Source organism: Butyrivibrio sp. X503, assembly GCF_003625475.1.
Taxonomy (GTDB): domain Bacteria; phylum Bacillota; class Clostridia; order Lachnospirales; family Lachnospiraceae; genus Butyrivibrio.
This window is the reverse complement of the sequence record NZ_RAIQ01000001.1, coordinates 1-115,343: the sequence shown is the minus strand read 5'-3', so window position 1 is coordinate 115,343 and position 115,343 is coordinate 1. Positions and strand designations below refer to the sequence as shown.

At 42.7% G+C, this 115,343-nt stretch carries 102 protein-coding genes, 1 pseudogene, 1 riboswitch and 1 other annotated feature (1 of these 105 running past the window's edge); of the genes and pseudogenes, 92 read left to right on the top strand and 11 right to left on the bottom strand.

Translation table 11 applies throughout. The features are described 5' to 3' along the window. The 4 genes in view from D6853_RS00505 to D6853_RS00490 are tightly spaced (at most 9 nt apart) and all read left to right on the top strand, a layout consistent with a single transcriptional unit that may run on beyond the window. Positions 1-138, top strand: partial view of an ABC transporter substrate-binding protein gene (locus D6853_RS00505; RefSeq protein WP_120655861.1) — the end only. The gene continues 1,002 nt to the left of window position 1, outside the view; 138 of the gene's 1,140 nt are visible here — the last part of the coding sequence; the start codon falls outside the window, past its left edge; its stop codon occupies positions 136-138. A 9-nt stretch (positions 139-147) separates the two neighbouring features. Next, entirely contained in the window at positions 148-1,161 is a 1,014-nt protein-coding gene (locus tag D6853_RS00500) for a FecCD family ABC transporter permease (RefSeq protein WP_120655860.1), read from the top strand. Positions 1,162-1,163: 2 nt separating this feature from the next. Further along, complete coding sequence (locus tag D6853_RS00495; RefSeq protein WP_243108261.1) at positions 1,164-1,979, top strand: ABC transporter ATP-binding protein; 816 nt, start codon at positions 1,164-1,166, stop codon at positions 1,977-1,979. A gap of 3 nt (positions 1,980-1,982) precedes the next feature. Beyond that, positions 1,983-2,984, top strand: a complete 1,002-nt coding sequence (locus D6853_RS00490; protein ID WP_120655859.1) for a hypothetical protein — start codon at positions 1,983-1,985, stop codon at positions 2,982-2,984. A gap of 65 nt (positions 2,985-3,049) precedes the next feature. On the opposite strand, the gene D6853_RS00485 is transcribed toward D6853_RS00490, so the two are convergent. The 3 genes from D6853_RS00485 to D6853_RS00475 all read right to left on the bottom strand — a co-directional run bounded on the left by D6853_RS00485 (position 3,050) and on the right by D6853_RS00475 (position 6,662). Then, the gene (locus D6853_RS00485) at positions 3,050-4,162 is read right to left on the bottom strand and encodes an ROK family transcriptional regulator (protein ID WP_092246668.1); all 1,113 of its coding nucleotides are present in this window, start codon (positions 4,160-4,162) and stop codon (positions 3,050-3,052) included. A 108-nt stretch (positions 4,163-4,270) separates the two neighbouring features. Then, on the bottom strand, positions 4,271-5,800 hold the full coding sequence (locus D6853_RS00480; protein ID WP_120655858.1) for an FGGY-family carbohydrate kinase: 1,530 nt from the start codon (positions 5,798-5,800) through the stop codon (positions 4,271-4,273). Further along, the gene (locus D6853_RS00475; RefSeq protein WP_199712984.1) at positions 5,775-6,662 is read right to left on the bottom strand and encodes an L-ribulose-5-phosphate 3-epimerase; all 888 of its coding nucleotides are present in this window, start codon (positions 6,660-6,662) and stop codon (positions 5,775-5,777) included. Before D6853_RS00475 ends, D6853_RS00480 begins: the two co-directional genes overlap by 26 nt. Before the next feature lie 349 nt (positions 6,663-7,011). Between D6853_RS00475 and D6853_RS00470 the strand changes: the two genes are divergently transcribed. From D6853_RS00470 to D6853_RS00430, 9 genes are all read left to right on the top strand, one after another. Beyond that, the gene (locus tag D6853_RS00470; protein WP_120655857.1) at positions 7,012-8,100 is read left to right on the top strand and encodes an alcohol dehydrogenase catalytic domain-containing protein; all 1,089 of its coding nucleotides are present in this window, start codon (positions 7,012-7,014) and stop codon (positions 8,098-8,100) included. A gap of 72 nt (positions 8,101-8,172) precedes the next feature. After that, positions 8,173-9,633, top strand: a complete 1,461-nt coding sequence (locus D6853_RS00465; protein ID WP_120655856.1) for an ABC transporter substrate-binding protein — start codon at positions 8,173-8,175, stop codon at positions 9,631-9,633. A gap of 88 nt (positions 9,634-9,721) precedes the next feature. Then, on the top strand, positions 9,722-10,654 hold the full coding sequence (locus D6853_RS00460; protein ID WP_120655855.1) for a carbohydrate ABC transporter permease: 933 nt from the start codon (positions 9,722-9,724) through the stop codon (positions 10,652-10,654). 12 nt (positions 10,655-10,666) lie between these two features. Continuing rightward, positions 10,667-11,491 (top strand): carbohydrate ABC transporter permease, encoded by an 825-nt coding sequence (locus tag D6853_RS00455; protein ID WP_120655854.1) that lies wholly within the window; start codon positions 10,667-10,669, stop codon positions 11,489-11,491. A gap of 9 nt (positions 11,492-11,500) precedes the next feature. Further along, the gene (locus D6853_RS00450) at positions 11,501-12,664 is read left to right on the top strand and encodes an ABC transporter ATP-binding protein (RefSeq protein ID WP_120655853.1); all 1,164 of its coding nucleotides are present in this window, start codon (positions 11,501-11,503) and stop codon (positions 12,662-12,664) included. Then, positions 12,664-13,785 carry an ABC transporter ATP-binding protein gene (locus D6853_RS00445; RefSeq protein ID WP_120655852.1) on the top strand — a complete coding sequence of 374 codons (1,122 nt, stop codon included), beginning with the start codon at positions 12,664-12,666 and terminating at the stop codon, positions 13,783-13,785. Before D6853_RS00450 ends, D6853_RS00445 begins: the two co-directional genes overlap by 1 nt. A 197-nt stretch (positions 13,786-13,982) precedes the next feature. Continuing rightward, positions 13,983-14,744, top strand: coding sequence for an inositol monophosphatase family protein (locus tag D6853_RS00440; protein ID WP_120655851.1), 762 nt, complete (start codon positions 13,983-13,985; stop codon positions 14,742-14,744). 62 nt (positions 14,745-14,806) lie between these two features. Next, positions 14,807-14,892: riboswitch (ZMP/ZTP riboswitch) on the top strand. 140 nt (positions 14,893-15,032) lie between these two features. After that, positions 15,033-15,740 carry an IMP cyclohydrolase gene (locus D6853_RS00435; protein WP_120655850.1) on the top strand — a complete coding sequence of 236 codons (708 nt, stop codon included), beginning with the start codon at positions 15,033-15,035 and terminating at the stop codon, positions 15,738-15,740. A 29-nt stretch (positions 15,741-15,769) separates the two neighbouring features. Continuing rightward, a complete protein-coding gene (locus tag D6853_RS00430) occupies positions 15,770-16,948 on the top strand; it encodes a phosphoribosylaminoimidazolecarboxamide formyltransferase (protein WP_092246642.1) in 1,179 nt (392 codons plus the stop codon). A gap of 49 nt (positions 16,949-16,997) precedes the next feature. Here the strand turns inward: D6853_RS00430 and D6853_RS00425 are convergent, their stop codons facing one another. Both D6853_RS00425 and D6853_RS00420 read right to left on the bottom strand, forming a co-directional pair. Then, the gene (locus D6853_RS00425; RefSeq protein ID WP_120656275.1) at positions 16,998-17,561 is read right to left on the bottom strand and encodes a TIGR01440 family protein; all 564 of its coding nucleotides are present in this window, start codon (positions 17,559-17,561) and stop codon (positions 16,998-17,000) included. Between the two features lie 22 nt (positions 17,562-17,583). Then, the gene (locus D6853_RS00420) at positions 17,584-18,135 is read right to left on the bottom strand and encodes an ECF transporter S component (RefSeq protein ID WP_120655849.1); all 552 of its coding nucleotides are present in this window, start codon (positions 18,133-18,135) and stop codon (positions 17,584-17,586) included. A gap of 304 nt (positions 18,136-18,439) precedes the next feature. Between D6853_RS00420 and D6853_RS00415 the strand changes: the two genes are divergently transcribed. From D6853_RS00415 to addA, 5 genes are all read left to right on the top strand, one after another. After that, positions 18,440-19,591 carry a Gfo/Idh/MocA family protein gene (locus tag D6853_RS00415; RefSeq protein ID WP_120656274.1) on the top strand — a complete coding sequence of 384 codons (1,152 nt, stop codon included), beginning with the start codon at positions 18,440-18,442 and terminating at the stop codon, positions 19,589-19,591. A 22-nt stretch (positions 19,592-19,613) separates the two neighbouring features. Then, complete coding sequence (locus tag D6853_RS00410; RefSeq protein ID WP_120655848.1) at positions 19,614-20,426, top strand: sugar phosphate isomerase/epimerase family protein; 813 nt, start codon at positions 19,614-19,616, stop codon at positions 20,424-20,426. 158 nt (positions 20,427-20,584) lie between these two features. Continuing rightward, positions 20,585-22,714 (top strand): EAL domain-containing protein, encoded by a 2,130-nt coding sequence (locus tag D6853_RS00405; RefSeq protein ID WP_158588623.1) that lies wholly within the window; start codon positions 20,585-20,587, stop codon positions 22,712-22,714. A 27-nt stretch (positions 22,715-22,741) separates the two neighbouring features. Next, complete coding sequence (locus D6853_RS00400) at positions 22,742-26,323, top strand: PD-(D/E)XK nuclease family protein (RefSeq protein ID WP_120655846.1); 3,582 nt, start codon at positions 22,742-22,744, stop codon at positions 26,321-26,323. After that, on the top strand, positions 26,241-29,933 hold the full coding sequence (addA, locus tag D6853_RS15435) for a helicase-exonuclease AddAB subunit AddA (protein WP_330541232.1): 3,693 nt from the start codon (positions 26,241-26,243) through the stop codon (positions 29,931-29,933). The genes D6853_RS00400 and addA overlap by 83 nt, the downstream gene beginning before the upstream one ends. A gap of 45 nt (positions 29,934-29,978) precedes the next feature. On the opposite strand, the gene D6853_RS00390 is transcribed toward addA, so the two are convergent. Then, positions 29,979-30,623, bottom strand: a complete 645-nt coding sequence (locus D6853_RS00390) for a potassium channel family protein (RefSeq protein ID WP_120655844.1) — start codon at positions 30,621-30,623, stop codon at positions 29,979-29,981. 21 nt (positions 30,624-30,644) lie between these two features. Beyond that, on the bottom strand, positions 30,645-32,027 hold the full coding sequence (locus D6853_RS00385) for a TrkH family potassium uptake protein (RefSeq protein WP_120655843.1): 1,383 nt from the start codon (positions 32,025-32,027) through the stop codon (positions 30,645-30,647). Positions 32,028-32,231: 204 nt separating this feature from the next. On the opposite strand from D6853_RS00385, the gene pdxR reads away from it, so the two are divergent. Then, the gene (pdxR, locus tag D6853_RS00380) at positions 32,232-33,623 is read left to right on the top strand and encodes a MocR-like pyridoxine biosynthesis transcription factor PdxR (protein ID WP_120655842.1); all 1,392 of its coding nucleotides are present in this window, start codon (positions 32,232-32,234) and stop codon (positions 33,621-33,623) included. Between the two features lie 91 nt (positions 33,624-33,714). Here pdxR and asnA read toward each other — a convergent pair whose 3' ends face one another. Further along, complete coding sequence (asnA, locus tag D6853_RS00375; RefSeq protein ID WP_120656273.1) at positions 33,715-34,725, bottom strand: aspartate--ammonia ligase; 1,011 nt, start codon at positions 34,723-34,725, stop codon at positions 33,715-33,717. 209 nt (positions 34,726-34,934) lie between these two features. Here asnA and D6853_RS00370 point away from each other — a divergent pair, with 209 nt between their 5' ends. The 49 genes from D6853_RS00370 to D6853_RS00135 all read left to right on the top strand — a co-directional run bounded on the left by D6853_RS00370 (position 34,935) and on the right by D6853_RS00135 (position 90,385). Then, on the top strand, positions 34,935-35,549 hold the full coding sequence (locus tag D6853_RS00370; RefSeq protein ID WP_120655841.1) for a TetR/AcrR family transcriptional regulator: 615 nt from the start codon (positions 34,935-34,937) through the stop codon (positions 35,547-35,549). A 93-nt stretch (positions 35,550-35,642) separates the two neighbouring features. Then, entirely contained in the window at positions 35,643-37,376 is a 1,734-nt protein-coding gene (locus D6853_RS00365; RefSeq protein WP_120655840.1) for an ABC transporter ATP-binding protein, read from the top strand. A gap of 4 nt (positions 37,377-37,380) precedes the next feature. Beyond that, a complete protein-coding gene (locus D6853_RS00360) occupies positions 37,381-39,129 on the top strand; it encodes an ABC transporter ATP-binding protein (protein ID WP_120655839.1) in 1,749 nt (582 codons plus the stop codon). 135 nt (positions 39,130-39,264) lie between these two features. Then, positions 39,265-39,684, top strand: coding sequence for a GNAT family N-acetyltransferase (locus D6853_RS00355; protein WP_120655838.1), 420 nt, complete (start codon positions 39,265-39,267; stop codon positions 39,682-39,684). Positions 39,685-39,718: 34 nt separating this feature from the next. After that, positions 39,719-40,255 (top strand): histidine phosphatase family protein, encoded by a 537-nt coding sequence (locus D6853_RS00350; protein WP_120655837.1) that lies wholly within the window; start codon positions 39,719-39,721, stop codon positions 40,253-40,255. Between the two features lie 57 nt (positions 40,256-40,312). Further along, on the top strand, positions 40,313-41,641 hold the full coding sequence (gene hflX, locus D6853_RS00345) for a GTPase HflX (protein WP_120655836.1): 1,329 nt from the start codon (positions 40,313-40,315) through the stop codon (positions 41,639-41,641). A 202-nt stretch (positions 41,642-41,843) separates the two neighbouring features. Further along, positions 41,844-42,083: an HPr family phosphocarrier protein gene (locus tag D6853_RS00340; protein ID WP_243108260.1), complete on the top strand. Its 240-nt coding sequence runs from the start codon at positions 41,844-41,846 to the stop codon at positions 42,081-42,083. A gap of 126 nt (positions 42,084-42,209) precedes the next feature. Then, positions 42,210-44,672, top strand: coding sequence for an ATP-dependent DNA helicase (locus D6853_RS00335; RefSeq protein ID WP_120655835.1), 2,463 nt, complete (start codon positions 42,210-42,212; stop codon positions 44,670-44,672). 436 nt (positions 44,673-45,108) lie between these two features. Continuing rightward, positions 45,109-46,749, top strand: a complete 1,641-nt coding sequence (locus tag D6853_RS00330; RefSeq protein WP_158588622.1) for a GGDEF domain-containing protein — start codon at positions 45,109-45,111, stop codon at positions 46,747-46,749. 66 nt (positions 46,750-46,815) lie between these two features. Continuing rightward, a complete protein-coding gene (locus D6853_RS00325; protein WP_243108259.1) occupies positions 46,816-48,639 on the top strand; it encodes a cache domain-containing sensor histidine kinase in 1,824 nt (607 codons plus the stop codon). Positions 48,640-48,651: 12 nt separating this feature from the next. Next, positions 48,652-50,241, top strand: coding sequence for a response regulator transcription factor (locus D6853_RS00320; protein WP_120655833.1), 1,590 nt, complete (start codon positions 48,652-48,654; stop codon positions 50,239-50,241). A gap of 122 nt (positions 50,242-50,363) precedes the next feature. Next, positions 50,364-52,319, top strand: coding sequence for a [Fe-Fe] hydrogenase large subunit C-terminal domain-containing protein (locus D6853_RS00315; protein ID WP_158588621.1), 1,956 nt, complete (start codon positions 50,364-50,366; stop codon positions 52,317-52,319). Between the two features lie 13 nt (positions 52,320-52,332). Further along, positions 52,333-52,920, top strand: coding sequence for an ECF transporter S component (locus D6853_RS00310; protein ID WP_120656269.1), 588 nt, complete (start codon positions 52,333-52,335; stop codon positions 52,918-52,920). A 117-nt stretch (positions 52,921-53,037) separates the two neighbouring features. After that, entirely contained in the window at positions 53,038-53,490 is a 453-nt protein-coding gene (locus D6853_RS00305; protein WP_120655832.1) for a hypothetical protein, read from the top strand. 84 nt (positions 53,491-53,574) lie between these two features. Beyond that, the gene (locus D6853_RS00300; RefSeq protein WP_120655831.1) at positions 53,575-54,774 is read left to right on the top strand and encodes a sugar ABC transporter substrate-binding protein; all 1,200 of its coding nucleotides are present in this window, start codon (positions 53,575-53,577) and stop codon (positions 54,772-54,774) included. 175 nt (positions 54,775-54,949) lie between these two features. After that, on the top strand, positions 54,950-55,897 hold the full coding sequence (locus D6853_RS00295; RefSeq protein ID WP_120655830.1) for an ABC transporter permease: 948 nt from the start codon (positions 54,950-54,952) through the stop codon (positions 55,895-55,897). An 11-nt stretch (positions 55,898-55,908) separates the two neighbouring features. Continuing rightward, on the top strand, positions 55,909-57,405 hold the full coding sequence (locus tag D6853_RS00290) for a sugar ABC transporter ATP-binding protein (RefSeq protein WP_120655829.1): 1,497 nt from the start codon (positions 55,909-55,911) through the stop codon (positions 57,403-57,405). A 12-nt stretch (positions 57,406-57,417) separates the two neighbouring features. Beyond that, the gene (locus D6853_RS00285; RefSeq protein WP_120655828.1) at positions 57,418-58,371 is read left to right on the top strand and encodes an ABC transporter permease; all 954 of its coding nucleotides are present in this window, start codon (positions 57,418-57,420) and stop codon (positions 58,369-58,371) included. A gap of 492 nt (positions 58,372-58,863) precedes the next feature. Then, on the top strand, positions 58,864-59,160 hold the full coding sequence (locus D6853_RS00280) for a hypothetical protein (RefSeq protein ID WP_120655827.1): 297 nt from the start codon (positions 58,864-58,866) through the stop codon (positions 59,158-59,160). Between the two features lie 91 nt (positions 59,161-59,251). After that, entirely contained in the window at positions 59,252-60,658 is a 1,407-nt protein-coding gene (locus D6853_RS00275; protein ID WP_120655826.1) for a hypothetical protein, read from the top strand. Between the two features lie 26 nt (positions 60,659-60,684). Beyond that, positions 60,685-60,993, top strand: coding sequence for a hypothetical protein (locus D6853_RS00270; RefSeq protein ID WP_120655825.1), 309 nt, complete (start codon positions 60,685-60,687; stop codon positions 60,991-60,993). 2 nt (positions 60,994-60,995) lie between these two features. Continuing rightward, entirely contained in the window at positions 60,996-61,388 is a 393-nt protein-coding gene (locus D6853_RS00265) for a YwqH-like family protein (protein ID WP_120655824.1), read from the top strand. A 14-nt stretch (positions 61,389-61,402) separates the two neighbouring features. Next, positions 61,403-63,301 carry a hypothetical protein gene (locus D6853_RS00260; protein WP_120655823.1) on the top strand — a complete coding sequence of 633 codons (1,899 nt, stop codon included), beginning with the start codon at positions 61,403-61,405 and terminating at the stop codon, positions 63,299-63,301. A 10-nt stretch (positions 63,302-63,311) separates the two neighbouring features. Next, positions 63,312-63,755, top strand: a complete 444-nt coding sequence (locus D6853_RS00255) for a hypothetical protein (protein WP_120655822.1) — start codon at positions 63,312-63,314, stop codon at positions 63,753-63,755. A gap of 22 nt (positions 63,756-63,777) precedes the next feature. Continuing rightward, complete coding sequence (locus D6853_RS00250) at positions 63,778-64,293, top strand: Imm6 family immunity protein (RefSeq protein ID WP_120655821.1); 516 nt, start codon at positions 63,778-63,780, stop codon at positions 64,291-64,293. Between the two features lie 39 nt (positions 64,294-64,332). Continuing rightward, positions 64,333-64,839 carry a hypothetical protein gene (locus D6853_RS00245; protein WP_120655820.1) on the top strand — a complete coding sequence of 169 codons (507 nt, stop codon included), beginning with the start codon at positions 64,333-64,335 and terminating at the stop codon, positions 64,837-64,839. An 8-nt stretch (positions 64,840-64,847) separates the two neighbouring features. After that, positions 64,848-65,255: a hypothetical protein gene (locus D6853_RS00240; RefSeq protein WP_207667196.1), complete on the top strand. Its 408-nt coding sequence runs from the start codon at positions 64,848-64,850 to the stop codon at positions 65,253-65,255. Between the two features lie 43 nt (positions 65,256-65,298). After that, positions 65,299-65,556 (top strand) — a binding site (T-box leader). A 141-nt stretch (positions 65,557-65,697) separates the two neighbouring features. Continuing rightward, a complete protein-coding gene (locus D6853_RS00235) occupies positions 65,698-68,370 on the top strand; it encodes a valine--tRNA ligase (protein ID WP_120655818.1) in 2,673 nt (890 codons plus the stop codon). Positions 68,371-68,389: 19 nt separating this feature from the next. Next, the gene (locus D6853_RS00230; RefSeq protein WP_120655817.1) at positions 68,390-69,769 is read left to right on the top strand and encodes a bifunctional folylpolyglutamate synthase/dihydrofolate synthase; all 1,380 of its coding nucleotides are present in this window, start codon (positions 68,390-68,392) and stop codon (positions 69,767-69,769) included. 13 nt (positions 69,770-69,782) lie between these two features. After that, positions 69,783-69,947: a hypothetical protein gene (locus D6853_RS15365; RefSeq protein ID WP_199712982.1), complete on the top strand. Its 165-nt coding sequence runs from the start codon at positions 69,783-69,785 to the stop codon at positions 69,945-69,947. After that, a complete protein-coding gene (locus D6853_RS00225; protein ID WP_120655816.1) occupies positions 69,947-71,305 on the top strand; it encodes a tetratricopeptide repeat protein in 1,359 nt (452 codons plus the stop codon). The genes D6853_RS15365 and D6853_RS00225 overlap by 1 nt, the downstream gene beginning before the upstream one ends. Positions 71,306-71,325: 20 nt before the next feature. Beyond that, positions 71,326-72,699, top strand: a complete 1,374-nt coding sequence (locus D6853_RS00220) for an MBOAT family O-acyltransferase (RefSeq protein WP_120655815.1) — start codon at positions 71,326-71,328, stop codon at positions 72,697-72,699. A gap of 13 nt (positions 72,700-72,712) precedes the next feature. Beyond that, entirely contained in the window at positions 72,713-73,735 is a 1,023-nt protein-coding gene (locus D6853_RS00215) for a GDSL-type esterase/lipase family protein (RefSeq protein WP_120655814.1), read from the top strand. Positions 73,736-73,749: 14 nt separating this feature from the next. Further along, positions 73,750-73,989, top strand: coding sequence for a hypothetical protein (locus tag D6853_RS00210; protein WP_177223825.1), 240 nt, complete (start codon positions 73,750-73,752; stop codon positions 73,987-73,989). Positions 73,990-74,048: 59 nt separating this feature from the next. Next, positions 74,049-74,426 carry a RidA family protein gene (locus D6853_RS00205; RefSeq protein WP_120655813.1) on the top strand — a complete coding sequence of 126 codons (378 nt, stop codon included), beginning with the start codon at positions 74,049-74,051 and terminating at the stop codon, positions 74,424-74,426. A 12-nt stretch (positions 74,427-74,438) separates the two neighbouring features. Further along, a complete protein-coding gene (locus tag D6853_RS00200; RefSeq protein ID WP_120655812.1) occupies positions 74,439-75,488 on the top strand; it encodes a tetratricopeptide repeat protein in 1,050 nt (349 codons plus the stop codon). Positions 75,489-75,493: 5 nt separating this feature from the next. Next, complete coding sequence (locus D6853_RS00195) at positions 75,494-76,282, top strand: DUF7402 domain-containing protein (RefSeq protein ID WP_120655811.1); 789 nt, start codon at positions 75,494-75,496, stop codon at positions 76,280-76,282. An 8-nt stretch (positions 76,283-76,290) separates the two neighbouring features. Continuing rightward, a complete protein-coding gene (locus D6853_RS00190; protein ID WP_120655810.1) occupies positions 76,291-78,171 on the top strand; it encodes a heparinase II/III domain-containing protein in 1,881 nt (626 codons plus the stop codon). A 154-nt stretch (positions 78,172-78,325) separates the two neighbouring features. Further along, a complete protein-coding gene (locus tag D6853_RS00185) occupies positions 78,326-79,468 on the top strand; it encodes a glycoside hydrolase family 88 protein (RefSeq protein ID WP_120655809.1) in 1,143 nt (380 codons plus the stop codon). Between the two features lie 48 nt (positions 79,469-79,516). Continuing rightward, entirely contained in the window at positions 79,517-81,580 is a 2,064-nt protein-coding gene (locus tag D6853_RS00180; protein WP_120655808.1) for a DUF2264 domain-containing protein, read from the top strand. 105 nt (positions 81,581-81,685) lie between these two features. Further along, positions 81,686-82,237 (top strand): TetR/AcrR family transcriptional regulator, encoded by a 552-nt coding sequence (locus D6853_RS00175; protein ID WP_120655807.1) that lies wholly within the window; start codon positions 81,686-81,688, stop codon positions 82,235-82,237. Beyond that, the gene (locus D6853_RS00170) at positions 82,234-83,163 is read left to right on the top strand and encodes a MurR/RpiR family transcriptional regulator (protein ID WP_120655806.1); all 930 of its coding nucleotides are present in this window, start codon (positions 82,234-82,236) and stop codon (positions 83,161-83,163) included. The genes D6853_RS00175 and D6853_RS00170 overlap by 4 nt, the downstream gene beginning before the upstream one ends. Next, positions 83,163-84,479 (top strand): NAD(P)/FAD-dependent oxidoreductase, encoded by a 1,317-nt coding sequence (locus D6853_RS00165; protein ID WP_120655805.1) that lies wholly within the window; start codon positions 83,163-83,165, stop codon positions 84,477-84,479. The genes D6853_RS00170 and D6853_RS00165 overlap by 1 nt, the downstream gene beginning before the upstream one ends. A gap of 18 nt (positions 84,480-84,497) precedes the next feature. Beyond that, positions 84,498-85,157: a (d)CMP kinase gene (cmk, locus tag D6853_RS00160; RefSeq protein ID WP_120655804.1), complete on the top strand. Its 660-nt coding sequence runs from the start codon at positions 84,498-84,500 to the stop codon at positions 85,155-85,157. A gap of 34 nt (positions 85,158-85,191) precedes the next feature. Beyond that, positions 85,192-86,046, top strand: a complete 855-nt coding sequence (gene ispH, locus D6853_RS00155) for a 4-hydroxy-3-methylbut-2-enyl diphosphate reductase (RefSeq protein ID WP_092245913.1) — start codon at positions 85,192-85,194, stop codon at positions 86,044-86,046. Beyond that, positions 86,027-87,169 (top strand): 30S ribosomal protein S1, encoded by a 1,143-nt coding sequence (gene rpsA, locus D6853_RS00150; RefSeq protein ID WP_092245910.1) that lies wholly within the window; start codon positions 86,027-86,029, stop codon positions 87,167-87,169. The genes ispH and rpsA overlap by 20 nt, the downstream gene beginning before the upstream one ends. Before the next feature lie 64 nt (positions 87,170-87,233). Then, positions 87,234-88,322 carry an acyltransferase family protein gene (locus tag D6853_RS00145; protein WP_120655803.1) on the top strand — a complete coding sequence of 363 codons (1,089 nt, stop codon included), beginning with the start codon at positions 87,234-87,236 and terminating at the stop codon, positions 88,320-88,322. A 38-nt stretch (positions 88,323-88,360) separates the two neighbouring features. After that, positions 88,361-89,452, top strand: coding sequence for a hypothetical protein (locus tag D6853_RS00140; RefSeq protein ID WP_147367676.1), 1,092 nt, complete (start codon positions 88,361-88,363; stop codon positions 89,450-89,452). A gap of 147 nt (positions 89,453-89,599) precedes the next feature. Next, positions 89,600-90,385 carry a CheR family methyltransferase gene (locus D6853_RS00135; RefSeq protein WP_120655801.1) on the top strand — a complete coding sequence of 262 codons (786 nt, stop codon included), beginning with the start codon at positions 89,600-89,602 and terminating at the stop codon, positions 90,383-90,385. A gap of 118 nt (positions 90,386-90,503) precedes the next feature. Here the strand turns inward: D6853_RS00135 and D6853_RS00130 are convergent, their stop codons facing one another. Continuing rightward, positions 90,504-91,700, bottom strand: coding sequence for a ribonuclease H-like domain-containing protein (locus D6853_RS00130; RefSeq protein WP_120656268.1), 1,197 nt, complete (start codon positions 91,698-91,700; stop codon positions 90,504-90,506). Between the two features lie 177 nt (positions 91,701-91,877). On the opposite strand from D6853_RS00130, the pseudogene D6853_RS00125 reads away from it, so the two are divergent. From D6853_RS00125 to D6853_RS00090, 9 genes and pseudogenes are all read left to right on the top strand, one after another. Further along, a pseudogene (locus D6853_RS00125) lies at positions 91,878-92,991 on the top strand (RnfABCDGE type electron transport complex subunit C). Positions 92,992-93,007: 16 nt separating this feature from the next. After that, complete coding sequence (locus tag D6853_RS00120) at positions 93,008-93,958, top strand: RnfABCDGE type electron transport complex subunit D (protein ID WP_120655800.1); 951 nt, start codon at positions 93,008-93,010, stop codon at positions 93,956-93,958. Further along, positions 93,955-94,563, top strand: a complete 609-nt coding sequence (locus D6853_RS00115; protein WP_120655799.1) for an RnfABCDGE type electron transport complex subunit G — start codon at positions 93,955-93,957, stop codon at positions 94,561-94,563. Before D6853_RS00120 ends, D6853_RS00115 begins: the two co-directional genes overlap by 4 nt. Further along, complete coding sequence (gene rsxE / locus D6853_RS00110) at positions 94,563-95,255, top strand: electron transport complex subunit RsxE (protein WP_242948114.1); 693 nt, start codon at positions 94,563-94,565, stop codon at positions 95,253-95,255. Before D6853_RS00115 ends, rsxE begins: the two co-directional genes overlap by 1 nt. 2 nt (positions 95,256-95,257) lie before the next feature. Next, positions 95,258-95,845, top strand: coding sequence for an electron transport complex subunit RsxA (gene rsxA, locus D6853_RS00105; RefSeq protein WP_330392959.1), 588 nt, complete (start codon positions 95,258-95,260; stop codon positions 95,843-95,845). 13 nt (positions 95,846-95,858) lie between these two features. Beyond that, positions 95,859-96,653, top strand: a complete 795-nt coding sequence (locus tag D6853_RS00100; RefSeq protein WP_120655798.1) for an RnfABCDGE type electron transport complex subunit B — start codon at positions 95,859-95,861, stop codon at positions 96,651-96,653. Positions 96,654-96,744: 91 nt separating this feature from the next. Then, positions 96,745-96,906, top strand: a complete 162-nt coding sequence (locus D6853_RS15245; protein WP_158588619.1) for a hypothetical protein — start codon at positions 96,745-96,747, stop codon at positions 96,904-96,906. Positions 96,907-97,136: 230 nt separating this feature from the next. Continuing rightward, positions 97,137-97,814 carry a hypothetical protein gene (locus D6853_RS00095; protein ID WP_120655797.1) on the top strand — a complete coding sequence of 226 codons (678 nt, stop codon included), beginning with the start codon at positions 97,137-97,139 and terminating at the stop codon, positions 97,812-97,814. A gap of 535 nt (positions 97,815-98,349) precedes the next feature. Then, the gene (locus D6853_RS00090; protein WP_120655796.1) at positions 98,350-98,559 is read left to right on the top strand and encodes a hypothetical protein; all 210 of its coding nucleotides are present in this window, start codon (positions 98,350-98,352) and stop codon (positions 98,557-98,559) included. A gap of 141 nt (positions 98,560-98,700) precedes the next feature. On the opposite strand, the gene D6853_RS00085 is transcribed toward D6853_RS00090, so the two are convergent. After that, positions 98,701-99,837 (bottom strand): DUF4317 domain-containing protein, encoded by a 1,137-nt coding sequence (locus D6853_RS00085; protein WP_120655795.1) that lies wholly within the window; start codon positions 99,835-99,837, stop codon positions 98,701-98,703. A gap of 9 nt (positions 99,838-99,846) precedes the next feature. Next, the gene (gene fliY, locus D6853_RS00080) at positions 99,847-100,452 is read right to left on the bottom strand and encodes a flagellar motor switch phosphatase FliY (protein WP_120655794.1); all 606 of its coding nucleotides are present in this window, start codon (positions 100,450-100,452) and stop codon (positions 99,847-99,849) included. 274 nt (positions 100,453-100,726) lie between these two features. Here fliY and pfkB point away from each other — a divergent pair, with 274 nt between their 5' ends. The 15 genes from pfkB (at position 100,727) to D6853_RS00005 (ending at position 115,225) form a co-directional block, all read left to right on the top strand. Further along, entirely contained in the window at positions 100,727-101,632 is a 906-nt protein-coding gene (gene pfkB, locus D6853_RS00075; RefSeq protein WP_120655793.1) for a 1-phosphofructokinase, read from the top strand. A 72-nt stretch (positions 101,633-101,704) separates the two neighbouring features. Next, positions 101,705-103,411: a phosphoenolpyruvate--protein phosphotransferase gene (gene ptsP / locus D6853_RS00070; RefSeq protein WP_120655792.1), complete on the top strand. Its 1,707-nt coding sequence runs from the start codon at positions 101,705-101,707 to the stop codon at positions 103,409-103,411. Between the two features lie 20 nt (positions 103,412-103,431). Next, a complete protein-coding gene (locus D6853_RS00065) occupies positions 103,432-103,965 on the top strand; it encodes a histidine phosphatase family protein (RefSeq protein WP_120655791.1) in 534 nt (177 codons plus the stop codon). 433 nt (positions 103,966-104,398) lie between these two features. Beyond that, positions 104,399-104,674: a hypothetical protein gene (locus D6853_RS00060; protein ID WP_120655790.1), complete on the top strand. Its 276-nt coding sequence runs from the start codon at positions 104,399-104,401 to the stop codon at positions 104,672-104,674. A gap of 54 nt (positions 104,675-104,728) precedes the next feature. Further along, complete coding sequence (locus tag D6853_RS00055; protein WP_120655789.1) at positions 104,729-106,036, top strand: ABC transporter substrate-binding protein; 1,308 nt, start codon at positions 104,729-104,731, stop codon at positions 106,034-106,036. Positions 106,037-106,040: 4 nt separating this feature from the next. Further along, entirely contained in the window at positions 106,041-106,973 is a 933-nt protein-coding gene (locus D6853_RS00050) for a hypothetical protein (RefSeq protein ID WP_120655788.1), read from the top strand. A gap of 23 nt (positions 106,974-106,996) precedes the next feature. Further along, on the top strand, positions 106,997-108,199 hold the full coding sequence (locus D6853_RS00045) for a dicarboxylate/amino acid:cation symporter (protein ID WP_120655787.1): 1,203 nt from the start codon (positions 106,997-106,999) through the stop codon (positions 108,197-108,199). Positions 108,200-108,453: 254 nt separating this feature from the next. Continuing rightward, a complete protein-coding gene (locus D6853_RS00040) occupies positions 108,454-109,005 on the top strand; it encodes a GNAT family N-acetyltransferase (RefSeq protein ID WP_120655786.1) in 552 nt (183 codons plus the stop codon). Next, complete coding sequence (locus D6853_RS00035; RefSeq protein WP_120655785.1) at positions 109,005-110,039, top strand: S66 family peptidase; 1,035 nt, start codon at positions 109,005-109,007, stop codon at positions 110,037-110,039. The genes D6853_RS00040 and D6853_RS00035 overlap by 1 nt, the downstream gene beginning before the upstream one ends. A gap of 229 nt (positions 110,040-110,268) precedes the next feature. Further along, positions 110,269-111,258, top strand: coding sequence for a helix-turn-helix domain-containing protein (locus D6853_RS00030; RefSeq protein WP_120655784.1), 990 nt, complete (start codon positions 110,269-110,271; stop codon positions 111,256-111,258). A 173-nt stretch (positions 111,259-111,431) separates the two neighbouring features. Continuing rightward, the gene (locus D6853_RS00025) at positions 111,432-112,136 is read left to right on the top strand and encodes a hypothetical protein (protein WP_120655783.1); all 705 of its coding nucleotides are present in this window, start codon (positions 111,432-111,434) and stop codon (positions 112,134-112,136) included. A gap of 73 nt (positions 112,137-112,209) precedes the next feature. Further along, entirely contained in the window at positions 112,210-112,968 is a 759-nt protein-coding gene (locus D6853_RS00020) for an XAC2610-related protein (protein WP_120655782.1), read from the top strand. A 545-nt stretch (positions 112,969-113,513) separates the two neighbouring features. Continuing rightward, the gene (locus tag D6853_RS15420) at positions 113,514-113,756 is read left to right on the top strand and encodes a hypothetical protein (RefSeq protein ID WP_207667195.1); all 243 of its coding nucleotides are present in this window, start codon (positions 113,514-113,516) and stop codon (positions 113,754-113,756) included. A gap of 78 nt (positions 113,757-113,834) precedes the next feature. Beyond that, positions 113,835-114,467, top strand: a complete 633-nt coding sequence (locus D6853_RS00010; protein WP_147367675.1) for a hypothetical protein — start codon at positions 113,835-113,837, stop codon at positions 114,465-114,467. Positions 114,468-114,499: 32 nt separating this feature from the next. Next, positions 114,500-115,225 (top strand): leucine-rich repeat domain-containing protein, encoded by a 726-nt coding sequence (locus tag D6853_RS00005; protein WP_120655779.1) that lies wholly within the window; start codon positions 114,500-114,502, stop codon positions 115,223-115,225. Positions 115,226-115,343 lie beyond the last annotated feature (118 nt).

Here is a 115,343-nt window from a genome sequence, read left to right as displayed (position 1 = left end):
ATTTATCCCGATTATTATAAAGATGTTGTAGATCCTTTTGCGGGTGACAAGGCAGACGCTGCAAGCGATGCAAGCACAGTGGATGCTGCAAGCGATGCGTCATCTGAAGAAGTTGCAGAGGAGAAACCTGCGGCCTAAGGTGATTATATGAAAAAGAAAATCATGGCAGTCATAGTATTGGCATTTGCTATATTGCTTGTCTGTATCGGCATTGGTAGCGTTTCTATATCGCCAATCGAGGGACTGCAGATTATCATAAGCAAAATATTTTCCGTTTCGCTTCCCGATAGCGTGACTCCGACAAATGTTTCAATCTTTTGGGATATTCGTATGCCGAGAGCACTTACGGCATTTCTTGTCGGCGCGGCTCTCTCTGTGAGTGGTGCGATTATGCAGGCTCTTTTGCAGAATCCGCTTGCATCGTCTTATACGATGGGCGTTTCTGCGGGAGCTTCTCTTGGCGCGGCTTTTGTTATCATAACGGGAATAACCGGAACGATATTCGGAATGTTTCTTCTTCCCGTGTGCGGCTTTGCGTCAGGTCTTTTGACCGTGCTTCTTGTTCTTGCGTTCTCACTTAGGATAGACAAGAACATGCACAACCACACGATAATCTTGTTCGGTATGGTCTTTTCTCTTTTTGTAAATGCAATCCTCACTCTTGTAAGTACGCTTAACGGCGAGCATATGCAAAGGCTTGTGCTGTGGCAGCTCGGAACCTTCTCGGGACGTAGATGGATTCATGTGTTGATCCTTTTAATCTGCCTCGTACTTGGAACAATTGGAACAATTCTGTATCACAGAGAACTCGATATCATGAGCTTTGGACAGGAACAGGCGATGAGCATGGGCGTTGACGTCGGAAAGTCCAAGATAATGCTGCTTCTTTTGTCATCTTTTTTGACCGGAGCTGCCGTGTGTTTTTCGGGAATCATCGGGTTTGTGGACCTCACGGTTCCGCATATAGTAAGAAGGATTTTCGGGGCAAAGCATGCACTTGTCATACCGATGTCGCTGCTTCTCGGAGGTGCATTTATGACACTTTCGGACATGGTATCACGAACTCTTTTGGCACCGAGAGAGATTCCGGTCGGTGCTGTAACGGCACTTGTCGGAGCACCTTTCTTTGTGTGGGTTTATTTTCACGATAGGAAACAGTAATTATGGAGCAGAAGATACTTGAATGCATGGAGCTTTCCTGCGGATACGGCAGGAGACCTTCGGACAATTCCATAATCAAAAAGATCGGCTTTGATATAAAAGAGGGCGAGAGCATAGCTATTCTCGGCCCCAACGGCTGCGGCAAGACAACGCTTCTTAGAGCGCTTGGCGGAATTATTCCATACGAGGGAAACGCCTGCATCGAAGGGCGCGAGATCCGCGATATGAAGAGAAAAGAGCTGGCGTCTTACGTTTCGTCAATGACGCAGCTTTCGGGCGTGTATTTTTCATATACCGTAAAAGAGACTGTAATGCAGGGAAGATATTTGTACTGCAAAAATATCTTCGGAACTTATGATAAAAGAGATATCGAAGTTGTCGATGAATGTCTTGCAAGCACAGGGCTTGAGAAGCTAGCGGACAAGCAGATAGGTGAGCTTTCGGGAGGTCAGCTTCAGAGAGTTTTCCTTGCAAGAACACTTGCGCAGGAAACGCCGATACTTCTTCTCGATGAGCCCACCAATCACCTTGATCTTAAATATCAGGCGGAGCTACTCGATTTTCTAAACGTTTGGAAAGAAAAAGAGACCGTGATGTCTGACGGAAGACGTGTTCGCAACACTTTGATCGGTGTCTATCATGATATCAATATGGCACTTATGGTTGCGGAGAAATTTCTTTTGATCAAAGACGGGGAAATACTGTGCTTTGGAAACAAAGAAGAAGCAGTTACAGGGGAAAACCTAAAGGCTCTGTACGAAATTGATGTTGAAGCTTATATGAGTGAAAGAGCAAAACTATGGAGGAAAGAGGAATAGAATATGAAAAAACGAAATATTTTTGGCCTTTTATTTGGGCTTATATTTATGCTTACGGCGTGTAACGAAGCCACTGAGATAAACAATACTGCTGCGGGTGACAATTCTGTAGCAGAGACGGAAGAATTGACGGAAGGTACCGACGAAGATGTAGAAGAGGGTACTGAAAATGATGCATCCGGCGCAGCAAGTAGTGTTTATGTTGAAGACAGTGCTTCCAATGCGTCGACTGAAGAAAAAGCGGAAGCTAAAGATATTCAATACGATCGTACATATCTGGAAAACGTGGACGGAGAATATGTTTATAGGCTTACGGATAAGAGCATTATTGAAAAGTATGATGAACTTTACGCGGATGCTTTTGCGGATGTTGTAAAAACTCAAGAGGAAGAAGCTGCTTGGCTTGATCAGAGTGTTTACTCGGATCAAACTGTGGTTACAAGCAATCTTTTATATCAGGATACAAATGAGAGCCGGATGATGAAAACCGGATCAACATTTGAAATGGACTACGATTTTGATCTTCTAAATGTTGGATATACATATGTGGATTTAAACAGTGACGGTGTTTATGAGCTGATATTCGGTGTGCTGCATGATAAATATCAGGATAATGAACCGCAGCTAGTCTTTGAACGTGCCTACGCTTTGGTAGACGGTAAGCCGAAAAAAATCTGTGAGGGCGGAAGCAGGTGTACTTACTGGCTTGGAAATGATGGATACATTTATCATTATGGTAGCAGCGGAGCTGCCTATAGCGGAGTTTGGAGAATACATATAGATAATGTTTCTGCACCGTCAAGCAAATTTGTGGAAGATGAGTTTTTGGGTTGCTGGGGTAATTTGGTACATATAACCGAACCAATCACAGATATAGATGAATTGGCTTATTTACCTGAATATCAGATATCCGATGATGAATACAAGGCATTATCTCAAGAATGGGAAAGCAGACAAGTTAAGATAGAATGGATTCCTTTTGGTGAATACCAAAAAAAGCATTAATGTAGCGGAAAAACCCGAGCACTTTAGTCAAAGTGCCCGGGCTTTTTTGTTGTGATTATGGTAGTTTAAATAGTCTTTATAAACTGTGAGATAAAGTACAGGGCAGCGCCTGCCGCGATGTTCTCGCGTTTGTAGGAACAGAGCTTGATGAAATCGGCATTTGTATCGAAAGTGCTGATCTTGAGAGCTCTTTTCTTTATCTCGTCTAAATAAGGTTCCAGATATGCTCCGACATATCCGCCGAGGATGATGTCGCAATCAAGTATCGCGCGGACATTGACTACGGTCTGTGCTGTGTAATCCAAGTACTGTTGCCACTCATCCAATATCTTTTCATCTGTTGTGGTCTCAAGGTCCTTGAAGTATCCCTCGAGATCGTCCTGTGAAAGATTGGTTGCCGCAAGATAAGGATCTACGCATCCGTTCTGTCCGCAGTAACACTTTCTTCCGTGAGGAACGAGGGTTATATGGCCGACCTCTGCTGAACGGAAGTTGTCTCCCGAGTAGACCTGACCGTTGATTATCATGGCACCGCCGACGTTGTTACTTAGCATTATATAAAATGCATTCACCATGTCTTTGTTGATCCATTTTTCCGCAAAGCACGAAGCTTTCGCATCGTTGAACATAACTATGTCCATGTCTATGTATTTGCGGAACATATCGTAGATGTCTTCTCGGATATCCATGATTCCGCTGTAGAATACCGTCTTGTTATCTGATTGAACAAGAGCGGGGATACCGATTCCGACTCCCAAAATCTTTTTGTTGTCAATCTTGCTATCCTTGATGAATTTCTTAAGGAGATTGGCTACTTCCTTGAAGTAGGAATCCTTATATTCGAATATCAGATAGTTACGGCTAAAAGAGATTATGTTGCCGTTAAGGTCGACTACAACGCATGAGACGTGGTGTTTGGTTATATCAAGTCCCAGCGCGACTTTGGCGTCGGCACAGAGTGAATATGTTGTAGCTCTTCTTCCACCGGTCTGACCTCTTGATCCACTGACCGATATCAGTCCGAGTTCCGACAGATAATCAATGTTCTTGTTTACTGTCGGGAGGGTTAAATTCAGTGCAGAAGCCAGATCTTGCTTGGTTGCTTCCGGATGGTCTAAAAAATAGGAATAGATATTAGATGTGTTGAATTTCCTTAAGTTAAAATCAAAACTTTCCATTTATATAATCGTCCATTCTGGTTGTGAGAGAAGCCCTATCGGGCACTACATTTATATGATACCTTATTTGAAAACTTTTTGCATCTTGTTTTATAAAGTGACTTACAATTATCCCCCAATTATCTCTTGCATGTCGCTCCATGTGCTGTCGAGTGCCTCGATGACTTTTTTGTATAAAAGATATTTCTTTTCATAGTCGTCATGAGCCCATGCTCTCGGAAGAATCGGCTCACTCATGCGGCACATGTGATCTGCTGCGTCCGTGACACTCATGTAGTCGCCAACCGCGGTGGCAACAGCAATAGCACAGCCGAGAGCTCCGGTCTCGTCTACATCGACTGTCTCAACCGGAAGATTCATGACATCGGCAAACATCTGAGTCCAAGCTTTGGACTTGGCAACACCGCCTGCGAGACGGATCACTGCTTCCTTGGAATCCCTGGTGTTCATGAGTCTGTCGAGGTGCCATCTGTGAGAATAAACAATGCCTTCATATACGGCGCGCAGCATGTGATGTCTTGTGTGAGATGCGTCGAGTCCGACAAACGCCGCGCGCGCAAGAGGGTTAACATTGCTTGCTGTAAGGAAAGGCAGGAACACGGGAACAAAGTCCTTTGGCTCGAATTCTTCGCACCATTCATTCATGATGTCATAGATGCTTCCGCCGTTTTTCTTGGCTTCTTCTTTTAACTCGGGAAGAAGCTGACGGATGAACCACTCGTTGTTTCCTGCGGAAGTGGGGCTTGATTCCTCGATAAGATAATATCCGGGAAGACAGAAGATTGAATTCATCTGTACGCTTCCGTCGAGAACCGCTGTTTTGCGAGGATATTCATTTATGCTCCATGTGCCTGCGATCATGCAGATGTTCTTGTCATCTGTTACGTTGACTGCGAGTGCACAGGCGTTTATATCGAACATTCCTCCGATGACGGGTGTGCCTTCTTTTAATCCTGTCGCTTCAGCGGCTTCTTTGGTGATGTGTCCCGCGATATCTGTTGAGAGGCAGATGGGAGGAAGTGCGTCCCAGAGCTTTTCTATGCCGAATAATTTCAATAACTCCTTGTCAAAAGAAGCAGTGTGAAGATTCATAAGTCCTGTACCGGAATAATCCGTGATCTCGGCTCTTGCTTCACCTGTTAATCTGAAACGAACGTAGTCCTTACATTCAAATATCCACTCGATGTTATCCATGTTTTCGGGTTCGTTGTCACGGATCCATGCAAGAAGACATACCGGCTGACATGCCATTATGTGCTGGCAGGAGAGCTCAAAAGCTTTTTCTTCCGTTCCGTCTTTTTTCCAATCGGAATAATATTTCCATGCGCGGTTATCGGATGAGATGATGCCTCTTCTTACGGGGTGTCCGTCTTTTCCCCAGAGATAAAGACCTTTTCCGTGGCCACAAAGTCCGATTCCTGCAATGTCTGCGGGATCTATATTGTTCTTTTTTATAAGCTCGCGGATAACGGTACAGTTATCGTCCCACATCTGATCCATGTCGCGCTCTACAAAATCGGGAGCGGGCGTTATTGCTGCGGTTGCGATCGATTCTACGGCAACCTGCTTTCCCTCTTTTGTAAAAAGAGCTGCTTTTGTATTTGTTCCTCCGTTATCTAACCCCAGATAATATCTCATTGTTTTCGGTTACTCCTTTCCGGTATTGTTCTTCAATATATTTCTTGGCGTTTGTGATGTATTCTTTATAATCCATGCCTTCCTGGTACCACATTTCCATCATGTAAGGTCCGGAATAGCCCAAGTTTTCCAAGATATTAAGTTCTTTTGCAAAATCAACGCAGCCTTCTCCGAAGGTTACGCACTTAAACTTTCCTTCAAAGGTCGGAGTTACCGCCAAAGTATCTTTTAAATGAACTCCGACTATTTCATGGATTCCGAGCTCGAGTTCATGCTTTACATCGTTTCCCCAAGCCGTGAGATTTCCAAGGTCCGGATATACCGTGAACCAGGGAGATGGGATCTCGTCTTTATATCTTTTGTAACGAGTGATGCTGCTCATAAGCTCCGTGTCCATGATCTCCATCGCAAGCATTACCTGATATTTCTCAGCCATCCTTGCTGCGGATTGCAAGCCTTCCAAAAAGAGCTGTAAGCTTTCGGGAGTCGATTGTTCATAGTAAACATCGTAGCCGGCAAGCTGGATCACACGGATTCCGAATTCTCTGCAAAAGAGAATTGCTTTATCCATAAGTTCATGTGCTTTTTCTCTAATAATGGGATCGGTGCTTCCATACGGGAAACGGCGATGACAGCTAAGACACATGGAAGGTATGGGAACGCCGGTCTTATGGATCGCGGCGTGAAGCTTTTCTTTTTCTTTTTCGGTCCAATCCAGTCTGCTTATTCTTTCGTCTTTTTCATCAATGGATATTTCAACATAGTCATATCCGAGGTCCTTTGCGGTCTGCAGGCGCTGTTCCCAATCCATTTCGGGCGGAAGTGCCTTTTCATACAAACCGAGTAAGTGATTGCCCAACATGGTAGTCTTTCCTCCTTACCTGATCAGCTTGAATATAATAATTTAATTTTTAACTCATTATATAAAACGCATTTATATAACGACTTTAATTTAACACAGATTTATTTCAAAATGCAATCCAAGATTAAGGGCAAAAGATATGAAAAGAAATTGCGGTTTTTGTGTATTTTTGCTAAAAACATAAAAAGCGAAAACTTTTTTGATGTTTAAAGTTGACAAACAAAAATCCGAGTTGTATATTCGGTTTAGAAATTCGTTATAGAAAACGGTTTTACAAAACTGGAAAATGTGCACACGTTCCATAACTGCGATTTCTACATAAGACAACAGAATAGGAGGGAATTATAAAATGGCAGTTAGAGGAAGTATTCCAAAGACTATGAAAGCTTTGGTTGCTTACAGCAAGGATGACTACAGATTAGAACTTGCCTATCCGACTCCCGAGTGCGGACCCGACGATATAATTATTAAAACCGAGGCGTGCGGTATCTGTGCAGGTGATTTAAAATGTAAGCATGGGGCAGCGATGTTCTGGGGAGATGATATTCAACCTTCATGGGTTAAACCCCCTTTCATTCCCGGACATGAGTTCTACGGAACCATTGTTCAGATGGGTGAGAATGTCGAAGGATATGAACTTGGTGAAAAGATCACAGCGGATCAGATTGTTCCTTGCGGAAAATGTAAGTTCTGCAAAGACGGACATTATTGGATGTGTCAGCCACATGACATGTACGGTTTCATGTCATATACCAACGGCGGTATGGCAGAGTATGTAAGATACGGAAAGACATCTGTTATTTCAAAGCTTCCGAAGGATATGCCTTTGGAGCAGGCAGCGCTTGTTGAACCTTATGGTTGCTCCAAGCATGCTGTAGACAGAGCAGAGATCACCAATGAAGATGTTGTTGTTATTTCAGGCGCAGGAACACTCGGACTTGGAATGATCACATACGCAAGAATGAAGAATCCCAAGAAGCTTATCGTTCTCGACATGCAGGAGAACCGCTTGGAGATGGCAAAGAAATTCGGCGCTGACCTGGTATTTAATCCCGGTAAGTGTGATATAGACAAAGAGATTAAGGCTATTACAGACGGCTACGGATGTGACATTTATATTGAGGCTACAGGTAATCCCGCCAGCGTAATTCAGGGTCTTACTATAATAAGAAAACTCGGAACATTTGTTGAGTTCTCCGTATTTGGCAAAGAGACTACAGTTGATTGGTCTATCATCGGAGATCGTAAAGAACTTGATATCAGAGGAGCGCACCTTAGCCCTTACGCATATCCTTTTGTAATTGAAAACATGATGAACGGCAACTTAAAGACAGAAGGAGTCATTACCACAATCCTCCCCATTGACGAATGGGAAAAAGGATTTGATCTTGCTTCGGGACGCGAAGGCGACCTTAAGGTTGTACTTACCTTTGATTAAAAAAAGCATGCAACAATGAAATAAAAGAACCAAAGACAAAATGCAAAAAGAAGAAAGATAAGGAGAGACAGTATGAGAAAGTTAATGTCACTTGTATTGGCGGCTACAATGGTAGCAGCAACGCTCACTGGCTGTGGGGTTGACTCACCCCAGGCAGTTGGAACCCCCGAATCTGACGGACAGCAAGCGGCACCTGCAGCGGAATCCGCTTCCCCCGAAGCAGCAGCGGAAGAGTTTGACTGGAAGAAATATGATGGTGAAGAGATCACAGTTCTTTTTAGTGAACATACTTATGCAGATGCAGTTGAAGAGAAACTGGACGAGTTTACTGAGAAAACAGGTATCAAGGTTAATTATTCTTCAATGCCCGAGGGAAATTACTTTGAAAAGCTTAACGTTGAGCTCAGCAGTCATTCAGGATCTATCGACGTTTTCATGACAGGTGCATATCAGTCATGGGAATATGCTACAGCCGGCAACCTTGAACCTCTCGAGAAATACATTGGCACTACACTCACAAGCCCTGATTGGGATTACGATGATTTCATTCCTGCGGTTATCGATGCTCTTAAATGGGATCTCGTTCCCGGACATGCTGTAGGCTCCGGCTTCCAGTGGGCTCTTCCTATGGGATGGGAAGTAAATATCCTTACATATAATAAGAGAATTCTTGAAGAGAAGGGTATTGAGCCTCCCAAGACAGCTGAGCAGCTTCTCGAAGCAGCCAAGGCTCTTAAAGAGTTCGACGGCAGCGGTTCTTACGGACTTGCAGTTCGTGGTCTTCCCGACTGGGGAACAATCCATCCCGCATATATGTCCATGTATTCAACATGGGGTGCTAAGGATTTTGAGATTGAGAACGGCAAGCTTGTAAGTAAAGTTAATTCTCCCGAAGCAGTTGCTATGACTGAGTACTGGGTTGACCTTGTAAAGAACGGCAGCGCTCCTCAGTGGGCAACATACGGATGGGAAATGTGCGGAGCTGACCTCGGTGCAGGAAAAGCAGCTATGATGTGGGATGCAGACAGAGGTGGATATACTCAGAATACACCCGGATCATCCAACGAGGCCGGAAACATGGCATTCGGCATGGTTCCTTATCCCGAATCTGCAGGCAAGACAGAGGCAGATATGAAGTCTAACCTTTGGGTATGGTCAATGGCTATGAACGCTGATTCTACAAAGAAGGAAGCTGCTTGGTACTTCATGCAGTACTTCACAAGTCCTGAGTTTATGCTTTGGTCAGGCGTTGAGAAGGCTTGCACGGACACTCCTCGTACTTCGGTACTTAACAACGAAGCTTACAAGCAGTCTGTTGCAGGTGCAGAAGGATATTACGAGGCCTTCTCTACAATATCCAAAAATGCAAGTATCTTCTTCACAGCTCAGCCATACTTCACAGAGACAACAACTGAGTGGGCTAAGACCCTCCAGGATCTTGTAACGACCGATAAGTATTCTTCCGTTCAGGAAGCTATGGATCAGCTAAAGGTTACGATGGATGAACTTGTTTCCGATCTTGAAGTAGAGTAATCTGAAAGAGAAGTAAAAAACTAACACAAAACGCACGGGGGAGGCAATTTTCCCCCGTGATGTTTTGAATAATGTATGAGGTGTAGACATGACCGCAAAGAACAAGAGCAACGGTAAATCAGAACTGAACAAAGTGCCGTTTTCGACACGTGTCAGACCCTATTTGATCGTTGCACCTTCACTCATCATTACAATCGGAATCATGGTTCCCTTTGCAATGGCAATTTGGTATTCACTTACTAATTATTCTTTTAAACTTCCCACTCACAAATTCATAGGCATAAACAACTGGGTAAGTATGTTGGGAGATCCCGCATTCTGGGGAGCAGTAAAAATTTCATTAATGTACGGTGTCATTTCCACGGTACTGGAAATGCTTATAGGTCTTGGAGTCGCTATTTTACTTAATAATTTGAATAATGGGCTTTCAAAAGTACTGCGCGTTCTGCTTGTATTTCCGCTTATGATCGCACCCGTTACGGCGACGATCGTATGGCAGCTTATGTTGAACAGTTCGGTAGGTATTGTTGAAAAGCTTTTGAATATATTCGGCGTATACAACTTCCCATGGGCTGCAGCACCGGGAACGGCTATGCTGACGGTAATCATTATAGACGTATGGATCAATACCGCATTTATTATTCTGCTGGTTTTGGCAGGACTTCAGTCACTTCCGAAGTCGCCTTTTGAATCGGCTCTTATTGATGGCGGAAGCGCATGGTTTAACTTTACAAACCTTACACTTCCGATGCTTAAGCCAAGCCTTTACATAGCACTTTTGTTCCGCTTCATGGCGGCACTTCAGGAATATGCGATAATCTTCGCGCTTACAAAGGGAGGCCCCGGAAATGCGCTGATGTCTCTTTCGCTTACCGCATATCAGAAAGGCTTCAAATTCCAGAAGTTTGGTGCGGCAATACCGTTTATTCTGGTTCTTTGGCTTATTATCAACATTGCCGCAAAACGTATCGTAAACTTACAGCGTACTGCACAGAAGCAGGCCGCAGGTCTGGAAGAGTAAAGGAGGAGCAAGATGAAGACAGGAAAACAGAGAGCACTATATGTGCTTCAAAACTTCTTACTTATCGTATATGCGATATTTGCGCTCTTCCCTCTTATTTGGATGGTGCTTATAACTTTTAAGTCAGATACGGAAGTATTTACAACAACGTTTTTGTTCCACCCCACACTTGCAAACTATCAGGAAGTACTTCTTCGTTCGAACTACGCAAGATACATCCTTGACAGTGTTATAGTATCGGGCGGTGCGGTTTTGGTATCTGTAATTGTAGGTGTGCCTGCGGCATATGCGCTTGCAAGATACAATTTCCCGAGAAAAGAAGAATTGGCATTCCAGATTCTTTCTTATAAATTTGCACCCGAAATATTGGTTGTTCTGCCACTTTTCATGATCTACCAAAAAATCGGTCTTTATGACAGCTATGTGGGCCTTATATGGGTTTACCAGCTAATATCACTTCCTCTTTTGATATGGGTTGTCCGCGGATATTTCGAGGACATCTCGGTAGAGATTGAATATGCGGCTCAGGTCGACGGTTACAGCTGGTATCAGATCTTTTTCAAGATGCTGGTTCCTCTGATCAAGCCCGGTTTGGTTTCGTCAGCGCTCCTCGCCTTTATATTTGCTTGGAATTCCTTCACTTTCCCGCTCATTCTTTCAAGCAACAAGGTGTACCCTGTAACCGTTGCGATCATGAAATACTTAGGTACCGACAGTGCTCACTATGGACAGCTTGCGGTTGCTTCAACAGTATCGGCTCTGCCTGCTGTGATCTTTGCACTTTGCATTCAGAAGCATCTCGTTCGTGGACTCAGCTTTGGTGCCGTTAAAGGTTAAGGAGGACTTATGGCAAGAATACAACTTGAGAATGTCAAGAAGGCCTTCGGCAAAGTTCAGGCACTTGATGGAATCACAATTGACGTTAAAGATAAAGAGTTTTTTGTATTGTTCGGACCTGCGGGTGCAGGAAAGACAACTATTTTGAACTGTATCGCCGGAATTGCGATGCCCGAAGAAGGCGTTGTAAAATTCGGCGATGAAGTAATGAACCTTACAGATCCCGCACACCGCAACGTTGCGATGGTTTTCGAAAATTATGCTCTGTATCCTCAGATGACTGTTTACGACAACATGGCATCAGCCCTTAGAAGTAAGCTTTACAAGGCAAGTGAAGAGGAAATCGCCGAGAGAATTAAATGGGCTGCCAAGACAATGAAGATGGAGAATCTTCTTGAGAGACTTCCCAGCCAGTTGTCAAACGGACAGAAGCAGAGAGTAGCGATGGGACGTGCGCTCGTTCGTACACCCAACGTATTCCTTATGGATGAGCCTTTGGCACACCTTGATGCCAAGCTTCGTAATTCTATGCGTACAGAGCTTAAGGAAATGCAGGCAAATCTCGGATCTACTTGTATCTATGTAACACATGACTTTATGGAAGCAATGGCGCTTGGCGACCGTATCGCCATTATCAATAAAGGTAAGATCGTGCAGATAGGTACGGGTGATGAGATCTACTACATGCCTTGCAATGAGTTCACCGCACAGCTTATGGGCGAGCCTCAGATCAATATTTTTGAGGCAACAGTTGCAGCAACAAATGATGGATTTGATGCAAAGATCAATGTATGCGGAGAAGAGATCACTCTTGCTCTTCCTAAGGATGACAATGTTTATTCCAAGATCAAGGAGCAGGGAATGGTACGCTGCGACATCGGTATCCGTCCTCAGAATGTTAAGTACTCTTTTGAACCCAAGGAAGGTTATTTCAAGAGCACGGTCTACAGCTATGAGAGTATCGGAAATAAATCTGTTATCGTTGCAGAGTGCGGAGATTATCAGCTTCGTATGATCGCCCCCAACGGTCTGAATGTTGAGATCGACAGCGATGTTTACATTAAGCTCGAAATGGATCATATAATCCTCTTTGACTTTGAGAGCAAAGAATATATAGTTCGTTACGATGAGGCAAGCTTTATTGCACTCGCTGCATCAAAGGAGGAAGAATAATGGCCGGATTGACACTTAATCATCTTTATAAAAGATATGATAATTCAGGTAAAAAGAAAAAGATCAAGAATGATTTTGCTGTAAAGGATCTTAACCTTGTCTGTGAGCAGGGAGAATTTGTCGCATTACTCGGTCCTTCCGGATGCGGAAAAACAACTACACTGCGTATGATCGCAGGACTTGAGGAGATAACTGACGGAGAGATCTTTATCGGAGACAGACTTGTAAACAAGCTTCATCCCAAGGACAGAAATATCGGACTTGCATTCGAAGATTACGCGATGTATCCGCCTTTAAACGTATACGGAAACGTTGCGTTCAACATGAGAGCAAAGGGCGTGCCCAAGGAAGAGATCGACAGGAAAGTTCGCGAGATCGCTCCTCTCATGCAGATAGACGACCTTCTTGATAAGATGCCCGTTAAGCTTTCGGGCGGACAGAAGCAGCGTGTTAATATCGCAAGAGCAATCATCAGAGAGCCCGAGCTCCTTCTTATGGACGAGCCTTTGTCACACCTTGACGGTAAGGCACGTCAGGCAATGCGTACCGAGATCAAGCGTCTTATCAACAAGATCAAATGTACAACGGTTTACGTTACACACGATCAGCTCGAGGCTATGTCACTTGCTGATAAGATTGCTATCATCAACTTCGGTGTGCTTCAGCAGTTCGGAACACCTACGGAAGTTTACGACGATCCCGCCAATGAGTTCGTTGCATCATTTATCGGTGAGCCTCCTATGAACATTTTGGAGACTACCATTATAAATAAGGACGGAACATTCTTCTTTACATTCGAGGATTCCAATCTTCAGATCGCGGTTCCCAAGAGATACTACAGTGTAGTAAGTGACGGATTCCGCTGCAAGATGGGCGTTCGTCCTATGGACGTTCTTATCGGCGGACCCGATTCACAGGGAACTTCCGAAGAGATCGCTACTTTTGAGAATCTCGGAGATGAGAGAAGAATAGGTGTCCGCGTAGGCGACGTACTCATGATGCTTATCACGGAAGATGAGAAGCGCTACAAGAGAGGCGACGTTATAAAGCTCGAAGTTCGCGAAGAAAAGACACACCTTTTCGATATCGAGACCGGTGATCGTATTAGAGAAAAGAACTGATAGGGAGGAATTGTGATGAATATAATCTTAAGCGTAGCTTCTATAGTATTACTTTTGCTCCTTGCTTGGCAGATCTGGGGCTCTGTATGGAACATCATCGCTATCGTACACAGCTTGTTCAAGGACTGAGAAGGATGTATTATTTTAAGAAAAGTCCTAAAGAATAAAGAAATATCAAGGACAAGCGGAGATGTAAGATGTTAATTGAGAAAATTATTGAAACTGCAAAAGATGCGGGAGACATAATGCTTAGCGCAAAGCGCCCAAAGATCATGGAAAAAGAGGGTCATGCAAACTTCTGCACCGAGACTGACGAAAAGATTCAGGCTTTTTTGATCGAAAGACTTGAGAAGATCCTTCCTGAGGCGTCATTCCTCGGTGAGGAGGACGGACAGGATGTCTTCGAAGAAAAGATGAGCAGTGGATATTGTTTTGTTCTCGATCCTATTGACGGAACAAGTAATTTTATTTTTGAATACAGACCCTCTGTGGTTTCGATAGGTCTTTTGAAAGACGGGGAACCATATATGGCTGTAGTCTACAACCCTTATGATGAGATGCTTTTTTCCTCTGTTATTGGGCAGGGGACTTACATGAATGGTGAAAAGATCATGTCCTCCGATAGTCCCCTGTCCGACTCCCTGGCGGTGTTCGGAACAGCTCCTTACTACACTGAGCTTAGGGACAAGTCATTTGAGATGGCAAAAGAGCTACTTCCCAAATGCGTAGACCTCAGAAGGTCCGGTACGGCTGCATGGGATATGTGCTGCACCGCGCTTGGAAGAACGAGTTTATATTTTGAACTTAAGATCCAGCTCTGGGACTACGCCGCAGCTGCGCTTATCGCATCGGAAGCGGGCTGCAAGGTTACGGATATTGAAGGTAATCCGCTTTCTTACAGGGGCGCAACTTCATGCCTTTGTATGGCGAGAGGAGTTACGGAAAATCCGTTTAAGTAATCATATAAAAAATCTTTGGTGATTTTTTACCTTGATTTTTTTTAAGCAAAAGTGTATGTTATATGTGTCCATACAACTGGCGGATAAGTGGGTAACCACGAGGGAGTATGGAGAATAATAATGAATGTCGACCGCCTGGGCAACCGCTTTTTGTGGTTTCCCAGGCGGTTTTTTTGTGCAGAGCACTTGGCGAGGTATTGTCGAGCTTAGTGCGAGCCACACATGTTCACTTAACAAGGTTTTTTCGAGTTTAGTGAAGCATGTGATTCATTTAAATGGAGGACAGATATGGTTAATTTACAGGAAGAAATCTCACGCACCACTTACCCCGGAAGAGGCATCGTTATCGGCCTTACAGCTGACGGCAAAAAGGCAGCATGTGCTTACTTCATCATGGGAAGAAGTGAAAATTCAAGAAACAGAGTATTTGTAGAAGACGGCGAAGGTATCCGCACTCAGGCATTCGACCCTTCCAAGATGGAAGATCCCAGCCTTATCATCTACGCTCCCGTAAGAGTTCTCGGTAACTCAACTATCGTTACCAACGGCGATCAGACAGATACAGTTTACGATCTTATGAAAGAGGGCAAGACTTTTGAGCAGGCTCTTCGCACAAGAGAGTTCGAGCCCGATGCGCCCAACTACACACCTCGTATTTCCGGCATCATGAACGTAGAGAACGGCAAATACGATTTTGCTATGTCAATTCTTAAGAGCAACAACGGAGATCCTTCTTCTTGCCATAGATTTACATTTGCTTACGAAAATCCCAAGGCAGGCGAAGGCTATTTTATCCATACATATATGAAGGACGGAAATCCGCTTCCCAGCTATGAGGGTGAGCCTACACTCGTTAATATCGAGGGAGACATCGATACATTCACAAACAATGTATGGAACGCACTCAACGAGGATAATAAGGTTTCATTGTTCACAAGATTCATTGACATCGAGACAGGTAAGTACGAGTCAAGGATCATCAACAAGAATAAGTAATTATTTGTAGGAAAATAGGAGAAAACGGTATGAACGAAATAGAACTTAAATACGGCTGTAACCCCAATCAGAAACCTTCCAGAGTATATATGGAGGACGGAAGCGACCTTCCCATAAAGGTGCTTAACGGAAGACCCGGATACATCAACCTTCTTGATGCACTCAACGGATGGCAGCTTGTTTCTGAGCTTAAGAAAGCAACAGGACTTCCCGCAGCAACATCTTTTAAGCATGTATCACCTGCAGGTGCCGCTGTCGGAACACCTCTTTCAGATATTGAGAAAAAGATCTATTGGGTAGAGGATCTCGGTGAGCTTTCACCTCTTGCCAATGCTTATGCAAGAGCACGTGGCGCCGACAGAATGTCATCATTCGGAGATTTCATCTCACTTTCGGATGTCTGCGACCTTGATACTGCAAACCTTGTAAAAAGAGAAGTTTCGGACGGAATCATTGCTCCCGGTTATACAGATGAGGCTCTTGCGGTTCTTAAGGCTAAGAAGGGCGGCAACTACGCTGTTATCGAGATTGATGAGAACTATGTTCCCGCTGCTATCGAGAAGAAGCAGGTATTTGGCGTAACTTTCGAGCAGGGACACAACTTCATCGAGATCGGTGAGGACATGCTCACAAACATCGTTACAGACAACAAGGAACTTCCTGAGTCAGCTAAGATCGACCTTATCATTGCACTTATCACACTTAAATATACACAGTCCAATTCTGTTTGCTACGTTAAGGGCGGACAGGCTATCGGTATCGGAGCAGGACAGCAGTCAAGAATTCACTGCACAAGACTTGCAGGTTCCAAGGCTGACAACTGGTTCCTTCGTCAGGCACCTCAGGTTCTTAATCTTCCTTTCCTTGATACCATCAAGAGACCCGACAGAGACAATGCTATCGATCTTTATATCGGTGCTGATTACATGGATGTTCTTGCAGACGGCAAGTGGCAGAATATCTTCAAAGAAAAGCCTGAAGTATTCACAGAAGAGGAGAAGAGAGCTTGGCTTGATAAGAACACAGATGTTGCTCTTGGTTCAGACGCATTCTTCCCCTTCGGAGATAATGTTGAAAGAGCCTTCAAGAGCGGCGTAAAGTACATCGCTCAGCCCGGCGGATCTGTTCGTGATGACAACGTTATCGAGGCAGCAAACAGCCACGATATGGTAATGGCATTCACAGGACTTCGTTTGTTCCACCATTAATTCAAAAACCCTGAAATGCTTTCTTTCGCATTTCAGGGTTTTCTTTTGGTTACATGAGCTTTTCGTCGTAGATTGCCCTCTGTCCGCCGACGTATTTCGGGCGGTGGCGGGCACATATTATGGGAGCGGCTCCTATTTTACGAAGAGAGATGCGCATAGGTACCACTACGTGGTGCATGTGCATTCCTATCATGGTGCCGCCTATATCTATTCCGGCGTCAGCCTTTTGGTTGATCGACTCTACAAGAACGGGATCGTTAAATCTCTGATAGCATACGGTTGCAAAGGCTCCGCCTGCATGATTGGGCTGAGGTATTGCGTTGACCTGCTCAAAACCGTATTTTTCCATGACTTCTCTCTCTACAACAAGAGCTCTGTTGAGGTGCTCGCAGCACTGAGCTGCCATAAATATGCCGTTCTCTTTAAGGACGGGGACTATTCCGTCAAATACCGCATTGGCAGAATCAAGGTTTGTTGCGGTTCCTATCTGGTCGCCAAGGATCTCGCTTGATGAGCAGCCTACTACAAATAGGCTTCCCTTTGTAAGTCTTGCGCCTTCAAGGATCTCGGTCACAGCTTGTTTGCTTTGAGAAGTGATTTCGCTAAAATCCATTTCTTTTGCCTTTCTTATTGTTTTATTCAAAATCGAATCTTTTAAATATCTTAAGAAGCCCTGCCTTATAGCAAAGAAGGAGAGATCCGACAACTCCGAGGAGTGCCTGTGCGATCTCGTAAGGGAGCTTTATCATTGCATATTCAAAAGTGCTGTATACATAGGTCTTTCCAAGTGTATAACCAACTACCATTATAACCGCACCGATGAGGGTTGCAACAACTGATGCTGCAAAATGCTCTTTTTCCCCTTTGATCATCTTGGAGTGGACTATAAGAGAGATCACAAGAGCCTGAAGGCCATGTGTTACAAGCGATACAAACATTGGAGCGGGATAAAAGAGAAAGTCTCCGAGGAACGATCCGATACCGCCTACGATAAAAGCAGCTACAGGATCAAGGAGTATCGCTGCTGTGCATATTATAAGGTCGCAGAGGTATAAGTGGCCTCCGGGGACCGGTATTCCAAAGCTTGACATAATGATGTTGAGCGCCATAAAAAGGGCTGTTATCGTGATCCACTTTACGTGATCGGAAGCTTTTTTGTTATTAAGAGCTTGAGTATTCTGTGTCATCTGAATTCTCCCAAATAATGATATTGCGCAGCTATAGGCTCGTAGCGACATGCGGCCTATATATTCTCGTACGCTAGCATAGAATATACTACATATCTGGTATCAATATAATAACCAATTGCGATTATTTTTTTAATACCAGTTTATGCGAGTGATAATGCGGAAAGTGCGTTAGTTTACCAGATGATAAGTGCGATTGCAAGATATGAGTAGTGAGATGTCTTTTTATGATATTAAAATAAGCAATGTGGGATGCGAAATCAACGCATTTCCATATTCTACAGCCCGAAGAAAGGAACGTCTTATGAAAAACTGCAAAGTCGGAATTTTGGGAACAGGTGTAATCAGCAGAACATATGCCGGAGACATCAAGGAATTCTACAAGAAGCTGGAAATTGATGCGTGCGCGGATATAAATACTGAAGCAGCACAAAAATTCTCCTCCGAGTTTGGCATACCGCGCGTACTCAGTGTTGATGAAATTCTAGAAGACCCCTCAATTGATATTATTATCAATCTCACACCTCCACAATTTCATCTCGAGTTATCAAAGAAGATATTGAGTGCCGGTAAGCATCTTTTTTCCGAGAAACCGTTTGCGGCTACATTGGAAGACGCAAGGAGCATTCTGGATCTGGCAAAAGAGAGATCTCTCTATGTCGGATGTGCTCCCGATACCTTTCTTTCCTCGGGACTGCAGAGCGTAAGGCATTATCTTGATGACAATCTTATAGGTAAGCCCTTTTTTGTCACAGCCAATATGACTACCTTTGGCGTTGAGACATGGCATTGCAATCCGAGAGCTTTTTATATGAAGACCGCAGGCCCTATCTACGATATGGCGCCGTACTACATTTCGGCGATCGTTTCGCTGCTTGGACCGATCGACAGTATAACGGCGCTTAGCTGCAAGGGGCAGGAAGTTCGCCACATTTATGTTGGTCCCGATGAGGGAAAAGAGCTGGTGCCCGAAACAGATACGCATTATTCGGCGGTCATGAGGCTTAAGAGCGGAGCGGTAGTAAATCTTAACGTAAGTTTTGATATATACAGATCGAACCTCCCGATGTTTGAGATATACGGAAGCGATGGCACTTTGACTTATCCCGATCCGAACTTCGGCGGCGGAAGTCCCAAAATATACAGAAAAGAGCAGTTCACCGATACCGTTTATAATAAGAGCGAGGACACCGTTAAGAGAAGCGAAAGCTTTGTGACGCTTCCAGAGCTCTTCCCCAGGGTAAAAGATTATTCGCGAGGCATAGGTGTCCTGGATCTTGCAGATGCGATAGAAAAGGGAAGAGACCCAAGAACAAGCGGAGACTTCATCTTACATGTGACTGAAGCGCTTGAGGGCATAATAAAGTCAGCAGATAACAACGAAACCTACAAAATGACAACCACATGTGAAAGACCCGAGCCGTTAAAGCCCGGAACGAACATGGGAGAGATATGATCAAAGCAAAAAGGAGAAAGGTATGAAACTTGGAACGTCGTCACCTCTTAAACATGACAGCCCTGCACAGTGGGCCAAAAGACACAGAGAACTCGGACTTGAAGCTATCAATTTTTCACCTACATGCAAGGACGATGATAAGCTCATAGATGAGTATGTAAAGGAAGCAGCCGCAAACGGCCTTACCATCGCGGAAGTCGGTATCTGGAGAAATACACTGGACCTTGATGAAGATAAAAGAAAAGAGGCTATTAAGTACAGTATCGGTCAGCTTGAGCTTGCAGACAGGATCGGCGCACGCTGCTGCGTAAACATCCTGGGATCAAGAGGTGAGCGCTGGGACGGAGCATACAAGGACAATTTTTCAAAAGAGACTTGGGAGCTTGGAGTAAAGACAATAAGAGAGATAATAGATGCTGTAAATCCAAAGAATACATATTTTACGATAGAGCCCATGCCTTGGATGGTTCCGACGGGCCCGGATGAGTATTTGCAACTTATGGAAGATGTAGACAGGGACAGATTCGCGGTACATCTTGATCTTTTTAACTGGATGACAACTCCTAAGAGATATTTTTTCAACGAAGAATTCATAGATGAATGCTTTGAAAAGCTCGGTAAATATATAAAGAGCTGCCATATCAAGGACGTTAAGATGCAGGATGATTACACGATCTTTTTCAAAGAGACCTATCCCGGAAACGGAGAGATCAACATAAAGCACGTCATAGAAAAAGGCCTTGAATACGATAAGGACATGACCTATATCATTGAACACCTGGTCACCGATGAAGAATATCTAAGAAGTGTTGAATATGTAAAAGGCCTGTTTTAAGCATATAAAGAGTAATTGTGACCCATTTGGAAATGGGTCACTTTTTTACGAAAAATTTTCGTAAAGTATGATATAATATTCATGCGTGCACGTTATTTTGTTTCCAAATAACTAATGAAACGGGGGATTTTGTTTCATTGGTTATGGAGGCAGGGATTATGAGGAAAAAACGTGATTCTTTGATGTCGGAAGAAAGATATCATATCGATGAACTTACGGGGCTGCACAGTCTGACCGGTATCCTTGAGCATCTTCAGGGACATGGGGAGTTTGCGGCTTGTCTTAATACGGTCATCATCTATATAAATGTCATGAATTTCAAGTCTTTTAACCAAAGATACGGCTTCTCGGGAGGCAATGACTTCATAAAAGGCATTGCAATGGAGATTCTCGGAGTGTTCCCCAATGAGCTGGTTGCAAGGGCAAGCGGCGATCATTTTATAATTCTGTCCAATTCACTTATGCAAAATGAAATAACCGAAAGGCTGGATAAGCTGCGTGAGATAGTTCATAAGTATGAAAAAGGCCTTGTTATGCGTATAAAGGCGGGAATTTATCTTGCAAGAGGAGATGAGGAAGATCCCGTTGTCATGATAGACAGGGCGAAGGCTGCCTGCGACGATATCATAAGAGTTTATGACCGCGATACCAATTTTTATTCGAATGAGCTTGAAAAGAGAAACAGGCTTAGGCAATATGTCCTGGATAACTTCGAGACAGCTTTTAACAACAGATATTTCAAGGTTTATTATCAGAAGGAAGTCAGGACGCTGACCCGCAATGTGTGCGGCTATGAGGCGCTTGCCAGGTGGATGGATCCGGAATTTGGAATTATCTCACCCGGGCTTTTTATCGAGGTTTTGGAGGATGTAAGGCTTGTTCATAAGCTGGATACCTATATTATAGAGCAGGTATGCGCGGATCTGCGAAAAGATATCGAGCTCGGACATAATGTGGAACCGGTGTCCGTTAACCTTTCAAGGCTTGATTTTGAGCTTTGCGATATTCTCGGAGAAGTTGATAAGTGCAGGGAAAAGTATGACATTCCAAAATATCTTTTGAATATAGAGATAACAGAGAGTGCGGTCGCTTCGGGCGCGGACTTTCTGGGTGATCAGATAAAGAGCTTCAGAAATGCGGGATATGAAGTTTGGATGGACGACTTCGGCGCAGGCTATAGCTCTTTTAATAACCTTAAGTCCTATGATTTTGATGTCGTAAAGATCGATATGAACTTCCTTAGGGAGTTTCAGACCAACAAGAAATCAAGGGTAATCCTTGCAAATATCGTGGATATGGCAAAAGAGCTCGGGATCCATACGATCGCAGAGGGTGTGGAGACTGAGGAGCAGTACGAGTTTCTTAAAAGAATCGGCTGTGAGAAGCTGCAGGGCTTCTTGTTCGGAAAGCCGGAGCCTCTTAACGACAGCGGTGAAAAGGTTACAAATGTAGGCGAACACTGTGAATCTATGGAGATAAGGAACTACTACGACAAGATCGGAGAGATCAATCTTCTTGGAAATACACCGTTACGACCCAAGACCATGGAGGTTTTCAACAACCTTCCGATAGCGATCCTTGAGGTCGATGAGAATGAAATGAACATGCTCTACATGAATAATGCCTATGTTACCTTCCTTAATACGATTGGAATCGCGAACATGGAAGAAGTAAACAAGAGGCTTAAGAATGTTGAGCTTCCCGATGTTAAGGGGTTAAAAGAGATAACACAGAAGGCGGAAAGCTCTCTCACAAGTAGGGCGGAAGCCGATTATATAGCAGGCGGAAGCGTCGTCAATTCCAAGGTGCGTTTCATATCGAGGCAGGGAAACAAAGCGTCTTTTGCCCTTGTATCAAGGAATGTGACGTTGTATAGTGACGGCCATCTTGCCGACAGCGTTCAGGCTGCGATGGCGCATATTTTTAATCAGTATTTCAGGGTGGATATTTTTGACGATGAGGGAACCGTGGAAAATATCTTCCTTAAGGGCGAACAGATAGCAATCTCCGATCGTGTTAAGAGCGCAGATAAGGCGGTAAAAACTTACGCGGAGCTATTTATCAAAAAGTCGGAGATCGAGCGGTTTATAAGCTTTTATGATATGTCGACCGTTAGGGACAGGATAAAAAAGGCCGGAACGGATTATCTTGTGGATCATTTCCATTCATCGTCGCTTGAAAACGCAGGCAGAATGCAGATGTACATGATTATGCCTTTCTATTATAATAATAAATGGAAGTATATCTCATGTAGCAGATATGCCGACGAGATGGTGGGAACCAATTAGGATCCCGCGTAAGGATGGCTTTTTTAGATGCTTAGGTTTTGTTTTGGGGCTTCGGGATCCGGCAAGAGTACCGGACTTATAAAAGAAATCATAGACAGAAGTTTGACTGATGTCGGGACTGATTATTTACTCATAGTTCCCGATCAGTTTACGATGCAAACTCAGAAGGATGTTGTTAGAATGCATCCTTCACATGCGATAATGAACATTGATGTATTGAGCTTTGGGCGCCTTTCACACAGAGTGTTTGAAGAGACGTCAAAAAGCTCTTTTTCTGTGCTCGATGATGCCGGAAAGAGCCTTGTTCTTAGGCGTGTTGCGGATATTCTCGGCGACAGACTGAAAGTTATAGGTAAAAACATGCATAAACCGGGCTATATCGATGAGGTTAAGTCAACAATCTCTGAGTTTATGCAATACGGAATAAGTGATGATGCGCTTGCGACTCTGGAAAACGAGAGTGGCAAGAAGGCTGCGCTCAATTCAAAGATCAAAGATCTCAGACTTCTTTACAGCGAATTTCTACGCTACATCCAAGGAAAATTCATAACTACAGAAGAAACACTTGATATTTTATGCAAGGCGATACCAAATTCTTCCTTGCTAAAAGATTCGGTGATCGTATTCGACGGCTTTACAGGCTTTACCCCCATTCAGTACAGGGTAATAAAAGAGCTTATGAGAGTATCTAAGGAAGTCTGTGTTTCTCTGACAATAGGCCCCGAAGAAAATCCGTACGCCCCTTCTTATGAGGAGCAGGAGCTCTTTATGCTGACCAAGAAGACCGTTCTTGACCTTGAAAAAGCCGAGTATTCGCTTTTAAAAGAGACTTCCGTTATAGCTGCCGGAGGACCTGATTTTGAGGCGTGGAGAAATATAAGAAACGCCGAGATGAGCGGAAAAGAAGGCGGAGACATTTTCATTAAAGACAAGGAAGTAAAAAGGCTGGAAGGTAATCCTGCGCTTGCATTTCTTGAGCAGAATTTATTCAGATACAACTCCGGGAAATATACGGACAAACAGGATTCCATACAGCTTTTCGAGGCGCAGACGCTCGAAGAGGAAGTTCGCCAGACTATGATCAAGATACGCTCGCTTGTTACGGCCAAGGGATATGCGTACAGGGATATCGCTGTGGTATGCGGTAATCTCGGAAGCTATGCCAATCTTATAAAAAGAGCTGCGGCCAAATTTGATATTCCGGTTTATATTGACCAGAATACGGGGCTTATGCTTAATCCCTTTATAGAATACATAACAAGTGCTATCAATATAGTGATTTCAGGATACAGATATGAAGACGTATTTCACTATATGCGAAGCGGCATGACGGATTTCTCCAAAGAGGATACGGATCTTTTGGAGAATTATGTTAGAGCGCTCGGAATCAAGGGTAGGAGTGCATGGGAAGACAGATTCATGCGCAGAATGCCTGCGAGATTCAGCCAAAGAAACCAAAGTGAAGATACCGAGACCAAAGAGCTTGAGCTTGTGGAAAAGCTTGAAGGTATGAGAGCTTTGATAAGTGCTCAGTTAAAGCCATTGTTCGATGCCAAAGAAGGAACGGCCGTAGAAATAACGGATGCTCTTTTAAAAATGATAGAAGAGAACGCCTGCAGCGAGAAGCTACTTCGATATAAAGAGAAATTTGAAAAGCTTGGAGATATCGCCAAGGCAAAAGAATACGATCAGGTTTACGGAAAAGTCATCGATATACTGATGCAGATTTCCGCGCTGATAGGCGAAGATAAGCTTGATATTAGGGAATATAAAGATATTCTGAGTGTCGGTTTCGGGGATATAGAAGTCGGAACCATTCCTCAGGATGTGGACAGAGTAATAGTCGGAGATATCGAAAGAACAAGACTTAGAGAGATAAGAGCGCTGTTCTTTATGGGCGTTAATGACGGTTCAATTCCATCAAGTACAGGTGGCGGCGGTATTCTCTCTGATATGGATAGGCAATTCCTTCTTGAGCTTGATACGGGCGTTGAGCTCGCACCTACGCCAAGACAGCAGATGTATATCCAGAGACTATATCTTTACATGAATCTCACCAAGCCTACAGATAAGTTGTATCTGTCTTTTTCGGAGCTTGATAATGACGGAAAAAGCGTGAGACCCGCATATCTTATTTCTAAGATAATGTCTCTCTACGAAGGAATGGAAACAGACAGGCCCGAGGATGCACCTTTTGAGGAACAGACTTCTTGTATAGGTGACAGTTTGGGGAACCTTGCCGAGCTTATGAGAGAGTATTCTCTCGGCATTCTTGGCGATAGGAAAAAGACAGAGCTTTCTACGTTATATGAAGTCGTGAAGAACAAAAAGGCCGAGAGTGAAAGCGATAAAGATTCCGGTATGGAGAACATGAGCGAAGGCTTTGTACAAAAGCTTACGGAAGCGGCCTTCAAACATTACGAGGACAGACCTCTAGCCAAGAATATCGCACTTGCTTTGTACGGGGCTAATCTTGAGAACAGCGTAAGCCGTCTTGAGAAATTTGCTTCCTGTTGTTATGCGCATTTCTTAAGATATGGTCTCGGACTTTCGGAGAGAGAAGAATTTGATTTTGATTCATCGGATCTAGGTAAAGTATTCCATGAAGTTCTTGAGAAGTATACAGGCGAGATAATAAGGCAGAATATATCATGGAAAGACCTTTCCAAAGAGGAATCAGACAAGATATTAAATCAAGCTTTAACAGAATGCATAGATGCATACGGAGAAACGATCCTTTTAAGTAACGCCCGTAATGAATATATGGCAGAACGTATAAAAAGAATACTCACAAGGACTGTGGACACGCTCAAATACCAGATTTCAAAAGGAAATTTTGAACCCGCACATGTTGAAATGGATTTTAGGGAAGCGGGTAAGATCGAAGAGATAAATATTGCACTCACCGAAGATGAGAAACATAACATAATAGAGAGCATGAATCTTCACGGAAGGATTGACCGAATTGATCTATGCGAAGATTCGGATCATGTTTATGTAAAGGTCATTGATTTTAAATCCGGTGGAAAGAAAATGAGTCTCGCCTCATTATATTATGGCCTTCAGCTTCAGCTTGTTTTGTATATGAATGTTGCCAAGGCTGTAGCCTCGAAAAAAAGCGGAGGAAAGGAAGTTGTTCCTGCGGCAATATTGTATTACCACGTGGAAGATCCCATGGTTAAGGGTTCCGCTGATTTACAACCTGATGTTATCAATCAAGAGATAATAAAAGAGCTCAAGACGACCGGCCTGGTCAACGAAAACAGGGAAATTATAAACATGCTCGATGGCAGCATAAACGGGGCATCTGACGTTATCCCGGTCGGATTTACCAAGAGCGGAGATATAACAGCGGCCTCAAGTACCGTTACAAGCGAGGATTATTCTGCTATTTCAAGATTTGTGGATAAGAAGATCCGTGAGTTTGGTAAGAATATCTTAAACGGAGATATCAAGGTCAATCCGTATGAGATGAATAACCGTGATGCTTGCAAGTATTGCAGTTATAAAGGAATATGCGGTTTTGATGACAAGATACCCGGATATTCCAAGAGAGAGCTGGATCTTGACGATAAAGACGCAATGGAGCGTATCAGAAATGAAAGTTGAGTTTACCAAAGAACAGCAGGCGGTAATAGACGCCAGAAAATGTAATGTTCTCGTATCGGCAGCCGCCGGATCAGGAAAGACGGCTGTTCTTGTCGAGCGCATAATTCAAATGATAAACGAAGGCGTTGATATAGATCATCTTCTCGTTGTTACCTTTACCAAGGCCGCAGCATCTCAGATGAAGGAGAAGATCACACTTGCGATTCAGGAAAAGCTGGTATCGGAACCTGACAATAAGCATCTTCAGAAACAGGAGACGCTTATTCATAATGCGCAGATAACCACGATAGATTCTTTTTGCCAGTATGTTATTAAGAATAATTTTAATTTCATAGGTCTTGACCCGTCATTTCGCGTAGGCGACGAAGGAGAGTTCAAACTTTTACAGGATGATGTGATGTCTGACATGCTTGAGATCGAATATCAAAAAGCCAAAGAGGGTTTCAATGATGATTATCTGTTTTGCATGGACTATTTCGGTACCGGAAGCGACGACAAGAATGTGGAAGAGTATATAGAAAAGCTCTATCGCTTTTCAATGAGTATGCCTTGGCCAGAGGATTATCTTAGCGAAAGGGCGCACGACTACGATATCGAAGGCATGGATTTTGATGAGATTCCCTGGGTAAAAGAGTGTGTTGCAATAGTTAAGAGAATGCTTTCGGAAGCCGCTGATAAACTTGCTACGGCGCATGATCTTACATTACTTCCGGACGGCCCCTATATGTATGGAGAACTTCTTGAAAAAGAAGCGGAAGCGGTATCCAAGCTGACTTCATGTGCTTCCTATGATGAGCTGTTTGACGCTGTCAGAGGAATATCTTTTGACAGGCTTCCTTCCAAGAAGGATGACAGCGTATCTCCCGATAAGAGAGAGGCCGCCAAAGATCTTAGAGACAGCGCCAAGAAGGATATCAAGAAGATTGCTGAAGAATATCTGATGCTTCCTTCGGATATGGTCTGCGATCAGATGAAGCTGTGTGACAGAGCGGTTAAAGAACTCTGCAGATTGACGCTTTTGTATAAGCAGATGTTTGATGAGAGGAAAAGAGATGAGCTTTTGATAGACTTTTCAGATATGGAACATTTTGCACTTAATATACTAGTGGATCACGAAACGGGAGATCCGACTCCTGTAGCTCTTGAATACAGGGATTTCTTTAAAGAAGTTTTAATTGATGAGTATCAGGACAGCAATAACGTACAGGAGCTTATTCTTAAGGCGATTTCCGGAGAAGAGGCGGGCGTTTCCGAGAGGTTTATGGTAGGTGACGTCAAGCAGAGTATTTATAAGTTCAGACTTGCAAGACCGGAGATCTTTATGGAGAAGCTTGCGACCTACAGTAAAGAAGCGTCTGCGAGTGACAGAAGAATAGACCTTCACAAGAACTTCAGAAGCAGAAAAGAAGTTCTGGAAGGGACCAACTATATCTTCAGAAAGATAATGGGAAGTGACCTTGGAAGTGTAGAGTACGACGAGGACGCAGAGCTTGTCACGGGAGCGGATTACCCCGAGGCTTCTTTTGACATGTCTCCCGAGCTTATATTGATAGACGATCCGAGCGGGGAAAAAGAAAATGAGGCTTATGCGATAGGCAATAGGATTCATGAGCTTATGCGCGAAGATAAGGAGCTTAGGTATAAAGATATTGTTATTCTTTTAAGGTCTCCGTCGGGATGGGATGATGTGTTTAAAAAAGCTCTTGAAGAGCAGGGAATCCCGTCGTATATAGAGTCAAAGAGCGGATACTTTGATGCATGGGAAGTGTCGGTACTTCTGGATATCCTTTCCGTGATCGACAACCCGACATTGGATATTCCGCTTGTTTCCGTGATGCATTCGCCAATCGGAGATTTTTCCGATGAAGAGCTTGCGCTTATTAAGATTGCAATAAATGACGCTGTCGAGGACTCTTTTGACGAGCCTTTATATATTGGAATCAGGAAACTTATTGATAATAGTAAGCGGCTTGAAGAAGGTCTGGAAAGTAAGTTATCGGCGTTTGTTGACTTTATCGAAAAGCTTAGAGACATGTCCGCATATACACCCGTACATGAGCTTTTACAGTACATCATAGATGTGACGGGCTTTGAGCTTACGGTCAGCGCCATGCCTGCGGGTAATCAGCGAAGGGCAAACATTGAGCAGCTTCTTTCGCGCGCCGAGAACTTTGAAAAGACGAGCTTTAAAGGGCTTTTCCATTTTGTCAGATATATTGAGCATATCAAGGTTGTGCAGGTTGATTACGGCGAAGCCGGAATAATAGATGAAAACGCTGACGTTGTGCGTATTATGAGTATTCATAAGAGTAAGGGTCTGGAGTTCCCTGTTGTGTTCGTTTCGGGGCTTTCCAAGCAGTTTAACAGAATGGATACAAGAGGAGACCTTATTGCGGATATGGACCTCGGAATCGGCGTGAAATGCATCGATTCCAAACTGCGCGTCAAGTCAGAGACTCTTAAGAGAATGATAGTTGCGGATAAGATGAACACGGACAGCCTGGGAGAAGAGCTGCGTGTTCTCTATGTTGGGCTTACAAGAGCCAAGGAAAAGCTTATAATGACGGCTTCAATGAAGAAGCTCTCCGATGCTTTGTCAAAAGAGATAAAGAAGCAGGCAGAGCTTTCGCACGGAGCATCAAACGGCATAGAGCTTATACCTTATTCCATGAGACTTGGAGCTTCCGGATATATCGATCTTATCTTGCCTTCGCTTATAAGACATCCCGCGATAAAAGATATTGCGGAGAAATATGGGCTTTCCGAGCTTATCTCAGACAGATACATGGACAATAATCCTGATATTCCTGAGTTTTGCGTAAAATCCGTAACTGTGGACGAGATTCTGGCCAAGATGGAGGCTGAGAGCATAAAGGCACTGATTCGCCGCGATGATATTTCGGCTTATTACGATAAAGACCTCGCGAGCAGGCTTGAAGCTAAATTAAATGCCAAATACGGGCATGAATATCTGAAAGGGCTATTTACCAAAACTACCGTTACGGAGCTTAAAAAGCATATCCTTGAGGAGATGGGTGAGCATTTTACCAAGGAAGAGGAATACGGAGTTGTCTGGGATGAAGGAAAAATGGGCCTTACAGGCGCAGAGCGCGGAACGGCGTATCATAGGATCATGGAGCTTCTGGATTACAATGTCGGAAACGATGAGAAGGCACTTAATATCTGGCTTGAGGATTTAGTGACCAAAGACAGGATAACAAGAAGCTATCTGGATTGCCTCGATATAGAGGATATTGTCACATTCCGCAGCACCGACCTCGGAAAGCGAATGGGAGAGGCATTTAAAGCAGGGAAGCTGATGCGTGAGAAGCCGTTTATGATGGGAGTCCCTGCAAACGAGCTTGATAATAAATTCCCTCAGGATGAGATGGTGCTTATTCAGGGAATTATCGACGCCTGGTTCTTTGAAGGCGACGATATAGTTCTTATGGATTATAAGACGGATCACGTGCGCGATGACGCGGAGCTTATAAAACGCTATAAGATACAGCTTGATCTGTATAAAAGAGCACTTGAAGCATCTACCGGTAAGAACGTGAAAGAGGTATATATCTATTCTTTTGCTCTGGGCAAAGAGATCAAATTATAATAAAAACAAAAAAGGCAGCCGAAAGGCTGCCTGATTTTTTGATGATTATTTCCACTTGTTTATGTCTTTTTTCTCCAGGATGACCATGAGAAGGTTCTTGTCGGTAAGCTTCTTGGTGGGGCTTATATATCCCCATTTACCGCCTTTTTCTTTGACGGCTGCAACGTTCATGTTGTATTTTTTACGAAGATCAAGATCTATAAGGCTATGTCCGAGCCATGTGGGCTTTGGCTGAAGCTCTACCATGCAGAGATTGTCATCAAGCTCGTAGTAGTCGTGTATCGACTGTGATGCGAGGATCCTTGCGGAGCGAACACCACCGTCTTTCTCGGGATTTATTATCTTGTCTGCACCGACTCTTTTCAGTATTTTTTCCATACGAGCGGAAGATGCCTTCGCGATCACAAGCGGAACATCTTTTTCTTTGGCAATCGATACGACCATTATGCTGGCGGCGATATTTCCGCCCATTCCGGTTATTACTATATCCATGTTCTGAAGGCCGAGTTCCAGGACTTCGTCTTCATTTTCAAGGTTTGCGCAAACCGCGGAAGTAACCTTGGATGATATGTCCCTTATAATCTGTTCGTCTTTGTCTGCGACAAGGACGTCTTCGCCCATTTCATACAGGCTTTTGGCAACGCTGCATCCATATTTTCCAAGTCCCAAAACAGCTATTGATTTCTTCATTTAGTCATTTCTCCTTCTCTTTTATCCTACGTAAAATACGCCATCAGAGTATTTGATATTGTTCTTGCTTGATCCTGCTCTTGAGAAAAATGCAACCATTGATATTGGTCCGGTTCTTCCAAGGAACATTGCGATAATGATTATTATGCGCCCGGCGACGTTAAGCGAGGATGTGAGTCCTCTTGATAGTCCGACCGTTCCGCATGCACTTACAACTTCGAAGAGCGCGTCCTCCATAGGTACCGGATTGACCATGGAAAGGAGGATGGTAAGAATCAACGTGGCAAAAAGGCTCACGAATACAACCGCAGCCGCTTTTCTCATTGAATCGACGGATACGCGGCGATTGAATATCACGTTCTCATTTTCTTTCCTTACGTATGATCTGACATTCATAAAGAGAAGAAATACTGTGACAGTCTTTACACCGCCTGCTGTTCCGACGGGTGAGCCGCCAATGAACATAAAGATATAAGAGACAAGACAGGAGGCTACAGAGAGACCTTCCTGCGGAACTGTGGTAAATCCGGCTGTTCTTAACGTTATCGATTCAAAGAGGCTGTTAACGAGCTTTCCTCCAAGGCTTAAACTTCCAATGGTTTCACTGTTGTTCCATTCAGTTAAAAGAAATATGATCATGCCTCCGAAGATGAGAGTAAGCGTAAAGCAAAGAACGAGCTTACTGTGTTCGGAGAGTCTTTTTATTGCGGTTATAGGTGAAAAACGCTTAAGAAAAGCTTCTTTTATCACGTGCAGGATATCAAACCATACGACGAAACCAAGACCTCCCAGAACAATGAGAAGCATGGTCACAATCATTACGGTCGGATTACTTCGATAGTTCATAAGGCTGTTGGGACCGATGACATCCATACCTGCGTTGCAGAAGGCGGATACGGCGTTAAATATTGATATCCATAGGCCTTTAAGGACGCCAAATTGCGGGATGAATACGGTCGAATATAGGACAGCGCCGATTCCTTCCGTGATGAAAGTTCCTTTTATGACTCTTGTCAGGAACTTAAGAAGCTTGGTTCCCGAGCTTAGGTTAAAAGAGTCTTGAAGGAGAAGCCTGTCTCCCAGAGAAAACTTTTTGTGAGTTATGAGCATCAGCATCGAAGCCATTGCTATCATTCCCAGACCGCCCATCTGTACTAAGATAAGGATAATAAGCTGACCGAAAAAACTCCAATGCGCAAATGTATCCACAACTACGAGTCCCGTAACACATACGGAGGTTGTTGCGGTAAAGAGCGCTGTCAGAAAATCCGTAAACGTTCCGTCGGCGGAAGAAAAGGGGAGAGTCAAAAGAACTGCTCCTATAATTATTGTTAGTAAGAAGCTGGCCGGTATTATGTGCGTCGGCGACAGCTTTTTTGATGTTAATGATGAAAAATCTATCATGTGAATCCCCAAGATAATATATTATCACGACGTTTGAATAGATAAGCGTCATGATAAAGGTAAGACTTTTTTTGGTAAATGTCAATAAATATGCCAGTTTTGAGCGTTGGTTGTTATTTTTTGTTGAAGATACTATAATAAATCTGGTTATATAAAAAATGAAAGTGTGGCAAATTTCCGTATTACCAGTTTTGGAGAGTAAACATGATAACTTACAATTTTGATAACGTAAAAGGCCCGTTATATCTGTATGTTTATAAGAGCATAAAAAACGATATCCTGTCGGGAAAACTAAAACCGATGGAGAAGCTTCCTTCCAAGCGCTCTTTTGCCCAGAATAACGGGATCAGCATTATTACCATACAGAATGCGTATGATCAGCTTATCAGCGAAGGATATGTTTATACACAGCCCAAGAAAGGCTATTATGTAGCGAACCTTGAGAAAATGCCGAATGTGGCGACGGACGTCAAGGTAAATTACGATATCAAGGTTCCTTCAAAGGATACGTATGAGTGTGACCTTTCAAGCAACAGGGTTAATCCGGATAATTTCCCTTTTTCCATCTGGACGAGGCTTTCAAGAGATGTCATGTCCAACATGAAAGAGGAGCTGATGCAGATATCGCCGACTGCGGGAGTTATGGAACTGAGGGAAGCGATCGCAGAGCATCTTAAATTTTTCCGCGGTATGCTGGTGGATCCCAATCAGATAATCGTAGGTTCCGGAACGGAGTATCTTTATGGTCTTATTATGCTGCTTCTCGGCAGGGACAAGAAATATGTGATTGAGAATCCGGGATATAAGAAGCTTGCGGATATCTACAAGCAGAACAAAATAGACTTTTCCTATGCGTCACTTGATGACAACGGTATTACCGTAAAAGAGCTTGAAAAGAGCAAAGCGCAGATTGCCCATATCTGTCCCAACCATCATTTCCCGACAGGTATAACTATGCCTGCGAGTAGGCGTTATGAGCTCCTTGCATGGGCAAATGGTGGGGACGGAAGATATATCATTGAGGATGATTACGACAGTGAATTCAGAGTGACGGGAAAGCCGATCCCGCCGATGTTTTCGATAGATGCAAATGAGAAGGTTATTTACATGAATACCTTTTCAAAGTCTTTGTCACCTACCATCCGTATCAGCTACATGATCCTTCCGGTGCACCTTGCCAACAGGTTTTATGAGACCATGTCTTTTTATTCATGTACGGTATCAAACTTCGAGCAGTACACCCTGGCAAAGTTCATTTCCCAGGGCTATCTTGAAAAGCACATAAACCGCATGAGGCTATATTATACCAAGCAAAGAAGAAGACTTATGGAGATTATTGAAAGAAGTGCATTAAGAGATAGGTGTCGCATCCTTGAGAATGATTCAGGACTTCATTTCCTGATCATGTTGGATACCGACAAGGAAGATGCTGAGATAGAGAATAGTCTTAAGAATAATGGGATCAAGATAAAAGCTCTTTCAGATTATTATTTTGTAGATGGTGCAAAGAACCAACACTGCTTTATCATCAATTATTCAAATATGGATGTAGGTAGTATCAGGGATACACTTAAAGAGATAGCAAAAGAGCTTTAAGTATATGCCGAAGGAGCAGTTTGATATAAAGAATATAAAAAGGTTGCGATGTTTATTCGCAACCTTTTGTTGTATTGTATTGAAAAATAAATTACAGAAGCTGAATTCCGTTCTTCTTAGCTTCTTCAACCATCTCATCGGGCCAGATAGAGCACTGAACCTCACCGATGTGAGCTTTTCTGAGGAAGAACATGCAGATTCTTGACTGACCGATTCCTCCGCCGATTGTGTAAGGGAGTTCCTTCTTAAGGATTGCCTTCTGGAAAGGAAGCTCGGCTCTCTCTGTGCAGCCTGCCTTTTCAAGCTGGCTCTTGAGTGATTCCTCATCAACACGGATACCCATGCTGGAAAGCTCAAGTGCAATATCCAGAACAGGGAAGTATACGATGATGTCGGCGTTGAGCGCCCAATCGTCGTAGTCGGGAGCACGTCCGTCGTGCTTCTCGCCTGATGCAAGGAGGTCACCGATCTGCATGATGCATACAGCGCCCTTAGCCTTGGCAATATAATACTCACGCTCCTTGGGAGAGTACTCGGGGAACATGTCCTCAAGCTCCTGAGTTGTTATAAAGAAAATATCCTCGGGGAGGATCTCCTCTATGTAATCGTACTGGATAGACATGAATTTCTCAGTCTTTCTGAGTACCTTGTATACGTCCTTTACCGTCTCCTTAAGGAAATCGATATTGCGGTCTTCTTTATTTATAACCTTTTCCCAGTCCCACTGGTCTACGAAGATTGAGTGAATATTGTCAGTAACTTCGTCGCGTCTTACGGCGTTCATATCTGTATAAAGTCCCTCACCTACGTTGAAGCCGTACTTCTTGAGTGCGTATCTCTTCCACTTTGCAAGAGAATGCACTATCTCTGCGGGACGTCCGTTGTCATTGAGAATATCAAATGAAACGGGTCTCTCTACGCCGTTCAAGTTATCGTTAAGTCCCGATTCGGGTGTTACAAACAGGGGTGCTGTTACTCTCTGAAGGTTGAGCTTGTTGGAGAGCATGCCCTGAAAGAAATCTTTGACAGTCTTGATGCCCACCTGTGTGTCGTGAAGATCAAGAGCCGATTTGTAGTTCTTGGGAATTTTAAGGTTTTCCATAATCTCTTTTGCCACTTTCTTATATAGTTTCCTTACCATAAGAATATATATATCCTATGATAAATGTTCCACAGTTTATTAAATCGCTTTTTCCTTCATATTGCAAGAAAAAAATTGAGATTTACAACTCATGGTTGACAGACTTGGGACTTAGTGATAATACTATTATCGATAATCAAATTATCAGTAATCAAACAAGAGGGGAAAATATGTCAGTTAGAGATACCAGTATAGATCCAAGGCTCCTTGACAGTGCCCGCAAGGAATTTATGGAAAGAGGTTTTCTTAGGGCTGAGCTTAAGAGGATATGCGATAACGCCGGAGTCACAACCGGGGCGGTATACAAGAGATATAAGGGCAAGGAAGAGCTCTTTTGCGCAGTAGTTAAGGACGCGCTTAATGTTATAGAGGAGTATATATTTACCCGCATGGATCTTGATCTTACGCCGCTTTCGGATGATGAGATGCATGATATGTGGGATATGACTCCGGAGAAAACCATGGAGATGTTTGATATTTTCTGGGATATCAGGGAGGATCTCATTATTCTTCTTGATAAGGCGTCGGGAACTGCCTATGAAAACTTTATCAATGAGTTTTCCTGCCGCATGACTGATTCCTATTACAGATATTATAAGGAGACCAAGAAGAGAGGACGGGCAACTGCCAATATAACCAAGTCCGAGATGCACGTTCTGTGTACAGCTTTTTGGAACGCCATATATGAGCCCTTTGTTCACGGTATGTCCCGTAAGGAGATAGAAGAGCACTGCAGGATCATGTGTACTTTCTTTAATTGGCCGGGAGTTATTGGCCTTAAGTGATTTCTTTTGAATAAAGTTGATTTTGAGCCGTCTTTTCAGGCGGCTTAAAAATAGATCATGTGTTAGCGGTTGCTAACCAAGGAGGAGGCTAAGATGTTTAAAAAAGTGGCTCCGTACATCGGAGAGTACAAGAAGTACACAGTTTGGGCCGCTATTATGATGTCCTTTGGAATTTTGGCAAGTGTTGTGCCGTATTTATTCCTTTATCAGATAATAGCGCCACTAACAAGAGGGGAGAGTGTGAGCTTATCATTTGTGATGATGAGAGTCTTGGGTGTTGCGATCTGTGAGATCCTATACTCCTTTAGTTATGTTCAAGGACTGGAGTTTTCCCATGTGAGTGCATATAACACTCTAAAGAATATCCGTATCTCTTTACAGGGTAAGCTTGAGAAGCAGTCTCTTGGAAATATCGCAGAGCTGGGAACAGGCCGTATCAAGAAGGTTTTTACCGACGATATCGATCAGGTGGAGCTTCTTTTGGCACATGCGGTTCCCGAGGGAATTGCCAATATTGTCATTCCTGTTCTGATCCTTGTGATCATGTTTGTGCTTGATTTCAGGTTGGGACTTCTTTCGCTTATCCCGCTTGTTGTGGGCGCTGTTGCCATGTGCATTATGATGAAGGCCGGATTTACCATGATGAATGACTATTATGAGTCAGCTGCTCACATGAACAACACTATCGTTGAGTACGTCAACGGTATGGAGGTTGTGAAGGTATTTAATAAGGACGGGGATTCTTACAAGAAGTTCGGCGATGTTGTAAGGAACTATCGTGACTTTACCATCAAGTGGTACAAGGTATGCTGGCCCTGGATGGCGACGTATTCAAGCGTAATGCCTTGTATCGTTCTTTTCATGCTTCCTGTAGGTTCATTAATGATCCTTTCGGGAGCGCTTACGCTTGATAAGCTTGTGCTTGTTATGTGCATGTCTTTCTCTGTTGGACCTGCCTTCCTGAAAGCACTTAACTTTGCGGGCAAGTTCCCTCAGCTTGAGTACAAGATCGATGAGCTTGAAAAGCTCTTGGAGCGTCCGCCTCTCAAGGAAGGAAAGAATGGCTTCAAGGGTGCAAATACAGATATCTCTTTTGAGAATGTCAGATTTGCATATGAGGATACTGAGGTGCTTCACGGTGTGAACCTTGAGCTTAAGCAGGGTACGACCACTGCGCTTGTAGGTGAGTCGGGAAGCGGGAAGTCAACACTTGCAAAGCTACTTGTTCACTACTACGACCTGGACGGTGGATCCATAAAGATAGGCGGTCAGGATATCACGGACATGACCATCGAAGCCCTGAACGATCAGGTGTCTTATGTTTCGCAGGAGCAATTTCTTTTTAATACATCTCTTTATGAGAACATTCTTATCGGCAAACCCAGCGCTACCAGAGAGCAGGTGCTTGAAGCCGCTAGAAGGGCTCAGTGTGATGAGTTCCTTGAAAGACTTCCGGACGGTATTGAAACCCAGGCCGGCGACGGCGGTAAGCAGCTCTCGGGTGGTGAGAGGCAGAGGATCTCTCTTGCAAGAGCAATCCTTAAGGATGCTCCTATTATTGTTCTTGATGAGGCAACAGCCTTCATGGATCCGGAGAACGAGGACAAGTTAAACGCTGCCATAGACGAGATCATCAAGGACAAGACGGTTCTTGTTATCGCGCACAGATTGTCCACCGTAAAGAATGCGGACAAGATCTGTGTTATGAAGGAAGGAGAGTGTATCGCGGCGGATACCCACGACAATCTCCTTACAACCTGTCCCGAGTACAAGAAGTTCTGGGATGCGTCTGTCAGCGCCAGCTTATGGAAGATAAAGGAGGCATGATCTCATGTTTAAGATACTTCAAAGGATTATAGGTATTACCGGTAGATTTAAAGGAAGAATAAGGGCTTCATATATAACATCTTTCATCAAGGGCGTTATGATGAAGGCACCTTTGATACTGTGTTATTTGGCCATCAGCTCTTTCATGCAAAATACAATGACCAAGGATAAGTGCATTTACTACGGCCTTGCTCTTTTGGCTTGCCTGGCTCTTCAGGGAGTGTTCGAGTATATAACCAATATGTTGATGTCGGCAGCAGGCTACATGGTGTTTGCGGATATCCGCTTGAAGTTGGGTGACCACCTTCGTAAGCTCCCTATGGGCTATTTTACGGAGGGCAACATCGGTAAGATCAGCTCTGTTCTCTCAACGGATATGTTATTTATCGAGGAGAACTGCATGGGTGTTCTTGCTGAGATCGTTTCATTCATGATCTCTCAGGGACTGATGGTGGTGATGATGTTTGTAATGGACTACAGGATGGGTATCATGGCTCTTATCATCGTTGGTGCGTTCCTCATTGTGGGCAATTACATGTTAAGGACATCTATGAAGCACTCCGTAGTCAAGCAGGAGGTCAGCGAGGATCTTACTGATGAAGTGATTGATTTTGCTGAGGGAATCGGGATCATCAAGACATACAACCTGCTTGGAGAGAAGTCTAAGAGACTTACCGATGAGTTTGAAACAAGCTGCAGGGAGGCTATCGGCTTTGAAAAGGCCTACAGTCCCTGCGCGAGAGCTCTTTATCTCACTTATGGAATCGGAACCTCAATAATGCTGGCACTTTCGGGATATCTGTACAGCATAGGGATCTTCACACCTGAGTACATGGTGGGAATGGTGTTCTTCCTATTTGACCTCTTTATTTCCATCAAGGCTTACTACGGTCACATGCCAAGGCTCACAGTTACCTCTGCCAGTCTCGACAGGATCGATGAGGTGTTCGCTGCCGAGGAACTTAAGGACCTTGGGACAAAAGAGCTTCCGGCTGCGGGAAATTCTGGCTCTGTTGACCTCGCCGGCGATGTAAGCGAGATCGAGTATGATAATGTAAGCTTTGGCTATACACAAAAAGATGTCCTTAAGGATGTTTCCTTCAAGATAAAGGCGGGCGAAATGACTGCGCTTGTAGGTCCTTCCGGTGGCGGTAAGTCAACGATAGCATCCCTTCTTGCTAGATTTTGGGACATCAAAGACGGCCATATTCGCGTTAGGGGAGAGGATATAAGAGATGTATCTCTCGGAAGCCTTATGGACAGCATCAGTATGGTATTCCAGAGAGTGTATCTGTTCCAGGATACCGTTTACAACAATATTGCCATTGCAAGACCCGACGCTACCAGAGAGGAAGTTGAGGAAGCAGCCAAGAAAGCAAGATGTTATGACTTTATAATGCAGCTTCCCGACGGCTTTGACACTGTGATCGGTGAGGGCGGAGCTTCCCTTTCAGGCGGTGAGAAGCAGAGGATATCGATTGCAAGATGTATCCTTAAGGATACGCCTATCGTTATTCTGGACGAGGCAACAGCCAGCGTCGATGCAGACAATGAGCGCGCTATCCAGGAAGCTATCTCAGAGCTGTGCAAGAACAAGACTCTTCTTGTAATTGCTCACAGACTCAAGACTATCGCCGACGCGGACCAGATCCTTGTTGTTTCAGACGGCGAGATCGTTGAGCGAGGCACCCACGCTGAGCTCATGGACAAAAAGGGCACCTATGCCCATATGGTCTCACTGCAGGCATCTTGATATTTATATGAATTAGCTTTAAGAGCATCGAAAACGGGATATTTTCCCGCTTCCGGTGCTTTTTTACTTGTATGCGCAGGCTTCGGTGCTTATAATGTTAAATTACAACAATAGTCCGAGAGAAAGAGGATAACTATGGAAATAAGATACTGCGAAGAGAAACCTGATCTGGAAACATATTACGATCTCAGAGCTTCTGTGGATTTTAAAAACTTCTGTCCCGAGCAGTCTCAGAAAGCTTTGGATAAAAGAGATTACTTTATAATAGCAAAAGACGGCGAAAAGGCCGTAGGCATGGGGAGCGTTGTCGGAGACGGCATGTACTGCACGATTGTTGATGTCACGGTTAGACCCGAATATCAGGGAAATCACATAGGCGCAAGCATAGTTAATAAGCTTGTTGAGCTGATACAGAACAATGCTCCTGAGGGCGCGAGACTCAGCATTCAGCTCATCGCTGCCAAGGGAAAAGACGGCTTTTATAAAAAGCTTGGTTTTGAAGCGCTTCCCGATGAAAATGCGGGCCCGGCGCTTAGGAAGTTGATCTATACATAATAATCAATTAGGACAGCTATGAAGGGGAGAGAAAATGAAGGTTGTAATTATCAGACACGGAGTGGTTGATTATAAAATGAACCGGCGGTGCAACTCCGAGGAATTTGATCAAGATGTAAAAAAGTATGATGAAGCACCGATTTTACTGATGGAATATAATGTTCCCACCGGAGATTATAAGTCTTATTATGTAAGCTCTTTATCCAGAACTCTTGCAACTGCCAGAGATATTTTCGGAGATAAAGAATACATTTCAACTGAGCTCCTTGATGAAGTTCCGCTATCTTCAAGTATAAAAACAAACAAGAGACTGCCTTTGGCATTTTGGAAAATTTCATCCAGACTTCAATGGCTTTTTAACAGCGAAAGGCCGAAAGAAGGCAAGAAAGATACTGTAATAAGAGCAAACAAGTTTATAGATGATATCATTGTGAAAAACGAAGACTGCGCAGTAGTTTCTCATGGTTTTTTTATGATCACTCTTTTATCTGAAATGAAAAAGAGAGGCTTCATGATCCAAGGAAAGGCGGCAGGCTATGAAAACGGTGAATATGTTATATGTGAAAAGTAAAAGAGATTCATATTGATTAATCTGTGATCGTAATATTACTATAACCTAAGAAAATATATGAAAAACGAACTATACGAAAACATACAAAAAATAGATACGGTAAGAGCCATTCTCGTCGGCCTTAATACAGACAAGAGCGATGACGAGTTTGAGCGCTCGATGGATGAGTTAAAAGAGCTGACTAAGGCGATAGATATCGAGGTTGCGTCAGTTGTGACACAGTCTCTGAATTCGCCCGACAACAGCACGTACATCGGAAGCGGAAAGGTGCAGGAGATAGCGGCCGCGCTGGATATCCTTGATGTAAGTATCATCATCTTCAACGATTCGCTCTCGCCCATGCAGGTCAGAAACCTAGAGAAGATCCTGGATACCGAGGTTATAGACAGAACGGGCCTTATCTTACAAATATTTGCCAAAAGAGCAAAAACAAGAGAGGCAAGGCTTCAGGTTGAATCCGCTCAGCTTCAGTATATGTTGCCGAGACTGGTCGGAATGGGAAAGACCCTTTCAAGACAGGGCGGCGGAAGCGGAAGACTTTCCAACAAAGGTTCCGGCGAGAAACAGCTTGAGCTTGACAGAAGACGCATCGAGCATCGAATGAGCGAGCTTAGAAGAGAGCTTGAGAATGTGGAAAGAGAGCGCAACACGCAGAGAAACAGAAGGCTTAGCTCACCGATCGGAAGAGTTTCGCTTGTCGGATATACCAATGCGGGCAAGTCCACGATCATGAACAATCTCTTAAGGCTTTACGGAGGCGAAAGCGATACCGACAAAACTGTGCTTGAGAAAGATATGCTCTTTGCGACCCTCGATACTTCTGTAAGAAAGATAGAAGCTCCCGGGCACAGACCATTTCTTTTGACTGATACCGTAGGATTTATAAGTGAGCTTCCGCACGCACTCGTAAAAGCCTTTAAATCGACGCTTGAAGAGGCTAAATACGCAGATGTACTGTTGCAGGTCATCGATTTCTCGGATCCCGAGTACAGATACCATATGGAGATAACAGGTAAAACTCTCTCCGAAATAGGCGCAGGCGACATTCCGGTTATATATGTGTTTAATAAGTCGGATATCGTAAGGCAACAGCAAGAGGAAGAAAACATGCTTGTTATGGATGTTCCAAGAGCGATGGATGACAGAATATACATTTGTGCCAAGGACGATGACAGTCTTGAAGAGCTTGTAAGCCTTATAGAAAAGAAACTTGGCGAAAAAGAAACTGAATGTGAGCTTCTTTTTCCTTATTCCGAAGGCGGAACGATCAGTATGCTCACCGAAAGAGGTGTTGTAAAAAACACGGAATACCTTCCCGAAGGAATAAAAGTTGTTGCGACTCTATCACATGGAGACATGAGCAAGTATGATAAATATTTGACATAATGATGATAAATGTGTGCAATTCCGCTACACGAGCGGGCTAAGATGGCTCAACGGTAAGGATTAACGGTTTTGAACACATAAAATTCACAATTTTTTCAACATATAGTCACTTTTTTCCATTTACAAATCGGCCGACACAAGGTATAGTCTTATAAGTTTTAGATGTAGTTTTCTTTTGCAAATAAGAAAGGAAGTGACGATTGTGTTGAGACAGCTGATAAAAAAGAATATCGTGCTTAGACCCAGCCAGGTCAAGGAATTTGTCAACGCAGCAACAAAATGTGACTTCGACGTAGATATATACTATAACAGATATGTTGTTGATGCTAAATCGATCCTTGGAGTTTTCGGATTGGATCTTACACAAACTTTAACTGTTGAATACAGCGGCTATGATAAGGAGTTTGAGAACTATCTTAATACTCTTTCAATTGCCAGCTGATTCATATAAGCAGTACAAAGGTAACCGTTCGCGTGCCGGACAGTACCAGGAAGTAAAGAAATAATTGTTCATTGTGGTAGAAAAGCTCTCCATGGTATAAAATATGCCATGGAGAGCTTTTCGTTTATGGTGATACAGATTTCAGTCCGCAGACTTGTGGAATTTATCTTAAGAAGCGGAAATATAGACAACAGAATACATCAGGTCTCTGCAGATGCCATGCAGGAGGGCGGAAGGATCCACCGCATGATCCAAAAGAGCATGGGCGCGGATTATCACGCCGAGGTTCCTCTCAAATATACCCACAATACAGGCAGATACGAGCTTGTTATCGAGGGAAGAGCGGACGGAATCCTTGATAAATACTTTGATGATGAGAACGCTTTTGATCCCCAACAGTCCATGTTTGAGGGCAAAAAGAAACAGATGCCCCTTATCGATGAGATAAAGGGTACATACAGAGACCTAGCCAAGATGAAAGAGCCTGTGCCGGTACACCTGTCACAGGCTAAATGTTATGCTGCGATATATCTTATGCAGAGAGGCTGCCCGTCCGTGGATGTCAGGATGACTTACTGCAATATGGACACCGAAGAGATCAAATACTTCAACCGGTCATATACAGCTGATGAGATTATAAAATGGTTCAATGACCTGATAAACAAATACCTTAAGTGGTCTGATTTTGAATATGAGTGGGAACAGACAAGAACGGCTTCCATCAAGGCAGTGCAATTTCCTTTCCCTTACAGGGAGGGGCAAAAAGACCTTGCGGCGGGTGTTTACAGGACTATCGTTCATGGTAAAAAGCTCTTTTTGGAGGCTCCGACGGGCACCGGAAAGACCATAACTACGGTATTCCCAAGCGTAAAAGCAATGGGAGAACAGAAGGTCAGCAAGCTCTTTTACCTGACTGCAAAGACAATAACAAGAACCGTTGCGGAAGAGGCTTTTAACACTTTAAGAGAGCTTCAGAAGCTTAGATTTAAGACGGTTACGATAACCGCAAGGGATAAGATATGCTTCCTTGATGAAGGGGAGAGAAACTGTAATCCGGAAGCCTGTCCCTATGCAAACGGTCACTATGACAGGATAAATGATGCAATCTACGATCTTCTGACCCACGAGGATAATTTCGACCGTGAAAAGATAGTTGAGTATGCCTATAAGCACGAGGTTTGCCCATTTGAGATGTCTCTTGATATGAGCCTTTGGGCAGATGGTGTTATCTGTGATTACAACTACGTATTCGATCCTTTTGTGTATCTTAGGAGATTCTTTGCCGACGGGCTTAAGTCTGATTATGTTTTCCTTGTAGATGAGACGCATAACCTACTCGACAGAGGAAGAGAAATGTACAGTGCTTCTCTTAGAAAAGAGAGCTTTTTGGAGCTTTCGCGCATTATAAAAGAGTTTCATCCCAGAATTGCGGGGCATCTCGATAAATGCAACAAGGCTCTTTTGGCGCTTAAAAGAGAGTGCGACGGTTGCAAGGTACTGACGGGAATAGACGGCTTTATAAATCCGCTCAACAGGCTTTCGGGCATAATGTCGGAATATCTTGAAGATCATGCCGAAGGACCTTGCAGAGAGGATATATTGCTGTTTTATTTTGATATCTCAAGGTTTCTTACCATATATGATAAAGTCGACGAAAACTACGTTATCTACAGTGAGTTTAATGAAATGGGAGACTTTATCGTGCGTCTTTCTTGTATAGATCCTTCTACGAACCTTTCGGAGTGCATGGCAAGAGGGCGCTCGTCTATCCTCTTTTCCGCAACGCTTCTTCCGATACGTTATTACAAGAAGCTGCTCGGAGGAACGGATGAAGACTATGAGATGTACGCCAAATCGGTGTTTGATCCGAGGCGCCTCGGGCTCTTTATCGGAAAAGACGTAACGAGCAGATATTCCATGAGAAGCTACGATCAATACAGAAAAATAGCTTCGTACATAGACAATATTGTCAGCGCAAGGGGCGGAAACTATCTTATTTTCTTTCCGTCGCATCAGTTTCTCGACGAAGTTCTCGATATATATGAGAGCGAATACTTTGATCCCGATACATCCGAGATTGTTGTGCAAAAGAGCTATATGAGCGAGGATGCGCGTGAATCATTCCTTGACAGATTCTCAGAAGGTAACAACCTTGATCTGTCAAAAGTTATAAACATGGACATTGAGGTTGAAGAAGATAAGAATATACTCGGCTTCTGCGTCATGGGCGGAATATTCAGCGAAGGAATAGATCTTAAATACGACAGTCTTATCGGAGTTATTGTTGTGGGAACCGGAATCCCGCTTGTATGCAACGAACGAGAGATCATAAGGGAATTCTTTGAGCAAAGAGGTGTAGACGGATTTGACTATGCTTACAGATTTCCGGGGATGAACAAGGTACTTCAGGCAGCAGGAAGAGTCATCAGAACGGAAGAGGACAAAGGAATAGTTGCGCTTCTTGATGACAGATTCATGCAAGGCAGTTACAGAGCGCTTTTCCCCAGAGAATGGTACGGATGCAGATCGGTTTCGACCAATGAGGTCAAAAATGTCATATCCCGCTTCTGGAGCGAGTTCCAGGATTAAATATATGTCAAAAACAGAAAATAAACAGCAAAAATGCAGATTTAGGTTTACATAAAACACTATTTATATAAAATATGTAAACCGAACAGTAGTTCAAATTGTGCAGCATTGATACTCAATAACGTAATTTGTCAGACAAGTGATAAAAAAGTCTTAACAAAACGACAGTGCTGTCATGTGGATAACTCTGTGGAAATTGGGGATTAGTTGAATAATATGTTTCTAAACGCCCCATGGCTTGGGCGTTTAAAAAGCATTAAGAAAGTAAACGAGAACCGGTGCAAAAATATTCATCTGACTGATACAGTCAATGATAATATGTAAACCATAAAAATGACCGTCACGTGTGTCAGTTAGCGCTTTTTCGCTTGCTATGGATATTGGAATTGCTGTAAAATTTCTTTATAGCTCAAATTTAGAGAGTTGGAGTTGGGGTATGAACATACTGGATTATGACTTAGAAGTTCAGGCACTGAACAAGGAGCTTTTAACTGCCAGAGCCAATATGTCCGGCAGCTACATAGCCATATGTAATAGATTGATCAGGAAAGCCAAGGAGGTTGATGACATTCCTCTTTTAGGCTATTCCTATTATTTTCTTGCGGATGCGTATTATATGGTCAGCACCGAATACCGCAAATTCAATTCAAGTCTTCTTAAGGCGATGGAGTATCTCCAGACATGCGGAGAAAACATGTATCTGGCAAGATGCTACAATCTTCTTGGTATTGATGCATTAAGTCACGGCAATTTCGAATTATCCCTTGATTTCTTTATGAGCGGCGTCAAACTTTGTAATGATGACGAAGATGAACTTAGTGCCGTTTTCGGACTATTGGAATATAATATAGGTCAGATCTACTATGAGATAGGAGAGGTCAAGAAGGCTCTTCCTTATATTCGCTCTGCTTACAAGCATATAAGGCGAGATAAGAAGGACAGCTTATATTACAGAAACCTGCTCTTTTGCTATTGCTTCCAGGCCGATTGTTATATGCTTCTTGATAAGCCCACATCCGTTAAGAATTGTCTTTTGGGGATAAAGAGGCTCGAAGACGATCCCAAGGTAAACAGGGAATACTTTCAGGATATCCCCGTTCTTGATATCAGGATGAGAGGCAATTATCTGCTCGGAAATAAAGAGGAGTTTGAGAAGTACTCCGATATTCTTTCAAGGCTTATACAGACCAACAAGTTCCCGCTTGATTGTGTTGAAGATATTTTCGGAATATGTCGTTTCTTTATGAGGATCGGAAGAGTCGATGAGGTTGTCTACATCGTCAAGAATATAGAGAGATCCATCAACGACATGAACATCTCATATCTGAAAAAGAAACACGCCAAGCTTAAATGTGAGCTGTACAGCATGATCAAAGATGAAAAGAATAAGGTCAAGGCTCTTGAGGAGTTTTACCTTTATTCTGTTGCGCAGGAAAAAGACAGTATTGTAAACTACAAGTTCTTTACCGATATCAGGACCAAGCTCTCTGCAATCGAGCAGGAGAACTACAGACTTCTGAAAAGAGCCGAGACGGATTCGCTTACGGGACTCGGCAACAGATACGGACTCAATAAATACGCGGATGAGGCTTTTGAAAAGGCATACAGTGAGCAGAAGTCTCTTGCGGTCGAGATACTTGATGTCGATAATTTCAAGCAGTATAACGACACCTACGGACATCAGGCGGGCGATGTTTGCCTTAAGAAGATTGCCGAGGCCATAGCACATAAATGTTCATCAGACAAAAACATTCACGCATTCAGATACGGCGGTGATGAATTTGTTCTCATATATGAAAATATGACGGATGATGAGGTCATGAACCATGCAATGGAGCTTAGGGACAGAGTTAATGAGCTTAAGATCGAGAGTAAGGCGCAAAAAGAGGGTAATATAGTGACCATATCTCAGGGAATACGCAATTCGATTCCCCGTGAGGCTACTAAATTGTGGGATTACATGTATGCGGCAGACAATGCTCTTTATGAGGTAAAAGAGCATAAGAAGGGCGAGATCGTTATGCTTCATAAGGCGGTCATATCTCAAGAATCGCTTGAAGAAGCGCAGTACAGCTAAGCTTTGTAAGCTGCGACATTATATAGAATTAGGTTTTGAAGGGATTTCTTTGTAAGTAAAAGGGTTATGAAAAAAATAAAGTGGACAATGCGTCAGGCTATTCTGGGGCTGGTTATCGGGTGCACACTGTTTGCAATCGTCGCTCAGACGGTTGTTTTTGAAGTTACCTCGAGGCAGCAGATAAGGAGAGAAAGTCTTTTAAGTAACGACGAAACTCTTCAGAGAATAGAAACTGAACTTAATTCTTATATTCACAGTCTCATCGTCAAGATGCAGACTATCTATACCGAAACCGAGCTTATCTATGATATGAGAAGATATCATGCCGGTCGAAATAATCTTCCGGATTACTATTGGGATGCATGGCATTTTTCGGAAAACAAATTTGAACCTTCCGATCAGCTTCTTGCCTTGTATATCTATGACAACGAAGATAATCTTATAAGTTCCTGGAGAAAGCAACCTTATAAGTATCCGAACGATCTCTATGAAACGGATCAGTATGTTAATGTTGCGCATCTAAAGAGCTATCTTAAATCCGACGACTATGCGGTGATGCTTTCCGGCTATCACAATGATGAGGCGGGGCAGGACGTGCTTCGTTTTTGTCTTAAACTTCACACCTATGACGACACAAGATCTCAATACGGATATCTGATCTGTGATTTTAATGCGCAGAATTTCTGCGATATTATGAGTAAATACATTTCATCAAGAGATGTTTATGTGTGGCTTCAGCCTATGGGAGACGGACCTATCGCGCAGGTTGGAAATACGACAAAAGAAGAGAGTAAGATCTTTACGGACCTTACCAAGGTGATCGCTACGGCGTCCGGTGATTTCCCGGAATTTGATGATGAATACGGCTCTTTTTACTTGAACAGAAGATCTTCCGAAAAATACAATCTACACATAGTTATGTTGACTCCACAGTCTCTAATGCTTCATACTCAGAGCGCACTTGCGCGTACGCTGATAATAATTGCGGTTGTCATATTGCTTGTGACGCTTCTTGTGGGAACCAAGATCTCGGGATATATCTACAGGCCTGTGGAGGAGCTTAGTAATACCATCATTCAGATCAAGGAAGGCGATACGGACCTTAGAGTCGGCAGAACAACCGGCTGGAGCGAAGAGCTTAAGGTCATGGGCGAAGAGTTTAACGAGATGCTTGATCGGATACAGAAGATGGTAGAGGAAGAGTACGAGGCCAAGGTCCTGATGGAGAGAACTCAGTACAAAGTTTTGCAGGCTCAGATCAATCCTCATTTCCTTTACAATACGCTTGACACCATGAGCGGAATCGCGGCTTCACAGGACTGCACACTGGTCAGCGGACTTTGCCAGTCGCTTTCTGCTATATTCAGGTACAGTCTAGATATTTCCGACACGCAGTCGACGCTACAGCAGGAGATGGCGCATGTGCGCAACTATCTCTATGTTATGGACGTAAGAAACGGCAATTCCGTAAAGTACACTTATCACATAGAATCTGATACACTAAGGGACAATATTCCGAGAATAACACTTCAGCCGATCGTGGAAAATGCTCTTCAGCACGGCCTTAGAAAGAGTAGGCGCAAAGACAAGGAGCTTATCATATCGGCAAGACATGAGGACGGAAAGCTTCTTATAACGATTGAAGACAACGGCGCCGGAATGGATGCCGATGCTATGAACAAACAGCTTGAAGAAGCTAACATCGGAAGAATCGAGATGGGACGTTCCATCGGAATCATGAATGTAAATGCAAGAGTCAAGAGCGTTTACGGAAGAAGCTACGGAATCCGTTATGAGAGCGATCCCGAGACCGGAACAAAGGCGACTATAGCACTTCCTATAGTTCAAAGCGCCGAAGAACCGGAAACGGATGAAGGTATAGAGCAATAAAGGAGCATTTTAATGGGGTTAAAGTACAAGGTATTGGCGGCAGACGATGAGCTTTGGAGCCGTGAAAATATAAAGAGGATGCTTCCGTGGGAAGATTATTCGATAGAGTTTCTTGAGCCTGCATGTGACGGCGAGGAGGTGCTCGAGAGAATTCCCAAGGAAAAACCCGACATAATCATTACGGATATCAATATGCCGTTTCTTAGCGGTCTTGAACTTCTTGATAAGATTAGCAGTAATTATCCCGACATCATAACACTTGCAGTCAGCGGATATGATGATTTCCGCAAGGTTAAAGGCGTGTTTATGTCCGGCGGAATCGATTATCTCCTTAAGCCCGTAAGCAGGGAGCAGCTTGTCGATTCTCTGAGTAAGGCACTCAAGACACTTGAAGAGAGGGAAAAAGAAAAAGCGGATAAAAAGGACATTCTCCTTAGAGAAAACTATGTTTCGTCGTTTCTTGAAGACGATGAGTTCTCATCTCTTTTGAACGGAAAATTATTCAGACCCGGAAAAGAGTTCCATGTGCCCAGCACCAAGGTTTTTTCCGAGATATCAACGATACTTGTTAAGTTTCACAATGTTGAGATCCTCAAGCAGAATTATGACAAGGACGTTCTCAGAATGTCCTACAGCCTTAAGGAGAAGCTTCGTGAGATCATAGACAATGAGCGCATTATAGTATTTAACTATACCGACAAGGTTAATGAGTTTATTATCGAGCTTAATGCTACTCCCGCAAGGCTTCGTTTTATTGCGGACAGGATACTTGAGGCATTTCCCATTGAGGAGCAGGGCCCCATAACCATAGTTATTCACGACAAGGCAACGTCGCTTGACGATATTGCCTCGGTTTATCGTGAGATGATAGCAGACCTTGTTACCAGACCGTTTGGGAAACAGCACAGCATAGTTATGTGCACGGGATCAAAGAAGATCTCGGATCTTCAGGAGAGATACAACAGCCGAGTGGAAGCTCTTGTTGCGGAGAGTCTTGGTAAAAAAGATATCGCGCAGGCGAAAAACGTTATCATGGAGACCGCCGGACTTAGTAAGTGCGAAGGCCAGAATTGGAGTCTTTTTGAAGTGACGCAGTTTACGACAAGAGTTCTCAATACCATTGCCGATTCCGATAAAGGTGATGACACAAGGCTTTTCGAAGAGGTTCAGGATGCCATAAACTACGGCTTGCGCTCTCTTAATATAGAGATAATCATAGATAATATCGAGCTTGCGCTTCAGATCGCATCGGGTTCCGAGGTTTCCGAAAGCAGCTCTATCAGTGAGCAGGTGGAAAGTATACACGATTACATCGAAAAGCATTATATGGAGCGCCTTTCGCTTGCCGATCTTGCGGAGCAGTTCTTTGTCGAGCCAAGCTATCTTTCACGTAAGTTCTCTCAGAAATACAATGAGACCATCACTGCATTTATCACGGGATGTCGTATGAACAGGGCAAAAGAGCTTATGAAGGATGATAACAATAAGCTTGAAGCCATATCTTTTGAAGTAGGATATGATGACTATAATTATTTCAGCAGAGTGTTCAGAAGATCGGAAGGCGTAAGCCCCAGTGAATATAGGAAAAATCTGAGCAAGTGAAGAAATTTATAAATTAAAAATAAAGCCGTTTTATCGATATTTCATAATTGAAGCTAACACAATTTGCTATAATTTTAGGTGAATCGTCGTACATATTATGGCAGATATGTGGAGGTTTTCTTATGGCAAATTCTTATGATTCTCTTGTGTTCACAAACGATAATTGTATTGGATGTAATAAGTGCATTCACGAATGCAGTTGCATGGGAGCATGCGTTTCTTCGGAACCCGACGAATACGGGAATTCCAGAATTGAAGTAGACGGTACCAAGTGCGTTGCGTGCGGAGCTTGTTTTGACGCATGCGAACACGGCGCCAGAGAATATCATGACGATACGGAGCAGTTCTTTGAAGACCTTAAAAAGGGCGAGAAGATATCTCTTTTGCTTGCACCTGCCTTTATGGCAGATTACTATGACGAATATGAGAAGGTCCTTGGCGGCCTTAAAGCCCTCGGTGTTAACAGGATCATCAGCGTATCCTTCGGAGCCGACATAACAACCTGGGGCTATATTAAATATATTCAGGAACATAATTATCTTGGAGGCATTTCACAGCCTTGTCCCGCGGTGGTTGGGTATATCGAGCGCTATCTTCCCGAGCTCCTTCCCAAGCTGTTCCCCGTGCAAAGTCCTATGATGTGTGCTGCGATCTATTGCAGAAAAGAAATGGGTATTACGGATAAGCTTGCGTTTATCAGCCCATGTATAGCCAAAAAGAATGAGATAGACGATCCAAATAACCACGGATACGTCAATTATAACGTTACTTTCGAGCATCTTATGAAATATGTGAGAGAGAACAATATATACGGAACGCCAATAAAAGATGAGATCGAGTATGGACTCGGATCGATATATCCTATGCCGGGCGGACTTAAGGAAAACGTATATTGGCTTCTTGGCGAGAATGTGTTCATAAGACAGATGGAAGGCGAAAAGCGCATGTATCATTTCCTCCACAAGAATGAGGATGTGATCAAGAACGGCAAGACACCTTTCCTGTTCATTGATGCACTTAACTGCGAGAACGGCTGTATATGCGGAACGGGAACCGATCCCGAGTTAACGGACGGCGACGGACCTCTTTATAATATTTACAAGATCAGAGAGGGAGTCAAAAACTTTGAAAAGAAGAACGCCTGGTCCAGGAAAATATCGCCTGAAAAGCGCATGGCTGCATTGAATAAGCAGTTTGAAAAGCTTAATCTAAGCGATTATCTAAGGAAATATACCGACAGATCGGCAAGCTGTAAGCATAAGATACCGACCGAGTCTGAGCTTAATGCCGTATTTAACGATATGAACAAGAAAGACGAAAGGGCAAGAAGCATCAACTGCTCGTGCTGCGGCTACGATACCTGTAAAGATATGGCGACGGCCATCTTTAACGGCTTTAATCATAAGGAAAACTGCGTTCATTATTTGAAAGACCTTGTTGAGTATGAGAAGATAGAAGCTCAGGATATGGTTAATCAGGAAAAAGATATATTGGGCAAGCAAAAAGACGATATCTTATCCACTGTTAATACCATTAATAGGAGATTCACGGATCTCAACGATTATATAGGAGACATGGTCAAGGGCAATGACAATAACGCTAAAGAGAGCTCGGCTATCTCTTCGGACATCGCAAGAGTTTCGGATTTCTGTAATACTCTTAATGATTCCATCAAGCGTATTGTTGAACACTTGGAAGAGCTTGTTCAGAATAACGACAAGGTTGTTGATATTGCAAACCAGACAAACCTTCTTGCTCTTAACGCAAGTATTGAGGCGGCAAGAGCGGGTGACGCAGGTAAGGGTTTTGCCGTAGTTGCAAGCTCCATAACCAACCTTGCGGCTGACAGTAAAGGAACCGCAGAGGGAAGTAGCGAAGCCAACAACAATATCAGAGAGGCGGTTGACGTGATCGCAAACGAAACAACCCAGCTTCTTGAGATTGTTGAAAAGGTAACGTCAAGAGCGCAGAATCTTGCCGATTCAACAGGCGAGATCTCCAAGTCGACAGAAAATGTCTCAAGTATAATGGAAGAGGTAAAAGAACAGCTTGGCACCTTGGCGCATAATAATGAATAAAGAGGAGCAAAAAATGGAGAATGAAAGAAAGTTTGGAACCAAGCAGATCGCTATCACGGCAGTTCTTTTGGCAATCTGTATCATAAGTCAGGTATTCAAGAACTTAAGTGTATTCATCACGGGGCCTATAATCAACGCATGCATAGCACTTGCGGTGCTGATGGTCAATCTCCCATGCGGAATCGTGCTAAGCATCATAACACCAATCACTGCGTATTTTATCGCGGCGAGTCCTGTTATGGCAGCGGTTCCCGCTATGATAGTTTTCATCATGCTTGGAAACATCGTATTGGCTGTGCTGACGGAAGTTTTGCTCAAAAAGCCTTTTAAACACGGGGGCAATGTTTTTAAGATTCCGAACATGGTAAAAGCTGTGCTAATATCTCTTGCAAAGGGAGCATTCATGGGACTTACCATTTCGCTGTGGCTTCTTCCCACGTTTATTCCCGCGGAGAGTCCGCTTCGCGGAAAGCTTCCGGTATTCCAGAGGACCTTTTCGCTATATCAGTTCCTTACCGCGTGTATCGGATTTGTTTATGTATTCATTATTTATACCGCTCTTAGAAAGTCGGAAACAAATTTTCAAAAAAGTGATAGTTAGTTTTTCTAAATCGTGCTAATTAAAAAAAATCTGAGTTGATACAATAGCTTCGTAAACAGGAATAAAATTTCACTCCTCCTGTTTGCGAAGCTAATTTTTTTATCGGAGGGGATATAAGTGTTTAAGAGAAAGAGAACTGCAGCTTTTATTGCAGCGGCGATGATGGGATTTTTGATCGTATTGTCCGGCTGTAAAGCAGATAAAAAAGCTCAGATTGACACCACTGACGGTATCACCAATATTCTTGATTATGTGACGGTTGATTTCAGCGGCAAGAACGGTGAAGGAACCGCATTTGTAAATGTTGATTATGACGGAATCGAGACCGAAATGGTCGGTGGCGAGGACAAGATCAAGGAATTTGAAGATGTGGGAGATCTTGCCGAGCTTACCAAATACATCAACGCGGTTTCATCAATATCACTCAGCATAGACAAGAATTCGGGTCTTTCAAACGGGGATCAGGTAGTGGTAACGGTATCATACGACGAGACAGCGGCGGCGTCCGCAGGCGTTGTGTTCGGAGATGAAACAAGTAGATCTTATGAAGTAAAAGGATTAAAGAAATAACATGGGTTCCAAATCAGGTTCGCGGATGGCACGAACCGATTTATATATTCATTTTTCTAATTTCCAAAGGAGGGTTATAGATCTATGAAAAAGAAATTCAAAAAGTTGGGAGCACTGCTCTTGGCAGGAACAATGGCTGCATCATTGATGGTAGGTTGCGGACCCGCAGCCGGCGGAGCAGCAACAACAACATCTGATGGAGCAGCATCAGGCGACGCAGCACCTGCAGCATCAGGCGACAACATCACGATCGGTGTATCAATCTGGAGTTCAACCGACGTTCTCGGAAGCCAGTGTAAAAAGATCGTTGATAAGGCAGCTAAGGCAAACGGAGTTGAGGTTCAGTATGTTGACCAGGGACACGTTTCAGAGCAGGTTACAGCATCTGTTGAGCAGCTTTGCGCAGCCGGATGTAAGGGAATTATCATTTGTAACTCAGCTGATTCAGAGATGACATCCGCTATCAATACATGTACAGAGAACGGCGTATATATCGCACAGTTCTTCCGTATCATTTCAGAGGAAAACAGCCCTGAAGTATATAAGACAGCTTGCAACTCAAAGTACTATGTAGGCGCAGTTCATGAGGATGAGGTAACAAACGGATATACACTTGTAAATCTCCTTCTTGAGAACGGCGACAGAACAATCGGACTTGAGGCTTGGACAGTTGGTGATGCTACATTCCAGCTTAGATGGAAGGGCTATCAGCAGGCTATCGATGAGTGGAACAAGGCTCATCCCGATGATCAGGCTACAATGACTGAGCCTGTATATGCTAACACATCTTCAGAAGAAGGTGCTGCAGCAGCTATGTCACTTTACAACTCAAATCCCGGCATGGACGCTCTTATCGTAGCCGGCGGCGGTGGAGATCCTCTTGTAGGTTCTATCGGTGCATTCGCTAACGAAGGTCTCACAGGCAAGATTGACGTTGTATCAACTGACTTCCTTGATGATCTTGCAGATCAGCTTAAGTCAGGCGGCATGTTCGCAGAGTCAGGCGGACACTTCTGCGATCCTCTGTTCGCATTCTTCCTTGTTCTTAACGCAGTTAAGGGCAACTACGTAAAGGAAGAGGGAACATTCGGTTACGAGATTCTCTTCCCTTACCTCTATGTATCATCACCTGATGATTATGCTAATTATGAGAAGTATTTCGTAAATGACGATCCTTACACAGATGAGGAGTTGGCTGAGATGGCAGGCTATAGCTTTGAAGACCTCAGCAAGGCAGCTTCAAACCTTTCAATCGACGATGTTATTTCTCGTCACAGCAACTAAGAAGCGTATACATTTTTAGAGAAGGGTATACAGCGTAAAGCAAAAAACTAAAAAATGCCGTATTTTCCGCCATCCGGGGAATACGGCATATATTTAAAGAAACAGCAGTAACAAACCAAAGTACAACCAAACAACACATCTATAATCTATAACAAAACTCTTGCGGGAGGATTTTATGAGTAAGTTTCAAAAATTCAAACAGAGCCAAATTTTCGGGCTTCTGATTTTGATCTTGATCGCGTTTGCTTTTTGGGCAATTTTCAAGACACTTGCACCACAGACATTCGGCGATTTTAACAGATTAAAAACCTATTTAAAAACAGCACTGATCTACGCGGTCGGAGGCTGTGGTCTCTATTTTATATGCGTAATGGGACCTTTTGATATGAGTGTGGGCGCAAACATCGTGCTTTCATCGGTGCTTGCAGTAAATATGAGTAATCGTTTCGGTTATGTGGGACTTCTTATTGCTCCGATGATAAGCGGAGTGCTTGTAGGTCTCCTCAACGGACTTGTATATATTAAGCTTAGAATTTCATCACTTATCGTAACAGCGGGATTGTCCCTTGTTTATGAGGCACTTTCCATTTATGCTACCAATGAGAAAAACGTCATACTGGGATCTGCTTACAGAGCCTTTGGCGATTATCCATGGAATCTTATATTGGCACTCTTCGCATTTTTCCTTTGCGGATTCATTCTTAAGTACACCAAGATAGGAACTTATACCTATGCTATCGGCTCCAACGAAGTTGTTGCCAAGAACATGGGTGTTAATGTTGATAAATACAAGGTTGTAGCATTTGTACTCTGCGGACTTTTCGTTGGTATCGAATCAATCCTTACAATTTCATACGGAACTTCCATGACAAGTGAATCCAACCTTGCATCTATGGCACGTAACTTCCCGCCTCTTATGGGAACGTTCTTTGGACTCGCATTTAAGAAGTACGGACATCCGGTAGTTGCTATCGTGATCGGTGAGTTTATCATCCAGCTCCTTTTCCAGGGCTTCGTTGCTCTCGGAGCTCCTACAACCGTTCAGAACATCGTAACCGGTGTGGTTCTTCTTGCAATCGTAACTATGACCATCAAGCCTATCAAGGGTGAAGTTGTTAAATAAGGAGGAGAGACATGAGCGAAGTATTACTTCATGCCGAAAAAATCGATAAGAATTTTGGCGTAACGCATGCCATTGATCATGTCACTCTCGACTTTTACAAAGGAGAGATCCATGCACTGATCGGCGAAAATGGCTCCGGTAAATCCACATTTACTTCCTGTCTTACGGGAATATATCACAAGGATACCGGTAAATTTACATTAAACGGAAGAGAAGTAAACGCAAGAAATCAGGTAGACGGAAACTATCAGGGCGTTGCGATCATCGTTCAGGAGATTGGAACATTGTCGGGACTTTCCGTAGCCGAGAATATCTTCTTGGGAAAAGAAGATGAGTTTACCAAGTGCGGCGTTAAGAACACCAACGCTATGAACAAAAAAGCACAGGAGCTTCTTGATTCCTACGGCTTTGGCTATATCAAAGCAGGAAACCTCATTGATAAATACAACTTTGAGGACAGAAAGCTTATTGAGATCGTAAAGGCGACTCACTTTAAACCCCAGATCCTTGTAGTTGACGAGACTACAACGGCTCTCGGAGAAAAAGGAAGAAAAGAACTTTTCAAGGTTATGAAGGAGACCAAGGATGACGGAAGATGCGTTATCTTTATCTCGCACGACCTTGATGAAGTAATAGAGCAGTCCGATAGCATCAGCGTTCTTAGAGACGGTGTTTATATCGATACCGTAAAGAGCAGCGAAGTTACTACGGACGATCTTAAAAAACTCATGGTAGGACGTGAGATGAGCAATAACTACTATCGTACGGACTACGGTGAGAAGGTATCGGATGAAGTGGTCTTAAAGGGTGAGCACCTTACGGTACCGGGAGAAATCAAAGATTTCAATATAGAACTGCATAAGGGAGAGATCATAGGAATAGGTGGCCTTTCCGAGTGTGGAATGCATGAAGTGGGGAAAGCTCTTTTCGGAGCATCTTATTACAGAGAGGGAAGTGTTACCCTTTCGGATGGAACCAGGATCAATGACATCAAGACAGCGATCGACCACAGTATAGCTTATGCATCCAAGGACAGAGACAACGAGTCGCTCGTAATAAATGACACTATCCAGGATAACATCTGCCTTCCTTCTATTGAAGATCTTAAGAAAAATCACATCCTTTTCGGTAAAGATCAAAAGGCTTTTGCAGAGAAGTTTGCTAAGCAGATGAGTACCAAGATGGAGGGAGTACATCAGTTTATGTCAGCTCTTTCCGGCGGTAACAAGCAGAAAGTCGTGCTTGCAAGATGGATCGGAAAGGATTCGGATATCGTCATTCTGGATTCACCTACAAGAGGTATCGACGTCAAGGTTAAGGCCGATATCTACCAGATGATGGATACAATGAGAAAGAACGGTAAGTCAATAATCATGATCTCAGAGGAAATCTCAGAGCTTCTTGGTATGGCTGATCGAATAATAATAATGAAGAACGGCCGTCAAAGCGGCGAATTTAAACGTTCGGAAGATCTGAAGGACACAGATCTTATCGCGAACATGGTATAAGGGAGGCCGATTATGGAAAATGAGAAAAAAATAAGTGTTCCTTTCATGGAGCGGCCGATCGTCAGAAATGTAATGCCTTTTGCCGGTTTTATGTTTATCGTCGTTCTATTTGCAATACTGACACAAGGACGTCTTTATACAGTAGGAAATCTTAAACTTTTACTGTCGCAGTCCTATGTACTTCTTATAGCGTGTGTGGGCGTATTTATGGTTATGACCATGGGTGGCCTTGACTTCTCCCAAGGCTCCATGCTTGGTGTATGTTCCGTAGTGGTATGCTATTTATCTAATTACAACATAATACTTGCCATCCTTTGTGGTGTCATCACAGGTGGCTTGATCGGACTGATCAATGGATTCTTTAATGTAAAGAGGAAGATTACATCCTTCATTGTTACAATATGCAACATGTACCTCTTCCGTGGTGTTGTAGCCTACGCCACGACAAAGACTCCCGTATACGGAGTTTCCAATATCACCTCATATAATACACTTGGATTTAATCTGACCTTTACAATCCTGATCTTGGTTGCGGCATTTTTCGCATTCCAATACACAGGACTCGGAAACAGACTCAAGGCAATCGGCGCCGGCGAGACAGCTGCAAGATTTGCAGGTGTCAGAGTAGAAAAAACCAAGATGCTGGTTTACATGGCAGCCGGAATGATCACTGGCCTTGCGGCATTTATCAACAGTATCAAAGTTGGTTCCGTTACCTCCACCGCAGGAAACCAGCTTGAGACTCAGATAATGATAGCTCTGGTTCTGGGCGGAATGCCCGTTAACGGTGGTGCTAAGGTTAAGTTCTATAACATTATCCTCGGCGCACTCACATACAAGATCCTTACCGCAGGACTTGTAATGATGAAGATTGAGCCTAAGACTCAACAGCTTATAATGGGTATCGTATTCCTTGTAATGGTTGCTGTATTCGCAGACAGAAAGACAGGAATGATAGTTAAGTAACTGATATAACCAACCAATTAACCAAAAAATAAATAACCATAGCCTATACAATATAGTTTCATATTAACTACGAACATCACACGACGGCCGGAACCTTTCAATGGGTTCCGGCCGTTTTTAAGTAATCACCAGACTCGGTTTTTTCGAGTCGTGGTGTACTACTTAGTTCTGGCGAGCGAATGCGAGAGCAGAACTTCTTTTCAAAAAGTTTTGAAATTTTTGTTAAAAGTATTGCAATAATTCAAAACTTGGTATAAAATACAATTATTAAGAAAGGCTTCACAAAAGGAGAGAGTATCTTTATAGGTGGAATATAGGGGAATAAATATGATATGGCTCAGATTCTTATGCGCAAAGAACCTGAGCCATATCATACGAACGGTAACATTGGTTGGGGGAAATGTGAAGAGCAACTAATGTTGCACGTCAAGAAAAATGCTTATAAATGGATTCTTTAGTTTAAAAAATATAGAAGGAAAGAGACGGGGAAATATGAATAATAAGGAAATCTTAAGAGAAAAGATGGGCAGACTGGTTGCAGAGACCAAGGCTGCCAAGGAGCTTGTTGATTCTGCCGATGCAGGTTATCTGGAGAAGTACAAGGACAGTATGGAGACAGTGATCAGGCTTATCGACAGTGATACGATTCCGACTTCCGAAGGCGGAGTTATAGGGGCGACAAGTGCGCTTTCGGAGCGTAACAAGCTATCCTCACTCATCAGTCTGTACGACGCTGCGGCTGATGTAGATCTTTATTACAGTCAGAATTGCAAAACTTGGGCTGTATAACCTTAGGGTTATGCCGCCGATTTTTGCGTTTTGGCAAGCGGATACACTTATTATTCGAACTTTAAATGAGGGAGAGGGAGAGGTAAGTAGAATGAGAAGAAAGAGAATCGCCAAAATAATAGGGACGGCGGCGCTTTGTTGCTTTATGGCAACAGGGTGCGGAGACAGGAAAGAGCCTGATATTACTGCGCAGGATGAAGTATATGTTATAAGTGCGCAGGATAAGATAGCCAAAGGCAGCACTACAAGAAGTGCCGGGGCTAATATATCAGGTGCTTCTAAAGATGCCGTTAAATCCGATAAAGAAGGCATATTTGCCAAGGCTTTTGAAGAAGGAGAAGTAGAAAATAACGGAAGCTACTTTGTAAGAGTCGGCGATAAAGTATATTATCGAGTTTTTAATACAGAAGGTATCGAAAGACCTACCTTGGGCGGCAGTATAACAGAAAAAGACGAGGCGGTTCAGGCCAAGATCATGAGCTATGATCTGGATAACGGCGTGAGCGAATGCGTCGGAACAACATTCGGAAACGGCAAGATGTTTGCTGTGACCGACGGATTTGTTTTTTCTGAACCCAGCAAGGAAGGATCTGTTCTCAGTACGATAGGAGGACCCGACAAAAGGCCGTATCTCGTAGGTTCACCCGTTGCGGTTTCCGATGACGGAAAAGGAATCGTGACAAGCGAGCATATTGAAGAGGACGGATGTCAGGTAGGTGTTGTTCATATTTATTATGACGGTGAAGAGATTGCATCCATAGAGGACGGAGAAGGATACTATACATCCGTGTTCGGATATGTGGGAAACAATCTTTTTGTAATGAAGAACTGCTATGAAGACAAGAAGTATTTTGTATCTTCTTATGATGAAACCGGAAGCTGCACAGATTACGGTAAGCTTGATCTTGCGGCAAATGACTTTGTATATGAGCCAAATCCTGAATTCGAGCAGCTTATCAGTAAGGGAGACGATGCATATATTATGCTCGGATACTATGAAGGAAGCGGTCATTATTACGCGGGCTATGAAATTTACAAAGTAAATACGGGACTTAAGGACAGTCTTTCTTTCGTTAAGATAGGAAGATCGACAGAAGCAAGCAGCTTTGATGCTCCCAAGATCTATTTTGACGGAAAAGACAAACTGGCTATGGCTGATCATCTTGGCGGAGAGGTTGTACTTTCCGAAAGCGAGACAGGAGATCTTGTTTATTACAGTAAGCCTGATCACCCAAGCGTACTTATGAAATCCTTTATTTCCGAGCCTACAAGCAGCTCACAGGCTCACTACGTAGACGAAGCCGTTGTTTTTGGTGACGACGTCTTCATTATCACAAATGAAATAGAAAGAAACGCAGACGGCGATATCGGCTGGCGCGAAGCCTACGACATCACCGAGATTGACTACCTTCACATCCCCTTCGGAGATGATGAACATGACGGAAGAGGACTTGCATTAGACAAAGACAAACTGGAAACACTTGATTTTGAAGAATAATATAGAGTAAAGAAAGAGCACGGGATATGTCAGATCATTCACTATACATAGACACTTTTGTATATACCGGAATTGTTAATGAGATAAAAAACAAGGCTTCTTCATGTCAATTGGCGGAAAAGCCTCTTGAAAGTATCAAGACATGGGGAGGCACTGATGTCGGTAAGATTATGAAAGAAGTTCTTGATAGTGTTTATGCAACAGAAGAGCTTTATAAAAAGCAATCTTCATATTCGCTTCCCGCTGCTCTTTTTAAGTTAAGAGACAGTGTGGTTAATACTGACAAGGCACTGAGCAAAAGCATAAAGGTTGAGCAGGACAGTAATGGGGAATAAATATGAAAAGCATAAGTGAAATGGAGCAGGAAATAGAAGAGCTCGAGGAAAGGATAGATAAATATAACAAAATTATTGAAGAGCTTGAGAAAAAACGCGATGAAATAAAAGACGAAAAAGATACCATCAATAATGATGCATATGATCCCGAGAAAGATTATGACATGACGAGAGCTTCCAAGTGGAGGGGAAAACGCGAGGAAGACGCCAAGGATCATCAGGATAATATAAAAGAAAAGACTAAGAACGGACAAGATGAAACGGATCAGCTCCTTGGTGATATCGAGACAGCTATCGCAAATCTTAAAGAAAAGATTAAGGAATGTAAAGCAAGGATCAGACATTTAAAGCACGAGATAGAGAAACTGCAACAGGCGAACGACCAAGAGCAATAAGGAGAGAGTATATAATGGGAAGGAGATATGACGCCGAAGAGGTGTCAGGTTTCATGGGCGATTTGTGTAGCGCTCTTAATGGGTACAAGTTTAGTGCCTTGGATCTTGAATTGGCCTACAATAAATACGCTAATAACGGTACATTTAAGGGGGTTATGGCTGAAACGGCAAAAGGATGTATCGACCGTAGTCAGAGAAGGCTCCATAAAGAGAATCTTGTAATACAGAACAAGGTTCTTTCCAGGTTTAAGGACACTAAAGACTTATTCGAAGATATGGTTGATTCCTCGCCGAAAGCAAGGATAGATACTGACATTCTCGAGAGCGTAAAAAAGGATTTTCAAGGTTATAGAAAAGTTGTCACCGAACATGGGGCAAACATTGAAAATATAGCCGAATATCTTCAGGATAACTTCTCGGAAGAGTGTGACGTTGATTTTACTCAGCCAAGCTATCAGGACGCAAGAGATGCCTATAGTGCTTTTTCCGGTCCTAACGGCTATATTGATAAGACTATCAAGAAGTTTGAAGAATTTGATACTGATGCCTGTGAGGCTCTAAACAAATCCGGTATAAAGGCGTATATTTACGATTATCAGCAGGCTTTAATACAAACCGGGAATAAACTTCTTGGAATTGATCCTAAAACGCCGGAGGTGGATGACACTTCACTCAATGCTATTGCAACCGGTGCGGCGGTTGGTGCGAAGGCAATGGTTGCCAATGCTGAAAATGGAGAGAACGGTAATACAACTAATCTTTCTATTCTTGATAATCCCAAAGTTGATAAATGGCTATCTCCGGATTATAAGTTAACTCCTGAGGAGGTAGCAGAAGCTAGGAAAATAGCGGTTAAAGAATTTGATAGTTTTGAAAAAATGAATGGTAATAAACCTGATTTTCAAGATGATGAAGACAAGGAACGCTATGAAAAAGCTTGTGCATTGTATAATAAATGTTCTCCTACCATATCGTTTGGTAAGGGACTTTTCAATATGTTTAGTAATGCAGCTGCATTTGCAGGATATGCAGCTTCGGATATTATTTTCGGGGGCGTTGGTGAAATCGGCGCGACAATGATAGATAATACATTTGGGACGAATACATTATCAGGTGTAAAAGATATAAAAGAAAGTTTTGAAAGTTATATAGGACAAGAAGATGCTGTACGAAAACTTGCAAATAAAAATGCAAAGCTTCAGAATTCTGATGCGTATGAAACAGGCAACTTCACAGCTAAGGCGATATTGTATTTTCTTACAGAGGGATATTTTGCATCTGTTGCAGCAGGATTGAAAGTAAGTGAGTTTGCGGCCACTCAGGTTGCGGAAAACTTGCAAGATCTGATGTTAGACACCACAGACGTGTATAATGGACTTGTTGAAGATGGCAACTTATCCGGTTCCGATTGGGCTGTTTTGGGATCCAATGTCTTGCTGAACGCGATGAACAATTTGGCATTTGCGCAGCTTAATGAAGTCGTGGATCTCTTCAAAGCTAAATATGCGGTAGATCCCGTTGTTGTTAAGAAGGTTGGCAATGCTGCAGAAGAAGCAAGTGATGCGACAAAAGCAGCAGGGAAAGCTGGTTCAGCAAAAGGATTAGTAGGTTGTGATTTTGAGGAATACTTAACTAAAGAAATTGGAGGAAATGGTTCCTTTAGTGTAGGAGGACGAGAATTTGATGGCGGTCTAGGCAACCGTTGGTGGGAAGCAAAATCCGGACAGTATTGGGATATGCTAGAAAAGAATCCTAGTAAGATGACAAAATTTAAATCAGATATGGGTGATAGATTAAGAATAGCAGAACAGAATGGTGCTTCATATGAATTGTTTTCTAACACTCCCATACCAGACTCTGTAAAAACATGGCTTACAAAGAAAGGAATAGTATTTACTGAAATACTAGATTAGGTGATTTAATATGGCAAGAGAAGCAATGATAGAATTAAGGTGCATTACTGAATCAAAAGATATTGTTTATTTGATAGAGTCATTATGTGACGCTGGATGGAAGGTATTTAATAGTAATGAAAAAATAGAGTATTTACCACTTGGCGATGATGAAGATTTTTGTTGGCGCGAGGATGGTATTACAGAAGATGAGCTTAAAAAAATAATCTCATCTAAACAGAACAATAATGAACTATGCGGAGTGAATCTGTTTTATGGTGGGACTGATTATGGAATATCAGTACTAGCTAGAAATATTGAAGAAGTAATGATTTCTATCAATATCAACAGGAAAACTATAGATGAAAGAAATGAGTCACTAACAGATATTGAATGGTATTTTTCAAAGATAATTAAGGTGCTACATGAGGATACATCGCTACGGATATCGTACAAATTTGAGGATTATATTTAGTAAGCTGGTAGCATGATAGAAAATGGAATGGATGAATGATATTAGTGAAAACGGCAAAGTATTATATTTTCTTAGTTTAATTGAGCTAATCGTTGATAAAATAAAAGATCCAGATGCATACGATATAGCAAAGAATGCTATAGAGAAGTCATGGGAATGGATATTAAAAAAGAATGTATCTGCGGATGATCTATATTCCTTCTTAGAAAACATAGATGAAAACGATATATTATCACACTTACAGATGGAAAAAGACAATTATAAAGAATGTGTACTCATGTGCATAGCAGATGCATTGGCATGTATATCTTATGAAGCATATACATATGAAAATGCAGAGTACTTTCCTGAAACTATTGAAACTGTAGGTGAAGATACTGTAGATGAATTTAATAATACATTTATCAAAGTGTATGGATCAGATCAAATTATGAATGATATCAAAAACTATTTGATGGCTCATCATTCTAAGTTTAACAAGAATGATATAGAAAGAGAATCCATCTATGCTTTTATTCATGAGAAATTAAGTGAATAAAGCAAAAGTAGGGTTGAAAAGTGAAAACAGGTAATTAGTATGAGCCTAAAGAATATAACTATAGTTCTATGGGGGACGCCAAAGAGAACTGATGATTGGATAGAGTGGTATGAGAGAATAAAAGAATTGAGCGCTAAAATGGGACACCCAATTACGCATCTGGGTATAACCGGTATTAAGAACTCATCCTCAAAAATTGTTACTGTTTCCAGAAAAGAAAGACAGATGATTGAATCAATAAAAAATGGCGAGGTGCTCGATAGCCTTTCATGTCTCTCACTTCCAAAAGATTATAAAATAGCCGCTTTTGATTATGATGTGTTTTTTATTCGTAATGAAGCTTATGTGGCAGCAACAATAAAAGATGATTACTATAATCCTACTGTCGAATCAGATGTTATTTCGATGATAAAGGACTATGTTGATGATTATGAAGGCGAAATCTTTAGCACATCTGTGAAAGAAGTTCCGTTTTTATATGTAGCTACGAAAGAGAAAAATAATCTTGATACATATGAGTTGATTAAAACAATTGATAGGAAATGATGGACTGGTTGGATAAACAATACGAGACAGCAATAGGAAAACTACTATCTGATATGTTACCTGTTGAATGGATGCGATTTACTATGTTTTATGTAGATGACATATACAATGGTATTCCGATGTTGGTTTTTAGATTGAAATCTGAAGACGGAAATATGGAAAGCTTGCAGAAAAGCATAGATGCTTTTTCGGGAAATGAAAAGTGGTGTGTGTTTATGAATCCATTTTCACGTAAAGGAAATTACATTCTTTCAATCGAACCGATAAAAGAAATGTATTTGGAAGGATATGATAAAGGCGCTCCTTATAATGAGAAGGATTATTTCGGTGAAGATGAATATAAGGCGCTATGCGAGCGCGCTGTTTGGGATATTCCGATGCTCCTTGACCACATTGGTAAAATAAAACAAATTTGACAAGATAACGTGTTTCTTGTTATTCTGATAAACGATTATAGTTTTAAAGGTTGTGAGAAAGAGGAGTACATATTTTTCACGGTCTAAAGAGAATGCATCTGCGGCTTGCCGCGCTGAGAGGATGCAGGCCGGTGAGGTATGGAAGGTAGCTTTTGAACCGGACACCCAGAAAGGAATGAAAGAATTCCATTAAGTGTCCCCGCGTTGTCTGCGTTATCGGACATGGCATTGAATGATGCATAATGAGGCAGAGCATATGCTCTGTGAATTAAGGTGGTACCACGTTATTAACGTCCTTAACAGAATTATTCTGTTAGGGATTTTTTTGTGCAGAGCACTTAGCGAGGTATTATCGAGCTTAGTGCGAGCCATGGGGATGTACTTAACGAGGTTTTTTCGAGTTTAGTACATATCCCAATAGTTTTGAAGAAGGAGAATTGTTATGAAGAAAGAACTCGCCAAGACCTATGATCCCAAGGGTATCGAGGGTCGCCTTTACTCCAAGTGGGAGGAAAAGAAATATTTCCATGCAGAGGTGGATAAGACCAAAAAACCTTTTACCATCGTGATCCCGCCCCCAAACATCACAGGTAAGCTCCACATGGGACATGCTCTTGATAACACAATGCAGGATATCCTCATTCGTTACAAGAGAATGCAGGGCTACAATGCGCTTTGGCAGCCGGGAACAGACCATGCCAGCATTGCGACTGAGGTTAGGATCATCGACACTCTCAAGGCTGAGGGAATCGATAAGAGAGATCTTGGCAGAGAGAAGTTCCTTGAGAGAGCTTGGCAGTGGAAAAAAGAATACGGCGGAACAATCATTTCCCAGCTCAAGAAGCTCGGTTCTTCATGTGACTGGGACAGAGAGCGTTTCACAATGGATGAGGGCTGTAACGACGCCGTTACCGACGTTTTCGTTAAGATGTACAACAAGGGCTACATATATAAAGGAAGCCGTATCGTAAACTGGTGTCCTATTTGCAAGACTTCCATCTCAGATGCTGAGGTTGAGTACGAGGAGCAGGCAGGTCATCTTTGGCATATCAAATATCCTGTTATAGATGTAGACGGAACAGTTTCCAAGACTGAGTTCATTGAGTTTGCTACAACACGTCCCGAGACTATGCTCGGTGATACAGCTGTTGCGGTTAACCCCGATGATGACAGATATAAGAGCTTCAAGGGCAAGAAGGTACTTCTTCCTATAGTAAACAGAGAGCTTCCTATCGTAGAAGACTCTTATGTTGATATGGAATTCGGTACCGGTGTAGTTAAGATCACACCCGCTCATGACCCTAACGACTTTGAGGTAGGAAGACGTCACAATCTTGAGGTTATCAATATCCTCAATGACGATGCTACCATCAACGCCAACGGCGGCAAGTTTGAGGGCATGGACAGATATGCCGCAAGAGAAGCTATCGTAAAAGAGCTTGATGAGATGGGACTTCTTGTAAAGATAGAAGATTACTCTCACAACGTTGGAACACACGACCGTTGCCACACAACCGTAGAACCTATGGTAAAGGCACAGTGGTTCGTTAAGATGGACGAGCTCATCAAGCCCGCTGTTAAGGCAGTAAAAGAGGGTGAGATCAAGCTTATTCCTCCGAGAATGGAGAAGACATATTTCAACTGGACTGACAATATCCGCGACTGGTGTATTTCCAGACAGCTCTGGTGGGGCCACAGAATCCCCGCTTACTACTGCGACGACTGCGGAGAAGTAGTTGTATCAAAAGAGGCTCCTACTGTTTGCCCTAAGTGCGGCAAGAACCACTTTACACAGGATCCCGACACACTTGATACATGGTTTTCTTCAGCTCTTTGGCCTTTTGAGACTCTCGGATGGCCTAAACAGACTGAGGATCTTAAGTACTTCTTCCCTACAGACGTACTTGTAACCGGTTATGACATTATCTTTTTCTGGGTTATCAGAATGATATTCTCAAGCTATGAGCAGATGGGTACTTACCCCTTCAAGACAGTTCTTTTCCACGGTCTTGTAAGAGACTCGCAGGGTAGAAAGATGAGTAAGTCTCTGGGTAACGGTATCGATCCTCTCGATATTATTGAGAACTACGGTGCTGATGCTCTGAGACTCACACTTATTACAGGTAACGCACCGGGTAACGACATGCGTTTCTATAACGAGAGAGTTGAGAACAGCCGTAACTTTGCCAATAAGGTATGGAACGCTTCAAGATTCATTATGATGAACATGGGAGACGACGAGAAGAGCGCCATTCACCAGCCTGCGCCCGCAGGTCTTGAGCCTGTTGATAAATGGATCCTTTCCAAGCTCAACAACACAATCAAAGAGGTTACGGACAATATGGACCACTTTGAGCTTGGTATCGCTGTTCAGAAGGTTTACGACTTCATCTGGGATGAGTTCTGCGACTGGTACATCGAGATGGTTAAGCCTCGTCTCTACAATTCAGATGATGCCGATTCACACAAGGCAGCACTCTGGACACTCCAGACAGTACTTATTAACGCACTTAAGCTCCTTCACCCTTACATGCCTTTCATCACTGAGGAGATCTTCTGCACACTTCAGGATGAAGAGGAATCCATCATGGTTTCCGAGTGGCCTGTTTACAAGGATGAGTGGAACTTTGCAGCCGATGAGAAGGCTATAGAGACTATCAAGGAAGCCGTAAGAGGAATCCGTAACGTTCGTACTCAGATGAACGTTGCTCCTTCCAGAAAGGCCAAAGTATTTGTTGTGAGCGACAACGATGAGGTACTTGATATCTTCACAACAGGTAAGCTTTTCTTCGAATCACTTGCTTATGCTTCAGAGTCAGTATGCCAGAAGAACAAGGACGGTATCGCAGATGACGCCGTTTCGGTAGTCCTTGCTGAGGCAACCGTTTACATTCCTTTCTCTGATCTTGTTGATATCTCTGCGGAGATAGAGAGACTTACCAAGGAGCAGAAGAAGCTTGAGGGCGAGCTCAAGAGATCACAGAACATGCTCAGCAATGAGAAGTTCCTTTCAAAGGCTCCCGCTGAGAAGATCGCAGAGGAAAAAGAAAAGCAGCAGAAATATCAGCAGACCTACGACCAGATAGCAGAGAGACTTAAACAGCTTCAGAAGTAAAGCTTCAGAAACAATAATTATGAACAAAGAACTAATAAAAGGAGCGGCAAGCTTTATCAGCCGCTCCGATAAAGGTGAAAAGATTTCCGTAGCGGAATGCGAGGCATATCTTAATTCGATTCCGAGTTTTACGGATAAACATACAATGGAAGATACTGTGGCTTTTCTTGAGTTTTTGGGAAATCCCGATCAGAATATGAAGATAATTCATGTAGCGGGAACCAACGGAAAAGGTTCGGTTTGCAGCTATCTTTCGTCTATACTTATGAAGGCCGGATATTCTGTCGGCATGTTCACATCGCCGCATCTTGTGAAGGTCAACGAGAGATTTTGCATTGACGGCAAGATGGTATCCGACGGAGTGTTTACCGAGGTTTTTGTCGAGACCTTAAAACGCGTGGTTGAGTATAATCATAAGGATTACTTTCCTACATATTTTGAGTTTTTATTCTTTGTAGCGATGATTCTTTACGATGTATACCCGGTTGACTACCTTATTCTCGAGACGGGGCTCGGAGGAAGGCTTGATGCTACCAATTCGGTTTCGAACCCTCTTTTGACAGTGATAACAGAGATCGGATACGATCACATGCAGTATCTGGGAGAGACAATTCCCGAGATCGCCGGAGAAAAGGCAGGTATAATAAAGCCTTGGGTACCCGTAGTATTTTTTGACAAGCAAAAAGAGAGTACCGAAGTCATTAAACAAAAGGCTTTGGAGCTTGATTCAAGAGCTATTGTCGTAGAGAAAAAGAATATTAAGGACGTAACCACTGTTTCGGAAGATGAAGGGAACAAATACATTGCTTTTTCGTATGTTTCCTTATATGATAAATATGTTGATCTAAAGCTTAACACTGAAGCCAGATATCAGGCTGAAAATGCCGCTCTTGCAGTAACCGCGGCTGAGATCCTTAGAAACGAAGGAGCGAACATTTCTGAACTTGATATCAGAGAGGGACTGATCAGTACCAAGTGGGAAGCGCGTATGGAAGAGATTCTTCCCGGAATTTACGTTGACGGAGCCCACAATGTGGATGGAATAGAAGCTTTTATCGACAGTGCATCCAATATTCCTTCGCAGGGTCGTAAGATCCTTTTGTTTGGAATAGTAGGAGATAAGCAGTACAAGGAGATTATAGACAAGCTGCTCGTTTGCGGCGAGTTTGATTCAATCTTTGTGGCTGTTCTTGAGACGAACAGATCGGTTTCTGTATCCGATCTTAAGAGTGCTTTTGAAGAATGCAAGGAAGAGCACGGTATAATAGGACTTCCCATCAAGTATTACAGCAATGTTCGAGATGCGATCACGGACATCATTACCGTAAGGAAGTCCGGAGACACTGTATTTGCAGCCGGATCTCTTTATCTTGCAGGACAGATCAAAGCGATGTTATAAAAGGGGAAATCCAATGCTTAATTTTGAAGAGGAACTTAGAAAGTTTAAACCTAGTCTCGAGATTGAAGATGCGGAAGATATCATCTACAACAGAGACCTTGACGATATGTCGGATGTTATCGTAAAGCTTCTTAAGGATGCTAAATCGGAAGCAGACAACAGTAAGAGGAGCAGATAATGGCTACCAGCATATATAAGAAGCTTGTGAGCTTATCCAATGTCTTTTACAATGAAGGACTGGAAAAGGCCTCGGTCAGAGATCTGACTGGAGCCATGGAGTCACTTCATCAGAGCCTTAAGCTCGATAAGAACAATATAAATGCACGCAATCTCCTGGGACTCATATATTATGAGACCGGTGAAGTCGTTGCGGCGCTCTCCGAGTGGGTCATCAGCAAGAACCTTCAGCCTGATGAGAACATTGCGGATGAGTACATGGACATGGTAAGAAACAGCCCATCCAAGCTTGAGGATATTAATCAGACAATAAAGAAATTTAATATTGCACTTAACTACTGCCATCAGGAAAGTCTTGACCTTGCCGTAATTCAGCTTAAGAAAGTTCTTTCGCTCAATCCCGGCTTTATTAAGGCACACCTTCTTTTGGCACTTTTGTATTTGAAGGCCGGAAATTGGGACAGAGCCAAGGTTGAGGCCAAGAAGGTCATCAAGCTTGATACAGGCAACACTCTTGCAAGACGTTATCTCAAGGAAGCTGACAGCATGCTTCTTCCCGGAGAGAGCGGCAAGCTTGTTTCGGATATTGCTTCAAGCGGAAATGATGAGGTTATCAGATACAACAGCGGTAATGAGATGATCATTCAGCCGCTTAAGAAGTCTGCTCTTACAAGAACAGGCTCCATCTGGGGAATCGTGCTTGGTATCGCGCTCGGAGTTGCGGCATCATGTTTTCTTATACTGCCTCAGAGAATTGAGAGTATTACCGCGGGCAATAAGGAAAAGATCGCGAATATCAGCGAGGAATCCGATGCAAAATCCGCCAAGCTCAGTGAATATGAGCAGAAGATGGCATCTATGGACAAGCAGATAAAAGATCTGCAGGCTCAGGTAGACAGCTATGAAGGAGTTGATTCTACATCGGCATCCATGAACTCACTTATGAAGGCTATGGATTGTTACGAGAAGGATTCATCCGATATAGAAGGCATCGCTGCGGCGCTTGAAAACGTCGACCTTGATGTTATCAGGGACTCTGTGTCTCCTGAATTTTTGGAACTATACGAAACTTTGATGTCTAAGGTGGGACCTTCACTAGCGACATCTTATTACAACACCGGATATGACGCTTATAAGGCAAAAAAGTATGATGAAGCCATTGCCAATCTGTCCAAGGCGTATCAGTATGACAATACCAATGTGAATACGCTTTATTATCTGGCTAACTCATACGCGGAAAATGGTGATATTGATAAAGCCAAGGAGAAATACGACGCTATCGTGACGGATTTCCCGAATACCAAGACCGCTGCTGCGGCGCAGACCAAGCTGGCTGAGATCAATAATTCCGGCAACTAATAATAGGAAAAAATGGGGAAATGATAAACTTTTCGGATCTAACTTTTATATTCAGGTTCTTACCTGTATTTGTAATAGCATTTTATCTTACTCCCACCAAGTTTAAAACGTGGACGCTTCTTGTAGGCAGTTTGGTTTTTTATGGAGTGGGAGATATAAGGATGCTTCCGGTACTTCTGGGAGCAGTTGTTGTCAATTATCTGTTCTCGCGTGCGATAAGGGGCGCGACCAAGAAGAAGCTTCTTCTGGCCTTTATTGTGGTTATCGACGCTCTCATGCTTGTGGAGTTCAAGATACTCGGTCAGATGGTAGACAACTCTCTTATGCCGCTCGGAATCAGCTTTTTTGTATTTAAGATGATTTCCTTCCAGGCAGATACCTATATGGAAAAAATCACAGAGGACCCTCCGTTTGCGGATGTTGCTGCGTACTTTTGTATGTTTCCGCAGATTCTTTCGGGTCCCATTATGCGTTTTTCCGATTATGACGACAATGATCTGATCGGTAAAGATGCATATAAGCCGGAGCTTAAGACGATCCTCTCCAATATTGAGGACGGACTTAAGTTTTTTGTGCTGGGTCTTTTTATGAAGGTCATGATAGCGGATCATCTTTCAATGCTCTGGAACGATATAGGAACGATCGGCTACGAGAGCCTTTCGACTCCGCTTGCGTGGATAGGTGCGGTTACTTATTCGATGCAGCTGTATTATGATTTCTGGGGATATTCTCTCATGGCTGCGGGAATCGGTGTTATGATAGGATTTCCGTTTGTTGTCAATTTCGATCAGCCGTACAGAGCAAAGAGTGTTTCGGATTTCTACAGAAGGTGGCATGCGACTTTGGGCTCATGGTTTAAGGATTATATCTATATTCCCATGGGAGGAAGCAAGGTCAAGGCGCCGAGGATAATATTTAACCTTCTTGTTGTATGGCTTATTACAGGATTCTGGCATGGAATAACTTTAAATTTTATTCTGTGGGGACTCATTCTTTTTGTTATTATAGTAAGTGAGAAATTTATAGTATTTAAGCTTCTTCCGAAGTGGCTTGGATTCATTGTCGGTAAGCTTCATGTCTTTGTGCTTATCCCGCTTACCTGGGTCATATTTGCAATCCCCAAGATGGGTATGATGGAAGATTATTTCTGCAGATTATTCCCGTTCTTTGGTGAGGGTATCGCGGTTAACGGCAGTGATTATATAAAAAAACTCGGACTTTACGGAGGATTTCTTTTACTGGGACTTATCCTTCTGATTCCGGGAGTATATGGATTATTTGAGAAAAACAGGAAAAAGCCTGTGGTCACGATTATTTTGTTTGTGATCTTCTGGATATGCGTTTACAGCTTGTCCAATTCCGCAGGCAATCCTTTTATGTATTTAAGATTTTGAGGAAAGAGTAATAATGAAACTACTTAAGTATTGCCCGCTGCTTTTTGCAACAGCGGTGGTTTCAATAATTTTATCGTGTTTGACGTTCGCCCTTAAGGACGAGCTTTACGGCGACTATGCAGAAGGCTATGACTCTGCAAAGATGCCGTTCTTTAGCGTTATGATGAAAGGAATGGCGGACGGAGTTTTCCCATGGGACGGCGTTGCCGATATCAGAGCGATAGATGAGAAGTTCCTTGCGGGAAGACAGAGTGAGGAAACTACTGAAACGCCGACGCAGGAAACAGTAACGGCCAAGGAGACTGAAGAACCACAACCGGTACAGGAAACAGAACCTGAAGAAACTGATATATCGGGCAATGACGTCTCAGGCAATTCGGATATTTCGGGAAATGATATTTCAGGTAACTCAGAAGAAGAGGAAGGCTACGAATTCTGCGAGGTTACGGATGATTATTTCGAAGACGCCGTATTTATCGGAGATTCAAGAACGGTAGGCCTGTCTGAGTATGTAGAGGCGCTTGATACGAAAGCTACGTTCTATTCCAAGGTATCGCTTACCATCTATACGGTGCTTGATAAGCCGTTCCTTAAAATGGAAGGTAAAAAAGGCAAGATAACCGTTGACGAAGCACTCTCCGAGAATCAATTCGGCAAGGTTTATATTATGCTCGGACTTAACGAGATGGGAACCGGTAATATCAATACCTTTATTACCAAGTACTCCGAAGTTATAGCAAGGATCAGGGAGCTTCAGCCTGATGCGATCATTTACATTCAGGGAATCATGCACGTTACCGCCGATAAGAGTGATAATGATAAGCTATTCAATAACCCTAACATCAATGAAAGAAACGAAGCATTGTCTCAGCTTGCCAATGATGAGGATATCTTTTATATAGATATGAATGAGTCGGTTGATGACGAAGATGGAAATCTGATAACAGAGATTTCTTTTGACGGAGTCCATCTTAAGGCCTCTGCTTACGAGAGATGGCATCAATATCTTTTGCAACATGCGATTGTAAAAGAATGATCGGGAGTGATAAAATGGCTAGAGAGATGAGTTTTAAAATGGAGCGCCCGGGACTGCTTAAAGAGGGCGACCATGTGACGGTTACCGAGGGAGTGCTTCCCAGTAACTATTACTATACGATAGATCCGTCACTTGCAATGTCGGGTAATTTTCCTTTTCGTGAGCGTATGCTTGAGAGGGAAGGCGTTGTGACCAAGGTTGAAGAGAATGCAAGAGGCTTCTATGTGACGGCTGTTTTCGGTCAGGATAATTAAAGGCTGCCCGGCGGGAATGTTCCGCGTTTATAGGGAGCTGTTTTAAGGAGGATATATACATGCAGTATGTAAGTACAGACAAGGCACCGGCAGCAATCGGACCTTATTCACAGGCAATCAAAGCGGGAGATTTTCTTTATGCTTCGGGACAGATTCCGATCAATCCCGCTACAGGTGAGATAGATACAACAACAATCGAGGATCAGACAAACAGAGTATGTCAGAATATCGGCGAGATACTCAAGGCAGCGGGAACAGACTTTGAGCATGTTGTAAAGACTACATGTTTCCTCGCTGAGATGGGTGATTTTGCCGCATTCAACGGCGTATATGAAAAGTATTTTACAAGCAAGCCGGCAAGAAGCTGTGTTGCTGTTAAGAAGCTTCCCAAGGACGTTCTTTGTGAAGTAGAGATCATTGCATATCTTGGTAAATAAGAAGAGGCACTAATGAAGTATAGATTTGTTGCGGGAGTACTGGCTCTTTCCACAGTGCTTACAGGCTGTGGCTCCATTACGGCAGGACGCAATGTCAACTCAGGTTTTACTCATATAGAGAACTGCGAGTATGCGGATGCACTGGAGAGCTTTCAGGCTGCGCTTGACAGCGGAGAGGACGAATGCCTGGCACGCAGAGGTATGGGCATAGCATATCTTAATAGTTTTGAATACGAGCAGGCGGCTGAACAGCTGCTTGCTTCTCTTGCTGCAGATGAGGGAATAGTTGACGACATGGATTTCGACACCAACTATTACCTCGCGGAAGCTTATATGAAGCTTGGAGAGTACAACAAATCCAAGGAAATCTATGATGCCATTTTGGCTCTTCGTGAAAAAGACAAAGACGCGCATTATTTAAGAGGCGTTTGTGAACTCGCCGCGGGCGACCATGACAGCGCGTATTCCGATTTTGCAAAAGCAATGAAGCAAAGCCCCAGAGACTATTCTTTGATAATCAGGATCTACAAGGCTCTTGCCGAGTACGGATATGAGGAAGAGGGAACGACCATCCTGCAGAATGCTTTTGACGGCGGAAGCGAGTATATGAGTAACTACGAGAAGGGTCAGGTGTCTTTTTATCTGGGTAACAACGCAGAGGCACAGAACTTTCTTGAGGCTGCAAGAAGTGAGAGAGATCAGGAAAAAGAGCCTGTGGTACTCCTTCTTGGCGCAACAGCGGAAAAACAGGGTGATTACAACTACGCGGTGAGCGTATACAAGACATATTTAAGTGAGAAGTCCGACAGTGCCAAGGTCTACAACCAGCTTGGTATGTGTCAGATAAGACAGGGCGATTATGAAGGCGCGATAGAATCCTTTAAGGAAGGTCTTAATATCGGGGACAAGCCGATGAATCAGGCGCTTATGATCAATCAGATCACGGCATACGAATATATGGGCGAGTTTCAGGTGGCGTCATCCATGATGGATGAGTATCTTAAGATCTATCCCGAGGATAGTAACGCGGTCAGAGAGAACGTCTTTCTTTCTACGAGGTAAAAGATATGAAGGTATCGGTATATAATGATTGGGATCATGTTGCCAAGGCGGAAGCAGCAGGGGAAGAAGCTGTTGTCCTTGCCTGGGACGGAGAGTACAGAAAGGGCGATATCATTGAGTTTTCGGGGATAGAGCCCGGTGATTTTTATGTGGTAAAAGTAGATGCCGCAGTTGATGAGGCATTTTGTTTGATCGAGCAGGATACGATTTTGTTTCCTGTTCCTTTTTATGAGAAAAAAACAAGTTATAACCCGCTTGCTTTTATGGGAAACAGACATCTTGTTACCATCAGAAAAGCAAGAGACTATGAGATAAACAGCTATAAGAATCTGGCGCTCAATCCATTCGACCAGCATGAATTTGCAGGTGTTTATCCTCATGCAAGCGCCAACGTAGAGACAAGAGGCGAGGCTGTTTTTGCCGCAAGAAACGCTATAGACGGATGCATTGCGACACTTTCACACGGCGAATGGCCTTATGAATCATGGGGAATAAACAGGCAGGATGACGCGGAGTTCACACTTGATTTTGGAAGAGAAGTGTCTTTTGACAAGATAGTTCTTTATACAAGGGCGGATTTCCCGCATGACAACTGGTGGACCAAGGCTACCTTTGAGTTTTCTGACGGAAGCACTGAGACAGTTTCCATGGAAAAGAAGGTTCAAGAGCCGCATGTGTTTGATATCTCAAGAAAAGGCATCAGATGGCTGAAGCTTGGTAAGCTCGTTAAAGCCGACGATCCGAGCCCTTTTCCTGCGCTTGTTCAGATTGAGGTGTACGGCACCGAGAATTGAGGTGGGTTATGACCGTAAATACAGTCAAAGGTTATCTGTCTAAAACATCCGGCTGCGCGGTATATGCCGGATATCCCGATATTTCTAAGCGTGATGAATGGGAAGCATTTCCCATAGAATTAAAAAGAGAAATCGTAAAAAGAGGCGAAGAGGCTCTTTTGGAGCCTTGGAGCGAGCTTTTGGTATCTGACTTTCGAGAGTTCTTCAGATCCGGAAATCGTGTGAGATTTGAAGATAAGTATTTTTCCAGAAGAAGAAAACTGAACAGTTTGGTCATGGCGGAGTGCGTTCAAAACAAAGGACGTTTTATTGATGCTATCCTTGACGGACTCTATCTTATTATGGAAGAGAGCTCATGGTGTCTTCCGCCGCACAACAGTCATGTAAGAGACGGACAAAACGATGCAATGCCCAATGTGGCGAGACCCGTTATAGATTTATTCGACGCGGAGTCCGGAGCGGAGGTCGCATTCTGCGAATATCTGCTCAGACCTGTCTTTGAAAAGATAAGTCCGAATATAAGCGAGTATGTAAATTACAGGCTTGAAGAGAGGATATTCGTGCCGTTTTTAAATGAGCATTTTTGGTGGATGGGAAACGGCAAGGAGCCCATGTGCAACTGGACGCCGTGGTGTACTCAGAATGTGCTTATCTGTGCTCTTACAAGGAGCGCGAATTATTTTGATGAAGATAAAAGAAGAAAATTTTTGGAAAAAGCGGCAGCTTCCTGCGATTATTTTCTTGATGAATACGGAGAGGACGGCTGCTGTAATGAAGGTGCGCAGTACTATTCGCATGCAGCGCTGTGTCTTTTTGGTTGTCTTGAGCTTATGGCGGGAGTTACAGGCGAGGCGTTTGCGGGAATATATTCCGAGAAGCTTATTAAGAATATGGCAAACTACATCGTGAAGATGCATGTGGCCGGAGATACATATATTAACTTTGCGGATTGCAGCGCGCATCCGGGAAGGAGAGGCGCAAGAGAGTTCCTGTTCGGAAAAAGGACAGGTGATGATGTGCTAGCGGGCTTTGCCGCAGAAGATCTTAAGTCGCAGAGTATGTATGCAAGACTTATTCCGGATGAGATCAATCTCTTTTACCATGTGATGCAGGCATTTGCTTACAAAGAGATGACTGAGTATAAAGGAAACGGCGACAATATAAGACCAAAGGATTCTTGGTTTGAAAGTACGGGGCTTATGGTCGCAAGAGACAATGTATATACTCTTGCCGCGAAAGCAGGGAATAATGCCGATAGCCATAATCATAACGATGTCGGTTCTTTTACTATATACAAAGACGGAAAGCCTTTTGTTATCGACCTTGGCGTTGGGACTTATACTGAGAAGACCTTTTCCGAAAGGCGATACGAGATATGGACGATGCAGTCAAAGTATCATAATCTTCCGACATTTACAGATGAAAGCGGCGCGGAAATCATGCAAAAGCCGGGCGCAGAATATGTGGCTCGAAGTGTTAAGTGTGAACTTGGAGATGCGCCTATCGGAAAAACAAGCGGCGAAGGATCGGGAGAGGTCTGCAGCCTTTCCATGGATATCGCATCTGCTTACGGGGATGAGAGGATCGGAAGCTATCACAGGATCGTGACGCTGAATAAGGGCGAAGATATCACTGTTACCGATAAGTACGACGGTGAGCTTAAGGCTTTCGTGAGTATCATGACGTATGAAAAGCCTGTTTCGGATGAGCATGGCATGCGTATTTCTGTGGGCGAACTGGGATGCATAGACCTAAGCGGCGGAGTGGTTACCGATATCGAAGAGTGCCCCATAAACGATGCGCGCCTTTCAATGGCATGGAAGCACAGCGTATACAGGGTTGTTATCGAGATAGACGATGCACATGAGCTTTCTCTTTTGATCAGGTAAAAAAGAGTAATAGCAAAAAAGTCCTGTTTTCTGAAAAGAAAAACCATCAAAATTTAAACTGTAAAATGATACGATTATTGTGGCGCGGAATTTATATAAAAAGAATCTGCGCCACAATTTGCATAGGGGTTATGCGGTAAGAGAAGGGAATGGCATGAGAAAACTTACAGAAGACGAGAAAAAGTGGATAGATACTACGCTTAAAAAAATATCAGTCAAGATGGAAGAAGTCACCAAAAGAAATCTTGATAAGATCCCGTATACAACAGATAAATACGGGCGATTTGACGACAAATCGGGTAAGGACATATGCTGGTGGACCAACGGCTTTTGGGGCGGCATAATGTGGCAGCTGTACAAGCTTACAGGAAATGAGATGTACAAGAAAGAGGCAATAGGAGTTGAGGATAAGCTTGATGAGAATCTCATGAATATTGAGGGACTCGATCATGACAACGGGTTTAAGTGGCTTCCTACGTCCGTATGCAGATATAAGCTTTTTAACAACAAGGAATCCTACAACAGAGCAATGCTTGCCGCTACCAACATGGCGGGAAGATTTAACATGGTCGGCAAATTCATTAGAGCTTGGAACAACTGGGACGACGTCGACAGAAGGGGCTTTGCGATAATCGATTGTATGATGAATCTGCCTCTTTTGTACTGGGCGAGCGAAGAGACGACCGATCCCAGATTTGAAATGATTGCAAGAGCGCACGCGGATACGGCAAGAAAAGTATTTGTTCGCGATGATGGTTCAGTGAATCATATAGTCATCTTTGATCCGGAGACGGGTGAGATTGTCGGAAAGCCGGGTGGACAGGGCTATGGCGAAGGCTCGTCCTGGACAAGGGGTCAGAGCTGGGGAATCTACGGCTTTACGCTCAGCTATAAATATACGGGAGATGAGAAGTACCTTGATACGGCCAAAGAGATCGCTAATTACGTGCTTTCACAGATACCGGATTCTTGTCTTATCCCGATAGATTACAGACAGCCGGATGACATTAAGCTTGAGGATTCAACTGCCGCAGCGATAACGGCTTCGGGGCTTATCGAGCTTTCGCAGGCAACAGGCGACGATGAGCTTTCCGACAAATATTTGGATGCTGCTTTTAAGCTGCTTAAAACTCTTGATGAAAAGAGAATAAGCTGGAGCGAAGATACGGATAACCTTCTGAATAACTGCGCAGTCGACTATCACGGCGACGGACATAACATGTCGATCATCTATGGCGATTATTATTTTATCGAAGCTATGATGAAGCTTGCCGGCGGCGCGCTTGAGATCTTTTGACGAAGAAAAGATATAGCGGAGCATGGCATAACAAAGCGGAGGATACTTATGGTATTTGAACCGGAGTTTACGGATTATGAACTGAGCCCGTATACGGGACTTACGAGAAAGAGCTGGATAGAGGCCGCCAAATATCTTCTCGGGGGGATATTCGGAAATATAGAGAGCGCGGATAAGCCTGTGGTCATGCCGCGCTACGAGACTGTCGTTACGTATCCTTCAAAAGATGCGCCTATGTGGAGATTTAAGGCGGAAATCTTCGAGGGGCTGACCAGATCTTTTTTTATCGCAGCGCCGCTTATCTGCGAAGAGCCCACGCTTTCTCTTAACGGGATAAACATAAGAGATTATTACAGGGATCAGGTTTTACGTGCCGTTACGCCGGGAAATGACAATTACGTCTACAACTATTCCGACATGAAAAAAGAAAACGGCGACGAGTATGCGATATACCAGCAGACGGTCGAGACCGCGGCTTTAGTGATCTGTCTTTTTATCTGTAAAAAAGAGATCTGGGATACCTATACACAGGAAGAAAAAGACAGGATCGCGGCATTTCTTTCAGACTATGCTCACAGCTATACCGTTCCGCAGAACTGGCGTCTTTTTAACATGCTTGATCTTGCGTTTTTATACATGAACGGCTATGAGATTGATGAAGACATCATGCGAGATCACGCTCAGAATATCTTGAACTATTATGTCGGGGACGGTTGGTACAGAGACGGGCAGTCTTTTGACTATTATTCATGCTGGGCTTTTAACATGTACACGGCCTTTTGGAACAATTGGTACGGCTATGAAAAAGAGCCTTTTATCGCAGAGAAATTTGAGGAAAACTCCAATAAGCTGATGGAGACTTATCCCGACTTTTTTGACAGGGACGGCTTTACCAATATGTGGGGCAGGAGCGGCATTTACAGAAACGCCGCAACAAGTGCTTTTGACGGCAATCTTATGATGAGAAATTCCAAGGCGGATCCGGGACTTGCAAGAAGGATCTGTTCGGGATCTCTTTTGCAATTTATTAAAAGAGACGACTTTCTTATAAACGGCGTTCCGACGCTTGGCTTCTACGGCCCGTTTACGCCCCTTGTGCAGAGCTATTCATGCGCCGAGTCGCCGTTGTGGCTCGGAAAGGCCTTTCTGTGCCTGCATCTTCCAAAGGACCATCCATTCTGGACTGAAAAAGAAAATAACGGAACATGGGATAAGCTTAATAAGAATGAGACCAAGGTGACTACGCTTAACGGCCCCGCTCTTTCTTTTGCCAATCATGAAGCAAATGGCATAACTGAGCTACGAACGGGCAAGGTGGTAAAAGAAAAAACGGATGAGCACGGTATGTGGAATTATTCCAAGCTTGTCTATAATTCTAAGTTTCCGTGGGAGAGTGCGGTAAGAAGAGACGTCGAATCGCAGCAGTATGTTATTGGATATATCGATAAAAAAACATGTGAGATTGAGGATAAAAATGTTCGGATGCTCAAGGCGAATGCGACCTTCTGGCACGGAGAAAAAGACGGTGTTTTGTACAGGAGACAGTTCTTTGATTATGAATTAAACACTGAAACTCACTGGAACACAGCCATGAATCTTGCTGACTTTGCGGTTCCTTACGGAATCATGCGAGCAGATAATATACGTATGTACAGAAATCCTATTACCATAACGCTTGGTGCATTTGGTTTTCCGGATAACGGAACTGAGGTGATAACAAAAGCTCAAGGTGATTTCAAGGCGGTGATCCTTAAAGGACATGATCATATCGGTAAAGAAAAGCAGCTTTGCTTTACGATATTTGACGGATGGGATGAGATCGAGATCATAAACAGTACCGGGACCAATCCCGACAGCGAAAAATCAATAGTTCTATGCGCTAAGACCAAGAGAGAAAAGCAGTACGGTTATGAGAAGTATTTTTTGATATCTCAGGTTATAACCAAGGAAAGTCTTGAAGACTTCAGTGATGAGGACATATTCCCGATTGAGCGGATCACATATACGGATACTCAAAAATGCGGCGGCTACGGACCTGTCACAATAGCGCTTAAAAGCGGAGAAACGAAAGTTGTTGATTTCTACGGAACAGAAGGAAATCTCTCGCTTTGAGCGGCTTTCTTTATGCATGAAAATCCGTTGACAGTGTACCTTTGATTTTGTAAAATAATAACGCATGCTTTTATAAAAAAGCTAATTATTGTTGGGAGGGTTTGTATGTCCAGAAAAGCTACGATTACGCAGAAAGAGATCGTGAATGCGGCATTTAAGATTACAAGAAAGGAAGGCTTTGAGCAGATAACGTCGAGAAAGCTTGCGGCGGCAGCCGGATGTTCGACACAGCCTATTTTCCGTATTTACGAGAATATGGATGCGCTTAAAAAGGACGTTTACGATAAGGCAGCAGCTTACTACGAGGATTACTACAATGAGTGCGACAAGAGCCATGAGGTTCCTTTTGTTGACCTTGGCCTTGCTTACATTGGTTTTGCACAGAAGTATCCTCATCTTTTCAGACTTCTTTTCATTTCCGAGCAGGGACCCGAGAGCAAGACTATGTATGATCTTGTAAACGGTTCTTCGGAGAATGTCGTTAAAGAGATCAATAAGGCTAAGGCCAAGGGAGTTGCCAATGCACAGCAGCTCTTTATGCAGATGTGGATCTTTATCCACGGTGCAGGCTGTATGGCAGTCACAGGGGATTATGATCTTGATTCCGAAACTTCAGTTTCCATGCTTGAATCAGCATACAGGGCGTTCAGTCTATGAAATTCGAGAGCGATGTTGATGTAATAACCAGAATAAATGAATGCTATTCAAGGATGAGTAAGGGCAAAAAGAACATTGCCACATACATATGCGATCACTATGAGCAGGCTGTTTTTATGACGGCTGCGGAGCTCGGTAAGATCGTTGGAATGAGCGAATCTACCGTTGTGAGATTTGCCATGAGCCTTGGATACGAAGGATATCCTGCTTTTCAGAAGGCACTTTCGGTATGGGTTACGGACAAATTCGGTTCTGTTGAGAAGGTGGGCCGCAAGTTTGGTAAGAGCAACGAAGGAGAGATTCTTTCTACAATTCTGCGCTCTGATATATCCAATCTCGAAGATACGATAAACAGTATAGATGTAGCGGCATTTAAAACAGCAGTTGATATTATTTTAAAGGCGAAGACCTTGTATATCGTCGGAATCAGAAGCTGCGAGCCGCTTGCGGACTTCTTGCATTTTTATCTCAACATGATAAGAGGCAACAATGTTCTCATAAAGACAACTTCCGTTACCGAGATGTTTGAGCAGATGCTTAGAATAAGCGACAGAGATGCGATCATCGGAATAAGCTTTCCGAGGTATTCCATGAGGACTTTAAAGTGCATGGAGTTTGCCAATGACAGAAATGCCAAGGTGATCACCATCACGGATTCAGTGCATTCTCCGATGAATCTGTATTCGTCCTGCAATCTCCTTGCAAAGAGCGAGATGGCTTCTATCGTTGATTCACTTGTTGCGCCTCTTAGTGTTATAAATGCGCTTGTGGTCGCACTTTGTATGAGAAAGCCCAATGAGGTCAAGGCGGATCTTAAGATGCTTGAGGAGACTTGGAATAACTATCAGGTGTACCTCAATGACGAGATTGATTTTGCATCCGACGATCCAATGATGCTTGAACCGCTCAGAAAGAAGAACAATTGATGAAAAGAATTGCAATTATCGGCTGCGGTGCAGCCGGGATGATGGCGGCGCTTGCTGCTGCGAATAGCAGCGTGAGCGTCACTATTTTTGAGAAAAACGAAAAGCCCGGAAAGAAGATCTACATCACGGGAAAGGGCCGCTGCAATGTGACAAACGCCTGTGATCAGACGGATTTTTTTGAGCACGTAAAAAGAAATCCGAGATTTCTTTACAGTGCTTTTTATGACTATGACAATACCGCCGTTATGGACTTTTTTGAAAGTAACGGCTGCAAACTGAAGATAGAAAGAGGCGACAGGGTATTCCCCGTTTCCGACCATTCTTCGGATATCATAAGAACTCTTTTTAACGCCGTAAAAAAGGCGGGAGTAAAGGTTTTGTTTGATACCGAGGTCCTTTCTGTCGAGACAAGCGGAGGAAGCGTAAGTGCCATAACCTATGCGGACAAAGCGGGTTCTTCCAAAAAGGGCGATGCTCCGATAATGCGAGAAGAATTCGACAGCGTTATTGTTTGCACGGGAGGAGTTTCATATCCTTCGACGGGTTCGACCGGTGACGGATACGATTTTGCCAAGTCGGCAGGTCACTCGGTAAAAGAGCCGAGACCCTCGCTTGTTCCTTTCGAAACAAAGGAAGACTGGTGCAGAGAGCTGCAGGGACTGTCACTTAAGAATGTCGGACTAAAGCTCTTTTTATCCAGAAAAGATGAAGGCAAAAAAGGCGGCACTGAAGATAATAACAAGAATGCCAAGAAGAAAAAGCCTGTGTATGAGGGCTTTGGAGAGATGCTTTTTACACACTTCGGAGTAAGCGGACCGCTTGTTCTTACCGCAAGCTGCCACTATGAAAAAGACATGAAGGCGGAACTTTTACTTGATCTTAAGCCCGCACTTTCCGAGAAGCAGCTTGATACGAGAGTACTCAGGGACTTTGATGAGGGACTGAACAAACAGTTTAAAAATGTTATCGGATCTCTTTTCCCTTCAAAACTTGTTCCTGTTATGATACGCTTATCCGGGATAGATCCGGAGAGACCGGTTCACGATATCACCAAAGAGGAGAGACTTGGCTTTGTAAGGCTTATCAAGAATCTTCCCATAACCGTTATCGGAACGAGGAGCTTTAACGAGGCTATCATCACAAGAGGCGGTGTGGACGTAAAAGAGATCAATCCGTCCACGATGGAGTCCAAGCTTGTCAAAGGGCTTTTCTTTGCAGGAGAAGTGATTGACGTTGATACTGAGACCGGCGGTTTTAACTTACAGGTTGCATGGTCAACGGGACATCTTGCCGGAACATCTGCCGGAGAAATATGATTTTAGGAGTTAAAAGAAATGAGTAAACAGATTGCGATCGACGGACCTGCGGGAGCGGGAAAAAGTACAATAGCAAGGCGCGTGGCAAAGAACCTTGGATTTATATATGTGGACACGGGAGCAATGTACCGTGCGATGGCTCTTTTTATGATAAAAGAGGGAATCGGAGCGGACGAGACCGAAAAGATCGTTGAGAAATGTAAAGTTGCAGACATTACCATCAAGCATGAGAACGGTGAGCAGATGGTATTTCTTAACGGTGAAAACGTAAACGGGCTTATAAGAACCCAGGAAGTCGGAAACATGGCTTCGGCGATCAGCGTCATCGGATACGTTAGGGAAAAGCTTGTTGAGCTTCAGCAGAAGCTTGCGGAGACTACGGATGTTGTCATGGACGGAAGAGACATCGGAACCGTCGTTCTTCCGAATGCCGAGTGCAAGGTTTATCTTACCGCAAGCTCTAAGGTAAGGGCGGACAGAAGATTTAAAGAACTTACAGAAAAAGGAATTGAGTGTGATATCGATGTGATCGAAAAAGAGATCATCGAGAGAGATTACAGAGATATGCACAGAGACATTTCACCTCTTAAACAGGCAGACGATGCGGTCTTGGTAGATTCATCGGATATGACGATCGATGAGGTGGTTGATAAGATCATTACTCTTTACAAGGGATGATACATTGCCGCTATATGAGCGGTAGGAGATGATTATGGAAGTTATAGTTGCCGAGCATGCGGGCTTTTGCTTTGGAGTTACCAAGGCGGTTGAGACCGTATACGATCAGATAAATAATAAATCCGGAAAAAATATCTTTACTTACGGTCCCATTATTCACAACGAGACTGTTGTTTCCGACCTTGAAAAAAAGGGTGTTAAGGTCATAGAGTCTGTCGATGAGCTTAAAGGTGTGACGGAAGGGACGATCATCATCCGTTCCCACGGCGTGACTAAGGAGACCTATGAAAAGCTTGCGGAAACCGGGCTTGAGATAATGGATGCCACCTGTCCTTTTGTTAAGCGTATTCACAAGATCGTGGAAGAGGAGAGCGAGAAGGGAAAGAGCATAATTGTAATAGGTTCTGCCAATCATCCGGAGGTCGAGGGAATAGTAAGCTATTCAAAAGGCGAAGTTTACGTGGTCGACTCCCCTGAAAGTGCCGTAAACTTTGAAGGAGACAAGACCAAAGATTACACAATAGTGTCCCAGACTACATTTAACAAGAATAAATTTCAAGAAACCGTTGAAATCTTTAGGAATAACGGTTACAATATTAATATTGTGAATACTATATGCAACGCTACTGAGGTACGCCAGACAGAGGCCGAAGAAATTGCTTCCAGAGCCGATGTAATGATAGTTATTGGTGGCGCGCACAGTTCTAACTCCAGGAAACTGTACGAAATATGCAGCAAGAAGTGTTCCGATACATATTTTATTCAGACACTGGATGACTTGCATTTAGATATAACTAAAGCGGTTAAGCTAGTGGGGATTACCGCCGGGGCATCAACCCCAAAGAACATTATTGAGGAGGTTCAGAATTATGTCAGAAGAAACTTTTGAACAGTTGCTTAACGCATCTTTCAAAACAATTCATACAGGGGAGGTTGTTGAGGGAACTGTTATTGACGTTAAGCCTGACGAGATAATCCTTAACATTGGTTACAAGTCCGATGGTATCTTGACCAAGAACGAATATAGCAACGATAACAGCATTGACCTTACAACTGCAGTAAAGGTTGGCGACACAATGGACGTTAAGGTCCTTAAGACCAACGATGCAGACGGACAGGTTATTCTTTCATACAAGAGACTCGCAATCGACAGAGGAAACAAGAGAATCGAAGAAGCATTCAACAACAAGGAAGTTCTTACAGCCAAGGTTGTTCAGGTTCTCGAGGGTGGTCTTACTGTAGTGGTTGATGAAGTCAGAATCTTCATCCCCGCAAGTCTTGTTTCAGACAGCTATGAGAAAGATCTTTCCAAGTATCAGGATCAGGAGATTCAGTTCGTTGTAACTGAGTACAATCCTAAGAGACGCAGATATATCGGTAACAGAAGAATGCTTGTTACAGCTGAGAAGGCAGAGCAGGCTAAGAAGTTGTTCGATACTATCAAGGTTGGCGATGTCGTTGACGGCGTAGTTAAGAACGTTACTGATTTCGGTGCATTCATCGATCTCGGTGGAGCAGACGGTCTCCTTCATATCTCAGAGATGAGCTGGGGACGCGTTGAGAGCCCTAAGAAAGTATTTAAGATCGGCGATACAGTCAAGGTTCTTGTTAAGAGCATTGACGGAAGCAAGATCGCTCTTTCAAGAAAGTTTGACGACGAGAACCCTTGGAAGGATGCTACTGAGAAATACGCAGTAGGCAACGTAGTTAAGGGTAAAGTTGCAAGAATGACTGACTTCGGTGCTTTCATCGAGCTTGAGGCAGGAATCGATGCACTTCTTCATGTTTCTCAGATTGCTAAAGAGCATGTTGAGAAGCCTTCAGATGTACTTAAGGTAGGTCAGGAAGTAGAAGCTAAGATCGTTGATTTCAACGAGGATGAGAAGAAGATCAGCCTTTCAATCAAGGCTATGTTCGCTCCCGAGAAGGAAGACGAAGCAGCTGAGGAAGAGGGCGATGTTGTATCAGTAGATATCGACAAGGTTATCGCTGAGCAGAACGAAGAGAACTAATAATTTAGAACAGTAGAATTTTTGCACGGGCAGCAAATCTTTTTGCTGCCCGTATTATAATGCTATGAAACAACTTACTAGAACGCGAACTGAATATATTGATATTGCGAGGGGCACCGTAATAATCCTAATGCTTATAGGACATTCGGGCGCCCCGAAGCTTTTAACGCAGCTTATATATGGTTTCCACATGCCGTTTTTCTTTATACTGTCGGGACTTCTTTATAACAGAAGCAAATGGGAAGAAAAAGGTTTTAAAGAGCTTGTTGTAAGTAAATTCAAGGCTTACCTGATACCTTATTTTATTCTGTGCGGAATAAATATAGGACTTGAGCTTATCTATGATCTTGTTTCGGGCTACAGCTTTGATGAGTTTACGCAGGAAGGCGCAAGAAGCATTTTGTGGGCGCTTTATTCCTACAGTACGAAAGCGAGAATGGGCACGAGCGTACCGCTGTGGTTTTTGCCTTGCATCTTTTTAAGTACGATAGTGGTATGGGCTGTTTTTAAGATAAAGAACAGGGCGCTTAAAGTCGCTATGTTTGCAGGCTTTTGGGCAGTTAATATAGCTCTTAATATGATAAAGAGTCCGATCCTTCCATGGCACATGGGATTATCGCTTATCGGTGCGGGCTTTATGCTTGTGGGATTTTATCTAAGATTTATTTTTGATAGATTGTTTTCCGATATGTATTCTTATGAAAGTTCAAGTAAGACGGACGAGGTTATGCTACTTGGTCATTTAAAGAGGACATTCTGTTTTGCGACTTTTATGCTATCTCTTGTGACTGTATTCGTGCTTTGCACACTTGCTAACGGCAAGGTTGACATCAATTTAAGAGAGTTCGGTAAGTATCCGGCATTGTTTATTTTGGGGAGCATTTCAATGTCGGTGTTCGTACTTCTTTTGTTTAAGAACGTGATTAGGAAAAGCGCGGTCCTTAAGTTCTTTGGACGCAACACCATAGTGATCATGGGCTTTAACTACACGATAAATTTCTATAGCAAGATCTTTTGGCAAAAGAGTGTTCTAAAGGGAATGGTTTCTTATAACTGGATTGTGGTATGCATCTTTGATCTAATCTGCTGCGCAGTCCTGATAAACGCAAAAAAACGACTTGATATGTACAGAGCACTGAATGCTGCATCTTGAAAAATATAAAAACGCTTATTAAAAAGGAGAAGTAAACAATGAAAAGAGTGAGATTATTACCGATACTGGGGCTGTGTTTATGCCTTGTCGCTTGTGGTAGCAGTACATCTGTGTCTAAGATCGAAAGCGTAGCCGCGGGATCATCGGAAAGCACAGAAGGAATAACTGTAGCCACGGAACAAGCGTCGGAAGCGGACTCCATAGATGAAGCGGTTAATTCGGGAAATGCGCTTTCAACAGAAGAACCTTCGCAGTATGATATATGGAGGGACTATATCGACGGCAGAGATAGATCGGAGATCACACTTGATGAAGAGTCTGAAAAGCTGTATTTGGGATTTATCAGTGGGGAAATAGAGGCAGAATGTTCAGAGGACTGCAGTGAATACTGCGAACAGTTTGGTTTATCCTTCGGGCAAAAAAGCTACAAATTGCCTGAAATTGAAAGAATGATAGACATTGATCGTACCAAAATACCGTACGATGCGGAGTACTTAAGTGAGAGATATATTGATCTTGGGCTGGATGGAAGCTATGAACTATTGGTGGATTTTTATGATGAAGAAGATCCACATGGATATGGCTTAAGTCTGATAGTAAAGAATTTTAGCGGAAAGCTGAAGATATGCTATATTCAGGACTTTTGGGCCAGACAATCCGCAGTCATAACATATTCCGGAATGATATATGTATCAGGCTCGGGCGGGGCTATGACTCACGGAGGATTTAACGGATATCTTGATGCTGAAGGAAAGTATCATTTGTGGTATGAGTGGGATTCATATGGATACGAAACATATCATGAGAGGCCGGATGAAGAGATAAATATTAATGGGGTTAGGATTGGCGGAGATGACATTAGAATGTTCATCAATTCATATACTTTTTATGATGATAAAGAGTACGTAACTATAAATATTGAGTACATTAATCCTGATAAGCAACGTGATGAGAATTCAACAGATTTAGACGAAGCCTATGAAAAAGCCGTTGAAGTGTTTATTGATCCGGGAAAGAAGCTTTGTACCGAAGAAGAGATAGGGGACATTAAAGAGAAATATCGTAAGAAGCTCGGAATCTCCGATGAAGTATATACGTATGGGGATGAACTGATGCCGGAAGACGACTAAGCATGTTTTCTGCAATAAAGGTTATTGTATTCTAATAAATATATATGAGATGCCGTTTATAATTATTTAATTTTACATACATTTCACTATATTATAAAATGGTATTAGATTCTAAAAAGTACAGACCGATCAGGAGGGGTGGCATCTATGGCATACGATTATGAGTGGTTTAAGAAAGCGGTTTATGATCTGACAAAGATTGATCTTAATGCTTACAAAGAAAAGCAGATGAAGAGAAGGATCGATACACTGATCGGAAAGTATGACGTCAAAGGATATGACGGATTTGCAGAGCTTATCAAAAAAGACAGAGAAGCACTCGATGCTTTTGTTTCGTACCTTACCATCAATGTCTCCGAGTTTTTCAGAAATGTGGATCAGTGGAACCTTATGGATAAAGAGATGGTTCCGGAGCTCATGGGTAAATTCGGAAAGAACCTTAAGATATGGAGCGCTGCATGTTCAACGGGTGATGAGCCGTACACGATAGTTATGTTGCTTTCAAAGCATATGCCGCTTAATCAGGTGAGCATACTTGCTACGGATCTTGACGCCGTTGTTCTTGCGAAAGCAAAAGCGGCTATTTACGATAAAAAAGAAGTTGCAGGAGTCCCGGAGGACTTTAAGAAAAAGTATTTTACCGAGACGGAAGACGGTAAGATGAAGGTGTCGGATGAGATCAAATCAAGGGTTACCTTTAAACAATCAGATCTCCTTCGCGATCCTTATCCAAAGGATCTTCACCTTATCGTCTGCAGAAACGTGCTTATATATTTTACAGAGGAAGCCAAGGACGAGATATTCAGAAAATACTATGATTCACTTGCTCCCGGCGGAATCCTCTTTATCGGAAGCACGGAGCAGATAATCAATTATAAAGAAATAGGCTTCGTTCGTAAAAACTCCTTCTATTACGAGAAGCCTAAAGCCTAATAGTTTTCTCCTAACTCTACATCTAAACAGAGCAGCGGCTCGGGTGGCATATTCCCCCGGGCCGCTGTTCTGTTTGAAATTAAGTGGCACTCAGTCCGCTCAATCTTTTTTTATGTAATCATATTTCAAGTATCTTGGCCATAACGTGAGAGGCATACAAGCTCATTGCGAAACGGCTCTTTTTCATATTTTCGTTTAGATCGAAGTAGAAGTTTTTATCTTCGTAGTCTTTTTTGAAGAAAGGAGCAAACACGAGATCCCATTCCTTAAGGAACTGACCTTCCTTTTTGGTATAGCAGGTCTCGGGCTTTGCCTTCTCGCGATACGCCTTGTCTACGAATGAAGCGATAGACTTATGTATTGCCATATCTTCTTTTGGAAGATAGAAATAATCTTTGTAGTTGGAATAGAAGTACTTAAGCTCATCCTCGTATAGAGGAAGTCTCAGAGTCGCTTCACTTCCGTTTGTCTTTAGATAAAAGCCTTCGTAGTTGCCGGTAAGCGCACACGGAAGCGCCATAGCCATGCTTAGCTTCATGAAGATTTCTTTTCTTGAATTGCCGTCCATGTCGTCATATTGATTGGCCTGAACCTTGACGGCCTTGACGGGGAGCTTGGAAACCCAGTCGGAACAGTATTTCTCGTCATCGATATCGTCATCCGTTCTTACCGATACCTTGGGGAGATTTTTGAACATCGCGAAGAACGTACTGTATTGGAGCATCGGAAGGATTCCGAACATGCCCTTTACGTCTTCAAAGTTGTGCAAAAGAAGAAGCTTAAGCGCTTCGGGATTTTTGCTCTGTTCGTAGTTTTTATAGATGGGGATCAGTTTTCCGCCGTCGTATTTATCTTCTCTGTTGATGCCAAGATAGAGCTCGATTGTTTTTTGCTTACAGTCCATGAGCCCGAGCTGTCTTTTGTACGGACCGATCTTTTTGTATATATCGATTGAATCCATACTTTCAAAGGCATCGGGAAGATTGTACTTTTCGAGCTTGATTTTTATATAAGGAAGATCAAATCTGTCACCGTTGTAGTGCAGGATTTTCGTAAAGCCTTTTGAAAAATCCAAAAAGGCTTCCAGGATCTCTTTTTCCTGATTGATATCCTCAGCAAAGAACTGAGTTATCTGCCATTTTCCGTCCTTATAAAAAGACAATCCGATAAGATACAGATCGGAGCTTCGAAGTGATAGTCCTGTTGTCTCTATATCGATAAAAAGGATATCTTGATTGGAACATCCGAGTATCTTCGGAAGAGAATGTACTATGTGGTCTTCACTAAAGGTCAATGCTTCGTTTGTCTTGATCATGATAAAAAATCTCACTTTCCGAAATCGCCTACTACCATATTGTATCACATTTCCTCTTAAACTTTTTTTCGATTTCTCAGCATTTTACCGTGAAAATATAGTATAATTATATTGTTAAATTTTTCACCCGATTATTCTTTTCGGGTACACATCTAAAATATGAAAGAAGGGTAGGAAATGGCAAGAGGTACTTTTAAGGGCGGCATCCATCCTTATGAAGGCAAGGAACTTTCTAAGGATAAGCCCATTAAATCAGTGCTACCAAAAGGTGACTTGGTTTATCCGTTGTCTCAGCACATCGGTGCACCGGCCAAGGCAATTGTCGCTGTTGGGGATCACGTTCTTACAGGACAAAAGATTGCGGAAGCCGGCGGTTTTGTTTCGGCACCGATTTACTCAACCGTATCAGGTACGGTTAAGGCTATTGAGAAGCGCAGGCTGGCTACCGGCGCTATGTGCGAGAGCATCATCGTAGAGAACGATGAGAAGTATGAAGAGGTGGAGTTTAAGCCACTCAAACCATACGAGGAGATGACAGCGGAGGACAAGATTGCAGCGGTCAGAGAGGCCGGCGTAGTAGGAATGGGAGGAGCAGGATTCCCTACTGCGGTTAAGTTTTCTCCGAAGGAACCGGACAAGATTGACTATGTTATAGCCAATTGCTCGGAGTGTGAGCCTTATCTTACATCTGACTACAGACGTATGATAGAGGAGCCGGAGCTTCTTTTGGAAGGTCTTAAGATTGCTGTCAGTATTTTCCCCAAAGCCAGAGGTATTCTTGCGATAGAGGACAATAAACCCGACGCGATCGCGAAATTCCAGGAATTAACTAAAGATGAAGAGAAGATAAGCGTTAAGCCCGTCAAGACCAAATATCCTGAGGGCGCTGAGCGTATGCTTATTTATGCGGTTACGGGAAGAGAGATCAACTCTTCGATGCTCCCTGCCGATGCGGGATGTATCGTTGATAACGTTGATACTCTTTGACCTTGATGTTCCCACAACCAAGACGGCGTCAGCTCTTACATGCCTTACCAAGGACGAGGTTTCTGCCCTTGAACCGAGCGCATGTATCAACTGTGCAAGATGTGTGGAGGTATGTCCGGAGAGACTTATCCCCAAGAACCTTGCCGATGCCGTTGAACACAACAACGAAAAGGCATTCCTTGATATGTACGGAATGGAATGCTGTGAATGCGGATGCTGCAGTTATATCTGCCCTGCAAGACGTCAGCTCACTCAGCTGATCAAGGGTATGAGAAAAATTCAGCTGGCTAACAGGAAAAAGTAAGGGAGGGACATTTTTAATGAGTGATATGAAAAGAGTGTCATCCAACCCGCATGTAAGAGCAAACACTACCACATCCAATATCATGATGTGGGTTGTAATTGCGCTTTTACCGGCTGCAGGCTTTGGTATTTACAATTTCGGGCCGGATGCTCTGATTATTCTTTTGCTGTCCGTGGCTTCTTGTGTTTTATCTGAGTTTATCTATGAGAAAGCCATGCACAAGCGTGTAACTATAGGCGACCTTTCGGCGGTTGTAACAGGACTTCTTTTGGGAATGAACCTGCCTTCAACTGTACCGTTCTGGGTACCGGTACTTGGCGGTGTATTTGCGATCATTTTGGTTAAGCAGCTCTTTGGCGGACTTGGCCAGAACTTCATGAATCCCGCACTCGGCGGAAGATTATTCCTCGTGATATCTTTTCCCGCCCTTATGACCAACTTCGTTACCGATACATACACGGGAGCAACACCGCTTGCTAACCTTAAGGCAGGCGCTGATGTAAATATCATGGATATGCTCATCGGTAGAACGGGCGGAACGATCGGAGAGACTTCAATGCTCTGCATTGCGCTCGGTGCGATGATCCTGTTTGCGCTCGGAATTATCGACTATGTCATTCCGTTTACCTACATCATCACATTTGCAATATTTGTAGGCCTCTTCGGAGGATACGGATTTAACTGGGCTTATATCTCAGCACACCTTGCAGGTGGCGGACTTATGCTCGGTGCCTTCTTTATGGCTACCGACTATGTGACATGTCCCATAACTCCAAAGGGAAGATATATTTACGGATTTATCCTTGGAATACTCACCGGCGTGTTCCGTATTTTCGGTTCCAACGCAGAGGGTGTTTCCTATGCGATCGTAATAGGCAACCTTTTGGTTCCGCTTATTGAGAAATTCACGATTCCGAGAGCATTCGGAATTAAGAAAACTGCAAAGAAGGAGGCGAAGAAAGCATGAATGATGCAAAGAGCATGATCAAAAACGCCTTGGTTCTTTTTGCTATAACTCTTGTTGCGGGAGTGTTGCTTGGACTGGTTTATCAGGTTACCAAGGACCCTATCGCAAAACAGGCTAAGCTTGCGCAGGACAAGGCCAATATGTCGGTATTCGCCGATGCAACAACTTTCGACGACGTAGAGCTTAATGCTGACGGAGCAGCTTCAGCGGTTTCGGGATTTACAGGTGTTACCATCGAGGATGTAAAAGAAGCTAAGGATGCATCCGGAGCACCTCTTGGATATGTTATCAGAGTTTCATCCAAGGGCTATGGTGATTTCATCACATACACAGTCGGAATTACAAACGAAGGAAATGTAAACGGAATCTCCATTATCTCAATCGCCGAGACTCCCGGACTTGGAATGAATGCCGAGAAGGTAATAGTTCCTCAGTTTGAGAACAAGCAGGCACAGCAGTTTAGCGTAGTTAAGAACGGACAGCTCACAAGTCCTTCTTCTCAGATTGAAGCGATCTCGGGCGCTACGATAACTTCAAGAGCGATAACCAACGGAGTTAACGCTTCAATCACATATTTTGAGAATGTTTTGAAAGGAGGACAGTGATGAGTGACAATGTAAAAAAAGGAGCTTTGGGCTTCAAGCAGGATACTCCGGCCGAGAGATTTTTTAACGGCCTCATTGCTGAAAATCCTACTTTAGTACTTATGATCGGTATGTGTCCCACTCTTGCGGTTACTTCATCCGCGATCAACGGACTTGGAATGGGACTTGCAACAACATTTGTTTTGGCATTAAGTAACGCGGTTATCGCAGCACTTCGTAAGACAATCCCCGCTACAGTCAGGATTCCGTCTTTCATAGTTGTTATTGCTTCCTTCGTTACTTTGGTTCAGCTTCTTATGCAGGCTTACGTTCCCGCACTTAACAGCGCACTCGGAGTGTATATCCCTCTTATCGTTGTTAACTGTATCATCTTCGGAAGAGCGGAAGCGTATGCAAGTAAGCATGGAATCATACCTTCTTTCTTTGACGGAATAGGAATGGGAATCGGCTTTACCTGTGCTATTACGACAATCGGTCTTGTAAGAGAGTTTATCGGTGCCGGCACGGCATTTGATGTACAGATACTCGGTGAGGGAACTGTTGTACCCGGAGCCGTAGGTGCTTTCCTTTCGGGATATAAGCCCATCAGCATCTTTATACAGCAGGCCGGCGCATTTATAGTTCTTGCATTCCTTATTGCGACGATGAACAAGATCAAAGCAAACGCAGCAAAGAGAAAGGAGGCTGAATAATTATGGCACAACAGATTATGAGCCTTGTGGGACTTATGATATCAGCCTCACTTGTTAATAACGTAGTACTTAGCCAGTTCCTCGGACTGTGTCCTTTCCTTGGTGTTTCCAAGAAGACCGACACCGCTCTGGGAATGGGAGGAGCGTGTGTATTCGTTATCACACTTGCTTCTTTGGTTTGTAGCATTATTTATAAGTTTATTTTGAATCCTTTGGATCTTTCTTATCTGCAGACAATAGTATTCATCCTTGTTATTGCCATGCTTGTACAGTTCGTTGAGATGGTACTCAAAAAGTACGTTGTTTCATTGTACAGAGCCCTTGGTGTGTATCTTCCTCTTATTACCACCAACTGTGCGGTTCTCGGTGTTGCTCTCAACAACGTAACAGACGGCTATTCAATCTTACAGAGTACTGTGTGCGGATTTGCAACAGCTGTAGGTTTCACAATTGCGATAGTTATTTTGGCAGGACTTCGTGAAAAGATGGAGTACAACGACATCCCCGAGTCATTTAAGGGAATGCCCATGGTACTTCTTACTTCCGGACTCATGGCTATTGCATTTACCGGATTCTCGGCTTTGAAGTGAAGGAGATGAACTTATGATTATTGGAATAATCATTGCAACGGCGGTTGTAGCAGGCGTTGGAATTGCCATCGGTATTATCCTCGGTCTTGCAGACATGAAGTTGCATGTTGATGTTGATGAAAAAGAAGCAGCTATTCTGGAAGTTCTTCCGGGGAATAACTGCGGCGGATGCGGATATCCGGGATGTTCGGGATGTGCTTCGGCTATCGCAAAAGGCGAGGCAGCCGTATCACAGTGTCCCGTAGGAGGTGCTCCGGTAGCAGCTGCCATTTCGGCTATTATGGGCGTTGAAGCGGGCGATATGGCTCGTAAGGTTGCTTTTGTACATTGCAACGGTAACTGCGATAACGCTGAGAAGAAATATGATTATGTCGGAGTAAGCGATTGCAGACTTATGTCACAGGCGCCCGGAGGCGGAGCAAAGACCTGTTCATACGGTTGTCTCGGCGGCGGCTCATGCGTATCCGTATGTCAGTTTGATGCGATCCACATCGTAAACGGTGTTGCCGTAGTGGATAAAGAAAAATGTAAGGCCTGCGGAAAGTGCGCTGATATCTGTCCTAACCACCTTATCGATCTCATACCTTACGATGCACAGGAAGCAGTTGCATGCAAATCACAAGATATGGGAAAAATCGTTAACTCTTATTGCAAAGTGGGATGTATCGCTTGTCATATCTGCGAAAAAAATTGTCCTGCGGGAGCAATAACAGTTGATAACAATGTGGCCTCGATAGACCAGGAAACATGCGCACATTGCGGCGTTTGCGTGGCAAAGTGTCCAAAGAAGGCAATAGCCTCATTATAAATTTTGGTAAATTTATACTTGCATTAATTATTTTTTAAAGTTATTATTGTACCCGTTACTGTTGTTGTTTAACAGACGGAGGTACGATAATATGGGCGAATGGAAAATTGCCTTTGATAGGATAATGGATCAATTATATAATCATCCCGAGGAAATGAGGGAGAGACTTCTCAAGAAGTACAATGACCCCGCTTACGAGATGATCGGTCGTCCTAAGACCGGAATTGAAAAGCTCAAAAGTATGCATGCATAAAATGCTATAAGGGCTGTCACACAGTTTAGTGTGGCAGCTTTTTTTGTGCCCGGGCCGCGAAGCCATATATCCTGAAATGCTTGTATTCGGCGATGTATGGCTTCGTGTTCGGGTAAAGATTACTTGATGATGAAAAACTTGACATAATGATTACCCAAATGTTAAGATGAACTGTCGAATTCGAAAGCAAATTCATGCACATAATAAAAAAAATAAGGAAAGGGAAAACTATGAAGACAAGAGGGACAAAAATACTTGCAGGTCTTATGACCGCCGGAATGCTTGCTGCAACAGGTGTTGTGGGCATTCAGTTAATGGGGGTAACAACCACTGAGACTGTTGAATTTAAGATGAAGGATAATGAATACGGATTAACCAATTCGGGGATGTCCGAAAAATACACAGGTTTCAGGAGCTTTAAAGATAAAATAGATAGCCTTCCGAAAGGATATGGATATACAACCTTTTGGATGAAGGGATATGATAAAGAAGTACTTGCTATTGCAATTCCGGATAAAATATATAATGATCGTACAGCATCTCATGTAGAGATATATATTATGAGGAATGGATATGTTTATTGTGTAGGAGAGATAAATGGTTTGACGCATTCATTGCGAAAAGGATCTGGAGTGCTTTATGCTGTGGGGGAAGCATCAAGTAATCCGACAACTACATTTAATGAAACATATCTTATTACACCTAATCAAAATAAATTATTTATTAAGGATTTTAGTCGTTGCACATGGTGTACTGATGGTTGGTTTTATGATGGATATGTTACTAATTCAAACACTCCGGGGGTTAATGTTATTGACTACAACACAAGCGATGGTAGTCAGATTCCGAAAAAAGCTACCGGAAACGATATTACTAATTATGAGCCTATTAAGTTTACAATAAAATAATAAGTTCTAACAAATATGTTTAAGGCTTCGCATGGATGATTATATCTATGCGGAGCTTTATATTTTTCCATAACATAATGCTGCCTTTCGTAAATCTTAAGAATCTGAACAAGGAATTTTCAAAAATTCGCGTTACAATAATTTCTGTCGATGATCAATCTTATCATCGGATATTAATGTCGTAAGTGACATTCTTACATCATATGCGGCTGCAATTTACGCAGCGCATCATTCTCGGCTGTTCGCCGAAACATTCCACTATTTGTTTTTTATTTAAAGCGCAGGAATAAACAATACATTACGCAGCCTCTTTATGAGGTTCATGCTATAATAGGAGAAAGAAAAAATGCAATTGGACCATTATTCAAAGCCTTCATAGGGAGATTACTATTGATGCGCTCTGCATTTTGGATGACGGATCTATATGTAATATAGAGATGCAAAAGGGTGATGGAAATGATGATATAAAAAGGACTCGTATTAATTCCCTGCAACCAGCAAAGCAGTTAACTATTTCAAAAACACCAAAGGAGGAATGAGTAAAGTGTGCAAATCCGTTGAGTTATATGCAGAAAACTATGCTAAGAAATACGCAGAAGAAGTAGCTAAAGAATCCTTTAACAATGGAAGAATAAAAGCTATCACTGACTTCTTGTCAAACGGCGGAACAAAAGCTGACGCCAAGAAAATGCTCAATGCCTCTGCGAAAGAGATTAAAGAAGCAGCATCAAGACTTATAAAATAGTTACAAGTGTTAAATCCAAGGCGGAGGTAACAAAGACATATATGAGACAGTGGGAAATAGAAATTTAAAAAAGAGATTTCACTAACGATGCGGTGAAATCTCTTTTTATGTTACGTTTTGCGGCGCACGTTTCTATGCAAATTACCTATTCATAAACGTCCGTACATTTATTCCGTTAACTTCGATATGATCGTCAACTGCGATGACAAGGCACTGCCTGCCGTCGACGATGCGGGATTCTACAAGGTCAGTCCTGTCGGGCTTAACCTTGATGACTACGTTAGGTGTCTCGATATCGAACTTGCGAGTATGTGCGATATTGCTTGCAAGAAGCGGATAGTCCTCGTCTCCGGCGCACTTAATATAAGTTTCGTCGAAGTAGCCGAGTCTTTCATCAGATACGCCGCTGTCATGAAGGAGCTGCTTCACATCACTCTTTTTAAGCTCCAAAGGCTCCGGATCGTCAACGTGATCGTCTATCATCTCATTTAAGTTATCATGAATATTTTTCATGATATCGTAGTCGGCATCTTCTCCTATAGTATTCTGCACAACCGCATCAAAGATGTCTTTTTGCTCGGGAGCGGAGATGGGAGCGCGACCGCCGAACATCGCTTCAACAAATTCAGGCTGAAGATCTTCGGGCTTTTTTGTAAAATACAGCATGTTGTGGATGTCGGTATCTCTTTCTATAAATGCAGGGAAAAGAAATCCCTTCACGGGACCATCCACTATCCAGTCGCGGAATCTTTCCTCAATGACATTTTTGGACTCATTATAACCAAGACCTGCCTTGGAAAGCTTAACGGGACAGATGCTGCAAAGGATATAGTCATAAACCTTCTCGGAAGCATCCTCCATCTCGATACCGTCCGATGTTACGCCGGGAATGTCATAGACAGCGTGAACGAGAATGATATAGTAATTTTCTCCGTTGATATAATTGGCAATGATCTTGTCGTAGCACTCATCCACAAGCTCGTCGTCCTTGAGCTGTGAGTTACGAAGAGTCAAAAGAAAGTCCTGAGTACCTCCGGGCTGTTCTTGGTCAAGAGGGAACTCAAGACTGATAAGATTTTTACCAAATGTACCTGATAAAGTGTGTTGGAAGATGTCCAGATATTTGAACATTTCCTCTTCGGGAATCTGGCCGAAAGCCTTTCTGAAAGTAAATAATTTGTTCTTGTCATGATCAACGTAGCAGCCGCAAATGCTGTCAATGGTGCATCTGTCGGGCGTAAACTGCTTCTTGATCTCCAGTGTCTCCTGTTTGTTCATTTGTAACCGTTATTTTCCTTTATTCATGAATTTTTCGCACATATCCAGCGCAAACTGCACGGGATAGAGCTGGACCATAACCGAATCGATCAGATCGCCGATTGTCATCCTAAATGCTATTTTAACAAATTTATCGTAAGTAGTATCAAACATTTTTTCAAAAACTTTTATACTGTCCACATCAATCTGATTAACGACGGGAGTACTGATGTCTGTGGGAACTCCGAGCATGGAAGATAAAGATGTGGCGCTGGTGCCCATCATCTGATTCATGGCTTCCGAAGCAGCCGAAAGATGCAGGTCTGTGATCTCACCTGCAGTATTGGTGCCGTCTCCGCCCATCATAAGGTCGCACATAACCTTGACATCATGCTCTTTTAGGATAAAGACATTGTTGCCTTCAAGTCCCTTCACATAATGGATCTGGACAAAAATGCACGTGTTTTCATAGTCATCAAGAGCTTCGCTTCTTTTGATGACTCTAACGTTAGGAGTAGTTATATCAACCTTTTTGTTAACCATGAGACTTAACGTTGTGGCGGAATTACCCATGCTGATATTGGCTATTTCGCCTATGGTATCGATATGATCACTGCTAAGTAAATAATCTTCCACAGTACACGCCTCCTTCGTCATTATATGATATATGAATTGCTCAATGGCATAAGTCATTTTCACACCTATATCATTAATATTTTAGTTTATATTCTGCTTCCTTGTAAAGGTATCTACACGATATATCCTTAAAGCTTTATTCTTTTTTTAGATAAAAATAATTTGACGTATAGCGCACAATTTTTGGACTGCCCCCATTCCCTAAGAGAATACTTTACCTTTGCGAATTAACACCTTATTATAGAGTTATGGCTTTTGAAATTGGGAGAACATCATGATATACACAGTTACATTTAACCCTGCGATAGACTACGTAGTCCGTATGGGAAGCGAGCTTTTGCCGGGGATGACCAATCGAACGGACAGCGAAGAGTGCTATTTCGGGGGCAAGGGCATCAACGTATCCTCCGTTCTTAAGAATCTCGGGCACGAGAGCTGTGCGCTTGGCTTTGTCGCTGGATTTACGGGCGATGCGATCATTAAAAGCGTAGAGGAACGCGGCATTAAGACCGATTTTATCAAGCTTCCGGATGGGATCTCCAGGATCAACGTCAAGATCAAGGGGGCAAAAGAAACTGAGATTAATTCTCAGGGACCGAATATCCCTGCGGATGCGCTTGAAAAGTTATATGATAAGATAAAAGAGCTTTCGGACGGCGATATACTGATACTTGCGGGCAGCATACCTGCGTCGCTTCCGGATAACGTATATGAGAATATAATGAGTCTTGTGGATGACAAGGGCGCCATGGTTGTTGTCGATGCGACAAAGGATCTCCTCATCAAAGCGCTTAAACACAAGCCCTTTCTCATAAAGCCCAATATTGACGAGCTGGGCGAGATCTTCGGAGAAACTCCGAAAACCGATGAAGAGATAGAAAAAAGAGCCAAAGAGCTTAAGGACATGGGCGCAAGAAATGTTCTGGTATCCATGGGAGGAGACGGGGCGCTTCTCGTTACGGAAAAGGGCGATACGCTTAAAAGAACATGTCCAAAAGGTACGGTAAAAAATTCCGTCGGAGCAGGGGACTCCATGGTAGCAGGCTTTATTGCGGGCTTTTTGAATAACGGATACTTCGAAGAAGCTCTTAAGATGGGAATTGCAGCGGGATCTGCGACGGCATTTTCGGACGATCTTGCAGACAAAGATATGATTGAGAAAGTATATGGGGAACTGTAACTAATGGCATAATCAAACAGGCTATGTGGGAATATCCGGACCTCTACCCGCATACGCGATCGGGGCAATCAAATGTACAAGGGAATCGCCGCTTCAGGCGGCATCGGAATAGGAAACGTCTGTGTTATCAAGGAGCAAGAGCTTAAGTACGACGCAGTTATAGTTAATGACGCTGCGGCCGAGAAAAAGAGGCTTGAGGGAGCTCTTTTAACTCTTAAAAAGATCACCAAGGAAGCAGCAGAGTCTGTGAGAAGCCGCATTGGTTCAAGTGAAGCGGATATTCTTGACGGACATGTTCTTATGATGTCCGATCCTGAACTTATAAAACCCGTGATCAAGAAAATAAAGGAAGGTTTAAGCGCTGAGGCCGCAACGGAGGCTGTTCTCGACGGTTTTATCAAGATGTTCCGAGATATGGACGACGAGCTAATGAGCCAGCGAGCTGCGGATATAAAGGATATTAAGACCGGACTTTTGAAGACTCTCATAGGAGTTAATGAAGTTGACGTTGAGAATGTTCCGCAGGGTACGGTCCTTGTGGTAAAAGAGCTTACACTTTCCGTGACAAGCCGCATTAACAGGGAAAACGTTGTCGGAATAGTCACCGAGGAGGGTGGTATCACCTCGCATTCTTTGATACTTGCCAGAGCACTTGAGATTCCGACGGTTCTCTCGGTAAAAGAGATCACGTCGCTTGCAACGGATAAGGACACCGTGATCGTAGACGGAAGCCACGGAAACGTGATCCTTAATCCCGATGATGAGACCTATTACGAATATATTGCCAAAAGAGAAGACTATCTAAGGCGTGAAGAGCTTCTTTCCACCTATAAGGATAAAAAGACAGTTACCGCGGATGGTATAGAATGCAGGGTTTGCAGCAATATCGGAAGTCCCGGCGAGGCGGTCAGGGCCTTTGAATACGGCTCTGAAGGAATCGGACTGTTCAGGTCGGAATTTCTTTTTATGGAAAACAATCATCTTCCTTCCGAAGAGGAGCAATTTAACGCATACAAGGAAGCGGTGAGCGCAATGAAGGGGCGCCCTGTCGTTATCAGAACGATGGATATCGGAGGCGACAAAGAGATTCCTTATCTTAACCTGAAAAAAGAGAGCAATCCCTTCCTTGGATTTAGAGGCGTGCGCTACAGCCTTGGCAATAAAGAGAGTTTTAAAACGCAGCTTCGCGCGATTATGAGAGCCGGTGCCTTTGGAAAGGTCAAGATCATGGTGCCTTTAGTGACCTGTCTTGATGAGCTCAGGGAAGTAAGGATGTTGGTAAAAGAGATCGCGAGGGAGCTTGACGCCGAGAAAACGCAGTATGGCAGAGACGTTGAGGTGGGCTGTATGATAGAGACGCCGTCCGCTGCGCTTATTGCGGACATACTTGCGAAAGAAGCAGACTTTTTTTCTATAGGTACGAATGATCTGATACAATACACGATGAGCGTGGACAGAGGAAACGGCGATGTTTCGTATCTGTATTCCGCGCTGCAGCCTTCGGTGCTCAGAAGCATTAGGAATATCATAGAAAGCGGTAAGAAAGCGGGGATACCCGTCGCTATGTGCGGAGAAGCCGCTTCAGACAGCCTTATCCTGCCGCTTCTTATATCCTTCGGGCTTGAGGAGTTTAGCGTTAATCCTGCGGATGTGCTCAGAACCAGAGCAGCGATTGCAGGATGGAGCAAAAAAGACGCTGACGAGTTGGCGGAAAAGGTGCTTTTACTTGATACGGAAAAAGAGATCTTAGAAGTGCTTGAGAAGGCTGCTACGAAATAAAAAAGGATAAACGGAATATAATGGGACATTTTTACTTCATAAGACACGGGCAGACGGTTTGGAACGTTGAGAATAAGATCTGTGGGGCGACGGATATAGCGCTCACGGAGCTTGGACACGAGCAGGCAATCGAGACCGGAAAGAAAATACTGGAAGAAGGAATCCATGCTGATGAGATCCTTACTTCACCTCTTGTAAGGGCCAAGGACACTGCGGCTCACATATCGGAGGTCACGGGAATCCCGTACAGGATTGAGCAACGACTGATTGAGCAGAATTTCGGAAGATATGAATCGACCCCGAGAGACGGTCTTGAATTCCATGAAGCCAAGAAGCACATGGCAAGCAGGTTCGGAACAGGCGAATCCATGATGCAGCTTGCGCAGAGGATCTATAATCTTCTTGATGATATCAAGAACGACGACAAAACCTACATTCTAGTAGCTCACAACGGAATCGCAAGGATTGTCGAGTCGTATTTCCGTGAGATGGACAATGAAGAATTTTCGTTATTTGGTATAAAAAATTGCGAAATACGCAGATATGATTTTTGAAAAAGGCAGAGAATGTGGACACAGAATGATCACATTCTCTTTCTGTTTGTTACAAAAAACCGTCGTTCATAACAAAAACAACGTCGTTCATAACATCACTATTGAAATTGCTTTTTCAAATGGGTTATTATGCGGTTAACACGAAGATCGCGGCTTCGTGCAAACGCTTATAAAAGGAAAGTCTTAAAAGGAAAGAGGGACGTTCATAGATTAGAACGGATAAGGTATGTGATAGAACATGATCGCATACCTTATTTTTATTCTAATTGTTACGAAAAAACGCTGTTCATAACAAAAAACCTGTCGTTCATCCCATCGCTGTTGAAATTGCTTTTAGGAGCAGTTTATTATTTAAATAACACACGAAGTCGACGACGTGAAAAACTTATAAGGAGGAAGGGAAATATTAAAAAAGAAGAGTATTTCAAACAAGATGAAAGTTGTAATTGCTTTAGCTTCTGCAGGGGTATTGACATTAATTCCTTTTGTGGGGGTATGTGCGTGGGACACAGTTAATACATATCTATTGGCAAATTGCCCACTTAGATCAGAAGGATGGGATGGTGGAAATAAAATAACTGACATGTATAAGAACGATACGATAGTGTATTACGCTGATAGATTTGGTAGTGATTCGGAATATAACTACATAAAGCATAATCCCACGAATAAGTATGGTTATGTCGACCACAATTACGTATATTATTGATTATGCTATAGTACGGGGAGCTTAGCGCTCCCCGTACATCAAAATGGAGATAATATGTACAAGAAGATTATTATACCTATATTGGCTTGTGCTTTGATGATTGGCGGGTGTAGTCAAAAAACAACCATTACTTCGGATGGAAAAGAGCAAATAGTTCTGGCGGTGGTGGTTGATGATGAGAATATGGTAATAAACAGTGAGATTGAAAACCAGATTGAGCTTTTCAATGATAATCACGAAGGTTTTGAGATAGTTACTAAGAAGTATATTAGGTCTGATGACGCATTAACTGATGGAGTGCATCAATTGCAGCGTGACATAGTTTCCGGTGAAGGTCCTGATATTATAGATTTTGACTTTAATTATAGTAAAGCAGATATTATCGGAAAGTATACAGAAGATTTATATGAATATCTTGATGCAGATGAAGGTATAAAAAATGATTTATTTATGAATGTTGTTGATGCTTTTGCTGTAGAAGGAAAACTTTATGCTATCCCGACTTCTGTAAAGCTTCATACTTTTATCGCCGGCAAAAATAAAATATTAAATGATGATAATTTGGATATTGATAAATTACTGGATATATTTGAACAAGCTGAAAATAAGCATCCTATGAGAAGCACAGATAAAATAGGAGTATTGAGTTGTCTCTTGTATAATTCTCTGGATGATTATATAGACTGGGAAAACGGAACTGATTTTTTTAACGGTAAGCAATTTAGAAGATTACTCGAATATGCCAACACATTTAACTATGAATATGATGAAAATAATAATTTTGGCTATGATGAGTGTATTGCCTTTGAAATAACGATTGGAGATGTTATTGATACAGCATATGCAGAAGGATCGATAGGTACAGAAAATATAGCATACATAGGATTCCCGAATAGGAGTGGAAGCGGAATACTTGCAGAAGCATGTGGAAGCACACTGGCAATAAGTATGGCCAGTAATTATAAGAACGAATCTTGGGATTTTATAAAACAGTTTTTTTCTGATGAATATCAAGAGAATAAAGGAAGAGAAATGGCTCTTTCGTATAGAAAAAGCATATTAAAAAAACAGATAGAGGATGCCAAAAAAGTTGAATATAGTAATGGGGAAAAAATTCAAAAAGGTACTTATACAATTGATCGTTCTTATGAACAATACCCAATTTATTCAATTACCGATAAACAAGCTGATGACATGTGGAATTTAATGGGTAGTGTACACAGCTCGTCCTTGGTGGATGAAAATGTATATACAATAGTGCTTGAAGAAGCGGATAAATATTTTGCAGGGCAGCAGTCTATTGATGATGTGATATATGGAATTGAGAACAGAGTAGGAACATATATAAGCGAAAAGGGGTGAGGGAATGAATCATAAGGATCTCAAGAATATCCTGATCTTGGCAACAGCGGCATTTAGTGTGATCGCGATGGGGATCGCTACCTATGTGTTTATGGCACATGTGGGAAAAAGATACACTGAGAGCATTGTTACCTATCCCAAGAACGGAACGGAGAAATCTGTTTTTGCTTCCAACGGAAAAGATTCGTATTTATGTTGCTCTGAAGGAGAGAGATTTGAGGTGTACTACACCGACAAAGATTCTTTTACCAAACTCCCTTACGAGTGCCCTGAGAACAAGAGAATAATCCGCATGGCTGTAGATGATGAAGGTAACTGCAGCATGCTTATATACAGCGCCGAAAGCGAGATGGTTGATGGGGCGCTTCTTAGTACGCTTACAGGGGAAACTACCGAGATTGACGTTATTGATAAAAAAGGAGAGATCCTTAGCAGAACCGATGTGAGCGCTTATCTGACCAATGAGAATGTTCCTAATAGTTTTGAGACCCACGATTCAATTTACTACGCAATGGACTGTGCGGGCAAAGCCGTGGTCGGCTCAGTACTTGACGGAATGGACAATGTAATGTCCTATGATGTGGACGGTGTTGTGACTGCTGTGGATGATTCGAATGACGAGATTGTTTCCGTAGTGCTTGAGGATGATATCAGCTTCCTAAAGGCCATTGACGGTTCGGGAAAAGAGCTGTGGAAAGAAGAGCTTCCCAAGAGTGCATGCAAGTACGGAATCTGCGCGCAGGCTGAAGATAAGATATATTTATATAACAAAGAACTTGGCGTTTATGCCTATGATATGAACAAGAAAAAGATCATTTCTATATATAAAAGTCCCGAAGTCGCTTTGGGCGCGGGGATAAATGACGACAATATCTGTATTTTGTACGAAGACGAGGATGATTACGAGCTTCACTTTATCGAGCCTGATAAGCTATAATAATAGCATAGGAGGGTTACGGTATGAAGAAAAAATTACCACTGGCAATTCAGATCTTTATCGCACTTGTTCTCGGTATCATTGCGGGTCTGCTTTTACAGGGGCACGCTGATTTTGCGGAGAACTATATCAAGCCGTTCGGCACGATATTCCTTAATCTTGTTAAATTTATAGTTGTTCCGATAGTTCTTTTCTCTATCATGTCGGGAGTTATTTCCATGCAGGATATCAGAAAAGTCGGATCTATCGGAATAAAGACGATCATCTACTACTTATGTACGACGGCGGTTGCCATAGTAATAGGATTGGTCGGAGGAAATGTATTCAAGGGATTTTTCCCGGTGCTGCAGACCTCGGAGCTTACTTACGAGGCATCGAGCAGTGCACCAATCATGGATACTATCATCAATATTTTTCCTTCTAACTTTATTATGCCGCTTTCCGAGGCGACCATGCTTCAGGTTATTGTAATGGCAATACTTATCGGCTTTGCCATTATTCTGGTTGGTGACGAGGCTGCGCCTGCGGTGAAAGGAATCAATTCATTCAATGCGGTATTCATGAAATGCATGGAAATGATACTTAAGCTTTCGCCTATCGGTGTGTTCTGCCTTATCTGCCCGGTTGTGGCAACAAACGGAAGCGCGGTACTCGGATCGCTCGCAATGGTACTCCTTGCAGCGTATATCTGCTATATACTCCACATGGTCATTGTATATTCAATCGCAGTTAGAACTATGGGCGGAATGAGCCCCGTTAAGTTCTTCAAGGGCCAGCTCCCTGCGATGATCTTTGCATTCTCCAGCGCATCAAGTGTCGGAACACTTCCCATCAATATGAAGGGCTGTGAAAAGATGGGCGCAGACAAAGAGATCACATCATTTGTGCTTCCTTTGGGAGCAACGATAAATATGGACGGAACAGCAATCTATCAGGGCGTATGTGCTATCTTCATCGCATCCTGCTACGGAGTTCAGCTCACATTCCCGCAGATGCTCACGATAGTTCTTACAGCAACGCTTGCATCTATCGGTACAGCCGGCGTTCCCGGCGCGGGCATGGTAATGCTTGCGATGGTGCTTACATCCGTAGGCCTTCCCGTTGACGGTATCGCGCTTGTTGCAGGTATCGACAGGATCTTTGATATGGGTAGAACCGTAGTAAATATCACAGGTGACGCTTCCTGCTCGCTCGTTGTAAGTAATTTGGAAAAGAAAAAGGGTTGACATGAAATTGTCTGCCAATTATACTTGGATTTAATATTTTTCAGAAAGAAGATTCGAAATGGCATTATTACTCGTCAATAATTACAAAACAGTCACTACCAATCCCGTGAATCCACAGGGGACTGATTTTGTATATTTTGATGAGGATGTGCATATCTGAGAAATATTTTAACTGCACATGATTATTGATATATGGCCTCATCAAACTTTACCGGTTTGATGGGGTCAAATTATTTTTACAAGGAGGAGCTATTATGAAGTATGAAGCGGAAGAGATAACACTTAGGGATGGGCGCAAGCTTACAATTAGGAGCGCCGAGGAAAAAGATGCTGAGACGATGCTTGAGTATATCTACAAGATAGCGGAAGAGACGCATTATATGATCAGATATCCCGAAGAAGTGCACGACGATCTTGAAGATGAGAAGAGGATCATAAACGAAAACCTCAATGATGACGGTTCGGTGTTCCTTACTGTTTTTGACAAAGACAGAGCTGTAGGCAACGTTTGTGTTTATCGAAATAGGAACAATTATAAGCTTAAGCACCGCTGCAATTTCGCGATAGCTCTTTTTCAGGAGTTTTGCGGTGCCGGCCTTGGCGCAATTCTTATAGACAGAGCAGTTAAGCAGGCTAAAGAAATGGGCTTTGAGCAGATGGAACTTGGGGCATTTGCGGACAATGAAAGAGCGCTCGCTCTTTATAAAAAGATGGGCTTTAAAGAATACGGAAGACTTCACAAAGCTTTTAAGTTAAAGGACGGGAGATATATCGATGAAGTTTGCATGGTAAAGGAGCTTAATTAATGGTCAAAACAGTAGGAATAGTGAGTCTCTCACGCGGAACCATAGGAGAAGATTTTGTAAAGCATGAGGTAGAGCTTGGGACAAAGCGCCTTGAAGAAATGGGACTTAAAGTGAAGTTCATGCCAAATGCCCTCAAAGGAATAGAATATTTGGAAGCTCATCCCGAAAAGCGCGCGGAGGATCTCATTGCAGCTTACAAAGATCCTGAGATAGACATGATTCTTTGCGCTATAGGCGGTGATGATACATATCGCCTGTTACCGTATCTTTTTGAGAACGATGAGCTTAAGAATGCAGTAAATGACAAGATATTCCTTGGCTTTTCCGATACGACGATCAATCATTTTATGCTGCACAAAGTCGGCGTAAAGAGCTTTTACGGACAGTCGTTTCTTGCAGATATATGCGAGATGGACAAAGATATCTTGCCATATACCAAGAAGTATTTCACAGAGCTTATAACAACCGGAAAGATAAAAGAGATCACGCCAAGCGATGTCTGGTATGAGAGCAGAACTAATTTTGACCTTGATCAGATGGGAACGGCGCTTCCAAAGCATGAAGATAACGGCTTTGAACTTTTGCAGGGAGAAAGCTCTTTTGCCGGGGAGATATTAGGCGGATGCATCGATTCCATATATGATATCTTTAACGGTGAACGCTACGCGGATATGCCTGTTCTTTGCAGCAAATATGAGCTTTTTCCTTCAAAAGAGGATTGGAAGGGAAAGATTCTTTTGCTTGAATCAAGTGAGGAGCAGCCTTCACCGGAGAAATATCGCGCCGCTTTACAGTATCTAAAGGACTATGGAGTCTTCGATGTAATAAGCGGAGTCCTTGTGGGAAAGCCGATGGACAGGAAATATGAGGAAAAATACAAGCAGGCGCTTAAGGAAGTGATAGCAAACGAGAGCCTTCCGATTGTTTGCAACATCAATATCGGACACGCGCTTCCCCGATGTATAATTCCTTTTGGAGTGAAAGCTGTAGTTGATACATCCGATCGGAAAATGGTAAAATTCACTTGGCAGTGATAACTAAATAAGCAATAGTAACACGCGTTATCAAATGAAAAGAAAACCTGCAAACCCCGTAGCTATGCGGATGCAACTGCCGGTTGACAAACTTCAAAGCACAGTTTGTAGTGTGCAACCGATCATTTTTGTAAGCTAAGATCATCCAAAAACAAAAAACACATCGAGCTCGAAAACAAAAATCAGATTCGAGGTCGAAAATCAAAAAACAAAATCGGAGGAAAAGAAAATGATACTTGCGGACAAGATTATCAATGAAAGAAAGAAACTTGGATGGTCACAGGAGGAACTTGCAGATAAACTTGATGTTTCAAGACAGTCTGTATCAAAATGGGAAAGCATGCAGGCAACACCCGATCTTAACAGAGTACTTAAGATGGCTGAGATCTTCGGTGTAACCACAGATTACTTATTAAAGGATGAGATCGAAGAGATTCCTACCAATGTAATAGTACAGGATACTGTTTCTACCAAAGAGGAACTCAGAAGCGTTAGCATGGAAGAAGCAAATACATACCTTAATCTGGTTGAGGATACTGCACCTAAGACAGCACTCGGTGTTTCATTATGTATAGCATCACCGGTATTTCTTATGTTCCGTTCGGCTTTTGAATCTATTGGAATTATGAATGATGCAGCTTCAACGGTTTTCTCACTGTCGGCACTTCTTATAATGGTAGCGATTGCTGTTTTCATTTTCATTATGACCGGCAAGAAGCTTGATGTTTACAAATATCTTGAAGAGACCAATATTGAAACTGCTTACGGCGTTGACGGAATGGTAAGAGAGAAAAAGAGCAGATTTGAAGGCAAACACTCTATGTTTGTAGCAATCGGCGTTATCTTATGCATCGTTGCTGTTATTCCCGTATTTGCAACCGCGCTCTTTACAGATGCACAGAACGAGCACGCTACAACATATGCGGTTGGAGTTCTTTTGTTAATAATCGCAGCCGGCGTTAACATGATAGTAAGAGCAGGAAGCATCATGGATTCTTATAAGAAGCTTCTTCAGGAAGGTGATTACACTCCCGAAGGTAAGAAAGTTTCAAAGACTGTAGGCAAGATCGCAGCAATCTACTGGCCTATAGTTGTAGCAGGTTACCTTGGATGGAGCTTCATCACAATGAGATGGGATACAACATGGATCGTATGGCCCGTTGCAGCAGTGCTCTTCGGCGCAGTGACAGGTATCGTAAGATCATTAAAAAAAGACTGATAGTAAAAATTAAGAATAAAGATTGTAAAGATCACGGAAAAAGGCGTTTTCCGTGATCTTTTTTTATTGCTTTAAATTGTTAAGGTGTGTAATATATATTTGTAACGTTTGGCGTAAAAAAGAAAAAGAGTGAACGGGAGTGAAAAAATGGGGATTAATAATGGAGAAAAGTAATGAGATGGAATAGCATATTATTGATGTTATTTACTACAATACTATTATGTGCATGTTCTTATAGCAAGCAAATGGATAGTCATGAAAACACTGTGACGATAGGTGACAAGAATGGGTATTTAATATTAGAAGCAAAGCCAATTGACGATGTTGCTGCAAGTGAAGATAAATTCAAAGCATTTTTCGAATTGTTGGATTCGGATTCAGATGATGCAACGATAATTGCAGATGGATATGGCAGCTCTAATTTCAGAGACAAAATAAAAATAACTAGGATATCAGATAAAAATGGTTATGTTGAATATGCTTTCTCTAATGATAAAGTAAAAAAATTTAGCATAACAAATAAAAACGAGATGTTAGGACAAAATGCAGAGTATATCCAGTTTAAGGACATGAATTCTGATGGAAATGATGAAATATTGGTATCATATTATACACGAAATACCACTATATATGAGGTGAGTGAATTCTATGTATATAGTGTTGAAGGTGATGAATTCATTCAAATAATGTCTTACAATTATCATGCAGATTCCGAGGACAACATCGCAAAGCTATTAAATGATAGTGATTATAAGAGAATGCCTATAGCGGATGTTAGCCTCTCAGAAAATGGATTATTACTTGCGATTGATGATGGAAAGAAAGTAGATGGTGTGTATTATCCCAAGGGATATAGTATACTCATCAATTCGAAATAAAGTTGTGAAAAAATATATTTCTTAAGCTTTTAAATGCAAAATATTTAATGAGTGTATAAATAAGAGATAGATGATGAAGATAGATATTAAAAAAGTATTAATTTTAGCATGCATATGCATAAACTTAATTGGATGTGCTATTGATAAAAAGATTACAGATAATCGTAATACGGAAGTAGAAGAATATAATAATGAAACATTAAGTGTAGAATATGAAGAACAATCTGAAATATCGACTGATGAAGAGGAAAAAGTTGAAATAGAATGTGAAGATGCCGATGTAAATGCAGAAATATCAAATACAGTACTTCTTGATGAAGGGAAAAAAATAGAACACGCTGAATGGGTTGACGAAGAACAAAGTTTATACCATGTATCTGTTGGTCGTACAAAAGAGGAACCTGACGAATACATGCATTTGGAGGACTATTTTTTTGCCAAAGAGAACGGAAAGGTAATTTCATTAAAAGTAGATTATCCTTCAAAAAAAGCTTCTAGGGACAGTGATAGATATGTATTTGAAGCGTGCGATTTTGATGTCGAATATGTAGATGTAAGTTTTGACGGACATAAAGACATCGTTATCTCACTTGGCAGTCAGAGCTCAAGCGGAATGAGCGTGTATTGTGCATACGTTTATGAAGACGGTGAGTATGTATATAAGAAAACATTCGAGGAAATCTCGAATTACAGAATAGATGAAAATAAGAAGGTAATTACCGGAACTTACAGACATAGTTATATTGAACATGTCGTGGTAACGTACGAATATAAAGATAATGAATACGTTTTGATATCAAAAGAGATTGTTTCGAATTATACGGAGGAATAGTGTTATTAAACGGATGTATGTAAAAATCAAATATCGAAAATGTAGATTATTCTAATGCGCATATATCTTCAGACGCGGCATGGTCGGGAGATACAACCATATTCGGCTCATACGACAAATAAGCTACTAAAACGGACGGTATAAAAATTGATGAATCGGCGTTTCCCGATAAAATTTTTCGAGGATATATAAGAGAATTTGTTGACACGGATAAGGATGGCTTTTTATCGAAAGAAGAGATAGATTCGGTTAAACAGATATTTGTTCGTGCAAGCGTAGATGAAAGGTATCATGATATAACATCTATTAAAGGTATTGAGCTTTTTACTGAGATTGAAGAATTATCAATCACGCGTACCAGCGTAACTGAGTTTGATCTTTCCAATAATAAACTGACTTATTTGCAATGCATAGATACTGATAATACGAGCATTGATACCGGTTTATTCCCGAAACTTCGCGACCTTCAGATAGGTGGGACTAAGATAGATTCAATAGATTTATCTAATAACCCGGAATTGGAGGCACTGGATGTTTCCGATACAGTGATAGGAAACCTGGATCTATCAAATAATCCAAAATTAATGGCAGTATGCTGTAGTAACTGCGATAATTTGTGCAGCCTGGATTTGAAAAATAATCCTCATATTCAGGAAATAAGTATTGATTATAGCGGGATTAGTAAGCTTGATGTTTCCGGTTTTTCAGAAATAAACACCGTAGTATGTGACATGGATGATGAAATATTAGGTTGTGACGAGAGGCTTATTTTAAGAAGGGATAAATGATGCATTGTGAATAATAACCGGATAAATAGATGCGTGGCGAGGGAATGATAAATAGTTCCTAAAGTTTATATGATGAGTATGGAAAAAAGACTAAAACAAAAAACTAGAATAATTACATTTGCAATAGTTCTGGGCGCTTTATTTATAAGTGGTTGTAATAATACAAATGATAGTAAAAATGAACCATTTGATTATGGAGAATTAGGAGTATCAGAGTATAAATATCCCGAAGAGTTTGCTATAGGTGATAATCTTAGAGCTATGCTTGAAAACTGCGCAATTTATTACACGGACTATGATAACAGCAATGAAATCGATGCAGAGTGGGAACAGGGCTTCATACATAATTTTTGTCAAAATTCATGGTTTGGATATGATTATCTAAATAGTATTGGTGATAATGGCGGATTAACGATCAGCAAAGAACAGGTTGAGTATATTTATAATTCGTTTTCGGGTAATTCAGCTGAGTTTATGTCTTTAACTGAGGGAGAGGATATTAAAATAGATGAAGCTTCGAGTGGCTTCTCTTATGCGGAATTATTGGATTACAAAACTGAAGATAATGGAGATGAGATCAATCTGAGCGTTACGTTCAAGATTTCCAATGCTGTAGATGGCGACATAGAAAAAGAGGGAAAGGTGACGCTGATAAAAAATCCCTATAGCTGTTTTGATGGTTATAGCGTAAAAAATTTTCATATAAGCTAAATATATAGATGTTGAAATTTTGAGGCTAAAAAATGAAAAAAGCAAGCATTTTAGTTCTATTGGGAATAGTGCTGTTAAACGGATGTATGCAAAAGACAACAGACGGTATAAAGGTTGATGAATCGGTGTTTCCTGATGAAATATTTCGAGGATATATAAGCGAATTTGTTGACACGGATAAGGATGGTTTTTTATCGAAAGAAGAGATAGATTCGGTTAAACAGATATTTGTTCGTGCAAGTACAGATGAAAGGTATCATGATATAACATCCATTAAAGGTATTGAGCTTTTTACTGAGCTTGAAGAATTATCAATCACGCGTACCAGAGTAACTGAGTTTGATCTTTCCAATAATAATAAACTGACTTATTTGCAATGCATAGATACTGATATTTCGAGCATTGATACCGGTTTATTCCCGAAACTTCGCGACCTTCAGATAGGTGGGACTAAGATAGATTCAATAGATTTATCTAATAACCCGGAATTGGAGGCACTGGATGTTTCTGATACAGTGATAGGAAACCTGGATCTATCAAATAATCCAAAATTAATGGCAGTACACTGTAGTAACTGCGATAATTTGTGCAGCCTGGATTTGAAAAATAATCCTCATATTCAGGAAATAAGTATTGATTATAGCGGGATTAGTAAGCTTGATGTTTCCGGTTTTTCAGAAATAAACACCGTAGTATGTGACATGGATGATGAAATATTAGGTTGTGACGAGAGGCTTATTTTAAGAAGGGATAAATGATGCATTGTGAATAATAACCGGATAAATAGATGCGTGGCGAGGGAATGATAAATAGTTCCTAAAGTTTATATGATGAGTATGGAAAAAAGACTAAAACAAAAAACTAGAATAATTACAT

Excerpts from the sequence above, each read along its gene's own strand:
- asnA (WP_120656273.1), bottom strand. The coding sequence starts at position 34,725 with ATGGAAAACCTTAAAATTCCCAAGAACTACAAATCGGCTCTTGATCTT.
- D6853_RS00045 (WP_120655787.1), top strand. The coding sequence starts at position 106,997 with ATGAAGAAAAAATTACCACTGGCAATTCAGATCTTTATCGCACTTGTT.
- D6853_RS00360 (WP_120655839.1), top strand. The coding sequence starts at position 37,381 with ATGTTTAAGATACTTCAAAGGATTATAGGTATTACCGGTAGATTTAAA.
- D6853_RS00285 (WP_120655828.1), top strand. The coding sequence starts at position 57,418 with ATGGAAAATGAGAAAAAAATAAGTGTTCCTTTCATGGAGCGGCCGATC.
- D6853_RS00220 (WP_120655815.1), top strand. The coding sequence starts at position 71,326 with ATGATAAACTTTTCGGATCTAACTTTTATATTCAGGTTCTTACCTGTA.
- D6853_RS00265 (WP_120655824.1), top strand. The coding sequence starts at position 60,996 with ATGAAAAGCATAAGTGAAATGGAGCAGGAAATAGAAGAGCTCGAGGAA.
- D6853_RS00205 (WP_120655813.1), top strand. The coding sequence starts at position 74,049 with ATGCAGTATGTAAGTACAGACAAGGCACCGGCAGCAATCGGACCTTAT.
- D6853_RS15365 (WP_199712982.1), top strand. The coding sequence starts at position 69,783 with ATGCTTAATTTTGAAGAGGAACTTAGAAAGTTTAAACCTAGTCTCGAG.
- D6853_RS00485 (WP_092246668.1), bottom strand. The coding sequence starts at position 4,162 with ATGGAAAGTTTTGATTTTAACTTAAGGAAATTCAACACATCTAATATC.
- D6853_RS00040 (WP_120655786.1), top strand. The coding sequence starts at position 108,454 with ATGAAGTATGAAGCGGAAGAGATAACACTTAGGGATGGGCGCAAGCTT.
- D6853_RS00005 (WP_120655779.1), top strand. The coding sequence starts at position 114,500 with ATGAAAAAAGCAAGCATTTTAGTTCTATTGGGAATAGTGCTGTTAAAC.
- D6853_RS00470 (WP_120655857.1), top strand. The coding sequence starts at position 7,012 with ATGGCAGTTAGAGGAAGTATTCCAAAGACTATGAAAGCTTTGGTTGCT.
- D6853_RS00295 (WP_120655830.1), top strand. The coding sequence starts at position 54,950 with ATGAGTAAGTTTCAAAAATTCAAACAGAGCCAAATTTTCGGGCTTCTG.
- ispH (WP_092245913.1), top strand. The coding sequence starts at position 85,192 with ATGGAAGTTATAGTTGCCGAGCATGCGGGCTTTTGCTTTGGAGTTACC.
- D6853_RS00480 (WP_120655858.1), bottom strand. The coding sequence starts at position 5,800 with ATGAGATATTATCTGGGGTTAGATAACGGAGGAACAAATACAAAAGCA.
- D6853_RS00145 (WP_120655803.1), top strand. The coding sequence starts at position 87,234 with ATGAAACAACTTACTAGAACGCGAACTGAATATATTGATATTGCGAGG.
- D6853_RS00400 (WP_120655846.1), top strand. The coding sequence starts at position 22,742 with ATGCTTAGGTTTTGTTTTGGGGCTTCGGGATCCGGCAAGAGTACCGGA.
- rsxE (WP_242948114.1), top strand. The coding sequence starts at position 94,563 with ATGAGTGACAATGTAAAAAAAGGAGCTTTGGGCTTCAAGCAGGATACT.
- D6853_RS00495 (WP_243108261.1), top strand. The coding sequence starts at position 1,164 with ATGGAGCAGAAGATACTTGAATGCATGGAGCTTTCCTGCGGATACGGC.
- D6853_RS00465 (WP_120655856.1), top strand. The coding sequence starts at position 8,173 with ATGAGAAAGTTAATGTCACTTGTATTGGCGGCTACAATGGTAGCAGCA.
- D6853_RS00215 (WP_120655814.1), top strand. The coding sequence starts at position 72,713 with ATGAAACTACTTAAGTATTGCCCGCTGCTTTTTGCAACAGCGGTGGTT.
- D6853_RS00415 (WP_120656274.1), top strand. The coding sequence starts at position 18,440 with ATGAAAAACTGCAAAGTCGGAATTTTGGGAACAGGTGTAATCAGCAGA.
- D6853_RS00275 (WP_120655826.1), top strand. The coding sequence starts at position 59,252 with ATGAGAAGAAAGAGAATCGCCAAAATAATAGGGACGGCGGCGCTTTGT.
- D6853_RS00190 (WP_120655810.1), top strand. The coding sequence starts at position 76,291 with ATGACCGTAAATACAGTCAAAGGTTATCTGTCTAAAACATCCGGCTGC.
- rsxA (WP_330392959.1), top strand. The coding sequence starts at position 95,258 with ATGGCACAACAGATTATGAGCCTTGTGGGACTTATGATATCAGCCTCA.
- D6853_RS00200 (WP_120655812.1), top strand. The coding sequence starts at position 74,439 with ATGAAGTATAGATTTGTTGCGGGAGTACTGGCTCTTTCCACAGTGCTT.
- D6853_RS00420 (WP_120655849.1), bottom strand. The coding sequence starts at position 18,135 with ATGACACAGAATACTCAAGCTCTTAATAACAAAAAAGCTTCCGATCAC.
- D6853_RS00405 (WP_158588623.1), top strand. The coding sequence starts at position 20,585 with ATGAGGAAAAAACGTGATTCTTTGATGTCGGAAGAAAGATATCATATC.
- D6853_RS00290 (WP_120655829.1), top strand. The coding sequence starts at position 55,909 with ATGAGCGAAGTATTACTTCATGCCGAAAAAATCGATAAGAATTTTGGC.
- ptsP (WP_120655792.1), top strand. The coding sequence starts at position 101,705 with ATGTACAAGGGAATCGCCGCTTCAGGCGGCATCGGAATAGGAAACGTC.
- D6853_RS00425 (WP_120656275.1), bottom strand. The coding sequence starts at position 17,561 with ATGGATTTTAGCGAAATCACTTCTCAAAGCAAACAAGCTGTGACCGAG.
- D6853_RS00195 (WP_120655811.1), top strand. The coding sequence starts at position 75,494 with ATGAAGGTATCGGTATATAATGATTGGGATCATGTTGCCAAGGCGGAA.
- D6853_RS00115 (WP_120655799.1), top strand. The coding sequence starts at position 93,955 with ATGAATGATGCAAAGAGCATGATCAAAAACGCCTTGGTTCTTTTTGCT.
- rpsA (WP_092245910.1), top strand. The coding sequence starts at position 86,027 with ATGTCAGAAGAAACTTTTGAACAGTTGCTTAACGCATCTTTCAAAACA.
- D6853_RS00130 (WP_120656268.1), bottom strand. The coding sequence starts at position 91,700 with ATGATCAAGACAAACGAAGCATTGACCTTTAGTGAAGACCACATAGTA.
- D6853_RS00335 (WP_120655835.1), top strand. The coding sequence starts at position 42,210 with ATGGTGATACAGATTTCAGTCCGCAGACTTGTGGAATTTATCTTAAGA.
- D6853_RS00500 (WP_120655860.1), top strand. The coding sequence starts at position 148 with ATGAAAAAGAAAATCATGGCAGTCATAGTATTGGCATTTGCTATATTG.
- D6853_RS00455 (WP_120655854.1), top strand. The coding sequence starts at position 10,667 with ATGAAGACAGGAAAACAGAGAGCACTATATGTGCTTCAAAACTTCTTA.
- D6853_RS00310 (WP_120656269.1), top strand. The coding sequence starts at position 52,333 with ATGGAGAATGAAAGAAAGTTTGGAACCAAGCAGATCGCTATCACGGCA.
- D6853_RS00270 (WP_120655825.1), top strand. The coding sequence starts at position 60,685 with ATGTCAGATCATTCACTATACATAGACACTTTTGTATATACCGGAATT.
- D6853_RS00280 (WP_120655827.1), top strand. The coding sequence starts at position 58,864 with ATGAATAATAAGGAAATCTTAAGAGAAAAGATGGGCAGACTGGTTGCA.
- D6853_RS00140 (WP_147367676.1), top strand. The coding sequence starts at position 88,361 with ATGAAAAGAGTGAGATTATTACCGATACTGGGGCTGTGTTTATGCCTT.
- D6853_RS00100 (WP_120655798.1), top strand. The coding sequence starts at position 95,859 with ATGATTATTGGAATAATCATTGCAACGGCGGTTGTAGCAGGCGTTGGA.
- D6853_RS15245 (WP_158588619.1), top strand. The coding sequence starts at position 96,745 with ATGGGCGAATGGAAAATTGCCTTTGATAGGATAATGGATCAATTATAT.
- D6853_RS00330 (WP_158588622.1), top strand. The coding sequence starts at position 45,109 with ATGAACATACTGGATTATGACTTAGAAGTTCAGGCACTGAACAAGGAG.
- D6853_RS00175 (WP_120655807.1), top strand. The coding sequence starts at position 81,686 with ATGTCCAGAAAAGCTACGATTACGCAGAAAGAGATCGTGAATGCGGCA.
- D6853_RS00315 (WP_158588621.1), top strand. The coding sequence starts at position 50,364 with ATGGCAAATTCTTATGATTCTCTTGTGTTCACAAACGATAATTGTATT.
- D6853_RS00020 (WP_120655782.1), top strand. The coding sequence starts at position 112,210 with ATGAAGATAGATATTAAAAAAGTATTAATTTTAGCATGCATATGCATA.
- D6853_RS00460 (WP_120655855.1), top strand. The coding sequence starts at position 9,722 with ATGACCGCAAAGAACAAGAGCAACGGTAAATCAGAACTGAACAAAGTG.
- pdxR (WP_120655842.1), top strand. The coding sequence starts at position 32,232 with ATGATAACTTACAATTTTGATAACGTAAAAGGCCCGTTATATCTGTAT.
- D6853_RS00255 (WP_120655822.1), top strand. The coding sequence starts at position 63,312 with ATGGCAAGAGAAGCAATGATAGAATTAAGGTGCATTACTGAATCAAAA.
- D6853_RS00245 (WP_120655820.1), top strand. The coding sequence starts at position 64,333 with ATGAGCCTAAAGAATATAACTATAGTTCTATGGGGGACGCCAAAGAGA.
- D6853_RS00025 (WP_120655783.1), top strand. The coding sequence starts at position 111,432 with ATGAGATGGAATAGCATATTATTGATGTTATTTACTACAATACTATTA.
- D6853_RS00300 (WP_120655831.1), top strand. The coding sequence starts at position 53,575 with ATGAAAAAGAAATTCAAAAAGTTGGGAGCACTGCTCTTGGCAGGAACA.
- D6853_RS00050 (WP_120655788.1), top strand. The coding sequence starts at position 106,041 with ATGAATCATAAGGATCTCAAGAATATCCTGATCTTGGCAACAGCGGCA.
- hflX (WP_120655836.1), top strand. The coding sequence starts at position 40,313 with ATGAAAAACGAACTATACGAAAACATACAAAAAATAGATACGGTAAGA.
- D6853_RS00250 (WP_120655821.1), top strand. The coding sequence starts at position 63,778 with ATGGAATGGATGAATGATATTAGTGAAAACGGCAAAGTATTATATTTT.
- D6853_RS00065 (WP_120655791.1), top strand. The coding sequence starts at position 103,432 with ATGGGACATTTTTACTTCATAAGACACGGGCAGACGGTTTGGAACGTT.
- D6853_RS00085 (WP_120655795.1), bottom strand. The coding sequence starts at position 99,837 with ATGAACAAACAGGAGACACTGGAGATCAAGAAGCAGTTTACGCCCGAC.
- D6853_RS00365 (WP_120655840.1), top strand. The coding sequence starts at position 35,643 with ATGTTTAAAAAAGTGGCTCCGTACATCGGAGAGTACAAGAAGTACACA.
- D6853_RS00090 (WP_120655796.1), top strand. The coding sequence starts at position 98,350 with ATGAGTAAAGTGTGCAAATCCGTTGAGTTATATGCAGAAAACTATGCT.
- D6853_RS00385 (WP_120655843.1), bottom strand. The coding sequence starts at position 32,027 with ATGATAGATTTTTCATCATTAACATCAAAAAAGCTGTCGCCGACGCAC.
- D6853_RS00440 (WP_120655851.1), top strand. The coding sequence starts at position 13,983 with ATGTTAATTGAGAAAATTATTGAAACTGCAAAAGATGCGGGAGACATA.
- addA (WP_330541232.1), top strand. The coding sequence starts at position 26,241 with ATGACAAGATACCCGGATATTCCAAGAGAGAGCTGGATCTTGACGATA.
- D6853_RS00390 (WP_120655844.1), bottom strand. The coding sequence starts at position 30,623 with ATGAAGAAATCAATAGCTGTTTTGGGACTTGGAAAATATGGATGCAGC.
- D6853_RS00475 (WP_199712984.1), bottom strand. The coding sequence starts at position 6,662 with ATGTTGGGCAATCACTTACTCGGTTTGTATGAAAAGGCACTTCCGCCC.
- D6853_RS00055 (WP_120655789.1), top strand. The coding sequence starts at position 104,729 with ATGTACAAGAAGATTATTATACCTATATTGGCTTGTGCTTTGATGATT.
- D6853_RS00260 (WP_120655823.1), top strand. The coding sequence starts at position 61,403 with ATGGGAAGGAGATATGACGCCGAAGAGGTGTCAGGTTTCATGGGCGAT.
- cmk (WP_120655804.1), top strand. The coding sequence starts at position 84,498 with ATGAGTAAACAGATTGCGATCGACGGACCTGCGGGAGCGGGAAAAAGT.
- D6853_RS00490 (WP_120655859.1), top strand. The coding sequence starts at position 1,983 with ATGAAAAAACGAAATATTTTTGGCCTTTTATTTGGGCTTATATTTATG.
- D6853_RS00180 (WP_120655808.1), top strand. The coding sequence starts at position 79,517 with ATGGTATTTGAACCGGAGTTTACGGATTATGAACTGAGCCCGTATACG.
- D6853_RS00410 (WP_120655848.1), top strand. The coding sequence starts at position 19,614 with ATGAAACTTGGAACGTCGTCACCTCTTAAACATGACAGCCCTGCACAG.
- D6853_RS00320 (WP_120655833.1), top strand. The coding sequence starts at position 48,652 with ATGGGGTTAAAGTACAAGGTATTGGCGGCAGACGATGAGCTTTGGAGC.
- D6853_RS00445 (WP_120655852.1), top strand. The coding sequence starts at position 12,664 with ATGGCCGGATTGACACTTAATCATCTTTATAAAAGATATGATAATTCA.
- D6853_RS00430 (WP_092246642.1), top strand. The coding sequence starts at position 15,770 with ATGAACGAAATAGAACTTAAATACGGCTGTAACCCCAATCAGAAACCT.
- D6853_RS00010 (WP_147367675.1), top strand. The coding sequence starts at position 113,835 with ATGGAAAAAAGACTAAAACAAAAAACTAGAATAATTACATTTGCAATA.
- D6853_RS00370 (WP_120655841.1), top strand. The coding sequence starts at position 34,935 with ATGTCAGTTAGAGATACCAGTATAGATCCAAGGCTCCTTGACAGTGCC.
- D6853_RS00095 (WP_120655797.1), top strand. The coding sequence starts at position 97,137 with ATGAAGACAAGAGGGACAAAAATACTTGCAGGTCTTATGACCGCCGGA.
- D6853_RS00435 (WP_120655850.1), top strand. The coding sequence starts at position 15,033 with ATGGTTAATTTACAGGAAGAAATCTCACGCACCACTTACCCCGGAAGA.
- D6853_RS00355 (WP_120655838.1), top strand. The coding sequence starts at position 39,265 with ATGGAAATAAGATACTGCGAAGAGAAACCTGATCTGGAAACATATTAC.
- pfkB (WP_120655793.1), top strand. The coding sequence starts at position 100,727 with ATGATATACACAGTTACATTTAACCCTGCGATAGACTACGTAGTCCGT.
- D6853_RS00350 (WP_120655837.1), top strand. The coding sequence starts at position 39,719 with ATGAAGGTTGTAATTATCAGACACGGAGTGGTTGATTATAAAATGAAC.
- D6853_RS00170 (WP_120655806.1), top strand. The coding sequence starts at position 82,234 with ATGAAATTCGAGAGCGATGTTGATGTAATAACCAGAATAAATGAATGC.
- D6853_RS00035 (WP_120655785.1), top strand. The coding sequence starts at position 109,005 with ATGGTCAAAACAGTAGGAATAGTGAGTCTCTCACGCGGAACCATAGGA.
- D6853_RS00060 (WP_120655790.1), top strand. The coding sequence starts at position 104,399 with ATGAAAGTTGTAATTGCTTTAGCTTCTGCAGGGGTATTGACATTAATT.
- D6853_RS00120 (WP_120655800.1), top strand. The coding sequence starts at position 93,008 with ATGAGTGATATGAAAAGAGTGTCATCCAACCCGCATGTAAGAGCAAAC.
- D6853_RS00225 (WP_120655816.1), top strand. The coding sequence starts at position 69,947 with ATGGCTACCAGCATATATAAGAAGCTTGTGAGCTTATCCAATGTCTTT.
- D6853_RS00235 (WP_120655818.1), top strand. The coding sequence starts at position 65,698 with ATGAAGAAAGAACTCGCCAAGACCTATGATCCCAAGGGTATCGAGGGT.
- D6853_RS00135 (WP_120655801.1), top strand. The coding sequence starts at position 89,600 with ATGGCATACGATTATGAGTGGTTTAAGAAAGCGGTTTATGATCTGACA.
- D6853_RS00210 (WP_177223825.1), top strand. The coding sequence starts at position 73,750 with ATGGCTAGAGAGATGAGTTTTAAAATGGAGCGCCCGGGACTGCTTAAA.
- D6853_RS00325 (WP_243108259.1), top strand. The coding sequence starts at position 46,816 with ATGAAAAAAATAAAGTGGACAATGCGTCAGGCTATTCTGGGGCTGGTT.
- D6853_RS00185 (WP_120655809.1), top strand. The coding sequence starts at position 78,326 with ATGAGAAAACTTACAGAAGACGAGAAAAAGTGGATAGATACTACGCTT.
- D6853_RS00230 (WP_120655817.1), top strand. The coding sequence starts at position 68,390 with ATGAACAAAGAACTAATAAAAGGAGCGGCAAGCTTTATCAGCCGCTCC.
- D6853_RS00030 (WP_120655784.1), top strand. The coding sequence starts at position 110,269 with ATGATACTTGCGGACAAGATTATCAATGAAAGAAAGAAACTTGGATGG.
- D6853_RS00450 (WP_120655853.1), top strand. The coding sequence starts at position 11,501 with ATGGCAAGAATACAACTTGAGAATGTCAAGAAGGCCTTCGGCAAAGTT.
- D6853_RS00165 (WP_120655805.1), top strand. The coding sequence starts at position 83,163 with ATGAAAAGAATTGCAATTATCGGCTGCGGTGCAGCCGGGATGATGGCG.